The organism is Streptomyces sp. NPDC054796, from assembly GCF_053611545.1.
Genome location: NZ_JBSHAO010000018.1, coordinates 1 through 113,621, shown reverse-complemented (window position 1 = coordinate 113,621; position 113,621 = coordinate 1). Strand labels below are relative to the sequence as shown.

Sequence of the window (113,621 nt, the reverse complement as noted above, 5' to 3'; positions counted from 1 at the left end):
TGGACCGGGGTGAGCGTGCTGTGCGAGAGGTCGAAAGCCTGCGCCAGCTCCCGGTGCGCGTCCCTGATCTCGGGCAGTCTGCTGCTTCCCTGGGAGAGTCGTTGGATGAGTGTTCGTGCGTCCCACGAGGGGCGCGAGAGCAGACGGCTGGCGGCGATCTCCATGGCCAGGGGGAGATAGCCACAGAGCCGGGCGATCTCGCGGACGTCGTCCTCCTGGGCGCGGTCGGCACCGATCCGGCTGCCGAAGAGCGCCAGGGCGTCCGCGACCGACATCGGATCCAGTGACATCGACCGCGCGTCGGGCAATCCCGTGAGGCGTCGGCGGCTGGTGATGATGACGCGGACGGGCGACGCGTCGGGGAGCAGCGGCTGAAGCTGTTCCTCGTCGCGGGCGTCGTCCAGGACAAGGAGCGCGCGACGCTCGCTCATGGCGTGCCGCCAAAGCTGGGTCAGCGCGTCCAGGTCGTCGTGAGGAATCTGCGAGGCCGGGGTGCCGAGGAGTCTCAGCAGTTCGGCGAGTGCTACGGCGGCGGACAGGGGTTCCTGGTACCGGGCGTGGGCGCGGAGGTTGAGCAGGAGGCGCCCGTCGGGGAACAGGTCGCGCAGCCGGTGGGCCAGATGAACGGCCAGGACAGTCTTCCCACTTCCGGGCATACCGTCCACGGAGTAGATGACCGGGAGCCGCTGGGGCGGTGTTGGCCCTTCCCTGAGCCCCTGAGAGAGGACCGTGATCTCGCGTTCACGGCCCACCCACGGAATGTCGCGGGGCATGTTGTCCGGAGCGGGAATGCGGATCCGGGAGCGCGCGGCGTGTTGTGAGGGAAGGAGGTCGGTGACGGGGCTGCCTGCGAGGATGCCCTGTTGCACGGCCTGGAGGCGCTTGCCCGGAGCGGTGCCGAACTCCCGCAGCAGCAACCGGTGTGTGCTGTGCAGAAGGCGGCTGGCCTCGCCGGTGCGTCCGCAGCCGTGCAGAGCCAGCGCGTAACGTTCCACCAGCGATTCGTCCGTCGGGCGCTTGCCGACCACGGGGCCCAGCTCAGTGGCGGTCTCCGCGAATCTGCCCAGGGGGAGGACGATGTCGGCGCGCAGAAGCGTGCCGGAGAGTGCCTTCTCCTCGATGGAGTCGCGGATGCTCTCGGCCCAACTGCCCACCTCACCGGCCAGCGGATCGCCGGTCATCAGCCGCGCGGCACCGTCGAGCAGCCCGAGGGCTTCCTCCTGACTCCCGCTGTCGGCCAGGGCGCGTGCCTGGTCCACGAGGCTCAGGTACTGGCGCACGTCGACCGTGTCCGGGTCGGCGTCCAGAACGTAAGCATGGGCCCGGGCGTGGATGCAGGGTGCGTCCGCACCGCCGATCCGTCGCATGATTCCGCGGATGCGCGAGATGTAGACGTACAGGCTGTCTTTGGGCTTGGACGGTGGGAGTTCGTCCCAGGCGCGGTGGATGAGCGTGTCCGTCGACACCCATTGACGGGCGTCCCAGGCCAAAGCGGCGAGGATGACCCGGGCTTTCGCGGAGCGCAGAGAATGGCGCTGTTCCCCTGCCTGGATCTCGACCGGCCCCAGCAGACGGAATCTCACCAGCGCCTCCCGCCGGTTGTTCTTCCGGACAGAGATGATGACATGGCGTCAGTTGCAGCGACCAGTAACCATGCGATGACGGCTGAAACCCTCCGGTGCCCGTGTGACGTCTGGGGAAGTGGTTTTCTGTGAGGCGTTTCAGCTTGAACAAGGGGAGCGAGCTGTCGTGTTGGTTTGTTTCGCGCGATCTGGTGCCCGATCATGCCCGGAATGAGGAGGCCCGCGACGGGTGAAGAACTGAGCGACCTTCTGATATCGGCCATGACGACCGGGAGTGAACTCGGAGTTGCCGTACGGCGTCGGATGACGGAGTTCTTCGTGCGGCACGGCGCCGCACATCCCGACACTGCCGAAGCGTGGCGTTGCGCCCAAACTGGCGGAGAAAAGCGGGAATGGGACAGTCTGAGGGACTCGCTCGCGTCCCTGCTTGCGTCGGAGAGCGAGGCACGGGCGGAGATGAGGCGCTGGCTCGTCCCACACTCGGACGTCTGGCACGACGGGTGGGAGCAGGCGAACATCATTTGTGACGACGCCGCTCCCGGTACCGCAGTGCAGGCGCGGGACATTTATGGAGGGGTGCACATCCACGTGAGCAGGTACCGAGACCCCCGCTCCCCTCTTCCCCGCCAGCTTCCTCCCGCCCACGCGCACTGGGTGGGACGCGAGGATGACCTCAGGATCCTCAACGGCATACGGGAACGGCGGACCAGAGACGCCCCTCAGCTCATCACGGTCACCGGAGCGGCCGGTGTCGGCAAGACGACGCTGGTGGTCCGCTGGCTTGGGAGCCTCGCAGACTCCTTCCCGGACGGGCAGTTGTACGCCAACTTCCGAGCCAGCACGCTCTCCCCCGGCTCGCAGTCACCCGACGAAGTGCTGTCGCACTTCCTGCGGTCCGTCGGTGCCGCCCCGCCGTTCCCCGACAGAAGCGCGGACCGGATCGCGCTCTGGCGGACGTGGACGGCGGACGCGCGTCTGGCGATCCTGCTCGACGGTGCCGTCACTGCGGCTCAGGTGCGTCCCCTGCTGCCCAGCTCGCCGGACAGCCTCGTCGTGGTCACCAGCAGACAGCGACTCACCGGCCTCCTGGTGGAGGGCGCGGTTCTGCACCACGTCCGGCCGCTCCAGGCCGGGCACGCGGTGGAGTTGCTCTCACTGACGGGCGGAGGGGACCGCGTGACGGGCGCACCCGAGGCGGCACGCAGAGTGGTGGACCTGTGCGATCGGTTACCTCTGGCCATATGTGTCGCGGGCGCCCGGCTGGCCACCCGGCCCTCATGGTCCGTCGGAACGCTGGCCGACGCCCTTTCGCGGGGGAGCGGCCCCCTGGAGACGCTCAGGGTGGAGGGACGGCCCGCCGTGCGGCTGGCGCTCGATGAGTCCTACCGCGGACTGCCGCGGGAGGTGGCCCGCACCTACCGCTGCCTGGGGATGTTGCCGTCCGCCTGTTACAGCGCACACATGACGGCGGCTGCATGCCGAATACGGCTCGCCGTGGCGGAGGGGCACCTGGACACGCTGGTCGAGGCGAGCCTTCTGGAGGACAGCGGGCACGACAGCTACACCTTCCACGATCTCGTGCGCGCCCATGCGCGCGACCGCAGCGGGAGCGAGGACTCAGAAGAGGAGCGCCGCTCGCGGTTGCTGCGCTTCGCGGGCTGGTGCCTGACGACCGCCACGGCGGCGGAGGCACTGCTGGCGCCCAGCCATCGAAACCTGGCGCGCACCCCGGCGGAACCGCCCTCGGAACCCGTCGCGTTCGAGGGCGAGAAGGCTGCTCTGGCGTGGCTGGAGGCCCACAGCGCGATGCTGATGGACTTGGTCAGGGAGTGCTCCGCGCAGGGGTGGCATGAGCTGACGTGGCAACTGGTCGACGCGCTGTGGCCCATGTGGCACAGGCTCCGGCCCGTGCCGATGTGGGTGGAGGCGCATGACCTGGGGCTGCGGGCCGCGAGAGAGGCGGCGGACCGCGTGGCCGAAGGCCGCATGCTCACCTCGGGAGCGATCGGGCTGCGGCATGCCGGACGTCTGGCGGAGGCCGCCGACTGGCACGGGAAAGCGCTGCGGATCGCCCGTGAGGACAACGACCCGCGCCAGCAGGCGCAGGCGCTCAACGGGCTGGGCACCACACACCTCGAACGAGGTGACTACGGCCGGGCGGAGTCCTGCTTCGCGGAGGCGTACGAGCTGCGGCTTGCGGTGGGCTACACGAGGGGTGCGGCGCTCTCCCTGCTCCGGCTGGGGGAGACGGCGCTGGCCCTGGAAGACTTCCCGCGCGCCGTCGGGCTCTTCACCCGAGCCCACGCGGACCTGACGGCCGAGGGCGACACGCACGACGCGGCGCGTGCTCTGGCTCTTCTCGGGCGGGCCAAGTGCGGTGCGGGCGACACCGCGGACGGGGAGCCGCTGCTTCGCCGGGCTCTCGAAGCGTTCCGGGCTGCCGGGTCCCGTCACTGGGAAGCGCGTGCCTGGGAGCTGCTGGGGCAGTGCGCCGAGCAGCGGGAGGACGGGCTTGAGGCACGGGACCGGTACGGCCGGTCCCGTGCGCTCTACGAGAAGATCAGCCCCGCCGACACGGAACGGATCTCGGGACGGCTACGACGTCTGTGACCCGTCGCGGCCCGTACGCTCACGGCATCAGCCGGCGCATCCCCCATGTGCCGCGGAGAGACCGTGGAGCGTCGGCCAGGCGCCCGTCGTGCGGCCGTACCGGCGGACCAGCGCCGGATACGCCCCTCCCTCGGCCGTGGCGACACACACCGCGCAGGCGGCGCACGACGTGGCGCAGTCGCCTCCGCCACGGGGCGCGACGGTGTGCCGCGTCCATCTGCGGGCTGCGCACGTGTCCCCCCACGTGACGTGCACCTCGTGCGTACCCGGACTCGCGCTCACGCCAGCAGCTCCGGACGCCCGCCCGTCCACGCGTCCAGGCACGGCGGAACCGGCGCGGGCTCCGTGCGTACGGGGTAGGCGGGTTCGCTCAGGCCCAGTTGCGCGTAGAGGAGGGCGCGCATCCGGCGGCGGTAGGCACCGGGCGCCGAGGAGATGCGCGCGGCGACCGGTTCGTACGCGGCCGGGCGGTAGTGGTCGGCCGCGTACCGTAGCTGGTCCTCCAGCGGGTGCAGCGGCGAGAGCGCGGGAGCCACCCGGGCGAGCACCGCCGTCGGGGAGTCGGCGGTCACCTCGCGTGCCGGGTACCGCGCCATCAGTATCGGGACCCGGGCCAGCGCACCGTACGCGGTCACCGAACCGTGGTCCCCGATGATCCAGTCGCCGGCGACGAGCAGGCTCTGCCAGTCGTCCTCCGGCGGCACCAGCGCGATGCCGCGGCGGCGGCAGTCCGACAGCCACGCCCGCACCTGCCAGCCGCCGTGCCCGGCCCAGACGTTCGGGTGGGCCAGCACCGCGACCCGGAACCGTCCGGGGGGTAACTCGGCGAGCAGCCGGGGCAGCAGGCTGCCGAGGTGGCCGAACGAGGAGGAGACACCCCACGTCGAGGGCACGACCACCAGTCGCTCTCCGGGGCGCAGGCCGAGCGCCTCCCGGTACCGCGCCCGGTGCGGAAGGCTGGCCAGGATGCGGTCGTGGCTCGGGTCGCCGACCACGGACGCGACGGGCAACGCCTCAGGACAGGACTCGGCCAGCACCTCCAGGTCGCGCTCGTGCGAGAACGCGACAGCGGCCGGAACCACCTTGCCGTCCCTCACCAGATGCTGACGGCTGAGCATGCCGCCGGTGCGCGGAGCGCCGACCGTGTGCCCCGCGGGGCGACGCAGGAGCTTGATGTGGCCGGCCCCGTGGGACAGCCGGATGACGCGTGCCCTGAGTTGGTCGATGCCCTGAGAACCGGCGGCGAGAGCGACGTCGAACTCCGTGGCCAGAGCCAGCTTCCACGGGATCACCTCGATGCCCATGGAACGCAGATAGTCGGTCACACCCTCGCTGAAGGCGTGCGGTGCCACCGTGAACACGACCTGGACCCGCAGATCGGATTCCAGGAGTTCGAACACCTCACGGAGTCGCTGTGCGTATGTCATGGTGTGAGCCACGACCAGCACACTCTTCGATGTCGGGACGGTCAGCCACTGACCCCCCTGGCACACGGCCGGTTTCGTACGGGCACTCTCGGCAGACATGAGCTTCCCCCATTTGTCGACGGATACGGATGGTCCGTCCCGGGGTCTGCCCCTCTCCCTTGGCACTCCGCTTGGCACAACCTTGCAGGATCCTTGACACACCTGCCCCTGCCCGTGGAATGGCCGGTTCACCCGGCGACGGTGCTCAGCGGCGTCACCAAGGACATGGACCTCTACTACGGCGAGGCGTTCGGCCCGGTCTGCGCGGTGACGCCCTTCGCCGACGACGAGGAGGCCATCCGCCTCGTCAACGACACGGACCACGGCCTGACCTGCGGCATCCTCACGGAGAACGGCACCCACGGCCTGGCCGTCGCCCGCCGCGTCCGCACGGGCATCGTCCACGTCAACGACCAGTCGGTGGCGGACGAGCCGCAGGCCCCGTTCGGCGGCGTCAAGTCCTCGGGCTACGGCCGCTTCGGCGGCCGCTGGGGCATCGAGGCGTTCACGAACACCCGCTGGGTCACGCTGGCCTCGGAGCACGCGCGGTATCCGTTCTGAGCGGCTCCGTCCTTCAGCCTGCGGCACGCGTCGACGGAGTGGAGCCAGGATGATCCTGGCTCCACTCCATGGTGCCGGCGTGTCACTGGAACTGTGCGAAGAACCTCCAGATCTCTCCCTTGGTCCAGGTGGCGACGCCGCTTTCGTTGGGGGACCCGTCGACTGGGCCGGGTATGTGGCCTCCGTCGAACGCGGCCCATTGGACCGGGTATCCGGCACGGCAGCCCGAGTAGGTGGTGGTGATGTGCGTCCGGCTGCCCGGCGCGGGCTCGCGCGGGCTCTGGGCAGTGCAGCCGTTGTTGCCGACGAACTTGTCGCGCAGGGAACGCCCTTGCGAGATGTTGAGGACGTTGTCGCTGATGCCGTGGATCCCGAAGTAGGCGATGGGCTGGGTACCGCCGCTGCACCCGCTGATCTGGGCGCCGGAGATGACCGCGACGGCCCTGAAGACGTTCGCCCGGCTGCATGCGAGTGCGTAGCTCATGCCGCCGCCCCAGCTGAACCCGGTGGCGAAACGCTGTGCCGGGTCGACACAGAGGCCGTCCTCGATGCGCCGGATCATGTCGTCGACGAAGGTGACGTCCTCACCGCCCGAATTGGCCCAGCCGTTGCCGAGGCCCTGGGGGGCGACGAGGATGGCGGAGTTGTTCGACTGTTCCTGCTGGCCGTAGTAGGACCAGGCGGTCCCGCTCGTGCCACCCGAGGCGACGTCGCCGGCCGTTCCGCCCCGCCAGTGGAACGCGAAGATCAACCGGTAGGGGTGGCTGTTGTCGTAATTGTCGGGAACTCTGAGGATGAAGCTGCGGCTCTGACCGCCGCTCTGGATCGTGTGCGTGCCGCTCGTCAGAGTCGGAGCGCTGCCGCATCCCCCGCCGCCGTCGGACGACAGCTTGACCATCTGCCACTGCTGGTTGGCGCCGCCCCAGTCGGCGTACTGGACGACGTTGCCGCCGTCGGCGGTGGAGCTGCCCTGCACCTCCACCGCCTTGCCGCTGTTGCGGTTGATCAGCCGGACGTGGTCCGCGTCGGAGTCGGCCAGGCGGAACTGCTGGTTGCCCCCGTTGTGGTCGGCCCACTGCTGGATCGCGGCGCCGTCTGCGGTCGAGGCGCCGGCCACGTCGAGAACCTTGCCCGAATGCCGGGCCTTGAGGCGGTAGAAGCCGTCGCCGGAATCCACGAACTGCCACTGCTGGTTGGCTCCGTCGTGGCGCGTCCACTGGCTGATCCGCGCGCCGTCGGCGGTGGACGTGGAAGAGACGTCCAGCGCCTTGCCGCTGTTGCGATTGACCAGGACGTACCAGGCATTGGTGTCCACCGTCGCCGCCTCGGCGGGCGCCGGATTCACCGCGGTGAGCATGCCGATCGCGAGGGTCGCCGCTACCACGGCGGCGACGCGGGACCACCAATGCTGTCTTCGTGGAGGGGCGGGGGAAGCCGCACGGTAGGTCTTCATCGATTCACTCCTTTCGCTCCTTCGTTTGTGGCAGGTCTCGTCAGGTACGGGTCCAGCGTTGGTTGCTGCCGTTCGAGCAGGAGTAGAGCTGGATCAGGGTGCCGTTGGCGGTGCCGCCCGAGACGGCGTCGAGGCAGAGGCCGGACTGGACGCCGGCGATGGACCCGTCGGAGTTGAGGCGCCATTTCTGGTTGTCGCCGCCCCAGCAGGAGTAGATCTGCACTTTGCTGCCGGTGCCGGTGCCGGCGGCGTCCAGGCACTTGTTGCCGTAGACCCTGAGTTCGCCGGCGTCCGTGTGCGTCCACTGCTGGTTGGTGCCGTTGTGGCAGTCCCACAGGTGGAGCTGGGTGCCGTCGGTGGTACTGGTGCCGGGCACGTCCAGGCAGCGGCCCGAACCGACGCCTTTGATCTGTCCGGACTCCGGGGGCGTAGTGGAGCCGCCGTTGAGTGCGTTGAGGACGGAGGTGTAGGCGGGCTTCTTGCTGCCGTCGCCGTTGAACAGCAGCGGCGTCTGCTCCGCTCGCCAGGAGTCGGTGTCGCGCACACCCCAGACCGTGATGCCGAGGCAGCGCGGGACGGCCAGGCAGTCGTTGGTCACGTTGGCGTAGGTCGTGGCCGGGGCGCCCTGGATGTCGAGTTCGGTGATGGCCACGTCGACGCCGAGAGCGGCGAAGTTCTGTAGCGTGGTGCGGAAGTTGCTGTTGTAGGGGCTGCCGCTGTTGAAGTGCGACTGGAAGCCGACGCAGTCGATGGGCACGCCGCGCTGCTTGAAGTCTCGGACCATGGCGTACATGGCCTGCGTCTTGGCCCAGGTCCAGTTCTCGACGTTGTAGTCGTTGTAGCAGAGCTTGGCGGCCGGGTCGGCGGCGCGCGCGGCGCGGAAGGCGGCCTCGATCCAGTCGTTGCCGGTGCGTTGGAGGTTGGAGTCGCGCCGGGCTCCCGTACTGCCGTCGGCGAAGGCCTCGTTCACGACGTCCCACTGGGCGATCTTGCCCTTGTAGTGGGCCATCACGCCGTTGATGTGGTCGATCATCGCCTGGCGCAGCGTGCTGCCGCTGAGGCTCTGCATCCAGCCGGGCTGCTGTGAGTGCCAGGCCAGGGTGTGGCCGCGTACCTGCTTGCCGTTCTGCACCGCCCAGTTGTAGACGCGGTCACCGGCGGTGAAGTTGAACTGGCCCCGCTGGGGTTCGGTGGCGTCGATCTTCATCTCGTTCTCGGCCGTCACCGAGTTGAACTCGCGGCCCGCGATCGTCGTGTACGCCGAGTCGCCCAGTCTGCCCGAGGCGATGGCGGTGCCGAAGTAACGACCGCTCTGCGCCGCCGCGGCGCCGAGCGTGCTCTCGGCGGCGTGTGCTTTCGGCGGCGCGGCCAGCGCACCGACCACACCGAGGACGCCGACGGCCAGCGCTATCAGCAGACCGCGGAGCTTGTGGCGGACGGCGGGTGGGGGAATGGCATACGAGCCCATGACTGTGCCTCCAGGGTAGAAATCACGGAAGGACTGAAAGTGCAGCGGCATCGTGGTCGTGGAACCGGGACGATCTCGACCGGCCCGGACAGCACCCGGTCGGCCTCCGGGCGACGAGCGGGGCAACGGCCTTGTTTCGACAGAGGCATGGGGGTGCTCACATCGCGGCTCAGCCGGGGGACCGCCACGCGGCGTCGCGTACCTCTCCCACTGCGCGAGGAGTCAGGATGCGCTGGTGCGAACCTCACCGGAACGGAAACGGGGTGGCGCGGGTGCTGTGGTGCGCGGATCTGTCGTGCAGCACAGATCGCCAAGGGTGTTCGAAATTTCGAACTACGACCGGCGTCTCAGACAGGGATGATTGAGGGGTTGGTGGTGGGTCGTCAATACTCCCCGCAGGGGAAGTTTCCGTTCCTTGCCCGAAACTTTCCGGAAGCCCGGCGAGTCGGACGGGGAACCGTCGGACCCCGAGCGCCACCGTCGGCGGACTCGCGCGGCCCCGAGGCGACGGGGTCGTGTTCTGGTCACCGCGCGGGGCCGAGTGTCGACCCAGGTCGGGCGCCGCTTGTGCTCAACCTCTCCTCGGTGCGGACTCCTTGGGCTGGCGCGCCGTACCGCAAAATTCAGGAGAGGTTCCGGTCGGGCGGGCGGCTCGTCACGCTTGAAGGGGAGGCGCTGTCTGTGGACAGATCGGCGACAGGTCTCGACCGGGAGGCCCCGCATTCCTAGCTTGTGGCGTCAACGGGTCCGAGAAGTATCCGGAAAGTTTTCGAGACGACCCCGGCTGCGGCGCGGTCGAACCTGGCAGGCCAGCGGGTGCGCGCGTCGGTCAGACGTGTCCGGGTCAGGTCTGCCGTGCTCGGGTCAGGTCTGCCGTGCTCGGGTCGGCTCCGTAGAGGACGGAGCCTATGCGCGCCCCGGAAGGCGATGAGACGGACCGGACGCATCGTGCAGGGCCTCTGATCCTTCGCGCCGGGGCTGCCGCAGGCGCACGGAATGGCCGGTTCTCCGAGGCAACCGGCGGGCCCCGGTGTCGTTGGGTATCGGGAGCCGTGCTCACGGCTCCCGATCCGACGCCCACGAACCGGCCCCGTACCGGGAAGGGACCAGCCCCATGGCCTTCACGCTTCAGCAGTTCACCGCCCGCCCCCGCCTGGCGGCCCTCGCGCTGACCGTTCTGCTCGTCGGCGGGGGCGCGCCCGCCGCGTATGCGGCGTTCCAGCCCGACGAGGCATCGGCGGCACGGACCTCGGCCCCGGCCTCGGCCACGGCGGCACGCGGGGACCGTCACGGGCGCCCTTACACCGAGACGAGCCTGCTGTTCGGCACCGCGCGGCCCGACGGCGGGCCCGAGGTGACGGACAAGGAGTTCCGTGCCTTCGTGGACTCCTTCGTCACGCCGCGCTTCCCGGACGGGCTGACCGTCCAGGACGGCTACGGCCAGTACCGCGACGCGCACGGCACCATCGAGCGCGAGCGCTCCTACGAGCTGGTCCTGCTCTACCCCAGCTCGCAGGACGAGGAGAACGCGCCGGAGATCGAGGAGATCCGCGACGAGTACAAGGCCAAGTTCGGCCAGGAGTCCGTCGCGCGCGTCGACGACCGCGCCCGCGTCGACTTCTGATGCCCCGTCACCGGCGGGCGGCCCGGGAGCCGCACGCGCGCCCCGCGTTCAGGCGCGTGCGGCCCCCGGGCCCGCCCCCTCCGGCTCCTCCGGCTCCTCCGTCGACGGGGTCGGGCGCGAGGACGGCATGGCCGGTACCGGCAGCAGTGGCTGCCGCAGTGCGCCGAAGGCGTCCTCGGGCACGGCCGGTTGGCGCGGGGCGACGGGTGCGAGCCGTACGTACGGCTCGCCCTGCGCCGGACGCGCGTCCTCGTCGCCCTTGTTGGGCCACAGCGACATGGCGCGCTCGGCCTGCGCCGTGATCGTCAGCGACGGGTTCACGCCGAGGTTCGCGGAGACGGCCGAGCCGTCGACGACGGAGATGCCGGGGTGCCCGTAGAGCCGGTGGTACGGGTCGATGACGCCGCTGTCCGCGTCCCCGCCGATCGGGCAGCCGCCCAGGAAGTGCGCGGTCAGCGGGCGGTTGGTCAGCTCACCGAGATTGGTGCCGGGGAAGCCGTTGATGCGCTCCGCGAGCAGCCGTACCGCCTCGGCGCCCTCCGGTATGTGCACCGGGTTGGGCGCCCCGTGCCCCTGGCGGGCGGTGAGCAGGCCCTTGCGCAGGCCCTTCGTCCGCCGGAACGTGGTCAGCGAATTGTCGAGGGTCTGCATGACGAGCCCGATGATCGTGCGCTCCGACCAGCGGTAGGTGGTCGCGGTGCGTGCCACCAGGAGCGGGTGCCGCAGATACGCGCCCGTCGCGACGAGCCACTTCGGCAGCCTCCCGCCCGTCCGGTACTGCGGCACGCAGATCAGCGCCATCAGGTTGGAGCCCTTGCCGTAGCGGACGTTCTCGATGTGCGTGGTGGCGTTCGGGTGGATCGAGGACGAGATGGCGATGCCCTTGGTGAAGTCCAGCTCCGCGCCCCTGCCGTACCGCTTGCGGTAGCGGCGCGGGAAGGTGAGTGCGCCCACCAGGGCCTCGGAGTTGGTGCGGGTCAGCGCGCCGAGCCCGTCGGGGATGCGGGGCAGTGTGCCGGTGTCCTTCATGCGGTGCAGGAGTGTCTGCGTCCCGTACGTGCCCGCCGCGACGACCACCTTGCGGCAGCGCAGCACCCGCCGACCGCGACCGCGCCGCCTCCCGCGCCACCCTCCGCGCCGTCGGTCCGTGGGCTCCGTGGTCACCGTGAAGCCGCCGTGCCCGTCCTCCGCCACCTCCGTGGCCGTGGTCATCGGGTGGATCACGGCGCCCGCCTTCTCGGCGAGGTAGAGGTAGTTCTCGGTGAGGGTGTTCTTCGCGCCGACGCGACAGCCCGTCATGCAACTGCCGCACTCCAGGCAGGCGGTGCGCGCGGGCCCGGCGCCGCCGAAGTACGGGTCGGGCACCTCGTACCCCGGGCCCTTCGCCCGCTCGCCCCGCGCGTCCTGGCCGTCGCCGAAGAAGACCCCGACGGGCGTGAGCCGGAAGGTGTCACCGACACCCATGGCCTCGGCGGTGGCGCGCAGGTGCTCGTCGGCCTCCGTGGTGGTCGGGTTGGCCCGCACGCCGAGCATGCGCTGTGCCTGGTCGTAGAAGGGTTTCAGCTCCTCCTGCCAGTCGGTGATGTGGCCCCACTGCTGGTCCTGGAAGAAGGCGGGCGGCGGCACGTAGAGGGTGTTGGCGTAGTTGAGGGAGCCGCCGCCGACCCCGGCGCCCGCCAGGATCATGACGTTGCTGAGGAGGTGGATGCGCTGGATGCCGTAGAGGCCGAGCGAGGGCGCCCACAGGTAGTTGCGCAGGTCCCAGGAGTTCTTGGGCAGCGTCTCGTGGGTGAAGCGCCGCCCGGCCTCCAGCACACCGACGCGGTAACCCTTCTCCGTGAGACGCAGCGCCGAGACCGAGCCGCCGAACCCGGAGCCGATGACGACCACGTCGTAGTCGTGGTCCTGGTCGTGGTCGTGGTCGCCGTCGGTGTGCTCGGGGGTGTTGCTTAAGTGCTCCAAGTGCTGCGACATGTGTCGAAGTCCTTCCTCCTCGCCCGTGCGTGCGCGGGGGTGTCGGGTTCAGCCTGCGTACAGCGCCTCGATCTCCCGTGCGTACGCGTCGGAGACGGCCTGGCGTTTGACCTTCAGTGACGGGGTGAGCAGGCCGTTCTCCTCGGTGAACTCGCCCTCGACGACGCGGAACTTGCGGATGGACTCGGACGAGGACACCGCCTCGTTCGCGTAGTCCACGGCACGCTGCACGTCGGCGAGCAGCTCCGGGTCGTCGCGCAGTTGGGCGACCGGGGTGTCACGCGGGCGCTTGCGCACGGACAGCCAGTGCTCGATGGCGTCCGGCTCCAGTGTCACGAGCGCGGCGACGTACTTGCGGCCCTCGCCCACCACCATGCACTGGCCCACGGGCGGGCGGCTGCGCATCCGGTCCTCCAGCACCGCCGGGGAGACGTTCTTGCCGCCGCTGGTGATGAGGATGTCCTTCTTCCGTCCGACGATGCTGAGGTAGCCGTCCTCGTCGAGCCGCCCCAGGTCGCCGGTCGCGAACCAGCCGTCGTCCAGGACCTCCGCCGTGGCGTCGGCGTTGTTCCAGTACGAGTGGAAGACCACGCCTCCCTTGAGCAGTACCTCGCCGTCGTCGGCTATGCGTATCGCGGTGCCGGGCACGGGCTGGCCGACGGTGCCGGGACGGGGGCTCAGGGGCGGGGTGAGGACGGCGGCGGCGGTGGTCTCGGTGAGGCCGTAGCCCTCGTAGATGACGATGCCGCTGGCGAGGAAGAAGAGGTTCAGCCTGCGGTCGAGGGGGGAGCCGCCGCTGATGGCGTAGCGCAGCTTGCCGCCCAGCTCCTTGCGGATGCGACGGTAGACCAGCAGGTCGTAGAGCCCGTGCGCCAGGGTGAGGCCGAGGCCGGGGCCCGCGCCCCTGTCGAGAAGGTGGGCGAGTACCTTCTCGCCGTAGGTCACCGCGATCCGGTCGGCCCGCTCGAAGGAGGAGCCGCGGCCCATCTTCTCGGCCATGGCGCGGCCGGTGTCGTGGATCTTCTCGAAGAGGTAGGGCACGCCGACGACGAACGTCGGCTGGAAGCTCTTCAGTTCGGGCCGCAGCTCGTCGGGTTTGATGCTGGGGCAGTGGCCGAACTCGATGCGGGCGCGCAGGCAGGCGATCTGGATGGTGCGGCCCAGGACGTGTGCCAGGGGCAGGAAGAGGAGCGTGGAGGCGGCCTGCCCGGTGACCTCGGTGAAGACCGGGTGCAGCAGCTCGATGGTGTTGGCCGCTTCGGCGTGCAGGTTGCCGTGGGTGAGCACACACCCCTTGGGCCTGCCCGTGGTGCCCGACGTGTAGCAGATCGTGGCGACGGTGTCCGGGGTGAGCGCGGCGCGCCGCTTGGCCACCTCCTCGTCGGGGATGTCCCGGCCCAGCGCGGTGAGTTCGGCCAGTGCGCCGCCGTCCACCTCCCAGATGCGCGGCGGCTCGGGCATGGCCGCCCCGGCCGTGCTCGCGGTCAGCGCGTGCTCGGGAGTCTCCACGATCATGTGCGCTGCGCCCGAGTCGGTGAGGATCCACTCGATCTGGTCGGCCGACGAGGTGGCGTACACCGGCACGGACTGCCCGCCAGCGGCCCAGATCGCGAAGTCCAGGACGCACCACTCGTAGCGCGTGCGGCACATCAGCGCGACCCGGCCGCCCGGTTCGAGCCCGGCCGCGATGAGCCCCTTGGCGACGTCGGTCACCTCGCGGGCGAACGCCGCCGCGGTGACGGGCCGCCACTGGCCGTCCTCCTTGCGGCGCAGCACCACGGCTTCGGGCGCCTCGGCCGCGTTGGTGAAGGGTATGTCGGCGGTGCTGCCGGAGGCGGCGGGCGGCACGAGGTGGGAGGCGCGCACTTCCCGTACGGTGCCCGCCTCCCTGACCAGCTCCACCGAGACGCGCTCTGCGAGCCGGGTGTGCCCTTTCGCCTTCCTCAGGTCCTTCCGTACGCCCATGGTTCAAGCTCCTGTTCGCGGCTCGCAGAGAGGGGGTCCTCGTGGGGAGGGGAGTCGGGGAGTCGGGGAGATCGGGGAGATCGGGGAGATCGGGGAGGTGGTACGGGGCCGGGCCGAGCGGTTCAGCGCTCCAGGAGCGCGGTGACGCCCTGGCCGCCCGCCGCGCAGATCGAGACGAGCCCGCGCACGGGCGCGCCGTCCTTCTCCCGCGCGCGCTCGGCCAGCAGCTTCGCCAGGGTGGCGACGATCCGGCCGCCCGTCGCCGCGAAGGGGTGCCCGGTGGCCAGGGAGGAACCGGCCACGTTGAGGCGGTCGCGGGCGACGGTGCCCAGGGGTGCGTCGCGGCCGAGGCGCCGCACGCAGAACTCCTTGTCCTCCCAGGCGGCGAGGGTGCACAGCACCTGGGAGGCGAACGCCTCGTGGATCTCGTACAGGTCGAGGTCGCCGAGGCCGAGCCCGGCGGCGTCCAGGAGGCGCGGCACGGCGTAGGCCGGGGCCATGAGCATGCCGTCGGGCCCGTCGACGTAGTCCACGGCGGCGGTGCGCGAGAAGGAGACGTACGCCAGCACCGGCAGCCCGTGCTCCTCGGCCCACTCCTCGCTCGCGAGCAGGACGGTGGAGGCGCCGTCGGTCAGCGGCGTGGAGTTGCCCGCCGTCATCGTCGCGCCGGGGCCGGAGCCGGAGCCCGTCGCGCTGCCGGAACCCGAGCCCGTCGTGCCGAAGACCGGTTTGAGCCTGGCCAGCTTCTCGACCGAGCTGTCGGGCCGCAGGTTCTGGTCCCGCTCCAGGCCGCGGAACGGCGTCAGCAGGTCGTCGAAGAAGCCCCGCTCGTAGGCGGCGGCCAGCTTCTGATGGCTCGACGCCGCCAGCTCGTCCTGTGCCTCGCGGCTGACGCCCCACTCCGCTGCCGTCCGCGCCGCGTGCTCGCCCATGGAGAGCCCCGTGCGCGGTTCGGCGTTGCGCGGGATGTCCGGTACGAGGTGGCGGGGCCTGGCCTTGGCCAGCGCGCGGGCGCGAGCGGGCAGCGCACGGGCGCGACGGGCCGCCAGCAGCACCTTGCGCAGCTCGTCGTTGACGCCGAGCGGGGCGTCGCTGGCCGTGTCGACGCCGCCCGCGACGCCCGCGTCGAGCTGCCCGAGCGCGATCTTGTTGGCGACGAGGATGACCGCTTCCAGGCCCGTGCCGCACGCCTGCTGGATGTCGTAGGCCGGGGTGCGGTGGTCCAGGGAGCTGCCGAGGACGACCTCGCGGGCGAGGTTGAAGTCCCTGCTGTGCTTGAGCACGGCGCCCGCGACGAACTCGCCGAGCAGTCGCCCGCGCAGCCCGAAGCGGTCCACGAGTCCGTCGAGCGCCGCGGTGAGCATCTCCTGGTTGGACGCGGTGGCGTAGGGCCCGTCGGAGCGGGCGAAGGGGATGCGGTTGCCTCCGATGATCGCGACACGTCGCCCGACCGATGCCATGACTGTCACTCCTAGCGCGCCCCAGCGCGATGGCTGCTCCCACTTACTTACTCTGCGGTAAACTTACTTATGCGTAAGCGGAAATCAATGCCCGGTCGCCACAAATTTGAGAACGCGCCCCTCGCCGGGCGTTGCGGCGGGGTCTCCGTCGGGCCCTGAACAGGTCCCCCGGGGCGTGGGGGCTCAGGGCTCCAGCGACTCTCCGGCCAGGACGTTGCGCATGCCGACCCACACCATGTTCATCAGCCGCTGCGTGACCCGCTCCGGCGTCTCGCGCGGGTGGCTCTCCATCCAGTCGGTGAGCGTGTCGGCCGCGCCGACGAGGGCGTGCGCCACGAAGTCGGCCTCCTCGTCGCCCAGTTCCGGCGCGCCCGCGCTCTCCGCGATACCGGCCCGCACCAGCCCCTCCACCTGTGCCATCACGGACCGTCTGGCCTTCGACACCTCCGCCGTGACGGTCTCGCTCATCGCCGAGGTCTGACGGTGCAGCACGACCCAGCTGTCCCTGTGGTCGCTGACGAAGGCGAAGAAGGCGGACAGCCCGGCGCGCAGCCGCAGGCCGGGGGTCTGCGCGCCGCGCGCCGCCTCGCGGAAGGCTTCGGTGAGCCGTCCCGCCTCGCGGTGGACGCAGGCGAGGAACAGCCCCTCCTTGGAATCGAGGTAGAGGTAGACCATGGGCTTGGAGATCCCGGCGAGTTCGGCGATCTCGTCCACGGAGGCGGCGTGGTAGCCGCGCTTGGAGAAGACCTGGACTGCCGCATCGATGATCTGCTGCTCCCTGACCTTCCGGGGGAGTCGGCGCTTACGTGTCTCGGTCACCCTTGCCAGCCTACCTACCCTCGCGTAATCTTACCGCGTAGTAAGTTTACTACGCGGTAAGGAAGCGTGATGGCAGACATCGCCGACGAACTGGCCGGGCTGGACTTCGCTGCGGTCTCTCCCGAGGAGTTCGCGGGAATCGTCAAGAAGGCGTCCACCAAGGACATCGCCACGATCATGCAGGGGGACATGCGCGAGCGCGTGCTCGCCGAGGTCTTCGGGCGCATGGGGCGGCAGTTCCGCCCCGATGCCGCGGGCTCCCTCGACGCACTGATCCGCTGGAAGGTGACGGGCGAACAGGAGACGGTCTACGAGACCCGCATAGCCGACGGCACCTGCACCGTCACCGAGGGCCGCAGCGAGGCCGACCCGCGCGTCACCCTCGTCATGGGCGACGCGGAGTTCCTCAAGCTGGTCTCGGGCAACGGCAACCCGGTCACGATGTTCATGACCCGCAAGCTCAAGGTCGCCGGGGACGTCGGGCTGGCCTCCGGGCTGACCCGTTACTTCGACATCCCCAAGGCCTGAGGGGCGGAGGCGACAGACATGAGTGGATTCTCGCTCGATCTCTCCGAGGAACAGAGGGATCTGAGGGACTGGGTACGCGGCTTCGCGGCCGAGGTGGTGCGCCCGGCGGCGGCCGAGTGGGACGAGCGCGAGGAGACTCCCTGGCCCGTCATCCAGGAGGCCGCCAAGATCGGACTGTACGGCTTCGAGTCGCTGGCCGACATGTTCGGCGACCCCAGCGGGCTGTCGTTGCAGATCGCCAACGAGGAGCTGTTCTGGGGCGACGCAGGGATCGGCATGTCGCTCTTCGGCACCTCGCTCGCCGTCGCGGGGATCTTCTCCGCGGGCACTCCGGACCAGCTCGCCGAGTGGGTGCCGCAGTGCTTCGGTGACGAGACGGACCCGAAGCTGGCCGCGTTCTGCGTCTCCGAGCCCGAGGCGGGCTCGGACGTCTCGGCGATGCGCACGCGGGCCCGTTACGACGAGGCGGCCGACGAGTGGGTGCTGCACGGCCAGAAGGCGTGGATCACCAACGGCGGCATCGCCAACGTCCACGTCGTCGTCGCCTCCGTCGACCCCGAACTGGGCTCGCGCGGCCAGGCGGCGTTCATCGTCCCGCCGGGCACCAAGGGCCTGGAGGGCAACCGGAAGATCAAGAAGCTGGGGCTGCGCGCGTCGCACACGGCTGACGTCTTCCTCGACGAGGTACGGGTCCCCGGACACTGCCTGCTCGGCGGCAAGGAACGCCTCGACAAGCGGCTCGCGCGCGCCCGCGAGGGCGGCAGGGCCAAGGGCCAGGCGGCCATGGCCACCTTCGAGGTCAGCCGCCCGACGGTCGGCGCGCAGGCGCTCGGCATCGCCCGCGCCGCCTACGAGTACGCGCTGGAGTACGCCGGTGAGCGGGTGGCCTTCGGGCGGCCCATCATCGAGAACCAGTCCATCGCCTTCGCCCTCGCCGACCTGCGCACGGAGATCGAGGCCGTACGCCTGCTGATCTGGCAGGCGGCCTGGATGGCCCGCAACGACAAGGAGTTCACGGCGGGCCAGGGCTCCATGTCCAAGCTCCGCGCCGGCGAACTCGCGGTCAGGGCGAGCGAGAAGGCGGTCCAGGTCCTGGGCGGCGCGGGGTACAGCAGGGAGCACCCGGTGGAGCGCATGTACCGGGACAGCAAGATCTACACGATCTTCGAGGGCACGAGCGAGATCCAGCGCCTGGTGATCGCCCGCGCGATCTCGGGGCGGCAGATCCGCTGACGGGGTTGGCGGGTGCCGAGGCCGACGAGGGGTCTCCCCCGTGGGACGGGACGGTCTCCCCGCGGGCGGGGGCGCGGGGAGACCGGTCACGGCCGGGTCGTAAGTCGCCATGACATGGCCGGGAGCTTCGTAAGAGCCCGGACGGACCTGACGAAGCGCTACTGGCCGGGCGGGGCTCCGTCGGCGGCAGGCTCGGTACGGACGGTGACCTCAAGGTGTTCCAGGCCGCGCAGACCGTTGTTGACCAGCGGCGTCGAGGCCACGGTCTCGAAGCGGCTCACCCGGTCGAGCAGCCGGTCCAGCAGCGTGCTCATCTCCAGCCGGGCCAGATGCATCCCGACGCACACGTGCTCGCCGCGCCCGAAGGCCAGATGGTCCGACGCGCGTCGGGTGATGTCGAAGCGCTCCGCGTCCGGGTAGTGGCGCTCGTCGCGGTTGGCCGACCCGTAGAGCAGCGCCACCCGGCTGCCCGCGGGGAGGGCGATCCCGTCGATCACGTGGTCCTCGGTGAGGACCCGGCTGAACTGCGGGACCGGGGTCTCCAGACGCAGCGACTCGTTGATCGCGTGGGGGATCAGCGAACGGTCGGACCGCAGCAGGTCCCACTGGTCCGGGTGCGCGGCGAAGAGCGCGATCGTGCTGGTGATCGCGAGGATCGTCGTATCGAGGCTCGGCGTGACGTAGTCGAGCATCAGCGCCGGGCACTTCTCGCGCGGCAACTCCCCGTCGTCCGCAGCGCGGTGGAGGTGGGCGGCCCAGCCGTCGGGGTGGACGCGCCCGGGCACCGCTTCGTGGGCGACGAAGTCCATGAACTCCTCGACCACGGGTGCGGCCCGCGCGAAGCGCTCGTCGGCGGGCCCCTGCATGTCCCACATGGCCGCGGCCCACTCCAGCATCTTGGCGCGCCCCCGGTCGGGCAGCCCGACCAGCTCGGAGACGACGGCCATGGGCAGGTGCTCGGCCAGCTCCGTCGCGGCGTCGAACCGGCCCCGGCCGACCAGTTCCGCGACGATCCGCTCGGCCTCCGCCTCGATCGTGGGGATGACCTCGCGCATCCGGTCCTGACGCAGCGGACGGCCCAGCACCGAGCGCATCGCGGTGTGCTCGGGCGGGTCGCTGCACAGCGTGATCCCTTCGAGCTGCGCGTTCATCCCCGGATCGACGAACACCCCGCGAGCGGAGGAGAACGTCCGCCAGTCCATGAGCGCCGCGCGCACCTCCTGGTAGCGCGGGAGCGCGTAGAGGCCGTAGCGGGACAGGTGCACCACGGGCCCGAGCTTCCGTAGCTCCGCGTAGATCGCGTACGGGTCGGCCCGCGCCTCGGGTGTATAGAGATCGACATCGCTGACCGGTATTTCCGAAAGAATTTCCGACACACTGGCTCCAGGGGCCGACGGCCCGGACATCGGGCAGCGCGGGCCCGGTTCGTCATCGGGCACGAAGTCCGAGTGATCGTCGCACGCTGCCCCTGGCCGACGCAGCCGTTCACGGGAATGGTTGCCGGTGCGGGGCGCCGTTGGGCGTGGTCGTCGCGCGCGTGGCTGGGCTGGCCGGGGGTGTCGCCGTGACATTTGCCGCGTGGCTACGCGGACATAGCGATCCGCTTGAGCAATTCCTCCGTGTCCTCCAGGCTCGGGAGCGTCGTCCCCGCCCCGGCCTCCCGCAGCGCGTCCATGTCGCTGCGCCCTGACGCGACCGCGATGACGCGGACACCGTTCGCATGCCCCGCCTCCACATCGGCAGGAGTGTCCCCGATCAGTACGGCCTCGGCCGGAGGCACTGGCTTCCCCGCCTGCGCCGTTGCCCGCTCCAGGGCGATACGCACGAGCTGAGCGCGCTCGTCGTCGTCCTCGCCGTACGCGCCAATGCCCCAGTCGATCTGCGAGTCCAGCCCGAAGACCCGCAGCTTGATCTCAGCGGAACCGCGGACGTTGCCCGTCACCACGGTCTGCGCGACCCCGGTGAGGGAGGCGACGCCGCTCAGCGCGGCGGCCGCACCCGGCAGGGCATGCCCGCGCTCGCGGACCTGTGGAGCGTGACGCAGATGCTCCTCCGCCAGAACGAAGGCGAAGCGCTCGAAGTCGGCCCTGCCGGTATCGATGCCGTGCAGCTTGGCGGTCTCCTGGAAGATCGTCGCGTCGGTCATGCCGTCCACGGCCGCCTGCTCGCGCATCTCCCGTCCGGTCACCTCGCAGAAGGCCCGACCGAACAACTCCCGTCCCACGCCTCGGGTCGAGACCAGTGTGTGGTCGATGTCCCACAGCACGAGCCGCACCATCAGCCGCCCCTCACTCGTTCGGTTCAACCGGCCCCCGACGGGCCCAGTACTCCTACCCTGACCGTACGGTCCGCCTCTACAGCGACGAGGGGAAAGCGGCTATGGAGACGCCGAGACTTCGCATCGGGACACGTCTTCGACATGCCCGGGAGAGGAACGGCCGTACTCAGGCCGCCATTGCGGGGCTGTGCGGTATCACCGTCGAGTACCTGTCCCAGATCGAACGCGGTCTGAAGACTCCCTCGGTGGATGTACTCCTCCTCATCGCGCATGAACTGGGCGTGCCACTCGCCTACCTCCTCGACGGGAAGCCCCCGCCCTCGGGCAGGGAGGGCAATATCGCTGCCGTGCCTTCGGTCGCGGATGCCCTCATGAGTTCCCCCGCTGCCCGCTCCCGCTCTCTTCCGGCCGCGCCCGCAGTGCTTCGTGACCGCGTCGAAGCCGTGTGGCGTACCTGGCAGACCTCTGCGGAACGGTTCAGCGAGGCAGCAGAGGTGCTGCCCGCTCTGATTGCCGACACCGAACGGGCCATTCGCGCCCACCGGAGAAGCACCGACACAGCCGCACGGCGAGAAGTCTTTCGGTGCGCGGCGGACCTGTACGGCATGCTGCGGTCCTATTGCCGCCGCACGGCCCGTATCGACTCTCCCTGATGGTCGCCGACCGGGCCCGGCGTGCGGCCGAAGAAGCCGACGACCCCATCCGTATCGCAGCCGCGCAGTGGAACCTCGGCCACGTCCTCCTGAGCGACAGCCAGCCCGAGGGCGCGGAGACGATCGCGGCGAACGGCATTCACCAACTGCGCCAAGCACCCTCCACACCTGCCTCCGTCGCCATGACCGGAGCGTTGGAACTGGTCAAGGCGACCAGCGCCGTTCGACGAAAGGAGTGGGGACAGGCCCGGCAGAGGCTGGATCGCGGGGCGGCCCCGCAGGCCGCGAAGGCGGGTGAGGGCAACGTGATGTGGACCGTCTTCGGGCCCACGAACGTCGACCTTCACCGGCTGAGCATCGAAATGGAGGCCGGAGAGACCGCAGAAGCACTGCGCATCGCGGACCAGATCGACATCAGCGCTCTTCCATCCCGCGAGCGGCGGTTCACCTTCGGCCTCGAAATCGCGCGCTGCTACGCCCAGCGCAAGGAGGATGCCGCCGTCCTTGTCCACCTCCTCGACTTGGAGTGCCTGGCGCCGGAGGATCTCGCGCACAGCCCGGAGGCACACCGCTTGATCACCCAGCTCATGGGCCGGGCACGGCCTACGTATCGTAGGCAGGTCGTGGCCTTGGCGGAGCGTCTCGGTCTCGTGTAGTAGCCCGAGCCCGTGGTGTACCCGAACTCTCAGTTCGGGTCCGGCCGGTACTCGTCTCCTAACGTCGCAAGTCCGACGAGACGAGACGAGACGATCAATGCGCACGAAGAGCTGGGCTCCGCCCTCCGGGGTCGCCGCCGAGTTACTGCCCGCCGGGGTGTACTGGGATGCGGTCCAGGTGCCCGCGTATCTGGGTGACCGGGTGTTGGACCGGCTGGGGAGGGAGTCGGGTGCGGTGATCCGGGACCCCTTCAGTCGTCGCCTCACCTGGCTGGTCGATCCGCGCGCGACGCAGGGGTGGACGGTGCCCGAGGCCTCGTGCGTGCAACTGCTCAGCACCACGCAGTACCTCACCATCCCGCCCGGCTGGTGCACCCGCTCCGCCTCCCCGCACTGGACAAGGCCGTGGGACGCACACGGTCTGACGGACGCGCGGTTGCTGCACGTAGTGCTCGACGCCGTGATCCGCGCCGAGCACGGACCCCGCGACGACGAGGGCGAGGGCGGGCGGTGAGCGCGGAGATTCCGCCCGGTCGGATGCGCTGGGAGATGCGGCCCGCCGGGCGCGAGTGGGACGCCGTGCGCATGCCCGCCACGCTCGGCCAGCCGGTGCTCGCCCAGCTCGGGAACGCGGCTGCCGTCTTCCGCGACGACGAGGACTTCGTCTTCCTCATCCCCTGCGACACGGACACGCGCTTCGGGGCGGGCACCGAGCATCTGAGCATCGGTGCGTGGCTGTTCATGCCCGGACCGCAACGCACCCAGGGACCCGGTGTGCACTGGCTCAGCGGCAACGACCGCACCCGCACCTCACCCGAGGCACTGCGGGCCGCGCTGGACGCCGTACGCCAGCAACAGGCACCGGAGACCAACCGGTGAGCGCGCCACACAAGTGCGCGGTCGAAGATGACCGCCACGTAGGTCCCGTGGTGCGCTACCTGCCCACGGCGCGCTATCCGTGGCATGAGCCGGTGTGGCTGTGCCCCGGGCACGGCGCCTACCTGCCCCTCGCGGCGATCCGTGCCGAGGTCACCGGGGAGACCGTGGCCCGCGTCATCACCGTCTTCACGGGTGTCGGAAAACGCCCCGCCCCCACCGAACCCGCCGAGCCCGAGCCGGACGCCGAACCACCACCCGCCTTGCGCGTGGTGCGCACACCGTGACCGGAGTCTGTGCCCGGTGCGGCTGCTGGACGGCAGAGGGCCGCATCGTCCAGTGGCACGGCCCGGAACAGCCCGTCCTCGCCTGCCCCCTGTGCCCGCCAGGGCGGCGCGAGCAGATCGCCTCCATAACCGTCCTCGCCGCACTCATCGTCACCCTCGTCTACGTCACCGCCACCCGCTGACCCCCAGGAGCAACCCCGTGCCCCGTGACCACACCGTCCTCATCCCCGCCGACCCCGAGGATGTCCTCTACGACCCCCACGGGTGGGCAACGTCATCGGGTTTCCCCGTGGCCGTACTGGAGGGCCAGCAGGCGCACTTCGTGATGCGCCGCATCCAGGATCGCGCCGTGCGCCTCATGTACGAACTCCCGCACGGAACCGCGTTCCTCACCAGCTACCCGCGTCCCATGCCGCGAGGGCAGGTCATCGAGATCATGGAGGGGAACATGGCCACCCTCCTCACCGCCCACGCCTGCCGCCCCCTGCGCCTCCGCGACAAGGGCGAACGCATTACCGTCGACGGCACCCCGCGCGACTGCCTGAGCACCCTCCTCGCACCCCGACACTGGTGGCACGCCCGCCACACCCGCATCGGCAAGGCCCTGCAACACGAGGGCCGCACCGTCATCCTCACCGCACCCCTCGTCGGCGGACGCACACTCCAGCTCGCCACCGTCACACCCAACCCGGACCCCACCCCCGCCCCATAAGACGCCCGCCCCCTGGGGAACCGTCGGCAGCGGTCCAGGGGGCGGGTCCGCCTGCCCCGGCAGCACGGTGCCCGGATCCGGCGCCCAGCCCCCGCACCGGATCCGGGGCCGGGGCAGGCACACCCGCCGAACCACCCCCTCACCGCACCCCCTCACGGCGGCACGTCCCCCCTCTCCGCGTGCTCCTTCAGGAGCGGGCCGAGGTCGTTCAGCCGGTCGAGGCCCTTCACCGCGCGCGCCATGCGGTGGTTCTTCTCCAAGCGCTGCCGGTGCCGGTGCAGGAAGGCCCAGTAGCCCGTCGTGTACGGGCAGGCGCGTTCGCCGGAGCGTTCGGTGGGGCGGTAGGCGCACGGCCCGCACAGGTCGCTCATCCTGCGGATGTAGGAGCCGCCCGAGGTGTACGGCTTGGACGTCATCATGCCGCCGTCCGCGTACTGCGACATCCCGACGACGTTGGGCAGCATCACCCAGTCGTAGCCGTCCACGAAGCCGCGGTGGAACCAGTCGGTGACGGCGGCCGGGTCCCAGCCGTCCTGCAACGCGCGGCTGCCGAGCAGCATCAGCCGCGGGATGTGGTGCACCCATCCCGTGTCGCGTACCTGGGCCAGCGTCGTGGACAGGCAGTTGGCCGTGACGGCGTCCGCGTCCAGTTCCAGGAACCAGTCGGGGAGCGGCGCGTGGTGGCGCAGCGCGTTGTGGTGCCGGTAGTCCTCGCCGAAGTGCCAGTACAGATGCCACACGTACTCGCGCCAGCCCGCGATCTGCCTGACGAAGCCCTCCACGCTGTTGAGCGGTGCCTCGCTCGCGCGCCACGCCTCCTCGGCCTTCTCCACGCACTCGGCGGGGTCCAGCAGCCCCAGGTTCAGGGGTGCGGACAGCAGGCTGTGGCTCATCCACGGGTCCCCGGCCAGCACCGCGTCCTCGTACCGCCCGAAGTCCGGCAGCCGGTGCGCGACGAACCGCTTCAGCGCCGCCAGCGCCTCCTGCCGCGTGGCGGGGAAGAGACGGGGCCCGTCACGGCCCACGAAGGAGACGGTCCCCTCGCGCTCCCAGCAGTCCAGGTCGCGTCTGACCTCCTCGTCGATCGCGTCCTCCGTGGGCCACCAGGGCTCCGGCACACCGAGGGTCTGCGCGCCGGAGGGCGGCGGTTCGCGGTTGTCGTGGTCCAGGTTCCAGGCGCCGCCCGCCGGTCCGTCGCCGTCCATCAGCAGCTCGTGGCGCCGCCGCGTCCAGCGGTAGAAGTCCTCCAGCCGGGTACGGGAGCCGCCACGCCCGGCCGCCCACGTCGCGAACTCCCCGTGCGGCACCAGGAAGCCGCGCGCGGGCAGCACCGTCACCTGCTCCAGCGAGCCGACCAGCCCGAGCGCGGCCCGCGACGTGGGATGACAGACCGTCACCTCGTCCGAGCCGACGGCCTCGCGCAGCCCCTCGCGGTACGTACGCGCCTTCACGTAGCGCACCCGGTCGCCGAGTTCGGCCGCGCGGTGGCGCATGGCGGACAGCACGAGGTGGGCTTTGGCGCGGTGGAAGCGGCGACGGGCGAGGACCGACGTCGCCTCGATCATGACGAGGGGCGCCTGCCGGTCGGGTCCGTCCCCGCGCGGGTCGATGAAGTGGGGGCCGAGCTGGTCGCCGAAGAGCCAGTGCGGGCGCGCACCCCCGCGCCGGGTCACGAGGGGGAGCCCTCGGGAGTGGTGCGCCGGCGCGCGGGGTCCGGGGGAGCACCCCGCGCCGTTTCCCGTGCCTTGCGGGCGATGTTGCGGGCCATCCCGCCGAAGACGATCGCGTGGAACGGCGACACGCTCCACCAGTAGGCGTGCCCCGCCAGGCCGCGCGGCCGGAAGAGGGCGCGCTGACGGTAGACGGAGCCGCCCCTGCCGTCGTCCTCGACGCACAGTTCCAGCCAGGCCAGCCCCGGCAGCCGCATCTCCGCGCGCAGCCGCAGCAGCTTCTCGGGGACGACCTCCTCGACGCGCCAGAAGTCCAGCGAGTCGCCGACGCGCAGATCGCACGGGTCGCGGCGCCCCCTGCGCAGTCCGACGCCGCCGGAGAGCCGGTCCAGCAGCCCGCGCACGGACCAGGCCAGCGGGAAGGAGTACCAGCCGTTCTGCCCGCCGATGCCGCGCACGACCTGCCACAGCGCCCAGGGCGGCGCGTCCACGGCCCGCGCGCGCCGGTCCTGGTAGAGGTTGCCGCCCGACCAGTCGGGGTCGGTGGGGAGCGGGTCGCTGGGGGCGCCGGGGAGCGAGGCCGAGGACCAGCTCGTGGCCACGTCGCGGTCCTTGACCCTGCGCAGCGCCAGGCGTACGGCCTGCTCGAAGCTGGTCAGTCCGCCGGGCGGGTCGGGGACGTACGCGGCGATGTCGTGCTCGCGGCAGACCACCTCGTAGCGCAGCGATTCCACCAGCGGCTCGGCGATGCCGCTGGGCACGGGCGTGACCAGGCCGACCCACCGGCTGGACAGGCGCGGGGTGAGCAGCGGCACGGGCAGGATCAGCCGACGCTTGAGCCCGGCGACGGACGCGTAGCGCTGCATCATCTGCCGGTAGGTGAGCACCTGCGGCCCGCCGACGTCGAACGCGCGGCTCACCTCGGGCGGCAGTTCCGCGACGGCCACCAGATAGCGCAGCACGTCGCGCACGGCGAGTGGCTGGATGCGGGTGTTCACCCAGTGCGGGGTGATCATGGCGGGCAGCCGCTCGGAGAGGTAGCGCAGCATCTCGAACGACGCGGACCCCGAGCCGAGGATGACCGCGGCCCGCAACTGCGCCGTCGGCACCCCGGAAGCGGCCAGCTCCCTGCCGACCTCGGCCCGCGAGCGCAGGTGCGGGGACAGCTCGGACTCGGGCACGCCGGGCGGGGTGAGCCCGCCGAGGTAGACCAGGCGCCCGGCCCCGGCCTCCTTCGCGGCGCGGCCGAAGGAGCGGGCCGCCTCGCGGTCCACCCGCTCGAAGTCGGAGCCCGAGCCCAGCGCGTGGACGAGGTAGTAGGCGACCTCCACGTCCTCGAACGCGGCGGGAAGGGTCTCCGGGCGTGTCACATCACCCGTGGCCACCTCGACGCGCTGCCGCCAGGGCTGGTCGCGCAGCCGGTTCGGGTCGCGGGCGAGGCAGCGTACGCGGTACCCGGCGTCGAGCAGTTCGGGCACCAGCCGCCCGCCGATGTAGCCCGTCGCGCCGGTGACGAGGCACAGCGGCCCCTGCCCGTCCCGGTCCGCTCGTTCCCGCCCGTCCGCTCGCTCAGTGCCCATGGGCTCCAGGCTCACGCGCTCCCGGGCCCGCCGCCATTCGGCGCGCCGGGCGCGGGGCTACGGGCCGGGTGTGAGGGGCCGGGGTCACGGTCACTCGCGGTGTACCGCCGAGACCTCCTCGTTCATGGCGGCGAGGAACCGCACGACGGTCTTCAGTTCCGCCTCGCTGAAGCGGCCACGCGCGGCCTCCGTGCTGCGGGCCAGCGGCTCGAAGTAGGCCCGCGCGATCTTCATGCCGCGCGGCTCGTAGTGCAGATGGACCACACGACGGTCCCCGGGGTCACGGGTACGGCGTACGTGCCCCGCGCGTTCCAGCCGGTCGAGGCAGGCGGTGACGGCGCCGGAGGTGAGATTGAGGCGTTCCCTCAGCATCCCGGGGGTGACCGGCGGGCGCTCCTCGCCGTCGGCACCGCCCGCGAGCGCTTCCGCGCTGCCGCCGCTGCCGCCGTCCAGGATCACGATCAGGGCCTGCACGTCCGTCACATGGAGCCGGTGCTCCTGGGCGAACTCGTGGGCGAGGCGGTTGAACTCCGCGTTCATCCTGCGGAGCAGGACGGCGAAGGTCTGGAGGTCTGTGGGCGGATCTGTCGGCAGCACACGGGGTACGATACAAAATCTCAATGAGTGAGTTAATGAATTATTGAGGTACCGTGCTCGGAAAGTACGGCGAGCACCCCCGAAAGGCCCTGGAGGACCTGATGAAACCCGCCCGGAACCGGTCCAGGTGGCTGATCCCCCTCGCGCTCCTCATCGTCTGGCTCGGCGTCGGCGGCGCCCTCGGCCCGTACGCCGGAAAGCTGGGGGAGGTGTCCACCAACGACCAGGCCGCCTTCCTGCCGCAGAGCGCCGAGTCCACCAAGGTGAGCGAGGCCCAGAAGGCGTTCGAGGACGGCGAGTCCGTGCCCGCCGTCGTCATCTGGGTCGCCGAGGACGGAAAGATCCAGCCGGACCAGCGCGCCGCCGCCACCCGCGCTCTGAAGACGGCCGCCGACGTGCCAGGGGCCACAGGCCAGGCGTCCCCCGCGCTGCCCTCGGCCGACGGCCGCGCGCTCCAGGGCGTCGTCCAGCTCACATCCGGCGCCGAGGACGGCTTCGAGACCTCACTCGACGGCATCAAGAGCGCGGCCGGACAGGTCGAAGGCGCGACGGTGCAGCTCGCGGGCCCGGCGGTCACCCAGACCGACCTGTCCGACGCGTTCGCGGGCATCGACGGCATCCTGCTCGTCGTCGCGCTCGGCGTGGTCCTGCTGATCCTGCTGCTCGTCTACCGCAGCGTGCTGCTCCCGCTCGTCGTCATCCTCGGCTCCGTCTTCGCGCTCGGCCTGGCCTGCGCGGTGGTCTACGCGCTGGCCGACCACGACGTCGTCCGCGTCGACGGACAGGTCCAGGGCATCCTCTCCATCCTCGTCATCGGCGCCGCGACGGACTACGCGCTGCTCCTCACAGCCCGCTTCCGCGAGGAACTCGACGCGCACGGCGACCGCTTCGCCGCCGCGCGCGCCGCGCTGCGCCGCTCCTTCGGCGCCATCACAGCGAGCGCCGCGACCGTCGCGCTCGGCCTGCTGGCACTGCTGCTCAGCGACCTGACGAACAACCGCGCGCTCGGCCCCGTCGGCGCCATCGGCATCGTCTGCGCCGCGCTCAGCGCCCTCACCTTCCTGCCCGCCGTGCTCGTCCTCCTCGGCCGTGCCGCGTACTGGCCCGCGAAGCCGCGCCCCGCCGAGGAGAGCGGCCCGGCGACGAACGGGGACGCGGACGGGGACGCGGACGCGGTGCCGGGGCGCGGGGTGTGGAAGCGGGCCGCGACGGCCGTCGACCGCGCGCCCCGCCGCGTCTGGGCCGCCGCACTGGTCCTGCTCCTCGCCTGCGCCGCCTTCTCGCCCCTGCTCACGGCGCACGGCGTCCCGCTCAGCGAGACCTTCGTCAAGGACACCCCGTCCGTCGCCGGACAGCGCGCGCTCAGCGAGCACTTCCCCGGCGGCTCCGGCAACCCCGCCGTCGTCCTGGCCGCCGCGGACAGCGCCGACCGGGTCACCGAGGCCGCGCGCGGCACCGACGGCGTCGCCTCCGCATCCCCGGTCACCGCGTCCGGGCAGCCCGGCGCGGGCGAGCCCAAGGTGGTGGACGGGCGCGTACGGATCGACGTCACGCTCAAGGACGACGCCGACAGCGAAGCCGCCAAGGAGACGGTCAGCAGGCTGCGCGACACGGTGCACCGGGTGCAGGGCGCGGACGCGCTCGTCGGCGGCTACACGGCCCAGCAGTACGACACCCAGGAGACCGCGGCGCACGACCGCACGATCATCGCGCCGACAGTGCTGCTGATCATCCTGGCCGTGCTGGTCCTGCTGCTGCGCTCGCTGGTCGCGCCCCTGCTGCTGGTGGCGACGGTGGCTCTCAACTTCGCGGCCACCCTCGGCGTCTCGGCGCTCGTCTTCATCCACCTCTTCGGCTTCTCGGGCACCGACGCGTCCGTCCCGCTCTACGGCTTCGTCTTCCTGGTGGCACTCGGCGTCGACTACAACATCTTCCTGATGACCAGGGTCCGCGAAGAGGCACTGCGCGACGGCACCCGCGCGGGCACGCTGAAGGGGCTGACGGCCACGGGCGGAGTGATCACCTCGGCGGGCGTGGTGCTCGCCGCGACGTTCGCCGCACTGTTCGTGATCCCGCTCGCCTTCCTCGCGCAGATCGCGTTCATCGTCGCCTTCGGGGTGCTGCTGGACACACTCGTGGTCCGTTCCCTGCTGGTCCCGGCGCTGGTGCGGTCGATCGGGCCCGCCGTGTGGTGGCCCTCGAAACGCATCGGCAAGTGACGGACGCTGCGCTGGGCGGTGAGGTGTGGTGCGGCGTCACCCGTGTGCAGTAACGGGGGCGGCGCCCGCCGCGCGGTGACGTCCGGCCCGTCCCACGATGTGGGGGCGGGCCGGACGCGACGGTACGGCCGCTCGACGCGGAGGTTCAGAACCCATGGCCGAGAACACCACCCAGTCCAATGGCCAGCGCGGCACCACCACCATCGCCGACGCCGTGGTCGCCAAGACCGCCGGTATCGCGGCCCGCGAGGTGCGGGGCGTGCACGCTCTCGGCGGTACGGCTTCGCAGATGATGGGGGCGGTACGCAAGCGGGTCGGGGCCTCGGAGGACGTCACCCAGGGGGTGTCCGTCGAGGTGGGGCAGACGCAGACCGCGATCGACCTGAGCATCGTGGTCGACTACGGCGAGGCCATCCACAAGGTCGCGCAGAGTGTCCGCAACAACGTCATCCAGGCCGTCGAGCGGACCACGGGTCTCGAAGTGGTCGAGGTCAACATCACCGTGACCGACGTCTACCTTGAGGGCAGCGACGAGGACGACGACACGGACAAGGGCGGCTCCTCGGGGCGCAACCTCGGCTAACGGTTCCCCATCACGGGGTGCGGGGTGAAGCCCACACAGCATGGGAAGCCGAAAAACGACGGCGCCCCGCCACCCCACTGCGTGACGCGGCACAAAAATCAGCGCGGGACCCTACAGTGCCCACCACACCGGCCAACCGTCCCGCGCAACTACCCCGTGAAAGGGGCAACCCCCCCGTTTCCTTCCGCTCCCCGCGAAGGGGCCGTCAGTCCGTGTGGGCGGCGATTTCGGCGGCGCACTCCTGGAGTGCCGGGAGGTGGGCGCGGAGTTCGGCGGCGGCCGTGAGGACCACCGTCGCGCCCAGGGAGACGGCGAGGCGCGAGCGTCGCCCCGGCTCCGACGCGGGCACGGCGACGGCAACGGACCGCACGCCGATCTCGTTCTCCTCGTCCACCTCGGCCCACCCCCGCTCCCGTACCCGTTCAAGCTCCGCGCGCAGCGCGTCAGGCTCCGTGACCGTGCGCGGAGTGACCCCGCGCAGGTCCGAGGCGAGGAGTTTCTCCCGCTCGGCCTCGGGCAGCGTCGCCGCGAGCGCCTTGCCCAGTGAGGTCGCGTGCCACGGGTTGCGCGTGCCCTCCGCGCTGCGCAACTGGAGGTGCTGGGTGCCCTGCGCGGTGAGGACGAGGAGGACGTCGCCGTCGTCCAGGATCCCGGCGATCGCGGGGAGTCCGGTCCGCGAGGCCAGCCGCCGCAGCGGTCCGGCGGCGGCCGAGTACCCGGCGGGCGAGCGCTGGAAGGCCCGCGACAGCTCCAGGACGCGCACGCCGAGCGCGTAGCGCCTGGTGTCCTCGTCGTACGCGACGAACCGGTCGGCCGCCAGCCCGCCGAGCAGCCGGTGCGCGCTGCTCACGGGGAGCCCCGCCGCGCGGGCCGCCGCGCTGACGCCGAGCCCCGAGGGGTGGTCGGCGAGCACGGTGAGCAGCCGCAGCCCCCGGCTCAGCATGTCGTCGCCGGACGCTCCACTCACCGCGTGCCTCTCCTCGTCGCCGTTCGTGCTTCGCCGTCGTTCGTGCGACCCGCGCCGCGTGTGCCGTTCACTCAGGGCGCCGGGCTGCCCAGGACCGTGCCGGAGCGTCGCCGCCCCCTGATCAGGCCGGGGGAGTGGCCGGAGCATCCGGCCTACCCGGAGCAACCGGAGCCCCCGCACCGGGCCGCGCGTTCACCGTAACGCGCGGCTCCCGTACCGCGAGCATCAGCGCCGACGAGACCAGCGTGCACACGGCCATGAAGCCGAAGGCCCCCGCGTCCCCGAGCGACGTCCCCCGCACCCAGCCCACGAGATACGTACCGGCGAAGGAGCCGAGCGCGCCGAAGGAGTTGACGAGGGCGACGGCGGCGCCGGAGACCCCGGCGGGCGCCAGCTCGGAGATGAGCGCGAAGTAGGGCCCGTAGGGCGCGTACATGCACAGTCCGGCGAGGGTCAGGAGGGCCAGCGCCAGGGGGAAGTTCGTGCCTGCCGCGTAGGAGCCGAACAGCGCGAGCCCGCCTGCGCCCAGCCAGGGCCACACGGCGAGCTTCCGTCGTCCGGCGCGGTCGGAGAGGCGCGAGTTGAGCAGCATGGCGACGACGGCGAAGGCGTAGGGCACCGCCGAGATCAGCCCCGTCGCGCCGATGCCCTCGCCCGAGCCCTTCTTCACGATGGCGGGCAGCCAGAAGACGAAGCCGTACATGCCGAAGGACCAGAAGAAGTACTGCACGGCCATCAGCAGCACGGGGCGCGAGCGCAGCACCCTGCGGTACTCCTCGCGCGGTGTGCCCAGAGACCTGGTCGAGGCGAGCTGTTCGGCCGCGAGGCCCGCGCGCAGTTCGTCGCGTTCGGCGTCGGGCAGCCAGCGGGCCTCCTCGGGGCGGTCCTTGATCAGCCGCAGGCACAGCAGGCCCCACACCACGGAGGGCGCGCCCTCGATGATGAACATGACCCGCCAGTCGGAGACGGAGACGAGCCAGCCGGAGACCGCCGACAGCCACATGACGGTGATCGGGTTGCCGAGGATCAGCAGGGTGTTGGCCCGTCCGCGCTCGCCCTTGGTGAACCAGCGGCCCAGCAGCATCACCATCGACGGCAGCACGGCGCCCTCGACGACCCCGAGCGCGAAACGCACGGCGATGAGCTGGCCCGGGCTGCTCAGCAGTCCCTGGAGCACGGCGAGCAGGCCCCACGCGACCGTGGACCAGGCCACGAGGCGACGGGCGCTGCGCTGTTCGGCGTAGATCGTCCCCGGGATCTGGAAGAGGAAGTAGCCGAGGAAGAAGGAGGCGGCGATCAGCGAGTCGAGCCCGGCCGAGAGGTCCAGTTCCTCGGCCATGCCGCCCGCCGAGGCGATCGCGTAGTTGGACTTGTCGAGATAGGCGAGCGAGTAGGTGACGAACGCGATCGGCATCAGATACCGGGCGCGGGACGACGACCAGAACCCGCCGCCGGGACGACGGGAGGGTGACGCCGCTGTCATTCCCGGACCCCCTTTTTCCGTGACATGGAAAGTGTTTCACTGGGCGGGAAGACGTTACGAGTGCGGGGCAGCCGGGTCAATGGGTGAGCCGTGGCCGTTCCCCGCGTGACGGGCCCACACGAGGGGCCAGGCGTAACCGAGAGACGAGTGAGAGGCTCTGCCCATGTCCAGGCCCATGTCCAGCGCGATGCCACCGAACCCGGCCACCGCCGCCGCCGAAGAGACCGTCGAGGTGCTGCTGCCCTGGGAAGGGCTCGACGCGCGCCACGGGCCCTGGCCAGGGAACGTCCGCGTCCACGTGTGGGACGGCCGCACGCCCGAGGCCGGGCCCCCGCCGGAGGACCTCGCCCGCGTGGGCCTGTGGGTGCTGCCCTACGCCGTGCCGGGTGCCGAACGCCTGCTGCCCCGGCTGCCCGCGCTCCGCGCCGTGCAGTCCCTCAGCGCCGGGGTCGAGAAGCTGCTGCCGCTCCTGCCCGAGGGTGTCAGTCTCCACAACGGGCGCGGGCTGCACGACGCGAGCACCGCCGAGCACGCGCTCGGCCTGATCCTCGCGGCGCAGCGCGAGCTGCCGCGCTGGATCACCGACCAGCGCGAGGGCCGCTGGGAGCCGCACTTCACCCGCTCCCTCGCCGACTGCCGCGTCGCCGTCATCGGCTACGGCTCCATCGGCGAGGCACTGGAGCGGCGGCTGCTCGCGTGCGAGGCGCGGGTGGTGCGGGTCGCCAGCAGGGCCAGGCCCGAGGAGGACGTGCACGCCGTCAGCGAACTGCCCCGGCTGCTCCCCGAGGTCGACATCGCCGTGCTCGTGCTGCCCGAGACCCCGGCCACGACGGGGCTGTTCGGCAGGGACGAGCTGGCGGCGCTGCCGGACGGTGCGCTCGTCGTCAACGTCGGGCGCGGCCGTACGCTCGACACACGGGCGCTGCTCGACGAGACCCGCTCCGGGCGGCTGCGCGCGGCGCTCGACGTGACGGACCCCGAGCCGCTGCCCGCAGACCACGGGCTGCGTTCGGCGCCCGGCGTGCTGGTCACACCCCATGTGGCGGGCGGCTCGGCGGCGTTCAGGCCCCGCGCCGAGCGCCTGGTCGTGGACCAGGTACGCCGCTACGCCGCGGGCGAGCCCCTCGCCAACGCCTACCCGAGGCCGTAGACGTAGCGGCGGGGATGCGAGGAGGCCGGGTCAGCGCTGCGGGGCCGGGAAGGCGACGGGGCTGCGGTTGCCCGCGTGGTTGACCGCGCGGACGCCGAAGAACACGTTGTCCTTGGAGAGGTCCACGGTGTGCCGCGTCACATCGCCCACCGCGATGACGTGCTCCCACTCGGGTGCCGTCGTCTCGCGCCACACCACCTCGTACCCGGCGAGGTCCGGTTCCGTGCCCCGGTCCCACACCAGCTCGGTCGAGTTGGTCAGCGCGGCGGTCACGATCTTCGCGCCGCGCGGGGTGCCGGGCGCCTGGGCGAGGGTCCACAGGGCAGCGCCGTTCACGCGGGCCACGCGGGTGATGTAGCCGAAGTCGCAGAACTCGGGCAGATCGCCGTACTGCTTGCCGTCCTCCACGCGCACGTCCTGGTGCTGGTGCGCGTAGTCCTCGGCGGGCTCGGTGAAGCGGGCCGCTGGGAAGCCCTGTTCGAGGAAGGGGATGTGGTCGCCGCCGCGCAGATAGCGGTCGCGACGGTAGACGACGCGGACGTTCATGCCCGTCGCGTCGTTGTCGGCGACGTCCCGCACGAAGCGCGCCAACTGCCGGGACGGTGAGTCGTTCTCGCCGCCGACCGACCTGCGCACGTCGGCCTCCTCCGGCGTCTCGGAGGTGGGCACACCCTCGGCGAACAGCCGCAGGGTGCGCGGGTCGCGGGTGCCGTCGTCGGCCGTGGAGCTGCCGACGATGTCGTTGGTGAACATGCCCCGCACGTCCGTGTCCGCCGAGGCGAACAGCTCCGCCATGTGCCCGGCCCCGTACAGCCCCTGCTCCTCGCCCGCGACGGCCGCGAAGACGACCGTCGCCGCCGTGCGCCGCGTGGCCATCACGCGGGCCAGCTCCATGGCGACGGCCACCCCGGACGCGTCGTCGTCGGCGCCGGGCGCGTCGCTGGTGGCGTCCATGACGTCGGAGGCGCGGGAGTCGTAGTGGCCCGAGACCACGTACACACGCTCGGGCGCGACGGAACCGCGCAGTGTGGCGACCACGTTGGTGATCCGCGTCGCGACGGGGATGCGCGACGCGGGCTCCTGCACATAGGACTGCTTCTCGACGGTCATCCGGCCGCCGGAGGCCGCCGCGTAGCGCGTCATCCGGTCGTATATCCAGTCGCGGGCCGCGCCGATGCCGCGCTCCGGGTCGTCCTGCGAGGAGAGGGTGTGGCGGGTGCCGAAGCTCGCGAGCTCGCGTACGGTCGCCTCGATCCGGTCCCGGTCGATCTCCCGTAGCAGCGCGCGCAGTTCCCTGCCGGGTGGCTGCGCGGTGGGCGGTGTCCCGCCGCCGTCACCGCCCCCTGGCGCGGGGGCCGCGTGGGCGGTCTGCGCGGTGTGGCCCGCGAGGCCCGCGCCCGCCGCCGCGACGGCGACAGCGGAGAGGACCGTTCTTCGGTGCGTGCCCTCGGGCTGCTGCGACATGGAACGTCCCTCCCACGGCCGACGGTGCGGAGCGGTGGCGTCGTGACGCAGCAATGGTCATGGACATCGCCACGCCTGACAAGGCCGCGCGCGACGGCCCCGCGTGTCCCCTCGGCCCCACATCCCGCGGCCCGGGGCTACGGCGTGATCGCGCCGAGCAGCGCCCGCGCGCACAGGTCCCGCACCTGCTCCCTGCTCAGCTTGGAATCGGGCTCGTCCAGCCACTCCAGGCAGACGGAGACGAGGAAGGCGAGCCACCCGCGTACGGCCAGCCGGAGCGTGGGCAGGTCGGGGGCGCCGCGGGCGGTCTCCGGGTCGGCGGCCAGCGCGTCCAGGATCTGCCGCTCCTGCGCGGCCAGCCCTTGCCGGTAGACCTCGCGCACGACGGGGTCGCCCGCCGCCTCCGCGCGGTGGAAGGCGCGGAAGCCCTCCGCGTGCGCCTCCACGTAGCCGAGGAAGGCGTCCAGGCCGAGGCCGAGCTGCTCGCGCACCGGCACCCCGGGCACCGCGGCGGTCAGCCGCAGCATGCGTGCGCTCTCGCGCCGTACGACGGCGGCGAAGAAGTCCCGCTTCGTGGGGAAGTAGTGGTAGAGCAGCCCCCGCGAGACACCCGCGATCTCGGCGACCCGTTCGATCCACACGTCGTCGTACGGGCTCTGCGCGAAGAGCCGGGCCCCCACCGAGAGCAACTGCTCCCTGCGCTCCTCCGTGCTCAGCCGACGGCGCGTGCGCTGTCCCTCCCTGGCGGCCATGCGCCACACCGTACTTGACGTGAGTTCAACAGCCGACCCACACTGAGGAGCGCTATTGAATCGATGTCCAATAACTTCACGTGGCACGTAGCGCGTGGCGCACAGCGCGCGGCTTCACGGCAGCTTCAACGATCGGGCGGGGCGGGCGAGATGGCGGAGACGGGGCAGAGCCAGAGCACGGAACCGGGTGGCGAGGCGATACCCAAGGGCTTCCGCAGCGCGGAAGCGGGCTGGCCCGAGCTGCACCGCATCCCGCACCCGCCGTACCGGGTGCCGCTGCTCGGCGATGTGCTCGGGGCCGGGCTGCGCACCCCCGTCCAGGACTCGATGCGGGTGGCGCGCCGCCTGGGCCCGGTCTTCCGGCGCAAGGGCTTCGGCAAGGAGATCGTCTTCGTCTGGGGAGCCGAGCAGGTCGCCGAGCTGTCCGACGAGTCACGGTTCGCCAAGCACGTCGGCCTCGGCGTGGCCAACCTGCGCCCGGTGGCCAGGGACGGCCTGTTCACCGCGTACAACCACGAGCCCAACTGGCAGCTCGCGCACGACGTCCTGGCCCCCGGCTTCAGCCGCTCCGCCATGCAGGGCTACCACCCGCTGATGCTCGACGTGGCCAGTCGGCTCATGGAGCGGTGGGACGCGGGCGGGGCGGCGGGCGATCCCGTCGACGTGCCGGGGGACATGACCAAGCTGACCCTGGAGACCATCGCGCGCACCGGCTTCGGCTACGACTTCGGCTCCTTCGAGAGGTCGCAGCCGCACCCCTTCGTCACCGCCATGGTCGGCACCCTCTCCTTCGCGCAGCGCCGCAACGTCGTGCCGCCGCCGCTGACACCGCTCCTGCTGCGCGGCGCGACGAAGCGGAACGCCGCCGATACCGCGTACCTCAACCGCACCGTGGACGAGGTCATCGCGCGCCGCCGCGAGGGCGGGGGCGGGGGAGCGGGCGGCATGGGAGACCTGCTGGACCGGATGCTGGAGACGGCGCATCCCGAGACCGGCGAGCGTCTGACCAGCGACAACATCCGCCGCCAGATCATCACCTTCCTCATCGCCGGGCACGAGACCACCTCGGGCGCGCTCTCGTTCGCGCTGTACTACCTCGCCCGCGACCCCCAGATCCTCGCCCGTGCGCGCGAAGAGGTGGACCGGGTGTGGGGCGCCGCGCCCGAGCCCGCCTACGAGCAGGTGGCCAAGCTGCGGTACGTGCGGCGCGTGCTCGACGAGTCGCTGCGCCTGTGGCCCACAGCGCCCGCCTTCGCGCGCGAGGCCGTCCGGGACACCACACTCGGCGGCGAGCACCCCATGCGCCGGGGCGCCTGGGCCCTCGTGCTGGGCCTGATGCTGCACCGCGACCCGTCGGCCTGGGGGCAGGAAGCGGAGGAGTTCGACCCGGACCGCTTCGAGCCCGCCGCCGTACGGGCCCGGCCCGCGCACGTCTACAAGCCCTTCGGCACGGGCGCCCGCGCCTGCATCGGGCGCCAGTTCGCGCTGCACGAGGCCACACTCGTGCTGGGCCTGCTGCTGCGCCGCTACAACCTGCACGCAGACCCCGGCTACCGGCTGCGCGTCGCCGAACGCCTCACCCTGATGCCCGAGGGGTTCACGCTGCGGCTGACCCGCCGGAGCGGCCCGGACCCGGCGGCGTCGGCTCCGACTTCGGCGTCGGCTCCGACTTCGGCATCGGAACCGGCATCAGCACCGGCACCGGCCTCGGACGACGCCGAGTCACCGGGTCAAGGGCAGTGCCCGCACAGCGCGGTGCTCACGACGCCGCGCCGTGCCACACCGTCGTGACGTTGCAGAACTCGCGGATGCCGTGTCCGCCCAGCTCCCGCCCGTACCCGGAGCGCTTCTCGCCGCCGAAGGGCATCCCGGGGTGCGAGGCGGTCATGCCGTTGAAGAAGACACCGCCCGCCTGGAGATCGGCGACACAGCGCTCCTGTTCGGCGGGGTCCTCGGTCCACACGTTGGAACTCAGCCCGAACGGCGTGTCGTTGGCCAGCTCGACGGCCGCGTCCAGGTCCGGGACGCGGTAGAGGGAGGCCACGGGGCCGAAGGTCTCCTCCTGGTGGATGCGCATCCGGGGGGTGATGCCGGCGAGGATCGTCGGCTCGTAGAACCAGCCCGCCGTGCGGTCGGCGGGCCTGTGGCCCCCGCACAGCACGGTGGCGCCCAGCTTCTTCGCGTCCTCGACGAGTTCCTCCAGATCGGACCTGCCCTGCTCGGAGGAGAGCGGCCCGACGTCCGTCGCCTCCTCCAGCGGGTCGCCGACCGTCAGCGCCTCCATGCCCTCCTGGAAGCGGCGCGCGAACTCCTCGTAGACGTCCGTGTGCACGATGAAGCGCTTGGCCGCGATGCACGACTGCCCGTTGTTCTGCACGCGCGCCGTCACCGCGGTCTTCGCGGCGCGGGCGATGTCGGCGGAGGGCAGCACGAGGTACGGGTCGCTGCCGCCCAGTTCCAGCACCGTCTTCTTGATCTCGTCGCCCGCCGTGGCGGCCACCGCGCGCCCCGCCGGCTCGCTGCCGGTGAGGGTGGCGGCGGCGACACGGCGGTCGCGCAGGATCTTCTCGACGGCGCCCGAGCCGATCAGCAGCGTCTGGAAGCACCCCTCGGGAAACCCCGCCCTGCGGAACAGCTCCTCCAGATAGAGCGCCGTACGCGGCACGTTCGAGGCGTGCTTGAGCAGCCCGGTGTTGCCCGCCATCAGCGCGGGTGCCGCGAAGCGGACGACCTGCCAGAGCGGGAAGTTCCACGGCATGACGGCCAGGACGACGCCGAGCGGACGGTAGCGCACATAGGCCGAGGAGCCGCCGCTGTCCTCCACGTCGGAGGCGGCCGGGTGCTCGTCCGCCAGCAGCTCCGCCGCGTGCCGCGCGTACCAGCGCATCGTCTTCGCGCACTTGGCGGCCTCGGCGCGCGCCGCGGCGACGGGCTTGCCCATCTCGGTGGTCATGGTGCGGGCGATCTCGGACCGGTCCTCGTCCAGCAGGTCAGCGGCCCGGCGCAGCAGTTCGGCGCGCTGCTCGAAGGTGGTGGCGCGGTGCTGTGCGAAGGCCGCGTGGGCGCGGGCGATCCGCTCCTCGACCTCCGCCTCGCCCAGGGCGTCGAAGGTCTGGAGCGTCTCTCCCGTCGTGGGGTTGACGGTGGCGATGGCCATCGGATTCCTCCTCGGAGCGGTGGTGCGGTTCCTGCTGTGGGTGTGGCTACTCGGCAGGGGCAGGGGCGGGGGCCCGTGCGGCCAGGGCAGGGATGATGCCGCCCGCGAGCACGTCCTCGCGCTGCCGGGGCGAGAGGCTGTGCCGCACGGGGTACTCCTCGTCCCTGGTGACGTTCCGTACGCACAGCGCGGAACCGTCGGCGCTTCCGCCCTCCGCGCCGAGTGCCTCGCGCAGCCCTTCCAGCCGGAGGATGTCGCCGCTCCCGACGCGCTCGTAGTCCTCGCCGTTCTCGAACTCCAGCGGCAGTACGCCGAAGTTGGCGAGGTTCTGCCAGTGGATACGCGCGAAGGACTTCGCGATCACGGCGCGCAGGCCGAGGTGGCGCGGGGTGATCGCCGCGTGCTCGCGGGAGGAGCCCTGCCCGTAGTTGTCCCCGCCGACGACGAAGTGCGGGCCCTCGGTCTCCCGCGCCCTGCCCGGGTACGAGGGATCGATACGGGTGAAGGTGAACTCCGCCAGCTTCGGGATGTTCGAGCGGTACGGCAGCGCCCGCGCCCCCGCAGGGGAGATGTCGTCCGTGGACACATTGTCCCCAGCCTTGAGCAGTACGGGCCCCTCCAGCGTGCCGGGGAGCGCGTCCAGCTCGGGCAGCGCGGAGACGTTCGGGCCGCGCTCCAGCTCCACGGCGGCTGCCTCGTCCGGGTGCGGCGGCGCCTCCAGCATGGCCGTGTTGACGCTGGCCCGCTCGGGCAGCTCCAGCCGTGGCGGCGCGCAGCCGGTGTCGGCGGCCCAGTCGCGGGGGTCGGTGATGACGCCGGTCAGCGCCGAGGCAGCGGCCGTCTCGGGCGAGCAGAGCCATACGGCGTCGTCCTCGGTACCGGAGCGGCCCCGGAAGTTGCGCGGGAACGTACGCAGCGAGTTGCGCCCGGCGGCAGGGGCCTGGCCCATGCCGATGCAGCCCAGGCAGCCGCTCTGGTGCAGCCGGGCACCGGCGCCGATGAGGTCGAAGGTGCCGCCCGAACGGGTGAGGTCCTGGAGGATCTCCCGCGAGGTCGGGTTGACGTCGAAGCTGACGCCGTGCGCCGTGCTCCGCCCCCGCACCATGGCGGCGGCGACGGCGAAGTCCCGCAGCCCCGGATTGGCAGAGGAACCGATCACGGCCTGCCCGACGGGCTCGCCCGCCACCTCCCGTACCGGGACCACGTCACCGGGCGAGGAGGGCCGGGCGATGAGGGGCTGGAGGGTGGAGAGGTCGATCTCCTCGTCGAGGTCGTACACCGCGCCGTCCTCGGCAGCGAGCGGTGTGTAGTCCTCCTCGCGGCCCTCGGTACGCAGGAAGGCGCGCACTGCCTCGTCGGAGGGGAAGACGCTGGCCGTGGCGCCCAGCTCGGCGCCCATGTTGGCGATGACGTGCCGGTCCATCGCCGTCAGCGAGGCCAGCCCCGGGCCGTGGTACTCCAGGATCCGGTTGACGCCGCCCTTCACCCCGTGGCGGTGCAGCAGCTCCAGGATCACGTCCTTCGCGCTCACCCAGGGCGGCAGCTCCCCGGTCAGCCGTACGCCCCAGACGCGCGGCATCCGCACGTACAGCGGGCGGCCCGCCATGGCGAGCGCCACCTCCAGGCCGCCCACGCCGATGGCGAGCATGCCGAGCGAGCCCGCTGCGCAGGTGTGCGAGTCGGATCCGGCGAGGGTCTTGCCCGGGACGCCGAAGCGCTGCATGTGCGTGGGGTGCGAGACGCCGTTGCCCGGCTGCGAGTACCAGACGCCGAAGCGGCGCGCGGCGGAGCGCAGGAAGGCGTGGTCCTCGGCGTTGCGCTCGTCGGTCTGGAGGATGTTGTGGTCCACGTACTGCACGCTGACCTCGGTACGCACCCGGTCCAGGCCCAGCGCCTCCAGCTCTTGCATGACGAGGGTGCCGGTGGCGTCCTGTGTGAGGGTCTGGTCGACGCGCAGGCCGATCTCCTCACCGGGCTCGGCCCTCCCCTCGACGAGGTGGTCGGCGATGAGCCGCTGCGCGAGTGTGCCGTGTGCGGGTGTTTCCCGGGCTTCTGTTTCCCGGGTGCGCCCGGTCTCGCCGTCCCGCCTGTCCGGGCCCGCAGCGTTCATGGGAGGTCTCCCTTCGCGGTCCGCGTCCACGTCCGTGTGCACGTCTCCGGCCGACTGGCCCCGTCGGCCGTGCGTCGTCTTCGGCGGGCCACGACGCCTCACGCCCCGCGGCTCCGCGCGCTCGCGCTGTCCCCCATCTTCGGCCCGTTTCCGCGGGCCCGCGCGTTCGCGGCGGGTACCCAGGGGCGCGCCGTGAATGCGTGGCTCTTCGCACACGGGGACGTGCGGGGAGTGCGAGGGCGCACGGGGTGCCTGGGCCGTACGGGACGGACGCGCACGGGCCCGTACGCGCCCGGACGGGTCCGCACGGGCGCACGCGAAAGCCCCCGCCGCGCGCCACGGGGGTGGCGGGCGGCGGGGGCTCGGCCCGGAGCGGCGGCCCCTGCTGGGACCCGTGCGCTACGAGCGGTGGTACTGGACCGGCGTGGCGACCTCGCCGCCCAGCTCCTTCGCGGCCCGGCGCGCCCAGTACGGGTCACGCAGCAGCTCGCGCCCGATCAGCACCGCGTCCGCCTTGCCCGAGGTGAGGACCTCCTCGGCCTGCCGGGGCTCGGTGATGAGTCCGACGGCCGCCACGGGCAGGCCCGTCTCGTTCCTGACGCGCTCGGCGAAGGGGACCTGGAAGCCGGGGGCCGCCGGGATCTTCGCGTCCGGCGCGTTGCCGCCGGTGGAGACGTCCAGCAGGTCGACGCCGCGGGCGAGCAGTTCCTTGGCGAACCGCACGGTCTCGTCCGCCGTCCAGCCCTCGCGGGGGTCCTCGTCGTTCTCGCTGAGCCAGTCCGTGGCCGAGATGCGGAAGAGGAGCGGCAGCTCCTCGGGCCACGCGGCGCGCACCGCGTCGACGACCTCCAGCGCGAAACGCGTACGTCCCTCGAAGGAGCCGCCGTACTCGTCGGTGCGGCGGTTGGTGTGCGGGGAGAGGAACTCGCCGATCAGGTAGCCGTGGGCGCCGTGCAGCTCGACGACCTCGAAGCCCGCCTCCAGCGACCGGCGCGCGGCGTCGGCGAACTGTCCGACGATCTCGGCTATCGCCTCGGTGCTCAGCTCGTCCGGCGTGGTGGACGCTCCGTCGAACGGGAGGGGGCTCGGGCCCACCGGGGTCCAGCCGTGCTCCTCGCCGGGGGCGATGGGGGCGCCGCGGTCGACCCAGGTGCGCTCGGTCGACGCCTTGCGCCCGGCGTGGGCGATCTGGATGCCGGGGGTGCTTCCCTGCGCCTTCAGGAAGGCGGTGATCCGCTTGTATCCCTCGGTCTGCGCGTCGTTCCAGATGCCCAGGTCGTAGGGGCTGATGCGGCCCTCGGGGCTGACCGCCGCCGCCTCGGTGAGGATGAGCCCCGTCCCGCCGGTGGCGCGGGCGGCGAGGTGGGTGAAGTGCCAGTCGTTGGGGACTCCCGCCTCCGGGCCGTCCGGGGCGGCGGAGTACTGGCACATCGGCGCCATCCACACGCGGTTCGGCACGGTCAGCGACCGAAGTGTGAGGGGCTCGAACAGTGCGCTCACGGCGCTCTCCAATCCAGGGTCCTGGGCTGCGGAACTGGAAGTACGATAACGCTCGTAGTACGGCGGATGTCAAACTACGATGGTTCTCGTAAGATGGAGGCCGGTGAGAGGTTCGGTGAGCGCCCGGAGAAGCGGGTGACGAGCCGCCCAGGACAGTCAGGGAGAGTGGGCCGCAGCCATGCCGACGACGACATCCGCTGTACGTGAACTCCCGCACCCCGCACGGGAGGAGATCCGCCTGGAGGCGGTGCTGCACGCGCTGGCCGATCCGATGCGGCTGTGGGCCGTGCGGAATCTCTCCGCGTTCGGCGAGGGGGAGGGGCAGGGGGCCACCTGCTCCCAGGTGGACATGCCCGTATCGCCCTCCACCAGCACCCACCACTTCCGCGTGCTGCGCGAGGCGGGCGTCATCAACCAGTGCTACCGGGGCACCGCCAAGATCAACTGCCTCCGCCGCGCCGACCTCGACGCGCTCTTCCCCGGCCTGCTGGACGCGGTCCTGGCAGGCTCGGCCCGCGAGGAGGGGGAGCGGTCCGCGTAGCGCTGCGCTTTGCGGTCCGGCGTTTTTCGGGTGCGCCGGTTTTCGGGTGCGGCTGCGTGGGTGGGCGCGGCGTGTGGGGGTCGTTAGGCTGCGGCGATGGAACGGGTGAATGACTACGACAGCTTCGCCGAGGCGTACTCGGCGGAGAACGAGAACAGCCTCGTCAACGCGTACTACGCGCGGCCCGCGATGCTGGCCCTCGCCGGAGACGTGACCGGGCGTCGGATCCTGGACGCGGGCTGCGGCTCGGGCCCCCTGTCCGAGGCGCTGCGCGATCGCGGCGCCGCCGTCACCGGCATCGACTCCAGCGCCAACATGCTGGCGCTGGCCGAGCGGCGGTTAGGTGCCGACGCGGACCTGCACCTGGCAGACCTTCGCGACAGCCTGCCGTTCGACGACGGCGCCTTCGACGACGTGGTCTCGTCGCTCGTCCTGCACTACCTGGAGGACTGGGGGCCGACGCTGGCCGAGTTGCGGCGCGTGCTCAGGCCAGGCGGCAGGCTGATCGCGTCCGTCGACCACCCTTTCGTGGCCTACACGATCCAGGACCCCCGGCCCGACTACTTCTCGACCACCAGCTATACCTTCGACTGGACGTTCGGCGGGCGGACCGTCCCGATGAGGTTCTGGCGCAAGCCGTTGCACGCGATGACCGATGCCTTCATCGCCGCCGGCTTCCGCCTGTGCACCATCAGCGAGCCACAGCCCGACCCGGCCGCGCGTGAACTCTTCCCCGACGGCTTCCGTGACCTCTCGACCAAGACGTGTTTCCTGTTCTTCGTCGTCGAGGTACCGCCTTCGGCCACCGGTTCCGACGGCTAGCTCTGCTGCTGGGCCGCGTCCATGTCCATGTGCACGACCTCCCACAGGTGGCCGTCGGGGTCCTGGAAGCTGCGGCCGTACATGAAGCCGTGGTCCTGGGTCTCGTTGGAGGCGCTGCCGCCGGAGGCGAGGGCCTTGTCGACCAGGTCGTCGACGCGCTCCCTGCTCTCGACGCCCAGACACAGGATGGCCTCGGTGCTCTTGGTGGCGTCGGCCACCTCCTTCTGGGTGAAGCTCTGGAAGAAGGGCTCCACCAGCAGCATGGCGTAGATGTCCTCGCTGATGACCAGGCAGCCCGCGTTGTCGTCGGAGAACTGCGGGTCGAAGGAGAAGCCCAGTGCGGTGAAGAAGTCCTTCGACTTCGGAAGGTCCTTCACCGGCAGGTTGACGAAGATCTTCGTGGACATGGGCGGTGGCCTCTTCTCTCAGCAGGTGTGTTGTCGCTGTTGAAGGAGTAGACCGGGGGCCGTCGCGAAAGTCATCGGCGTCTCGACGGGAAATCCAGAAACTTCACCGGGCCTCCCCGTAGGGCGTCGTGCTTCCCCGCAGGGCGCCGTCGAACCTGAAGTCGGCCTGTTGTTTCCGGCGTCAACTGCAAGCCGTATGCCGGTAGTTCACCGAAACGGGTGGCTTGTCGGGCAGCCGAAACGTTTTCCCGGCCTGCGTCCCGTGCCCTCGGCTTAGCGTGTTGCGGGCGTCGCCCCGGACCCCGGTGACCCGAACCGCTGTCACGAGGGAATGGGTCGCCCGTGAATCCGGGCGCCGAGGGAGGGTTGTGGCCATGCGTCCGGAACACCGTCGCACTGGGGGCCTGTCGCGAGCCGGGAGCGAGAGGATCGCGTCGGGCATCCACTTCTCCGCACGTGTCGTCCAAGCGGGCCGCGTCACCACGATGCGTCTCCAGGGGGAGATCGACATCGTCGCGGTCCTCGAACTCCACTCCGTACTGAGAGAGTTCACGGCGCGCCCCGCGCCCGCGCTGGCCATCGACCTGCGCCCCGTCACCTTCATCGACTGCACCGGCCTCACGATGCTGGTGGAGATCCGCCGGTACGCCGCCGTGCGCGGGGCCCGGGTGGGGGTCGTCTGCGACGACCCGCGTGCTCTGCGGACCATGGCGGTGGTCGGCCTGAGCACCGTCCTGTGCCCCGGGCCCACCCCGGAGGCGGCCCTGGCGGCAGAGCGCGTCGGCACCCCGCTCCCGGCCGGGACCGGTGCCCTCCGTGACACCGCTCGCGACGCGGGCCCCGCCGGCAAGCAGCCCGGTACGACGTCGTCCACCGACAAGAAGTCCACCGCGAGGCGCGTCACGGAGTGACGCGGAAGGGGGGCGGTGCCCCGGCCGCGCCCCCGCACCTGGGGCCGGGCGCGACCGGGGCACCGGACTGTGGGGCGGGTGGCCCAACCGCGTAGCCCGGGCAGGGGGCCTGCCCGCGTGGGCCGACGGTTTCGGCCGGTGCGTGGGGGTACTCCGGGGGACTGTGTCCACTCCCCTTGGAGGTCGCCCCAGATGAAGGCCGTCGCCGTCCGGTTCCCCCGCGAGGAGAGCGCCGGGGAGGACTCCGGGACCCTCGCCGCGACCGCCGAAGCCTCCGCGCGCTGAGGGCCGCCGTGGACCGGAACCGGGACCGGAAGGGGCTCAGGCGGCGGCGGACGGCGGGTGCCGTGTCCGAGGTGCTGCTGTGGTGGCTGGCGCTGACCGGGCTGTGGCTGGTGCTGATCACCACCGTCGACGCGCTGGAGACGGCCGTGGGCGCGGCCTGCGCCCTGCTCGCCGCTGTGGCGGCGCGCGCCGCGCGCAGGGCGGCGCGCGGGTGAGCGCGGCCCAGGCCGCGACGGCCGCCTCGGACGGCTGGCTCGTCGCCGCGCTGGTGCCGCTCGTCGGCATGGCGCCCGTGCTGTGGCGGGTCGCGACGGGCGGGCCGCGGGAACGGCTCGTCGCGCAGAACCTGGCGGCGCTGGCCGCGGCCCTCACCCTGCTGCTGGCGGCCCAGGGCTTCGGGCGCCCCGCCTATGTGGACCTGGCGCTGGTGCTGTCCCTGCTCGGGCCTGCCGGGACCCTGGTGTACGCGCGTTTCCTCGGCGGCGTGCCGCCCGCGCGGCCGGTGTACTGGGCCGCGGTCGTCGCGGTGCCGCTGACCGTGGTGCCGTTGTGCGTGGCCACGGGGCCCGGCAGGCAGCTGGTGAAGCTGCTGGTCGTCGGCGCGCTGCTGGTGGCGGGCGGCGTGGTGACGAGCGCGGGCTCGCGCACCCCCGCCGACGGGACGGGCGACGGGGCACCCGATGCGACGGCCAATGGACGGACGGCCGACGGGCGGGGGAGCGCGGGATGACCGATGTACTGATCGCCGTCGCCCTCCTCCTCGTCGCCGCCGCGGCAACCGCCGCCGTCCTCAACCGCGACCCCGTGCGCCAGGCGCTGGTGCTCTCCTTCCTCGGCATGGCCCTCGCCCTGCTGTTCACCTTCGTGCAGGCGCCCGATGTGGCCCTCTCCCAGCTCGCCGTGGGCTCCGCCGTGACCCCGCTGATGATCCTGCTGACGGTGCGCAAGGTGAAGCGCGGCGCCGGAGAGCCCCTGGAGAAGGCCGACGGAGAAGAGGAAGGAGGCGAGCAGCGGTGAGCAGGAAGGGGCGGCTGTGGCTGTTCCTCGCCGGTGCCGCCGTCGTGGCGGTGCTGCTGGGCGCCGCCGCGTTCGCGCTGCCGCCCTTCGGCGGGGACCACCACCCGTACGGCGACCGCGCCGTACGTGCCGCGCTGGCCCACCGCACCGCCAACGCCGTCGCGGCCGTGAACTTCGACCAGCGCGCGTTCGACACCCTCGGTGAGGAGAGCATCCTCTTCTCCGCCGTCCTCGGCACCGTCGTCCTGCTGCGGCAGACCACGGGTGAGCGCCGTCGGCGTCCGCGCCCCGCACGGGTGCCCGGCACCGTGCGACGGTTCGGCCTCGCGCTGCTCCCGGTGACGCTGCTGACCGGCCTGTACGTGGTGGCACACGGGCAGCTCAGCCCCGGCGGCGGCTTCCAGGGAGGCGTCGTCGTCGCGACCGCGCTGCACCTGCTCTACATCGCCGTCGACTACCGGGCCCTGGAGCGCATCCGTCCCATCGGCCTGTACGCGGTGGGGGACGCCGTCGGCGAGGCGGCCTACGTGCTCACCGGGCTGGCGGCCGTCCTGGCGGGGTCGGCGTTCCTCGCGAACGTGCTGCCGCTGGGCACGTTCAACACTCTCTCCTCCGGCGGGACGGTGCCGGTGCTCAACGCCGCCGTCGGCATGGAGGTGACCTGCGGGATCGTCGTGCTGCTCGCCCGCTTCCTGGACCAGGCGGTCGAGATCGAGGGTGCCGACGGAACCGCCGCAGGCCCAGCAGGCCCTGCCGACAGGGCCGATCCAGCCGCGACGGAGTGGAAAGGAGACCCCGCGTGACCGTGCTGCCGTACCTCGTCGCCGGATGGATCTTCCTCGTGGGCGTGTACGGGCTGGTGACCAGCCGCGACCTCATCCACGCGGTCGGCTGTCTGGCCGTGACCCAGTCCTCCACGTACGTCCTGCTGCTCGCCGTCGGCTACCGCGACGGCGGCACCGCGCCCGTCTACTCCGACGCGCCCACCGGGGCACGCGTCGTCGATCCCGTCGTGCAGGCGCTCACGCTCACCGACGTCGTCGTCGGCGCGACCGTGACCGCGCTGCTCCTCTCCCTCGTCATCCAGTTGCGCAAGCGCCACGGAACCGTCGACCCCGACGGCCTCTCGGCGCTGAAGGGATGACGGACCGCACGTGACCCCGCCCCTGCCCGCCGTGGCCTCCTCCGCGGCCCTGCCCCCGGTCTCCGCCGTGCCGTCGCCGACCGGCGACGCCGCGGGGCTGCTGCCGCTCGTCGTCGCGCTGCCGCTGCTCGGCGCGGCGCTGCTCGTCGCGGTCGGCAGACGGCTGCCGCGGATCGCGACGGACGCGCTCGGCAGCGTCTTCGCCGTCGCCACGGCCCTCGTCGCCGTCCGCGCGCTCGCGGGGGTGGCGCACACCTCGCCGTACGCCGTCGAGTGGCTCGGCGGCTGGCACCCTACGGACCCTGAGAGCCCTACGGGCCGGAGCGGCGGAGGGGTCGGCATCGCGCTCGTCGGCGACCCCGTCTCGCTGGGGCTCGCCGCGCTCACCTCGCTGCTCGTCGTCGCCGTACTCGTCTACTCCTGGCGGTACTTCGAGGAGCCGCCCCGCCGCCAGTCCGGCTCCTTCCCCGCGCTGATCCTGCTCTTCCAGGCCGGGATGTGCGGCTTCTGCCTCACCGGCGACCTGTTCAACGCCTTCGTCTTCTTCGAGCTGATGGGCGTCGTCGCCTACGCGCTCACCGGGTTCCGCGTCGAGGAACGACGGCCCCTTCAGGGCGCACTGGCCTTCGGCGTCGTCGGCTCCCTCGGCGGCTACGCCATGCTGCTCGGCATCGGCCTGCTGTACGCGCGCACGGGCGAGCTGGGGCTCGCGCGGATCGGGCGGCAGCTCGACGAGGGGCAGCCCGACGCGCTCGTACTGGCCGCGTTCGTGCTGGTCACGACCGGGATGCTGGTCAAGGCGGCGGCCGTGCCCTTCCACTTCTGGCTCCCCGACGCGCACGCCGTGGCGCCCACCCCCGTCTGCCTGCTGCTCTCCGGCGTCATGGTGGAACTCGGCGTCTACGGCGCGGCGCGCGTCTACTGGACCGTGTTCGCGGGGCCAGGGGGCGTACCGCGCGAGACCCTCACCCGTACGTTCCTGGCCGTCGGCGTCATGACGGCGCTGCTCGGCGCGGTCATGTGCTGGCAGCAGCGGCATCTGAAACGGCTGCTGGCCTTCTCCACCGTCGCGCACACCGGGCTGTTCCTCGTCGGACTCGGCGTGCTGACACCCGAGGGCACCTCGGGCACCGTCCTCTACGCGCTCGCCCACGCGGGCGTGAAGGCGGCCCTGTTCGCGTGTGCGGGCATCCTCCTCGACCGCTACGCCTCCGTCGACGAGCACCAGCTCTACGGGCGCGCCCGCGAACTGCGCCTCACCGGCGGCCTGTTCCTGCTCGGCGGGCTCGCGCTGTGCGGGCTGCCGCCGTTCGGCACCTCGCTGGGCAAGGCCGTCGCGGAGGAGGCCGCGGGACACACGGCGCACTGGCTCGTCGCCCTGTTCGTCCTGGTCTCCGCGGTCACGGGCGGCGCGGTGCTCAGGGCAGGGCTGCGGATCTTCGCCGGGGCGGGGGCACGCGCCCGCGGCGAGGAACCGGCGGGCAGCGCGCGCACGCAGGGCGACGAGGACCCGGAGACCCGTACGAGGCTGCGCCGGATCCCCGCGACGATGCTCGCCGTCCCTGCCGTCCTGCTGGCCGCGTCCCTCGCGATCGGGCTGGTCCCGGAACTGGCCGCGTTCGCGGGACGCGCCGGGCACCTGTTCGCCTCGCACGAGATCTACGCGGCGGCGGTGCTGGACGGGCGCCCCGCACCCGAGCACGCCGTCTCCCCGGCGTCCCCGCCCCACTGGAACCTGTCCGGCGTGCTGCTCGGGCTGCTCTCGGCGGGGCTCGCCGTCGCGGGCGCGCTCATCGGCCTCCGGCGCGGCGCGCCGGGCGGGCACCAGGACGAGGGCGGCCCGCTGCCGTGGCTGCGGCGCCTCCAGTCGGGGCACATCGGCGACTACGTGGCCTGGACGGTGGCGGGCATGGCACTGCTCACGGTCCTGGCGGCGTGGTGACGGGCGCTGCGCTGGGCTGGGCCGGGCTTTGCGGGTTCGGGTGCGGGTTCGGGTGCGGTGACGGGCGCTGCGCTGGGCTTGGCTGGGCCGGGCTTTGCGGGCGCGGGTCCGGGTGTGCTGCGGGTCGGTGGGTGCCCGACGTTCGGTTGGCCGCCTCGGCTTGCCGGTGGGGGCCGGGTGCCGGGCCCGGGGCTCGCCGTGAGGCTCCGGTGCCGGGTTCCGGCTCGCCCATGAGCGCTCGGCGCGTGGCGGCACGGGATCACGCCCGGCCTTGGGCGGGCGGCGTGCGGCACCCCTGCCGCCCGGCTCGCCCGGTGCGCCCGTCAGCGCCGGGTGCCGGGGCCCGGCTCCGGGCCTTCCGCGTCGGCGGTCCGTGCGTCGAGCGCGCCGGGGGTGCCAGGGGCGCCGGACGCGCCCAGTGCCCGGAGGCGTTCCAGCTCGCGCCGGTCGCGCTTGGTGGGGCGGCCAGCACCGCGTTCACGCTGGGGGACCGCCAGCACCTCCTCGCGCGGGGGCGGCGGCGGGCTGTTGTCGACGAAGCACTCGGCCGCCACGGGCGCGCCGACCCGCTTGCGCACGAGCCGCGACACGACCACGACCCGCTCCCGCCCCGCGTGCCGCAGCCGCACCTCGTCCCCGGGCCGCACGGGGTGCGCGGCCTTGACCCGCTCGCCGTTGACGCGCACGTGCCCCGCGCGGCACGCCGAGGCGGCCAGCGAACGGGTCTTCGTGAGCCGTACGGACCAGATCCAACTGTCGACCCGGACCGTCCCGGTCCCCTCGTCTGAAGCCATGCCCCGACTCTAGAACGGTTGCCCGCGAAACGGTGCCGACGGTGCTGACGGAGCCGCCGCCGGAGCCGACGGGACCGCGAACTCCGTCGTGCCGGGGTTCGGGACCGCGTCGTCCGCACCGGCCCGTCGAGCTGCCGCCGACCTCGACGCCGACACCCCGCACCTCCCCTCCCGTAGGCACCGCCATGGAAACCGCGGGGCCGGACCGGAACCGGGACCGGAGTCAGCTCAAGCTGTGGCGGGCGACGGCGAGGAACTCCGCCTTGAACGGCTCCAGGCGCTCGGCAAGGTTCGTCCCGTCGCCCTCCTGCCAGACCGCCTGGTTCAGGGCCCGGGCGTAGGCGACCGCCGGTGCCTGTAGACCGGGAGCGCACAGCAACCGCACTCCGTTCTCGGCTATGCGCAGGCCGTCCATCGCCGGTCTGGCCGTCCGGTACCACTCATCACCGACCTCCCATTGAGGCGGCCGTGCGTGAGCGACGCCCTCGGCCTCCAGGGCGAACCGGATGAACTCCAGCACGGTCCTGATGTGCTCGGCACGTCGCTCCTCCGCCAACGCCGCAGCCCGTCTCCGTTCCTCAGCACGGTCGGCGGCCCGCTGCGTGGTGCGCTGCGTCAGATACGTCAGCGCACCTCCCACAGCCACACCGGCCATCGAAACCACGGGCGTCCACAGATCTCCTGTCATGGCCGACTACTACCAGCACCTGCCCGCCAACCGCCGCCGGTCTTGTGGAGCGGACACGCTCGCCCCGCAGCAGGAACACACGGTTGCCCGCGCCCGTCAAGATTCGCCGGGATGCCTGGCACTCCCCTGGAATTCTCGATTCCTGTGATGCGGGGGCCGGAATCACAGGAAAGTACGGGAAAACACAGGTGTCGCACAGTGAATTCTTATACGCTTCCTGTTTACGGGGGTCGCGATGTGCGCTACGTGACGGTTAAAGGTGCTGTGACCAGGGGTTTTAGGGTTGCCAACCGGTTCCCCGTAGCGCATGAGAAAAGGCTCAGCGCCAATTCATCGGAAGCTCATCGGAATCGGCGTGACGGTGTCGAATGGTGCGGTAGCGTTTTTCTCGCCGCAGCCGGAAGGCGCGGCAGGAAAACACTCTTCCGAGAAAAGGAGAAATCCATGAGCTTCCGTAAGATCACCCCCGCCAAGCCCGCCCACAAGCGTCCGGCCCACCGTGACGAGAAGCCCGGCAAGAAGCAGCAGCAGAAGAAGCAGCCGCGTCGCCGTCCGGTCGGCCGTCGCTGACGTCACCGCACGAGGCGGGCCCGCGCACGGCGCGGGCCCCCCACGGCCCCGTCCCGCCCCAGAGCCGGTGCCACCAGGGACCGCCGCGCGGGGGGGGGCGTCCGTGCCCCACCCCCCCGGGGCGGCCCCCCCCCCGGGGGGGCCCCCGCCTCGGCCGCGTCCGGCCCCTGAGCCGGTGCCACCAGGGACGACCACACGAAGAGGAGGCAGAGCAGTGACGGTGTACGAGACGGACATCGGCGCCCCGCGCCCGCGCCCGCACCCGCACCGCGAGGACGCCCCGGCGGACAAGCCACACCCCTCCGCGCCGGGCCCCTCCGCACCGCGGGTGTCCGTGCGGGCCGCCTTCCGCCGCTTCTGGCCCCTCACCCGTGGTGACCGCGGCTGGCTGCTGGTGATCTGTGCCTGCGTCATCCTCGCGGCGCTCGCCGAGACCGCCTCGATCCTCCTCTTCAGCAGCCTCACCGACGACGCACTCCAGCAGGGCTCCCTCAGCGCCTTCTGGGGCCCGGCCGCGAAGTGGCTCGCCCTCGCGGTGGCCGGCGCCGTCGTCGGCTACCTCGGCAACTCACTGGCCGCGTGGACGGCGGAGCGCTTCGTCATGCGTCTGCGCGCCCGCGTCTTCGCGCACGTACAGACGCTGCCGCCGCACTTCTTCCAGCGGCACCGGCAGGGCGACCTGGTGGAGCGGCTGACCGGAGACGTGGAGGCGATCGAGCGGATGGCCGTCTCCGGTGTCGTGGAGACCGTCGCCGCGCTCTTCAGCGCCCTCTTCTACGCGGCGGCCGCGCTCTGGCTCCGCTGGGACCTGGCCCTGGTCACCTTCGCGCTGGCGCCCCTGTTCTGGCTGGCGGCCAAGCGGTTCTCCGGGCGGCTCAAGGCTGTCTCGCGCAGCGAGCGGGAGGCGGACGGCGCGATCACCTCCGTCGTCGAGGAGTCGCTGGGCAACGTGCTGCTCACGCAGGCGTACAACCGGCAGGCGTCAGAGGAGAAGCGGCTGCGGCGCGAGGCACGCCGCTGGATGCGCGCCACCGTCTCCAGCGCGCGGATGAACGAGCTGTACGAGCAGCTCGTCGAGGTCATCGAGACCGTGTGCGTGCTCGCCGTCATCGGCCTCGGCGCGTGGGAGATCTCCGAGGACAGGATGACGCTCGGTCAGCTCCTCGCCTTCGCCGCCTTCATCGGCTACCTCTACCCGCCGATCCGCTCGCTCGGCCAGCTCGGCCTGACCGTCACGGCGGCGACGGCGGGCGCCGAACGCCTGCTGGAGATCCTCGACTCGTCCCCTTCGGTCACCGACCCGGCCACGCGCCACCCGTCGGCCGCCACCACCCCGTACCGCCGCGCCCACGGCGTCGTGGAGCTGCGCGACGTCGGCTTCCGCTACCCGGACGCCGACCGGGACGCGCTCACCGGCGTCTCCCTCACCGCCGCGCCCGGCGAACTCCTCGTCATCACGGGGCCCAGCGGCGCGGGCAAGTCCACGGTGTCGCAACTGCTGCCGCGGCTCTACGACCCCCACTCGGGCTCCGTACGGCTCGACGGCGCGCCCCTGGACACCCTGCCGCTGGCCCGGGTGCGCGAGAACATCACCCTGCTGCCGCAGCGCACCCTCGTCCTGCACGACACCATCGCGGGGAACATCGCGTGCGGCCGTCCCGGCGCCACCGAGGAGGAGGTGGTGCGTGCCGCGCGGGCCGCCGACGCGCACGACTTCGTCATGGCGCTCCCCGACGGCTACGGCACCCGGATCGACCCGCACACCGCGCGGCTCTCCGGCGGCCAGTTGCAACGTGTCGCCATCGCCCGGGCCATGCTGCGCGACGCGCCCGTCCTCGTCCTGGACGAGCCCACCACCGGGCTCGACGCGCTCGCGGCGCGGCGCGTCATCAAGCCGCTGCGGCGCCTCATGGAGGGGCGGACCACCATCGTCATCACCCATGACCTGGGCCTGGCGCCCGACGCCGACCGCATCCTCGTCCTCGACCACGGCCGGGTCACCGAGAGCGGCACCCACGCCCAGCTCCTGGCACGCGACGGCACCTACGCGCGCCTGCTCGACTCGCAGCCCGCACCCGCACCCGCACCCGCACCCGCACACGCACCCGCCCCCGCACCCGCCGCGCCCGCCCCCGCACTCGCGGCACCCGTGTGCCCCCTCCCACCGGACGGCGGGGGAGGGGGCACACGGGGTACGGGGTGAACGTCAGCGGTTGACGCAGGTGTTGCCCGCGGACGGGTTGAGAAGCCCGATCACGTTGATGCTGTTACCGCAGACGTTGGCCCCGATGTGGACCGGCACCTGCACGGCGTTGCCGGACAGGACACCCGGCGAGTGCTTCACGCGCGCCCAGGCGTCCGAGTCGGCGGAGGCGGCACCGGCACCGCCCAGAATCCCGGCGGCAGCGAGGACGCTGGCCGCGATCACGGTACGGATCCGCATGTTCTCTCCCATCGTGGGGTTGGGCTGACGTCCTGCATCAGAACCCGGCGGCGGAGTCCCGACGGGGCATTGGTCCGGCCGTGGGCGTGGCCGCCCCCTGACGCCCCCCGCCCCGATGGAGCAACGGTGTTTAGGGGAGGGGGACGCGGTGGTACTGGGGGCGGGTGATAGCTCACATCAGTTTGCGGGTGGACGGTGCGGACCGGTCGCTGACCGTCGACACACGTACCACGCTGCTCGACGCGCTCAGGGAACGGCTCGCGGTCACCTCACCGAAGAAGGGGTGCGACCACGGCCAGTGCGGCTCGTGCACCGTCCTGCTGGACGGCAGGCGGGTGGTCAGTTGTCTGGCACTGGCCGTCGCGCACGACGGCGCGGAGGTGACCACGGCCGCCGGACTCGTCGACGGGGACGGCGAGCCGCACCCCGTGCAGCGTGCCTTCCTCGACCACGACGGCTACCAGTGCGGTTACTGCACCCCGGGCCAGATCTGCTCCGCCGTCGGCGCGCTGGAGGAGGCCGCCGCCGGACACCCCAGCCATGCGACACCCGCCGGAGACCTGGCAGCGGAAGGCGCCCGCGCCCTGGACGACGAGGAGATCCGCGAGCGCATGAGCGGCAACCTGTGCCGCTGCGGCGCCTACGTCAACATCGTCGCGGCTGTCAGGGAGGTGGCGGACCGGTGATCCCCTTCGAGTACAGCAGGGCGACGGACCCCCACGCCGCCGTCGCCGCCGTCAGGGATCGCCCCGACGCCGTCTTCCTCGCGGGCGGCACCAACCTCGTCGACCACATGAAGCTGGGTGTGGCCGGTCCTGGCATGCTCGTCGACGTGTCACGGCTGCCGCTGGACCGCGTCGAGGAACTGCCCGACGGCGGGCTGCGCGTCGGCGCGACCGTACGCAACAGCGACCTGGCGGCGCACCCGCTCGTGCGGCGGCGCTACCCCGTCCTCTCGCAGGCGCTGCTCGCGGGCGCCTCCGGGCAGCTGCGCAACGCGGCGACCACGGCGGGCAACCTGTTGCAGCGCACCCGGTGCGACTACTTCCAGGACGTCACCACACCCTGCAACAAGCGCGAGCCCGGCTCCGGCTGCTCCGCGCTCACCGGGCACAGCCGCAACCACGCCATCCTCGGCGCCTCGGAGCTGTGCGTGGCGGTTCACCCCTCCGACATGGCGGTGGCCATGGCCGCGCTCGACGCCACCGTCGTCGTCCTCGGCGCGGACGGCGAGCGACGCATCCCGCTGGCGGACTTCCACCGGCTGCCCGGCGACGCGCCGGAGCGCGACACGGTGCTCGGGCACGGCGAACTGATCACGGCGGTGGAACTGCCGCCGCTGCCCTACGCGGCCGCGCACTCCGCCTACCGGAAGGTGCGCGAGCGGGCCTCGTTCGCCTTCGCGCTGGTCTCCGTGGCCGCCGCGCTCGACATCGACCGCGAGGTCGCGGGCGCGGACGGGATCGGGACGGTACGGGACGTGCGGATCGCGCTGGGCGGCGTCGCGCACAAGCCGTGGCGCGCCACCCGCGCCGAGGAGGCGCTGCGCGGGGCACGGCCCACCGAGGAGAGCTTCCGGCGTGCGGCCGACGCCGAACTGGCGGCGGCGCGCCCGCTGGCGGACAACGGGTTCAAGGACCCGATGGCACGCAACACGATGGTGTCCGTGCTGCGCGGACTGGCCATGGAAGGCGGCTCTGGCATGGAGGAACGGGCATGACCAGCACCGGCATCAGCGTCGGTACCGGCACCGGCGTCAGCACCGGCGCCGCGAGCCCCGAGGCCGGGACCGCCGTCGGCGCGCCGCTGAGGCGGCGAGAGGGCCGCGCGAAGGTGACGGGCACGGCTCCGTACGCCTTCGAGCACCCCGTCGAAGGACCGGCCTACGCGCACGCGCTCCAGTCCACCGTCGCACGCGGGCGGGTGACGTCGGTGGACAGCGCGGCGGCCGAGGCACTCGACGGCGTGCTCGCCGTGCTCACCCACCTCAACGCGGCCAGGCTCGCCGACACCCAGGACCGGGAGCTGGCCATCCTCCAGTCGGACGAGGTCCACTTCCGCGGCCAGCTCATCGGCGCCGTGGTCGCCGACACCCCCGAGACCGCCAGGCACGCCGCCTCCCTCGTACGGGTCGGCTACGAACAGTGGCCCCACGCGACGGAGATGCGCGCCGACGACCCCGACCTCTACACACCCGACCAGGTCAACCCCGCCTTCGACACGGAGAGCGACGCGGGCGACCTGGCGGCGGCCCTGGCCACGGCTGCGGTCACCGTCGACGCGACCTACTCCACGCCCATGGAGCACAACAACCCGATGGAGCCGCACGCCAGCATCGCCGTGTGGGACGCGGGCGAGGGGGAGGGGGACGGGGAAGGGGCCGGGGCCGGAGACGGGGCGCGGCTGACGCTCTACGACTCCACCCAGGCGGCGCACGGCGTCCGTCAGACCCTCGCCCCCGTCCTCGGCCTCCCCGCGGAGCGGGTGCGGGTCATCTCCCCGCACGTGGGCGGCGGCTTCGGCTCCAAGGGCATGCCGCACGCGCACAACGTGCTGGCAGCGCTGGCGGCCCGGTGCGTGCCCGGCAGGCCCGTCAAGCTCGCGCTCACCCGCCAGCAGATGTTCTCCCTCGTCGGATACCGCACCCCCACCCTCCAGCGGCTCCGGCTCGGCGCCGACCGGGACGGGCGGCTGACGGCGCTGTGCCACGAGGTGGTCGAACAGACCTCGCGCATCAAGGAGTTCGCCGAGCAGACGGCGGTGGCCTCGCGGCTGATGTACGCGACGGACAACCGCCGCACCAGCCACCGCCTCGCGGCACTCGACGTCCCCGTCCCCTCGTGGATGCGGGCGCCGGGCGAGGCGCCCGGCATGTTCGCGGCTGAGGTCGCCATGGACGAACTCGCCCACGCCTGCGGACTCGACCCGGTCGAGCTGCGCGTGCTCAACGAACCGGAGACCGAGCCGGGTTCGGGCAAGCCCTTCTCGTCCCGGCACCTCGTCGAGTGCCTGCGCACGGGTGCCGAGCGCTTCGGCTGGGGCGACCGGCGCGCCGAGGCGGGGACGCGGTGGGAGGGCGACTGGCTCGTGGGCCTCGGCGTCGCCAGCGCCACCTACCCCGGCTACGCGAACGCGGGCTCCGAGGCCGAGATCGAGCACACGGGCGGCGGCCGGTACGTGGTGCGCATCGGCGCCGCCGACATCGGCACCGGCGCCTGGACCGTGCTCGCACAGATCGCCGCCGACGCGCTCGGTGTCGCTGTGGACGACGTGCGCACCGAACTGGGCGACACCTCACTGCCCACCGCGACCGTCGCGGGCGGCTCCTCGGGCACCACGTCCTGGGGCTCGACGATCGTCGGCGCGGCGAAGGCGTTCCGCGAACAGCACGGCACGGAACCGGCCGAGGGCGCCCGTGCCCGCGCCGGGATGCCCGAGAACCCGGAGCGTGAGGGCTACGCCGTGCACTCCTTCGGCGCGCACTTCGCGGAGGTGCGGGTGCACGCGGACACGGGAGAGGTGCGGGTCCCGCGCATGCTCGGCGTCTTCTCGGCCGGGCGGATCGTCAACCCCGTGCTGGCACGCTCCCAGTTCCTCGGCGGCATGGTGATGGGGCTGTCGATGGCGCTGCACGAGGCGAGCCTGGTGGACCACGCCTTCGGACACGTCGTCAACCACGACTTCGCGGGCTACCACATCGCCAGCAACGCCGACGTCGGCGATCTCGACGCGATCTGGCTCGACGAGGAGGACCCCCGCTCCAACCCCATGGGCTCACGTGGCATCGGCGAGATCGGCATCGTCGGCTCGCCCGCCGCCATCGCCAACGCGGTCCACAACGCGACGGCGATCCGCGTTCGCGACCTCCCCATCACCCCGGACAAGCTGCTGCGCTGAACACCCGCTCCTCGCGCGCCAGGACGGGCGCGCCACAACGCACCGCGCGGATATCGCGTTGCGCGAGCCGGGGACGCGTGCGAGGTTGCCGGGATGATCGACGCTGAGCTGACCGGCCGCACCGTCCTCGTCACCGGCGCCGACGGCGGCATCGGCGCGGCCGTCGCCGCCGGGTTCGCCGCGCAGGGCGCCCGGATCGCGCTGCACTGCCTCACCGGCGAGAAGGCGCTCCCGGAGGGCGTCACCCGCGAGCACAGCGCGGGGGACAGGGAGCGCGCCGAGCGGCTGGCGCGGCGGCTGACGGAACACGGCGGGGCCGAGGCCGCGCACGTCGTGACCGGCGACCTCTCGCTGCCCGGCGCGGCCACCGGGCTGTTCGACGCGGCCGAGGCCGCGCTCGGGCCCGTGAGTGTCGTGGTGAACAACGCCGCGCACTGCGAGTCCCCCGACGACACCCTCTCCCTCACCCACGACGGGCTGCACCGCACCTACGCCGTCAACGTCTTCGCACCCGCGCTGCTCACGGCCGAACTTGCCCGTCGACGAAGGGAGTTGAACAACACCGGCGCGGGGGACGCCGCCGTGGTCGGCATCTCCACCGACGCGGCCCGCGCCTTCCCCGGCCAGGTGGGATACGGCACCTCGAAGGCGGCACTGGAGGCGTTCACCCGTGCCGCCGCCATCGAACTCGGCCCGCTCGGCATCCGCGTCAACGCGGTGGCACCCGGGCCCGTGCAGACGGGCTGGATGCCGGAATCCCTCGTGCGCGAGGTGACCCCCGCCATCCCGCTGCGCCGGGTCGGGGAGCCCCGCGACATCGCGGACGCCGTCGTCTTCCTCGCCTCTGCCCAGGCACGCTGGATCACGGGCCAGGTGCTCCAGGCCGCCGGGGGTCACGCACTGTGACCGTCGCCGGGGGCGCGGAGCACCGGCCCGTGTCCTGACTGTCCGTCAGTCGAAGGCGCCGCTGTAGGCGTTGAGCGCGGGCTGGCCGCCCAGATGCGCGTAGAGAACCTGGGAGTCCCGGGGGATGTCACCGTCGCGTACGAGGTCGATGAGCCCCGCCATGGACTTGCCCTCGTACACCGGGTCCAGGATCACGCCCTCCAGGCTGCCCGTGAGCCGGATGGCGTCGAGGGTGGAGGCGACGGGAACGCCGTAGCGGTCCCCGGCCCACCCCTCCAGCAGGACGATCTCCTCGTCCCGCAACTCCCGTCCCAGGCCGATCCGTTCGGCCGTCCCACGGGCGATCTTCTCGACCTGGGCGCGGGTCTCCGCCGCCTTCGCCGAGGCGTCGATGCCCAGGACGCGACGGGGCCGCTCCTGCGCGGCGAAGCCCGCGATCATCCCAGCGAGGGTGCTGCCGGTGACGCCGCAGACCACGACGGTGTCGAAGAAGACGCCCAACTCCCTCTCCTGCGCGCGCACTTCCTCGGCCCAGCGAGCGAAGCCGAGCCCGCCCAGCGGGTGGTCCGAGGCCCCGGCGGGAATGGCGTACGGGGTGCCGCCCGCCGCTCGTACGTCCTCCAGGGCCCGGTTCCAACTCTCCTTGAAGCCGATACCGAAGCCCGCCCGCACCAGCTCCACCCTGGCGCCCATGATCCGCGAGAGCAGGATGTTGCCGACCTTGTCGTTGACGGGGTCGGGCCAGTCCACCCAGCTCTCCTGGACGAGCACGGCCTTCAGGCCCAGCTTGGCGGCGACGGCGGCGACCTGACGGGTGTGGTTGGACTGCACCCCGCCGATGCTGACGAGCGTGTCGGCGCCCTGCCGCAGCGCGTCGGGCACCAGATACTCCAGCTTGCGGGTCTTGTTGCCCCCGAACGCCAGGCCGCTGTTGCAGTCCTCCCGCTTGGCCCAGATCCGCGCCCCGCCGAGATGGCCGCTGAGCCGGTCCAGCGGATGCACCGGACTGGGCCCGAACAGCAGGGGGTAGCGGTCGAAGTCGTCCAAGGACATAGGGGCCTCCTCTTTCTCGATGACGGCAGCGACGGCGAGGGCGCCGCCTCCAGCTCCAGCTTTCACAACGCGGACGCTCACTGGTGCTGGGGGATCCATCCCATCGCCGCGTACATGTTCACGTCCGTATCGGCGATGGCGGGCTCGTCCGAGGAGTCCGGCCGGGAGTCCGGCCGGGAGTCCGGCCGTCCCTTGACGATGGCAGCGCCCATCTCCGGGTGCCACCGGTGCATGGGCACCACCCCCGGCTCCAGCAGAGTGAGCCCCGCCCCGGTCATGAGCCGGGCCACCTCGTCCCGGCTCCGCAGGAACATCGGGGTGCCGCGGCGGGTGTACTCCTCCGCCATCGCCGTGACCTCGTCCGGCGTGATGTCGGCCGTCGCGGTCGTGAGCGCCACATAGCTGCCGGCGGGCAGCCCGCGCACGAGTCCGGCCAGCAGAGAGGCCGCGTCCTCCACGAACTGGAGCATGGCGATGACCGTGACGCCGACCGGCCGTGACAGGTCCAGCGTGGCCCGTAGCTCCTCCGATTCCAGCACCGCCGAAGGGTTCCGCATGTCGGCGTCGAGGTAGGCCGTCCGGCCCTCCGGTGTGCTGGTCAGCAGCGCGCGGGCCCGTGCGAGCACGATCGGATCGTTGTCCACGTACACCACTCGCGACGTCGGGTCCACGGACTGCGCGATCTCGTGCGGGTTGGGTGAGGTGGGTATTCCGGTCCCGATGTCGAGGAACTGGCGGACGCCCGCCTCCGCCGCCAGCCACCGCACCATCCGGTGCATGGTCGCCCGGTTGATCCGCATGCTCACCGGCAGCCGGGGCCACGCCCGCACCAGGGCCCGCGCGGCATCCTCGTCGACCGGGTAGTTGTCCTTTCCGCCCAGGACGAAGTCGTAGACCCGGGCGGAATGCGCATGGGTCGTGTCGATCTCTTCGCTCGGTTCCTCGGACATCCCAGACCCTCCGTAATGATCTTGACCGCTCACTCCGACGCTGATCAGTCGTGCTCAGCAACTGCCTCAGGAACGAGTCGGCAAACGCGGTGCGCCGGGTGGGCGGGGGAGAAAAGCGGCCAACTCGCGGAGGCCCGGGTTCCGGGCATTGCCGCCCGGTGGGCACGCTCCTACAGTGGGAGCGCTCCCAAACCGTCCTGGCCCGTGCCGGGCCACGGTGGACAGCGGGAGAGGCATACCTCACGTCGTAGTCCGGCGCACTTCCCACCGTCTGGCGTGCACCGGCGCGTACATGACTCCACCCTCGGCAGGGGGCCATTGCCGTCGATGCGCGTCTTCCTATGGAGGTCCCCACATGCGCATTCACCGACATCGGCCCCGGGCGTGGGCAGCCGCGGTCTTCGTGGCCGTGGCGAGCCTGAGCGCCACCACCCTCAGCACGCAGGCAGGTGCCGCCGGAAGCCCCGGTGCCGCCGCGACGCACCTCGCCCCTGCCGGGGAGGACGACGGTGCCGACTGCGTCGTGCCAGAGCCGGGCTCCCTGACGTCCAACTCACGGCTCCCCGACCCCTTCACGAAGATCGACGGGACGCGCGTCTCCGCCAAGTCCGACTGGCGGTGCCGACGGGCGGAGATCAAGAAACTGGCGGAGCGCTATATCTACGGCGAGAAGCACACGAAGCCCGCGAGCGTCACGGGTTCGGTCTCGAACTCCAGCATCACGGTGAACGTGTCGGACCAGGGCAGGAACGCCGGCTTCTCGGCGGGGGTTCAACTGCCGAGCGGCTCGGGCCCGTTCCCTGCCGTCGTCGTCCTGGGCGGGTTCGGCGCGGACACCGCCACCATCAAGGCGTCCGGTGCCGCCGTCATCACCTTCGACCCACTCGCGGTCGGCCGGGAGGGCACGCCACGCGGCAACAAGCAGGGCGCCTTCTACAGCCTCTACGGTTCATCGAGTCCCACCGGGCTGCTCATGGCCTGGGCCTGGGGAGTGAGCCGGATCATCGATGCCATCGAGCAGTCGAACGGCAGCATCCTCCAGGCGGACGCGATGGGCGTCACGGGCTGCTCGCGCTACGGGAAGGGCGCCTTCACGGCCGGTGCTTTCGACCAGCGGATATCGCCCTGACCATGCCGATCGAGTCGGGTACGGCGGGCGCTCCCATCCTCCGCGGGGTCGCGGGGGAGAGCGGCGCGCAGCCGCTCAGCAGCGCCTACTCGGAACAGCCATGGCTGGGCGACGCGTTCGGCTCGTTCACGGGCAACCCGGCCACGCTGCCGGTCGACACGCACCAGATCGCGGCCATGGTCGCGCCGCGCGGGCTGTTCGTCATGGAGAACCCGCACATCGACTGGCTGGGCGCGAAGTCGGGGAGTGTGGCGGCACTGGGCGCAGCGGAGGTCTACAAGGCGCTCGGCGCGGGGAGCAACATCTCCTACTGGTCCGATGTCCAGGACGGCAACCACTGCGCTTCCAGATCCGAGTGGCGGACCCCGCTCCAGCAGCACATCCAGAAGTTCCTGCGGAAGACGGGCAACGACCCCGGCGTGTTCAGGGTCTCGGGCAAGAAGTCCGGCAACCTGTCCGAATGGCGGAACTGGCAGACTCCGGTACTCACCGATTAGGCGGTTCCTGCTCACTCTTGGCGGCCCGGGCGGGCCCCGGGTGGTCCCAGGGCGGGCCCCGCCCGGGTCCCGTACCCGCCCGGACCGCCCGTCGGAAGCCTGGGGAAAGCCTAGGCGGACGCCGCTGAGCCGTCATCTGCCATGTTCTGCCTTCCCCTGTCCGGAGGACGCCAGGCGGAGCGGCCTTGACGGGCCCAACCGCGCGCCTGGATCCCGTAGATGGGCGAATCGAGCCAGTACGCGTCGGTCAACTGGGCGAAGTGCTGTTCAGGGATGTGGAGAGGTTGCTCGTCGCGAGAACGGGCCGGTGCGTTGTCCATGACCTGAGCAAACGGCGCCCAGGAGAGCGGGACACCCGTGGCCAGGGGGTTTCACCGTACGGCAGTGTGTTCGGTCGCCCCGCGCCTCACCTCATCCTTCCGTGTGCTCCGGCGCGAGCGCGGCCCGTACGGCCTCCAGCGGGTGTATCGCACCGCGCCCGGTGCCGTGGGCGATCTGCTGGCGGCAGGACGTGCCGGTCGCGACGACGACCGTCTCCGCGTCCGCCGCCTTCACCGCGGGGAACAGCCGGTCCTCGCCGACGGTCATGGACAGCTCGTAGTGCTCCGCCTCGTAGCCGAAGGAACCGGCCATACCGCAGCAGCCCGCGTCCAGCTCCCGCACCCGCGCGCCGGGGATGCGCCGCAGCAGGGCGACCGTCGCGGCCGTGCCGACCTCCGCCTTCTGGTGGCAGTGGCCGTGGTAGAGCAGCTCGCGCCCCGAGGGCCAGGCGTCCTCGCTCAGCCGCAGCCTGCCGTCGTCGACGGCCTCCAGGATCAGCTCCTCCGCCTGCCGCACCCGTCCGGCCAGGTCCCGCACGGTGGCCTCCTCGGGAAGCAGCCGCACATGCTCGTCCTTGAGCGTCATCAGGCAGGACGGCTCGCACCCGGTGACGGGCGAGCCGGGCGGCGCGGCCGAGGAGACGGCGCGCGCGAGGCCGCGCGCCGCGCTCTTCGCGTCCTCCAGCAGCCCCTTCGAGAGCGCCGCGCGCCCGCAGCAGCCGCCGGACTCCAGCCGTACGTCCCAGCCCGCGCGCTCCAGCAGCTCGATCGCGGCGCGGCCGACGCCCGGCTCGGTGTAGGAGGTGAAGGAGTCGGCGAGGAAGACCAGCGTGCCCTGGCTCACGCGCGCCGGGGACGGAGCCGTGCCCGCGCCGTCCGTACGCCGACGGGTGCGGAACCAGCGGACCAGGTTGCGCCGGACGAAGCGGGGCAGTGGGCGCCGCGCGGTCACGCCCACGGTGCGGTCGGCGAGGAGCCGCAGGGGGCGCAGCCCCGACAGCAGGTTGGCGACCGGCGCCGTGGCCGAGCCCATGCGGTTGAGCCGTCGGATCGCGCCGAAGACCCGGGAGCGCAGCGGCACCCCGCGCTCCTCGTGCCGGTGCGCGAGGGCCTCGGCCTTCAGCGTCGCCATATCGACACCGAGCGGGCACTCGCTGGCGCACGCCTTGCACATCAGGCACAGGTCCAGCACCTCGTGCAGCCGGTCGCCGCCCAGCGCCGCGTGCGGGTCGGGCGAGGACAGCGCCTGGACGAGGGCGCCCGCGCGGCCACGGGTGGAGTCCTCCTCGTTGCGGGTGGCCATGTAGGAGGGGCACATGACGCCCGCGTCCGTCTTGCGGCACAGCCCGATGTTCATGCACCGGTCGGCCGCCGCGCGCATGGCACCCCCGCCGTCGCCGCCGTTCCCGCCGTCCCTGGGTGTGCCTCCCGGCCCGATCACCTCGAAGTCCAGGTGGGTGCGGAGCGGTGCCGGGGGCCTCAGCGTGGCGTCCCGCAGATGCTCCGTCATCGCGGGCGCGTCCACGATCTTGCCGGGGTTCATCCGGTCCTCCGGGTCGAAGACCCGCTTGACCTGGCGCATCGCCTCGTACAGCTCGGGCCCGAAGATCTCCCGGTTGAACTCGCTGCGGGCGAGCCCGTCGCCGTGCTCGCTGGAGTTCACCCCGCCGAACTCCGCGACCAGTTCCTTGACCTCCTCGGCGACAGCGCGCATCGTCTCCACCTGGCCCGGGTCCGCGACGTCCACGAACGGGCGGATGTGCAGACAGCCCACCGAGCAGTGCCCGTAGAAGCCCGCCTCCAGGCCGTGCCGGTCCAGCACGCCCTTGAACCGCTCGGTGTACGCGGCGAGGTCGGCCGGAGCGACGGCCGTGTCCTCGACGAAGGCCAGCGGGCGCCGTGTGCCCTCGCTGGCCGCCATCAGCAGCCCCAGGCTGGACTTGCGCACCTTCAGCAGCGCGGACTGCTCGGCGGGCGTGACGGCCTTGAGCGTGTGGTAGCCGTGCCCGTGCCGCCGCCACAGCGCGGTGAGCCGCTCCAGCTTCCCCGTCAGCTCCCGCTCGTCCTCGTTGCCCCCGGTGAAGCTGACGAACAGCAGCGCGCCGGGGTCGCCGGTGAGGATGGTGCCGAGCGAGGCGTACTCCAGGCGCTGCCGGGAGAGTTCGAGGATCGTACGGTCCATCAGCTCGACGGCCGAGGGGTCGCAGGCGAGCGCGTCCTCGGTCGCGGCGATGGCGGCGGGCACCGAGGTGAAGTGGCCGACGGCGATGACCGTACGGCTCGGCCGGGGCACCAGGCCGACCAGCGCGCTCGCCACCGTCACGAGGGTGCCCTCGGAGCCGACGACGAACTTGGCGGGGTCGAAGGGCACACCGTCCTGGCCCGGCGCGGGGAGCCGGTCGAGCCGGTAGCCGCAGGCGCGACGGGTGTGTGCGGGGAAGCCCGTGGCGATGGCGTCGGCGAACGTGGCCGCGATGGCGGGCAGTTCGCGGTGGATGCGGCCCTCCAGGGTGGCTGCGGAGGCCCGTCGCGCGCGGGTGGTCTCGTCGAGCGGGGCGAGGTGGGCAGGGGTGCCGTCGGAGAGGACGACGTCCAGGGCGCGGACGTGGTCGATGGTCATGCCGTAGCGCACGGAGCCGCTGCCCGCCGAGTTGTTGCCGATCATCCCGCCCAGCGTGGCCCGGTTGCTGGTGGAGGTGTCGGGGCCGAACATCAGCCCGTGCGCGGCCGCCTCCCGGTTGAGCTGGTCCTGCACGACGCCCGCCTCGACGTGCGCGGTCCGCGCCTCGGGGTCGATGTCCAGCACGCGCCGCATGTGCCGCGACAAGTCCAGTACGAGCCCCGGACCCACGGTCTGCCCGGCGAGGCTGGTGCCGGCGCCGCGCGGCAGCACGGGCACACCGTGCTCGGCCGCCGCGCGCACGGCGGCCGTGATGTCACCGGTATGCCGGGGGAAGACCACCCCGAGCGGGGTGATCGCGTACATGCTGGCGTCGCGGGAGAACAGAGCTCGTGTCACGTCGTCGAAGGCGGTGTCGCCGTCGAGTTCGCGGCTCAGCGTGGCGTCGAGGGCCCGCCGGGTCTCCTCGCGGGCGGCGTCGGCGTCGGCGTCGGCGGGGGTGGGGCGCGGGGCCGTGCCGGTACGGGGGGTGTGCGTGGTCAAGGATCCGCTCCAGGGTCTCGGGGCACGCGACGGGGACGGCGCGGTTCGGCGCGGTTCGGCGCCTGGGCACTACGGGGGCGGGGAGGCTCAGCGCTCGCCGAGGACGTCGAGGGCCGCTTCGAGACCGCCGGAGGCGACCGGCACCCCCGCGAGCCGCAGCCCCATCTGGACCCCCGACAAGGTGCCCGCGAGGGCGAGTTCGCCGAGCTGCCCGAGGTGGCCGATGCGGAAGACGCGCCCCGCGAGCTTGCCGAGCCCCGTGCCGAGCGACATGTCGAACCGCTCCAGCACCACCTTGCGCACCGCGTCCGCGTCGTGCTCGGGCGGCAGCAGGACCCCGGTCAGGGTCGCGGAGTGCTCGCGCTCGTCGGCGCACACCACGTCGAGCCCCCAGCCCCGCACCGCGGCACGGGTCGCCGCGGCCAGCCGCTGATGCCGCGCGAACACGGCGGGCAGCCCTTCCGCCGCCAGCAGCCGCAGGGCCTCTTCCAGCCCGTAGAGCAGATTCGTGGCCGGGGTGTACGGGAAGAAGCCCCGCTCGTTGGCCTCAAGAACCGGCCGCCAGTCCCAGTAGGCGCGCGGCGAGCGCGCGGTGCGCGATGCCTCCAGCGCCTTGTCGCTCACGGCGTTGAAGCCCAGCCCCGGCGGCAGCATCAGGCCCTTCTGCGAGCCCGCGACGGTGACGTCGACGCCCCACTCCTCGTGCCGGTAGTCGATGGAGCCCAGCGAGGACACCGTGTCCACGAGCAGCAGCGCGGGGTGTCCGGCTTCGTCGAGTGCGCGCCGGATCTCGGGGATCCTGCTGGTCACGCCCGTGGACGTCTCGTTGTGGACCACGCACACGGCCTTGATGCGGTGCTCGGTGTCGGCGGCGAGGCGGGCAGCGGCCTCTTCGGGGGACGCGCCGTGGCGCCAGTCGCCGGGGACGGTCTCGGGGTCCAGGCCGAGTTGCTCTGCCATGGATTGCCACAGCGTCGAGAAGTGCCCCGTCTCGAAGCACAGCACCCGGTCGCCCGGCGACAGGGTGTTCACCAGCGCGGCCTCCCAGGCGCCGGTGCCGGATGACGGATAGATCAGCACCGGGCCCGAGGTGCCGAACACGGGTTTGAGCGCGTCGAGGAGACGGTGCGTCAGCTCGGCGAACTCGGGTCCTCGGTGGTCGATGGTCGGTGCGGCCATGGCGCGCAGCACCGGGTCGGGGACGTTCGTCGGTCCGGGTATCTGGAGGAAGTGACGTCCAGGGCGAACACTCACGTGGGCCAACTCCCGTCGTCTATTGTGCCGTCAGACGGCACAGCGTTTCTTGAGATGGCACGAGTGAGCGTAGAAGCAGCGCTCGGAAGGAGTCAACGATGCGGAACGTACTGAACGCGCTCCGGGCGCTGGAGGAGATCGCGACCCGGCAGCCCATCGGCGTCGGCGAGCTGGCGCGGGCCATGGACCTGCCCAAGAGCACGCTCCAGCGCACCCTGCACACCCTCCACGAGGCCGGATGGATACGCCCGGCCGACGGCGCGGGCACCCGCTGGGTGATCACCGGCAGGGCGCTCTACGTGGGCCGCCGCGCCACCGGTGACCTGGGGCTCAGGGACGCGGCCGTGCCCGTGATGGAGCAACTGCGGCGCGACACGGGCGAGACCGTCCACCTGACCGTGCCGGAGGGGGACGCGGCGGTGCTGGTGGAGCGGCTGGAGACCGCGCAGCCCGTACGCATCGTGCTCCCCCTGGGTACCCGGCTGCCGCTGCACGCCTCCGCCAACGGCAAGGCGTATCTCGCGGCGCTGCCCGCCGAGCGGGCCGGGCAGCTCCTGGACGCGGCACTGTCCGAACTGCCCGGCTACACCGGCACCACCATCACCAGCCGCTCAGGGCTGCTGGACGAACTGGCGGCCGTCCGCGAGCGCGGCTGGTCCGACAACCGGGGCGAGTGGCGCGCCGACGTGTGCGCTGTCGCGGCGCCGGTGCGGGACGCGTCGGGAGCGCCCGTCGCGAGCCTGAGCGTCAACGTCCCCGCGAGCCGGATGACGCCCGAGGCGCGCTCCGCGCACGGCCCACGGGTGCGGGACGCGGCGCGGCAGCTCAGCGGCGTGCTGGGCCACGTCGAGAGCTGACGGCTCGTCATGAAATGTCCCTCGCGGGGGCGTTGGGTTCGGGCGCGCGGGCCGCCGGCGGTCGATTGTCAGCCCCCTTGACGAAGCCCAACGGTGCTTCCACACTCGCCCGGAGCGGAAGCCGGATTCCGCCATGGCACATCCGGATGTGCGCGTGACCCGGCTCCGCCCTTTCCCGCGTGATGTCACGACCGCAGCTCACGTCCTTCCACCGAAGGTGAGGGAGCACTGTGTCGGAACACCTCATAGCCATCGCTGCCCTGGTGCTCGTCTTTCTCCTCGCGACGGTCTTCTCCGCGCATATGGGAGTGCTCGCTCTCGTCGCGGCATTCGTCATCGGAACGGCCGTCGCCGGAGAATCCGCCGACGATATTTTCGGGGGTTTTCCCGGAGACCTCTTCGTCGTTCTGGTCGGGGTGACCTACCTCTTCGCGCTCGCCAAGAACAACGGCACGGTCGACTGGCTGCTGCACGCCACCATCCGTGCCGTCGGCGGCCGGATCGCCCTGATCCCCTGGGTGATGTTCGTCATCACCGCGCTGCTCACGGCGTCGGGAGCCGTCGTCCCCGCGGCCGTCGGCATCATCGCGCCCGTGGCTCTCGGATTCGCGCTGCGGCACCGCATCAATCCGCTGATGATGGGTCTTCTCGTCATCAACGGGGCCGCCGCCGGGGGGTTCTCGCCGATCAGCGTCTACGGCACCATCACGAACGGCGTCGTCTCCCGGAACGACCTTCCGGTGAATCCGCCCGTGCTCTTTCTGTGCACGTTCCTCTTCAACGCTCTGCTGTGCGTCGCGGTGTTCTTCCTCTTCGGCGGAAAGGAACTCGTGGGGCGCCGCATTCCCGTCGAAGGACATTCCGCCGACGGGGAGGGAAAGCCGGCGGGCGACGGCGTGTCCGGCACCGAGGGGGCGGGCGGCGCGGGCGGGCCGGTTGGCGGTCCGGGCGGTGGTGGCGGTGGTGGTGGCGCGGCCGTGGCGGTCGAGCCACGGGCTTCGCGCGCCGGACCGGACAGCGGCGCCGACGTCACCCTGGACCCCGTGCGCGTGCTGACGCTGGTGGGCCTGGCCTGCGTGATCGCCGGGTCCGTCCTCTTCGACCTCGACGTCGGGATGATGGCGCTGTCCGTCTCGGCCGTGCTCGCCCTCGTCGCGCCCGCCTCCGCGAAGGGCGCCCTGGACCAGTGCGCGTGGACCACGGTGCTGCTGGTGTGCGGCATCGTCACCTTCGTCAGCCTCATGGAACGCATGGGCACGATCGAGTGGCTCGGCGACGGTGTCGCGGGCATCAACGCGCCGCTGCTGGGCGCCCTGCTCATCTGCCTCATCGGAGCCGTCGTCTCCGCCTTCGCCTCCACGACGGGCATCCTCGGCGCCCTCATCCCGCTCGCCGTCCCCTTCCTCCACGACGGACACGTCAGCACCCTCGGCATGGTCATCGCCCTGGCGCTCTCGTCCTCGGTCGTGGACTCCTCGCCGTTCTCCACCAGCGGCGCCCTCGTCGTCGCCAACGCACCGCAGGAGCAGCGGCAGACCGTCTTCCGGCGCCTCATGGCCTGGGGCATGTCCATGGCCGTCGTCGCTCCGGTGCTGAGCTGGGGGGTGTTCGTGCTCCCGCTGTAGGGGGCGAGGGGGCGAGGAGGTGACCGAAAAGCTTCGCTCTTGATCTTCGCTTGGGTTTTGTTCTCCCCAGCCGGGCAGATCCGCCCGGCACGTAGTCACAGAGCGAACGGTAAGGAGAGAACGCCACGATGGTGTTCAAGAAGCTGCTCGGAGCCCTCGGCGTGGGCGGCCCGTCCGTCGATACGGTGCTGGACGGGGGAGCGGTGCGGCCCGGCGGTCCGCTGACGGGACGCGTCCATCTGGAGGGCGGGCAGAGCGACGCCGAGATCGAGGCGATCACCCTCGAACTCGTCGCCCGCGTCGAGACCGAGGGCCCGGACGGCGAGCACGACGGCGCCCTCGTCTTCGAGCGCTTCACGGTCGGCGGCGGCTTCCGGCTGGCCGAGGGCGAGCGGCGCGAAGAGCGCTTCTCGGTCACTCTTCCGTGGGAGACGCCGGTGACCGAGCTGCACGGTCAGCCGCTGGGTGTGGTCCTCGGCGTGCGGACCGAGGTGTCCGTCGCGGGCGCGAAGGACAAGGGCGACCTCGATCCGCTGACGGTCGGCCCGCTGCCCGTCCAGGAACGGATCCTGGGCGCGTTCGGCGAGCTGGGCTTCGGCTTCGTCTCCGCCGACCTGGAGACGGGCCACATCAACGGCACAGGCCAGCGGCTCCCCTTCTACCAGGAGATCGAGCTGTCCCCGCCGGCGCACCTCGCCCACGCCGTGAACGAGATCGAGGTCACCTTCCTCGCCGCCCCCGGCGGCATGGAGGTCGTCCTGGAGGCCGACAAGCGCGGCGGCCTCTTCTCCGGGGGCCACGACGCGCTCCAGCGTGTCACCGTCACGCACGAGGACGCCGACGGCACCGACTGGAACGCCGAGGCCGACGCGTGGGTGCGGCGCCTCGTCGAGTCACGTGGCGACGGGCACGCGTACGGCGACGGTCACGCGGCCCCGTACCACGGCGGGCACGATGCGCACGGCGCGCACGGTGGACACGGCGGGCACGAGGGCGGGCATCAGCGCTCGGGGCCCGGCGTGGGGACGGCGGTCGCCGCGGGCGCGGCGGGGCTGGCCGTCGGCGTGGCGGGCGGTCTGGTCGCGGCCGAGGTCGTCGACGAGATCGGCGACGCCTTCGAGGACGAGGACGAGGAAGGTGAGGACGAGGGCTGAGCACCTGATCGCTGAGCGGGGAGTCGGCCTGATCGGAACCCCGCGCCCACGCGACCTGTTAACTTCTACACAGGTGTAGAAAAATGGCGGGCCCGGCACCCCGGCCGGTCCGGGCCCGCCCCTCGTAGATGGAGTGCTCATGGCCCTGTGGGATCGCATCAAGGAGTCGGCGCAGACGATGCAGACCCAGCTCGACGCGAAGAAGAACGAGCTGAAGAGCGGGGGATTCCGGGACGCGAGCATGGCCATGTGCGCCCTGGTCGCGGCGGCCGACGGGAGCATCGACCCCGCGGAGCGCACGAGGGTCGCCCAGCTCATCGCCGCCAACGACGTGCTCCAGAACTTCTCCGCCGACGACCTCCAGAAGCGCTTCGACGGCTATCTGGACAAGCTCGTCGCGGACTTCGACTTCGGCAAGGTCAGCATCCTTCAGGAGATCGCCAAGGTGAAGAAGAAGCCGACCGAGGCCCGCGCGGTCATCCAGATCGGCATCGTCATCGGCGGCGCCGACGGCGACTTCGACGCGACGGAGCGCGCGGTCGTGCGCGAGGCATGCTTCACCCTGGAGGTGCCGCCCGCGGAGTTCGACGTCTGACCCGCGCCACCCCGCCCGTCACCCGCCCCTGAAGGGAAGTCCGTGTTCGGAATCGGCGAAGTCGCCATCCTCATCATCGTCGCCGTCCTGGTGTTCGGCGCCAAGAAGCTGCCCGAGCTGGCCCGCTCGGCGGGGAAGTCGGCCCGCATCCTCAAGAGCGAGGTCCGGGCCATGAAGGGGGACAAGGGGCAGGACAAGGGACCGGGCAAGGGGCCCGGTGCGGAGGCGGCCGACAGGCGCACGGTCGAGGTCACGCCCGACGACGTGATCACGCGGCGCGAGGGCGGCAAGCCCTGACCGTCCCCGCGTGCGAGGGGCAGGCCACGGCCGCCACGGCCCCGCCGGAAAAGAAATTCTCCGGCGGGGCCGTTGCACGGCCGAGATGTGTGCTAGGTTGGTTTCAGTTGCAGTTTTGGTACCCATGAAACTTAGTGTGCGCCTGACGGGATGTAACCCTTTCAGGCGCATTTTTTGTGAGGTCCGGTTCGCCGGACAGGGTCATAGCGGCGACTGGAATTCCGCGAGGTGCGGTATTCCACACTGACCCTTCTTAGAGGAGATTTTTATGGCTACTGGCACTGTGAAGTGGTTCAACTCGGAAAAGGGCTTCGGCTTCATCGAGCAGGAGGGTGGCGGCGCCGACGTCTTCGCCCACTACTCGAACATCGCCGCCTCCGGCTTCCGTGAGCTGCACGAGGGCCAGAAGGTCAGCTTCGACGTCACGCAGGGCCAGAAGGGCCCGCAGGCCGAGAACATCGTCCCCGCCTGATTTCGGGACGCGCCTTATGCGGTGAGGCCCGCACCCCTCGGGGTGCGGGCCTCGCTCGCGTTTTACGGAGAAAAGGCCGCGCACGGATTCAGCCGATGGGCGCGCCGAACCACTTTTCCAGCTCGCCGCGCAGCTCGGCCTGGCCGTCACCACCGTCGTCGCCGACCCACGCCACATGGCCGTCGGGGCGCAGCAGCACGGCGGGTGCGTCCAGTTCTTCGCTGACGTCGACGATGTGGTCGACGCGGTCGGTCCAGCCGTCGGCCGAGAGGCTGCCGGTCTGGTCCAGCAACAGTCCGCGACCACCGTGCATGAGCCCGTAGAGGCGTCCCCGCTTGAGTTCCACATCGCGCAGGCGTCGGCCGAGGAGTGCGTGGCCCTCGCCGAGGTCGTAGCGGATCCCGATCGCGGTGATCTTCTCGATCAGATGACGGTTCACCTCTTCAAAGCCCATCAGCTCCGTCACCAGTCGGCGCACCGCGCTGGGGCCGGGCTCGGGGGAGAGCAGCTCGGTCTGTGCGCGGGTGTTGTCCAGCACGGCGGCGGCCACCGGGTGGCGTTCGGCGTGATAGCTGTCCAGCAGTCCCTCCGGTGCCCAGCCGTTGATCTCGGCGGCGAGTTTCCAGCCGAGGTTGAACGCGTCCTGGATGCCGAGGTTGAGCCCCTGTCCGCCGGTCGGCGGGTGGATGTGTGCGGCGTCACCCGCCAGCAGTACCCGGCCCACGCGGTAGCGCTCGGCCTGCCGGGTGGCGTCGCCGAAGCGGGAGAGCCAGCGCGGTGAGTGCGCGCCGAAGTCGGTCCCGGCGATCTCCCGCACACGCTGCTTCAGCTCCTCCAGGGTCGGCGGAACCGCCCGCTCCCCGGCCGCGCCCTCTCCGCTGACGCCCTCGGCGGGCACGATGAGCCGGTACACCCCGTCGCCGAGGGGCATGGTGCCGAACCGCACCTGCGTCCTGCGGACCTCCGACACCACGGCGGCCAGTGTCTCCGGCGGCACGGCCACCTCCACCTCGCCCAGCAGCGTCTCGGTCCTGGCGGGCTCGCCGGGGAAGCCGACGCCCAGCAGCTTGCGCACCGTGCTGCGTCCCCCGTCGCAGCCGACGAGGTGCCGCGCGCGCAGCTTCGTGCCGTCCGCCAGCTCGGCCGTCACCCCCTTCTCGTCCTGGCTCAGCCCCACCAGCGCGCAGCCGCGCCGGACCTCGGCGCCCAGCTCGACGGCGCGCTCCGTCAGCAGGCGCTCGGTGGTGCTCTGCGGGACGGCGAGGACGTACGAGTGCGCGGTGTCCAGCCGCTCGGGCCACGGCCTGTCGATGCCCGCGAAGAAGCCGCCCGTCGCGAACCGCTGGCCGAGCGGGAGGAACCGCTCCAGCAGACCGCGCTGGTCCATCACCTCGACGCTGCGCACATGCAGGCCCAGCGCGCGGGACTGCCCCGTCGGCTCCGGCTCCCTCTCCAGCACGACCACCCGCACGCCGTGCAGCCGCAGCTCACCGGCCAGCATCATGCCGGTCGGCCCGCCGCCGGCCACGATCACGTCAAACATCCGCATCCTCATCAGGTGAGTGGGCGAGGCGACCGTCGCGAATCCGATATTTCCGCTGGTCCTGGCCTCGGGCGATGATTCTGCGGTACGACCGGGGCCTTGCCGCAAGGCCCCCCGTGCGCTATACGTTGAGAGTGGCAAGGAGCCGGTGCGCTCCTTGCCTTTTGCTGTCTCCGGGGGCCTGCCACGGCGGTCGCCCAAGGAGGTTCCGACAGTTGCATCTGACACCGCGCGAGACCGAGCGGCTCCAGTTGTTCACGGTCGCCGAGCTGGCCCGCAGACGCCGGGCCCGCGGCAGGCGCCTCAACGCGCCCGAGGCCATCGCGCTCATCTGCGACGAGGTGCTGGAGGCCGCCTGGGACGGGCTGAGCATGGCCGAGGTGATCGCGGCCGGGCGCGCGGTGCTCACCGAGGCCGACGTCATGGAGGGGGTGCCCGCGATGGTGCCCACCGTGCAGGTGGAGGCGCTGTTCCCCAGCGGCACCGCGCTCGTGGCCGTCGACGCGCCCATCGCCTCGGCGCCGGACACCCCGGGCACCCCGGTCCCCGGCGCCGTGCGCACCGCACCGGAGCCGGTACGCGTCAACGAGGGCAGGCGCACGCTGGCCCTCACTGTGCGCAACACGGGGGAGCGCGCCGTCTACGTCTCCTCGCACTATCCGCTGGCGGAGGCCAACGCGGCGCTGGAGTTCGACAGGGCGGCGGCAGCCGGCATGCGCCTGGACATCGCCGCCGGCACGGCGCTCGTCTTCGCGCCGGGAGAGTCCCGCGAGGTCCCCCTGGTGACGGCCCGTCACGAGGACGCGGGGCTGCGGCGCCGGGACGGGCAGGCGGGCGGACAGTCGGTGTGTGAGCCGGACGGGAAGCCGGAGGGGAGCGCGTGAACCGGATCGAACGCCGCACGTACAACGCGCTCTACGGGCCCACCACGGGCGACCGCGTCAGGCTCGGCGACACCAGCCTGTGGGTGGAGGTCGAGACGGACGACGGGACGCCGGGCGACGAACTGCTGGGCGGCTGCGGCAAGACCGTGCGCGACGGGCTGCTCGCATCCCCCCGGTCCGACCGCGCCTCGGCGCTCGACCTCGTCATCTCCAGCGTGGTCCTCATGGACCCCGTACTCGGCGTGCGCAAGACCGACATCGGGGTGAAGGACGGCCGCGTCGTGGCCGTGGGCGGCGTCGGCAACCCGGACGTGATGGCCGTCGAGTACGCCGTCGACTCGCACACCTCGATGGTGCCGGGCGAGGGCCTGATCGCCACCCCCGGCATCGTCGACAGCCATGTGCACCTGTCCTCGCCCGAGATCGCGCCCGCCGCGCTCGCCTCCGGGGTGACGACGGTGGTCGGGATGGGGCTCGGCGGGATGTGGGAGATCGGCTGCAACCCGGCCCACAACCTCCACACCCTGATGAGCGCCTGGCGCGGCACCCCGCTCAACGTGGCGTTCCTGGCGCGCGGTTCGTCCAGCTCGCGGGCGCTGCTCGACGAGGCCGTGCTGGCGGGCGCCGGCGGATTCAAGATCCATGAGGACTTCGGTGCCACCCCGCGCATCGTGGACACCTGCCTGGGCGCGGCCGAGCACGCCGACCTGCCCGTCGCGCTGCACACCGACTCGATGAACGAGTCGGGCTATCTGCGTGACACCGTCGGCGCGACGAGGGGCCGCACCGTGCACGCCTACCACGTGGAGGGCGGCGGCGGGCACCCCGACCTCCTGGAGATCCTCTCCGAGCCGCACATACTGCCCTCGTCCACGACCCCGACCGTGCCGTACACCGTCAACACCGTGGACGAGCTGTTCCCGATGACGATGACCGTCCACCGGCAGAACCACCACAGCGAGAGCGACGTCGCCGTCTCGCGCGGGCGCATCCGCGCGCACGCCATCGCCGCCGAGAACTCCCTGCACGACCTCGGCGCCATCAGCATCGTCAACTCCGACTCCATGGGCATGGGCCGGATCGCCGAGACGGTGCGCCGCACCTGGCAGCTCGCCCATGTGCAGGCGCTGCGCACCGGCGAGGGCGGCGTCGAACACCCCGCGAACGCGCGCGTGTTGCGCTACCTCGCGAAGATCACGCTGAATCCCGCCGTGGCACACGGGCTCGCCCACGAGGTGGGTACGGTGCGGCCGGGACGGCTCGCCGACATCGTGCTGTGGCACCCGGCCTGGTTCGGCACCAAGCCCGAACTGGTCCTCAAGAGCGGCTTCGTGGCCTGGGGCAACACGGGCTCGGGCTCCGGCTCCACCCGGCTCACCCAGCCCCGCGCCTACCGTCCCTACTACGGTGCCCTCGGCGACGCGGCCTCCCGGCTGTCCCGGGTCTTCGTCGCTGCCGAGGCGCTGGCGGACCCGGCAGCGCGCGCCGCGCTCCCCGAGGGGCTGCGCTACGCGCCCGTACGCGGGTCGCGCGGCCTCTCCCGTACGGACATGGCGCACAACACGGCCACGCCCCGGGTCGAGGTGCCGCGCGATCCGGGGCCCGTCCTCGTCGACGGTGTGCCGACCGCGACCGACGCCGTGCGCGAGGTGCCCCTGGCACAGCTTCACCACCTGGCCTGACGGTCCCTGGCCTGACGGTCCGCACGACCACTCCCACACAGCGAAGGCGAAGCCACCCGCATGAGCCCCAGCACCGCCAGCACCCCCAGCGCCCCCAGCACCCTCGGCCCGTCGAGCACACCGAGCCGCCTCCCCGCGCGGACCGGCGGGCGCATACTGACCGCGCAGCTCCAGCGGCACGGCGTCGACCTCGTGTTCGGCGTGCCCGGAGAGAGCTATCTGGCCGTGCTGGACGCGCTGTACGACGCGCCGGTACGCATGGCCGTCTGCCGTCACGAGGGCGGTGCCGCCTACATGGCCGAGGCGTACGGCAAGCTCACCGGACGTCCCGGCGTCTGCTTCACCACCCGAGGGCCCGGCGCGGCCAACGCGCTCGTCGCCCTCCACACCGCGCACCAGGACGCCACCCCGCTCGTCCTCTTCGTCGGCCTCGTCCCGCGCGGGCACACGGGGCGGGCGGCGTTCCAGGAGTTCGACCTTCGCGGCACATTCAGCGCCCACGTCAAGCTCGTGGAGACCGTCGAGGACGCGGCGCGGCTGCCCGAGCACGTGGCCCGCGCCTTCGCCGTCGCCCGCGAGGGACGCCAGGGGCCCGTCGTCCTCGGACTGCCCGAGGACATGCTCACCGACACCGCGCGGGTGCCCGACGCGACCCCGCTGCCCGTGCCGGACGGCGCCGTCTCACCGGCCGAACTGGACCGGCTCGGGGCGCTGCTGGCCTCCGCCGAACGGCCGCTGCTGCTCCTCGGGGGATCCCGCTGGACGGAGCGGGCCCGCGCGGACATACGGGCGTGGGCCGAGGAGTGGTCCCTGCCCGTGGCCGTCGACTTCCGCTGCCAGGACCTGATCGCGGCCGACAGCGAGGTCTACGTCGGACACCTGGGCTACGGGCGCTCCGAAGCCCTCGCCCGCAGGGTGGCCGAGACGGATCTCCTCCTCTGCGTGGGCACGGCACCCGCCGACGTGACGACCGACGGGTTCACCCTGCTCGGCGGACCGGGCGACGGAGCCGACGAGGGGGCGCCCCCGGCCGCCGGGACCGGGCCCCGCATCGTGCAGGCACTGCCCTACCCCCTGCCGCCCGGCCCGCTCTACGTCCCCGAGCTGGCCCTGCTCGCCGCGCCCGAGGCGTTCGGCGAGGCGGTCAGGGGGCTGAAGCCGTCCGGGCCCGTGCCCTGGGCCGGGCGCACGGCGCGGGACCGGGCCGCCTACGCCGCCTTCCACGCGCCCCTCCACGACGACGACGCCCTCGACCTCGGCGCCGTCTTCGCCACGCTCGACGCGCGGCTCTCGCCCGACGCGATCGTCACCTTCGGCGCGGGCAACCACGCGGTGTGGACGCAGCGCTTCCTCACCTACCGCGAGGGCATGCGCCAGCTAGCGCCGCGCAACGGTTCTATGGGCTACGGCATCCCCGCCGCCGTCGCCGCCTGCCTCGTCCACCCGGACAGGCAGGTCGTGTCGGTCGCGGGCGACGGCTGCTTCCTGATGAACGGGCAGGAGCTGGCCACCGCGACGGCCGAGGGCGCCGCCCCCCTCGTGCTGGTGCTCGACAACAGCGGCTATGGCACGATCCGCAAGCACCAGGAGCGCGAGTACCCCGGTCGGGTGAGCGGAACGCGCCTGGTCAACCCCGACTTCGCCGCCTACGCGCGCGCGTTCGGGGCGCACGGCGAGACCGTCACCACCACGGCGGAGTTCGCGCCCGCGCTCGACCGGGCGCTGGCCCGCCAGGCGGCGGGCACGGCGGCGCTGATCGCCCTGCGCGTCACCGACGGGCGGCTCTTGCCGGGCATGACCGTCGACTCCCTGCGGAAGGCATCCCAGCGGGACTGATGCCGCACCACCTGCGGCACGGTCCGGTAGCGCCACTGTGCGAGCGGGGCTGGCACACTGTCGAGGTCCGGTCGAAGGAGCCACGCATGTCGGTAGCACGCCAACTGAAAAAAGCGGTACGTCTGCCACGCGCGCGGTCCCGTGTGGACCTGAGCCACCCCGTCCGCTCCCCGCTCGGCACGGCGGTGGTCAACTGCGTCGCGTACCAGGAGGGGAACCGGCAGGACGACGGGGACTGCCCCGTCAAGGAAGTGATCGAGCGCGTACGGGAGTCCGGCACCGGCTTCGCGTGGATCGGGCTGCACGAGCCGACGGCCGAGGAGTTCGCGGGCATCGCCGACCTCTTCGGACTGCACCCGGTGGCCGCCGAGGGCGCCGTGGTCAGGCACCAGCGGCCGAAGGTGGAGCGGTACGACGACACGCTGTTCGCGGTCTTCAAGACGGTCGGCTACGTCGAGCACGGCGAGCTGACCGCGAGCAGCGAGGTCGTGGACACCGGCGAGATCATGGTCTTCACGGGCCCCGACTTCGTCGTCACCGTCCGCCACGGACGGCACGGTTCGCTGGGCCCGCTGCGCGAGGAGCTGGAGGCGGATCCCTCGCAGCTGGCGAGGGGCCCGGTGGCCGTGCTGCACGCCATCGCCGACCATGTGGTGGACGACTTCATGGACGTCACCGACGCGGTCCAGGACGACATCGACCAGGTGGAGACCGACGTCTTCGCCCCGGACGCGGCCAGTACCGCCGACCCGGCCCGCATCTACCAGCTCAAGCGCGAACTGCTGGAGCTGAAGCGCGCCGTGGCGCCGCTGGACCGGCCGCTGCACCGGCTGACGCACCAGGCGATGCCGATGGTCGACACCGAGATACAGAAATATTTCAGGGACGTCGCCGACCACCTGACCAGGGTCAACGAGCAGATCGAGAGCTTCGACGAGCTGCTGAACTCCATTCTCCAGGCCAATCTGGCCCAGGTGGCCGTCGCGCAGAACGAGGCCATGCGCAGGATCAGCGCCTGGGTCGCGATCGTGGCCGTCCCCACCATGTTCTGCGGGTTCTACGGCATGAACTTCGACCACATGCCGGAGCTGCACTGGCGCTACGGCTATCCGCTGGTCCTGTGCGTCATCGCGGTCATCTGCTACACGATCCACCGGGGCTTCCGCCGCAACGGCTGGCTCTGAGCCCCCGCCCCCGCGCCGTCATGGCGCGTCCGGGGCGTCGGCGCCGTCCACGGGGTCGTCGAGGTCGTCGGACTCGTCCAGCAGTGCCTGGCCCGAGACGACCGTGTCCGCCCAGTGCCGGTGCATCCACTCCAGGTGGCCGGTGCGGCTCGCGGCGATGCGCAGGGTGTCCCAGTTGGGGAAGAGCTGCTGTGCCACGTGCGCGGTCATCAGCCGGGGATCCACCTCGAAGAGGTGGTCGAAGCGCTCGACGGCGACGTCGCCGGCCCGGCGCGGGGGAGGCGGCGTGTGCTCGTCGGCGTAGCGGTAGCCCTCCATCAGCGCTCCTCGCCCTCTTCTCCGTACGCCCGGTGCAGCCCGTACTTGCCGGGGTTCATGATGTTGTGCGGGTCCAGGACCTTCTTGATGTCCAGCATCACGTCGTAGCCGCCGCCCAGTTCCATGGGCACCAGGTCCACCTCGCCCTCGCGGCAGGAGCCGTGGCAGGCGCTGATGGAGCCCCCGTGGCGCAGCGCGACGGCCGCGATGTCCCGCTTGGCGTCCACCCAGGCGGCCCACGCCGCGTCGTCCAGCTCCTGCTCCCAGATGCCGACGTCGATCTCGGTGAGGTAGTCCACCCCCGTGTCGGCGCTCGTGTAGCAGAACATGCCCCAGTCGTCGAAGACGTCGAACCGCTCGCGCAGCCCGGCCACGATGGCGTGCCACTCGCGGCGCACGGCCGGCAGCTCCGTCCAGTTGATGGCCGCGTCCTCGCAGTGCCAGCTCATCGGCGCCACCTGACCCGCGCGGGTGCGGCCGTGCAGCGGGGTGGCGTAGCGGTCGTGCCGTGCCGCCCAGTCGCCGTGCGAGATCTCGTCGCCGAGGTAGCGGGCCCCCGCGTCGCGCGCGATCCGCATGAAGCGGCGCCCGCCCGCGAGGACCTCGTCCTCGTTGCCGTAGGCGACGGCGCAGACCAGCGCCCGTACGTCGGACGGCTGCGGGATGTACGCCTCGTCGTCCCTGCGCAGGTAGTCGACCTTCCACTCGTCGAAGAGCACGGCCCCGGCGAACGTCGCCACCCCGGCCTGCGCGAGCAGCTGGACGCAGCGGTAGGCGCCGTCGTAGTCGGGGAACGCCCAGAACGGCGAGAACTCCGCCTCCGGCTTCGGGTACAGCTTCAGCGTCGCTTCCGTGGCGATGCCCAGCGTGCCCTGGTGGCCCATGAACAGATGCTTGAGCTGATAGCCGCTGGAGCTCTTGGACACCTTGGGCCCGCCGCCGTCGCCCACCCTGATGATCTTTCCCGTCGGCAGGACGAACTCGAAGCTGAGCACCAGATCGCGCGAGTGCCCGTAGCGCGAGCCGATCAGCGACCAGCCGCTCGTGCCGATCCTGCCGCCGACGAGCGAGCAGGGGTACGAGGCGGGATCGTCCGGATAGATCAGCCCGTACGGCGCCAGCACCTCGTTGAGCTTCAGCATGTTGATGCCCGTGCCGACGGTGCAGGTGCGGTTGTCGGTGTCGATCTCCTTGACGGTGTTCAGCCGCTTGACGTCCACGACGATGCCGCGCCGCTCCGGCACGGCGCCGTCGGTGAGCCCGGTGCCGCCGTCCCTGGGCACGATGGGGATGCGGTGCGCGTGCGCGATCCGTACGACCTCCGCGACCTCCTCCGCCGTGCCCGGCATCACCACGAGGTCGGGTACGCGCTCGCTCCAGCGGTGCACGGGGAAGGGGGCGGGGACGCGGGCGCGGTTCATGCGCGCGGTCTTGGAGGTCAGCACATACGCGCCGCCGAGCGCGTCGGTGAGTTCGGTGAGCACCCGGTCGGAGAGCTGGGGCACGGTGGGAGTACGGGTGGTGCGCGCGGCGGTGGTGCGCGGGGTGGTGGTACTGGTGGTGGCCGACGGCCCGTCTGCCGTGGGCCCGTCCTTCGGCTGAGAAGTCATCGGCCCGTGCTCCCTCCCACCTCGATGCCGAGCGAGACGGCGAGCAGTTCGTGCAGGTCCACCACGTCGACGGAGACGGCCTCCCCGGCCTCCGCCAACGGGCGTTCCGACCAGGGACAGGCCGAGACCAGGGTGTCCACGTCCAGCTCGGCGGCCTTCGCGACGCGGCCCTCGCTGATCCGCGCCGTCAGCTCCGGCTTCTCGACGGGCAGTCCGCCGCCCGCGCCCGAGCAGTACGACCACTGGGTCACGCGGTCCACGTCGTGGAACGTCAGCCCGGGGATCGCGCGCAGGATGCGGCGCGGCTCCTCCCACACGCCCTTGCGCTTGTTGAGGCGGCAGGGGTCGTGGTAGGTGATCGTGCGCTCGACGGGCACGGTCGGGGTCAGCCGTCCGTTCCCGATCAGTTCGGCGAGGAGTTCGACCACGAGGACGATCTCGATGTCGAAGTCGGCGCCGAAGTAGGCCGGGTAGTCCTCCGTGAAGGTGATGTAGTCGTGCGGGTCCAGGACCAGCACCCTGCGCACGCCGCTCGCCCGCCAGTCGGCGAGGTTGTGCTCGGCGAAGCGCCGGGACTGCTCGCGGTAGCCCATCTCGGCCGCGGGCCCGCCGCAGCACCACTGCTCGCGCATCAGCCCGAAGTCCACTCCGGCGCGCCGCAGGATCTGCGCGACGGCGCGGGGGACGGAGGTGCGGTGGAACGCCGCCTCGCAGTCCACGAACAGCACCGTCTCCCCGCCGACGGGCAGGTCAAGACCCTCGGCCCAGTCCCGCACCCGTTCCTGCCCGACGGGCACGTCACCGAGCACGGGCTCGTGCGACCGCTCGTCGGTCAGCCGGTTCCACCGCCGGTACCCCGGCTGGTGCACGCCGTTGTCGACGGCGAGCGCGCGCATCCGCTTGACGAGGTCCACGGTACGGGTGCGGAAGCGGTAGAAGTCGCCGGTGAACAGGGTGTTGGGGCAGCGCAGTTCGCAGGCACCGCACTGGGTGCAGTTCACATAGTCCTCGGCGACGTCCTCGACGGTCAGCTCGCCCTGCTCCATCGCGACGACGTTGGCGTGGAAGGCGGTCGGCGTCCAGGACTCGTTGCGGGTCACCTGCATGACGGGGCACACCTCGCGGCAGAACTTGTGGCCCGAGGAGAAGCAGTTGTAGGCGGCGTCGCGCCAGTCGGAGAGGAACTCGACGGTGACCGGGGCGTGTACGGGTGCGCCGCCCTCGGAGGGGGGCTCGGCGGAGGGATCGCCGGTGGGTTCGGCGGAGCGTGTGGCGTGGGGTGGGGCGTCGTCGTCGCGATCGGTCATCGGTATGCCTCCACTCGCAGGGGCCGGCCGTGCGGCGTACGCGCCCCGGAGGGGCGGGCGTTCCGCTTCCCCGGCTGATGACGCGCGTTAACCTATGACTTCATAGTTCATGTGACAAGAGGGCGGAGGGGAGCAGGGTGAGCGGGACGGAGGTCTCCGGCGCGGCGCGGCACATCGTCTTCGCGCCGCTGGGGGAGGGCGGCAGGGTGGACGTCGTCGCGCGCCGCATCAGCGAGGCGATCGGCCTCGGCCTGATAGCCGACGGTGAGCAACTGCCCAGCGAGACGGCGCTCTCGGGCGCGCTGAACGTCTCGACGGTGACCCTCCGCGAGGCCCTCGCGCTGCTGCGCCAGCGCGGTCTGGTCGAGACCCGCAGGGGGCGCGGCGGCGGCAGCTTCGTACGGGCGCCGGTCGACGCCTCCGTCGAGCGGCTGCGCGCACGGCTGCGGGAGACGGGCGTGCACGAGCTGCGCGAGATCGGCGACCACCACCTCGCCGTCTCCGCGACGGCGGCCAGGCTCGCCGCCGAGCGCGCCTCGGACGAGCATGTGCGGCGGCTGGGGGAGTGGGTGGAGCGGCTGGCCGCGGCCGAGAGTGTGGGCGAGCGCAGGAGGGCAGACGGCCGCTTCCACATCGAGGTCGCCGCGGCGGCCCAGTCCACCCGGCTGACCCGCCAGGAGATCGACCTCCAGGGCGAGATCGGCGAACTTCTGTGGCTGCCCTTCGGGGAGGCGGTCGTGCACGAGGAGGCCGTGCGGCAGCACCGGGGCATCCTCGCCGCGATCGAGGCGGGCGACGGCGCGCGGGCGCGGGCGCTGAGCGAGGAGCACATCGAACTGGGCGTCAACCGGCTCATCGCCTTCCACCTCCAGCTGGTCAAGAGCTGAGCGCCCCCCGGGGGGGGGCACGACGTGGGGCCCGCCGCTTGCCGGAGCCGTGCCCGGGAGGCGTACGGGGAGCGCCGCAGGGGAAGCCGTGCGGACAGGCGCCGTGCGGTGAGCGGCCGTGCGGGCAGGGGGAGGTGGGCAGCCGTGGCCGAGGCGGAGGGTTCCGCGTACGGGGCTCAGGACGAGCGCGCGGTGGGCGAAGGGCCGCTGGGTGCGGGCCCGTCGAGCGGTGGCGGTCCGACGGGCGGCGGCGGTCCGACGGGCGAGGGCGTCGCGAACGTGGGCGCGGGCGCTGACGCGGGCGTGGCTGCGGCGATCACCGGCGTCGAGACGGTGCTGGCGGACGTCTTCGCGGGCGTCGGAGTGCTGCGCGAACGTACCGCCGCGCTGCTCCGGCGCGCCCGCGCCGAGGGCCGCAGGCCGACGAGCGCCGACCTGGCCACCCTGCGCCCGACCGTGCTGCGGCACCTCGCCGAGTCCCGCGGCACGCTGGCGGGCACGGGCGTGATCGCGGCGCCCGGCGCCCTCGGCGACAGGGCACGCTGGCTGGAGTGGTGGCGCGTACCCGACGGCACGGCGGCGGGCACAGGGGAGGGCACCCCCTGCCCGCTCTGCGTCGACCTGGACCCGGGCAGCGTCGGCGCGTACGAGTACCCCGCCGCCGACTGGTTCGACGGGCCACGCCGCACCGGCCGCCGCGCGGTGGTCGGACCGTACGTCGACTACGCGGGCACCGACGAGTACATCCTCACGTGCGCCGCGCCCGTCGGCCTCGGCCAGGACTTCTTCGGCGTGGCCGCCGCCGACATCCGCGCCACCGACTTCGAGCGCGCCGTACTGCCCCTGCTGGAGGCGGAGGGCGGCGCTGCGCTGCTGGTCAACGCGTCCGGCCGGGTGCTCGCCTCCAACACGCCCGACGCCATCATCGGCTCCCTGGCCCCCGCCGACGCGCGGCGCGGCGATGTGCTCCCGCGCGGCGACAGGTGGGCGGACTGCACGGGGCTGCCGTGGTCACTGGTACGGCTGTGAGACCGGCCCCGGCCCGTACCACGCGATACCCCAGCACCTCACCTCGCTCGCGCCTCACTCGGCGGCCATCGTCGCCTGCCACGCACCCGGGCGCCGGCCTGTCGCCTTCCTGAAGAACACCGAGAAGTTGGACGCGTCGGGGAAGCCGAGCGCGTCGGCGCAGCGGGCCGAGGTGAGGCGGTCGTGTGCGAGGAGGCGTTTGGCCTCCAGGACGATCCGGTCGACGATGTACGCCTTCGCCGTGCGGCCGGTGACCTGTTGCACCGCTCGCGAGAGGGTGCGGGGCGCGTAACCCAGCGTCCGGGCGTAGTAGCCGGCGTCGTGGTGTTCCCGGAAGTGCGCTTCGACGCTGGACCTGAACAGCCGGAACACCGGATGCGCGGACCGTGCCTCGGTATGAGGTGGCCGCAGCCGGGCGAGGAGCGCGGAGAGCAGGATCCCGGGCAGCTCCGTCGGGACGTCCCCGGGCGGGGCGGATGCCTCCAGGAGGAGATGGTCGCGCGCGGCGTCGACGAACGGCCGGTCGGCTTCGGGAATGCTCCAGTGCGCGACGAGGTCCGGGGACGCGACGAGTTCCCGGGTGGCGTGGGTGACCGGCGCGGTCGGCACGAACAGCACGAGGTGCCCCGCCACACCGTCGACGTCGTCCCATCGGTGGACCGCGCCGGGCGCGACCCACACCGCGGACCGCTCCCTGAGCGGGTGCCGGAGGAAGTCCACCGTGACGGAGCCGTGGCCTTCGTCGACGAGCGCGAGGACATGGAAGTCGGCACGTTGCGTGCCGCCGTCGTTCAGCTCGCGGAGGCGGTCGAACGTCATCGTCTCGACCGCGGTGGCGCGCCGCCCCGGGGGCTGGTAGGTCATCTGCCGGATCACCGTCACGTGTCCAGTTTTCACCATCGGGCGACCGGTCGGGCCAATGCCGCGCGCGAGCGCGGAAGTTTGCATGAAGGCACAGGAAAGCGCAGGGCAAACGCCCAGGACACTGACCGGGAGAGACACGATGACCATGACCCAGCAGCCGCTCCTGCCCACTTACGACCATCGGCCGGGGACCGGGCCGACCCTGGTGTTCCTGCACTACTGGGGTGGTTCCGCCCGTACCTGGGACCTCGTCGCCGACCGCCTCGCGGGTCGTGATGTGCTCACGCTCGACTTCCGCGGGTGGAGCCGGTCGAGCGGCCTGCCCGGCCCTTACACGCTCGGCCAGCTCGCCGAGGACACGCTCGCCGTGCTCGCCGACGCGGGCGTCACCGACCACGTACTGGTCGGGCACTCGATGGGAGGCAAGGTCGCGCAACTGGTCGCTGCGACCCGGCCCGTCGGCCTGCGCGGCATCGTGCTCGTCGGCTCCGGCCCGGCGAAGCCCGCCGCGCAGATCACCCCTGAGTACCGGGAGACCCTCTCCCACGCCTACGACTCCGACGAGTCCGTGGCCGGGGCGCGGGACCACGTCCTCACCGCGTCCGAGCTGCCCGCGTCGGTCAAGGCGCGGATCGTGGCCGATTCGCGGGCCTGCGCCGACGCCGCACGCACCGAGTGGCCGCTGCGCGGCATCGCGGAGGACATCACCGCGCACACCCGCATGGTCAGCGTTCCCGCCCTCGTCGTCGCCGGGGAGAACGACCAGGTCGAGCCCGTCGACGTGCTCCGCGACAACCTGGTGCCCTATCTCTCCCAGGCCGGCTTCACGGTGATCCCGGACACCGGCCATCTGATCCCGCTGGAAGCTCCGGCCGGCCTCGTGGACGTCATCACGGCCTTCGCACCGGCAGCCTGACCGTCGCCATGGGCACACACCTGTCCGCGCATCTGCGCCAGCTCTTAATGGGAGCGTTACGCCCTCGAAGGGGCGGCGTCACAGTGAACACAGAGGCTGAAGAGGTCAGTTGGCCCACGCGACGGGCCACCGGTCACCGGCAGCACACCTGAACACACCTGACATCCGGTCCTCCCCCCACGATCCGACCAGGATGGGACCTCACGCATGCCTTACGTACCGAGCCGTGCCCAGCCCCGCTACGCGCGTAGCGGAGCGGGCCGGGGCGCAGCCACCGGCGCCTCCGAACCCACCGACACATCCGGCGCTCCGCTGGCGCTGCTCGAACCCGCGCCCGCGCCCGGCGACACACACGAACACGAGCCCCACCACGCCTCCGCCTCCGCCCCCGCCTCCGCTCACGTTCTGGCCGTCGGCGCCCCCGGCCCGAGACGGGAGCGGCTCACCCGCACCCTGCTGGCCAACGGGCACGAGGTCAGCCACGCGGCGCCCGGCGAGGTGACCTCGCGGGTGAAACAGGCGCCGCCCGACGCGATCGTCGCGCTGCACGAGGAGCGCGCGGGCCTGGACGTCATCGGCGAGGTGCGGGCCGCGCCCGTCGGCAGGGCGCTGCCGCTGCTCATGGTCACCGACGGCGCAGCGCCCGGCGGCGTGGTGGACATGCTGCGGCACGGCGCGGACGACTGCGTGCCGGAGACCTCCGACCCGGCCGAGCTGTCGGCCCGGATAGAGGCCAAGCTGCGCCGCGTGCCCGTCCCCGTCGAGAACCTGCTGCGCGACCCGCGCACCGGCCTCTACTCCGCGCCGCACTTCCACGACGAACTGGGCCGCGAACTGCGCCGCCCCGGCGCCGGACGCCGCAGCGGCGTCGTGGCCATGGTGGCCGTCGCCGAGATGAGTCCCCTGGAGGCCAGGCTCGGCCCGCGCGTGCGCAGGGAGGTCGCGGAGCGGCTGGCCGGGGTCGCCGAGAAGCTGGGCAGTCCGTGGGACCGGCTCGGCTGGGACGACGACGGTCATCTGCTCGTGCTGATGCCGGGCGTGGACGAGGAGACGGCGCGCGCGGCGCTGCGCGAGTTCGCGCACACGGTGGCGGGCACCCGTTTCGTCGTCGCCGACGAGAACGTCCGGCTGACGCCCGCCGTCGGCTGGCTCCCGCTCGCCGAGTGCGCGGGACCCGGCGGACCCGGCGGCCAGAACCCGGGCCCGGACCCGGCGCAGGCCGTCGTGGCCAAGGCGCGCGACGCGGTCACCGAGGCGCTGCGCCACCGGGACCTGCTGCCCGTCGCCTACGCCCCCTGGATGCGCGACACGGGGCAGCACCGCCGCCGCCCCCTCACGGCCTTCGTGCGCCCGCTGCTCTCCGCGCTCTCCCCGCTGCTGGTGCTGCTCGTCGGGGTGGGCCTGCCGTTCCTGCTCTACCAGCAGTTGTACGAGCTGGGCTGGGACCTGGGCTCCGGCGTCTACTGGGTGGTGGTCGCCGGGCTGCTGGTCTCGGCGCTGCTGATCGTGCTGGAGTGCCTGTTCTCGCTGGACGCCGAGACCAGGCCGGAGCGGCCCGGGCAGCCCTACCCGCCCGCCAGCGCCGTCATCGCCGCCTACCTGCCCAATGAGGCGGCGACGATCGTCGACACCGTCGAGTCCTTCCTCCGCCAGGAGTACCCGGGCGAGCTGGAGATCGTCCTCGCCTACAACACCCCGCACCCCCTCCCCGTCGAGGACACCCTGCGCGAGATGGCCCGCCGCGATCCGCGCCTGGTCCTGCTCCCCGTGCGCGGCAGCACCTCCAAGGCGCAGAACATCAACGCGGCGGTCACCCGCGTGCGCGGCGAGATGGTGGGCATCTTCGACGCCGATCACCACCCGGCGCCCGACGCGTTCCGGCGGGCCTGGCACTGGCTGTCGAACGGCTACGACGTCGTCCAGGGGCACTGCGTGGTACGCAACGGGGACAGCTCCTGGGTCTCCCGGCTGGTGGGCGTCGAGTTCGAGGCCATCTACGCGGTCAGCCACCCCGGCCGCACCAGGCTCTACGGCTTCGGCGTGTTCGGCGGCTCCAACGGCTTCTGGCGCACGGACCTGCTCGCCCGCACCCGGATGCACGGCTCCATGCTCACCGAGGACATCGACTCCACGATGCGCGCACTGGGCGAGGGCGCGCGCATCGCCACGGACCGCACCCTCGTCTCGCGCGAGCTGGCGCCCACGATGCTGGGCCCCCTGTGGAACCAGCGGTCCCGCTGGGCACAGGGCTGGCTCCAGGTCTCGCTCAAGCACCTGTGGCACGGGCTGCGCTCCCCGGCGTTCACGCTCCGGCAGAAGGCGGGGCTGTTCGTGCTGCTCGGCTGGCGCGAGATACAGCCGTGGCTGACGCTCCAGATCCTCCCCGTCATCCTCTACTCGGCGTGGCGCGCGGGCGGGGTGCACCAGCTCGACTGGGCGGTGCCGCTGTGCCTGCTCGCGCTGCTGTTCACGATGTCGGCGGGTGTCGTACAGGCCGCCTTCGCCTGGCGGCTGGCCGTGCCCGAACTGCGCGCGCGGCGCGCCTGGTTCTGGTCGTACCTCCTGGTCACCACCGTGTTCTACAGCCACTTCAAGAACGTGATCGCCCGGCAGGCGCACCTCAAGGAAGCCCTGGGCGACCGCCAGTGGCGGGTCACCCCGCGCGCGGCGAAGGCGGTGGCCAAGCCGTGAGCCTGCACCGGACCCGGACCCCGACCCGGGCTCGGAAGCCCGCACGCACCCCCACCCCGCCCGAGGGCGCGCCGGCGCGCAGCAGGGCCCGGGAGATCGAGGGCTACCGAGGGCTCGCCGCGCTGAGCACCGTCGTCTTCCACGTCTGGCAGCAGTACGTCACCTACGACGCGGACGGTTCACGGCCGCCCGTGGACAACCCCTACCTCGGCGCGCTCATCTCCCTCGAAGTCATCGACCTCTTCTTCGTGATGTCCGCCTACCTGCTGACGCTCTCCTACGCGCGCGCCGCCATCGACGGCGGCCCGACCCGGCCCGCCGGGGTCTTCCTCTTCCGGCGCGCCATCAGGATCGTGCCGCTGTACTTCCTCGCGGTCCTGGTCGTCTGGGCCAGCCGCAACCCGACCCTGCCGGGCGACTGGCCGGACCTGTTCGAACACCTCACCTTCACCCACGTCTTCGACAAGGACCGCATCTTCTACACCCTCGGCCCCACCTGGTCGCTGTCCCTGGAGATGCTGTTCTACGTCGCGCTCGTCGTGCTCGGCCCGCTCGCGGTGCGCGTCTGCCGCGCCGTCGGACGGCGCGGCGCGCGGGTCGCGGTGTGCGCGGGAGGGTGCGCGCTGCTGTTCGTACTGCCGGTGGTGTGGATCGCGGTGGCGCACTACGCGCTGCACGTGCCGCACACCGAGTGGCCCGTCTACTTCGGCCCCCAGGCGCGGTTCGGCGGCTTCGCCGCAGGCATGGGCCTGGCCGTCGCGACGGTCGCGCTCGGCGAACGCGGCAGGCCCGGCGCCCCGCTCGCGGGCACGCTCACGCTGACGGCGTTCGCGGGCGTGTACGCCCTGTCGCTGTACTCGGAGCCGGGCAACGCGGGCTTCACCTTCTACCATCCGATCGCCGCCGTGCTGTGGCTGGTGATGCTGTACGGCACCGTCCACGTGGCCAGGCGTCCGCGCTGGCACCGGTTCCTGCGGGCGCGCTGGCTCACAGGGGTGGGCCTGGTCAGCTACAGCCTCTTCATCTGGCACGAGCCGATCATGCTGCGGCTCTACGGCGCCGGGCTGCTCCCGCACGGGCAGGAGGGCTTCCCGCCGGCCGTCGCCGTCGTGCTGCTCGTGGCGGTGCCCGCGGCCGTGCTCAGCTACTGGGCCGTCGAGTATCCGGCGAGCCTGCTCGGCAGGCTCAAGGACCGCGCGGGCAGGCCCCGCGACTTCTATCCGGCGGACCCGGACCCGGACCCGGCGCACCCGTCGGACCCGGCGGACCGGAAAGGCCGGGGGGAGGTCCGGGAGAGCCCCGCGCGGGCGGGCGCGGAGGTGCACGGGACCGCGTAGCCACCGTGGCCACCCGCGCGCCGCCGCCCGCAGACCCGCACCGCGTCAAGGCCCGACGGGGCCTTGCGGTGCGGGTCTGCCCGTACGGATGAAGTCCGCGTGCCAGCCGGGGCAATCCTGCTTCGCGCCGGGCCTGAAGGGGACGGCATGGAACTGTGGATCTTCCGAGAAGGGTGGCACGCATGGAGCGGTCCGAGCCGGAGCGGCCAAACCGCAGGGCAGCACTCGGGTTCGGCGCGGCGGTGGCGCTCACCGCGGCGCTTCCGGCGCGCAAGGCATTCGCGGCCCCGGGCGCCGATGTCCCGGGCACACACGGCGGTCACTCGGGGACCCTCGGGTTCTCGGGCAAGGAAGTGCTCGGGGTGACGGGTCCTGGGCGGGCGCTGCTGAGCAACCGGAAGCTGTACCACTCGACGGTGATGCAGTCCTTCGGGTTCGACGAGCGCCGCGGCCACCTCTACGCGCTCCAGGTCATGCAGGGCGGCGTCCGCCTGCGCGGCGAGCCCCGCGCGTACAGCCACAGCGAGCGCGAGGACCGCGGCGACCTGTGCCTGAACCGCCTCGACATGAAGGGCCGACGGCTCGGCCACATGTTCCTCAAGGGCGTGGGCCACGGCGGCGCCCTGGGCATCGAGCCGCTGAAGGACCGCACCGTGCTGTGGACGGAGTGGGACGCGGCACCGCGCTCCGGCTACGGGCGCGGAGTGTGCCGCTTCTCCTTCGCCAACGGCAAAGTGCTCACCAGCCAGAGCCTGCGCGACAGCTCCTACCGCCCGAAGCCGGGCTCCACGAACAACTACGTCACCCTCGACGTGGCGCACGGCAGGGTGCTGCTGCACTACCGGCGCGACGACGAGCCGTGGTTCGCGGTCTACGCCCTCGACCGCTTCCTGGCCCGCGACTTCCGCCCGCTCATCGAGTTCCAGCGCCCGGCCACGGACCTGCGGCTGCCGTTCCAGGGCATGACGCTGTACGACTCGTCCGCCTATCAGATGCTCGGCAGCGCGTACGGCCCGAAGAACCCGCGCTCCTCGGGAGGCAACACCCGCCTCTTCCGCATCGATGTGCGCTCGGGCGTCACCCTGGAGAACACGCTCGACCGTACGGCCCCCGGCCTGAACCCGCGCGAGCCCGAGGGCCTCGCGGTGCTCAACACCAAGAAGGGGCCGCAACTGTGCATGGGCTTCGCGCACGGCAAGGCCAGGGCGCGCAGGTTCTCCCTCTTCATGAAGGACATCGGCTGGTCGGCCTTGTGAGGGGGGCGGGATGAAGGGGTGAGGGGGTGAGAGGGCTGCTGGGCGGCGAGGGGCCGGGCACCCTCGGCCCCTCGCCGCCCACCCCCGTTGCCCGGCTCCGACGTTCAGCTCTGCCGGGAGACGCCCGGCCCCGACCGTACGCGGGAAGCACCCGAACCGCCCCTACCACCCGAGCCGTCCGCACCCTCCGCACCGCCCAGGGCGAGCCACGACGCCTCCAGCGCACTGTTGAACGACACCTCGCTGAGCACTCCGGGCGCGGCCACCTGGTCCCCGGCCAGGTACACGCCCTCGCCACGGTGCACGGCGGGGCGGTCGCGCCAGGTCGTGCCGGGCGGGTCGACGGCGCCCGTGCGGTGCTCCGCGACCGACTCCGTCGAGCGCACAGTACGCTCCCGCCAGCCCGGGAAGCCCAGGTCGAGCAGCCGCTCCCCGCGAGCCAGCCCCACGGCCCTCGGCTCCCCTGGCGCCAGCGGGAACTGTGCCTGGAGCAGCGACTGGCAGGGCGGTGCGAGGGAGGGGTCGGCCGTAGTGAACCGCTCGATCCAGCCGGGCGCGTCGAGGTCGGACACGGCGAACGCGTCGCCGCGCCGCTTCTCCAGCACCAGGTCCAGCAGCGCCGTACGGCCGCCGGGCCAGCCGAGTGCGCTGTCGCCCAGCAACTGCCGGGCCGACTCCAGGGTGGTGGCCACGATGACGGGCCCGTCGCCCGTCAGTCCGGTCAGTTCCGACGGCGAGGACACCCGCGCCCCCGTCTCGACGCGTACGCCCATCGCGCGGGCACGCGCCGCCATCCCCGCGATGAGAGCGGCCCAGCCGCCGCGCGGATAGTGGGCCTCGGGCGGCAGCTTCATGGCGCGGCGCAGCCGCTCGTGGGTGAAGGCGGCGGACAGCGCGCCCGGGTCGTGGTGGAAGACCGCCACGGCGGCGTAGTGCGCCGCGGCCCGCGCGTTCCGCTCACCGGCCACGGTGCTCGCCCACTCCAGGAACGGCACGTCGGACGGCGCCTCGCGCCTGGCCAGCAGCCGCAGGAGGCCGGGCGGCGGGGTCCTGCGCAGCGCGCCGTCACGGTGGAAGCGCAGCCGCGCCCCCTCCAGCGGAGGGACCGGCGCCATGGGAGGCAGCAGTCCGCGCCGCTTGAGCCAGGTCCAGTGCGGGCCGCCCTTGTAGAGGGCGTGCGGCCCCTCGTTGGTGCGGTACGGGCCGTCGGCGGTGCGGGCCCGGCCGCCGAGGTCGCGGTGCGCCTCGTACAGGGTGACGGCGGCGCCCGCCTCGGCACTGGCCAGGGCCGCGGTGAGTCCGGCGAACCCGCCGCCGACGACGGTGAGATGACGCGTGGGCATGGGAGCCTCCATCTGGGGTGGCGCGGCCCGTAGGGCCACTGGTGGCTGGTGGACGCCGGGTTACGCGCGGGCCGGTGGCCGGCCGCCCGGCTCCTGATGGCCGCTCAGCTCCCATGTCTGGCCCCCTACGAGGGCACGCCCCTGGTCGTCCTGCCCCTGCCCGTGCTCCTGCCCGTGCCCGTGCCCGCGTGCGGCGCGGGCCGTCACAACGTGCCGCTTCATGCCGCTGCTCCCTCCGCTCGAAGGTGCCGTGCCCCGCCCGGTGCGGGGCCTCCTGACCCGTACGACGGGGGAGGGGCGCGGAGTGTGACATCGCGGGGCGGAGAGAGGCAGACGGACGGGCGCGGTCGCCGGTGCCGGAGCCCGTCGCACTCAGGACCCCGGACCGGTGCCCGGCCCCCAGGGCGTGTTTCGAAACACGCTCTAGCCGGGATCGGTCCTCGGCGCCGGAACCGGGGCGCCGGATTCCGTCCCGGCCACCGGCGCCGGGTCCTCGCCGGGGTCCGCGCGCGAGTTTCCCGAGTGCGGGGTGCAGCGGCCCTCGGCCCGCCACTGCCGCACCAGCGCGCGGAAGATCGGCGGATCCTCCTGGTGCGCGCGCAGCAGTTCCGCGAGTACGACCGCCGGATCTCCCGGCTGGGACGACTGCGTGCCTGGGTTTCCCTGGGCATACATGACCTGTCCAACGCGCCTTTCCCCAGGTGGGCACGCTGCCGTCGTGCTGACACCCGCGTTCGGGCGTAGCGAACGCCCCGTACAGCCGGTGCGGAACGGCCCTCTCCGGCCCGTCCCGCGGGCGGTTGGCCGCTCGTCCGTACGCCTGACCGGGCACTTGTCCTGGCGCCGGGAACCCCTTTCCGACGTCACCCACAAGGCGGTGCGGTTCCTGCCCCGTACCGGGCGGGGGCGCTTCGAGGCGTACTTGTCCCGGTCCGCCGCGGAGAGGGAGCGTAGGAGCGCCCAGGTGCCGTCGCCGGATCAAGGAGTTCACGTGACGTACGACGCGTACGACCTCCCGGCCCTCCGCGAGCGCATACCCGCGCTCGGCGCGGGCCGCGCCTACTTCGACGGGCCAGGGGGCACCCAGACCCCTCGGCCCGTCATCGAGGCCGTCTCCGACGCGCTGGCGAACCCGCTGGCCAACCAGGGCGAGAACACCCTGGGCGAGCGGAACGCGGAAGCCATCGTCGTCGGGGCACGCGCCGCGCTCGGCGATCTGCTGGCGGCCGACCCGTCGGGCATCGTCTTCGGGCGCAGCGCCACTCAGCTCACCTACGACCTCTCCCGCACCCTGGCCAGGACGTGGTCGCCCGGCGACGAGATCGTCGTGACGCGGCTGGACCACGACGCCAACATCCGCCCCTGGGTCCAGGCCGCGGCGCACGCGGGGGCCACGGTGCGGTGGGCGGACTTCGACCCGGAGACCGGCGAGCTGACGCCGGATCACCTGCGCGCCGCGCTGTCGGGGTCGGGGCGCACCCGGCTGGTCGCGGTCACGGCGGCGTCGAACCTGATCGGCACCAGGCCGCCCGTCGCGGAACTCGCCGCGCTGGCGCACGCGGAGGGTGCGCTGTTCCACGTCGACGCGGTGCACTACGCCGCGCACGCCTGCGTGGACCTCGCGGCGCTGGGCGCCGACTTCCTCGTCTGCTCCCCGTACAAGTTCCTCGGGCCCCACCTGGGCGTCCTCGCGGCCGACCCCGCTCTGCTGGAGACGCTGCGGCCCGACAAGCTGCTGCCCGCGACGGACGAGGTGCCCATGCGCTTCGAGCTGGGGACCTTGCCCTACGAACTCCTCGCCGGAGTCCGCGCCGCCGTCGACTTCCTCGCCGGTCTCGCCCCGCGCGGGGAGGGCGGCGGGCGGCGGGCGCGGCTGGTCTCCGCGCTCGCCGCGGTCGGGGCGCACGAGGACGCGCTGCGGCTGCGCGTCGAGAAGGGGCTGGCCGCGTTCGAAGGGGTCACCCTGTACTCGCGTGCCGTCGAGCGCACCCCGACCCTCCTGCTCACCCTGGAGGGCCGCGACACGGAGGCCGCCTCCCGCTTCCTCGCCGCACGTGGCGTCGACGCGCCGTCCGGTTCCTTCTACGCGCTGGAGCCCTCCCGCCACCTCGGGCTCGGGGACGCGGGCGGACTGCGCGTCGGCCTCGCGCCGTACAACAGCGCCGAAGACGTCGACCGGCTGCTGGAGGGCCTGGCGGAACACCTCGCCCGGTGACGGGAGAATGACGGCTGCGAAGGCCACGAAGGCTACGGGGGGATCAGCGCATGCCGACCGTCGAAGCGGTGTCGTTGTCGGTGCGGGCGGGCTTCGCCGAGTGCCCGACGTGGGACGCCGCCACCGCCACCCTGCTCTGGGTGGACCTCAACGCGGGCACGGTGCACCGCTACGACCCCGCTGACGGCACCGACAGCACCGTCGCGACCATGGACCAGCCCGTCGCGGCGGCCAAGCCCCGTGCCACGGGCGGCCTCGCCCTCAGCCTGCGCGACGGGGTCGCCGTGACCACGTCCGAGTCCGACGGGCCGACGCGGTGGCTGACGCGCTGGGCCGACGAGGGGGTGCGCGGGAACGACGCGGGGGTCGACGGCGCGGGATGCCTCTTCGTGGTGCCGGACGCGGGCCGCGGCATCGCGGGCGCCCCCTTCGACGGCTGACCCCGCGCGTCAGGGGGCGTACGGGCGTGGCCCGGCGGGCCGTTCGTCGTGCGTCCGCACGGGACCGCGCCGCACCGGCCGCCGCCTCACCCCCGTACCTCGGCGTACTCCTCCGTGTCCGGTGTGCCCTCCCGTACGCCGGAATCGCGGCGCCCGTACGGCACGCGCCCGGAGCGCTTCCGCGCTTCCGCGGCCCGTCGCGCAGCTTCCGTACAGGGCGCGGAGCGCCGTCTTCCCCTGCCGGGGCGTGCCAGGATCGGCGGCCGTACCGCACCCGGATCACAGGACGGCTCAGCTTACGGAAGACGGAGGGCCCCGCCTCATGACCACGGTTGCCAGGAAGCGGCCCCCGGCCCTCCTCTTCGACGTGGACGGTGTGCTGATCGATTCGGGGGCCGCCCATGCGCGCGTGTGGGCCGGATGGGCGCGGGCGCGCGGGCTGGACCCGGCTCTGGTACAGCGGGCGACGCAGGGCCGCCGCCGCATCGACACGCTGCGGCGGCTGGCGCCCGACCGCCCGCCGGTGGAGGAGAACCGGCTGCTCGACGCACTCATGGCCGCAGAGGAGCCCACCATCGCCGCCTACGAGGGCGCCCGCGAACTGCTGTGCTCCCTCGCGCCCGGCACCTGGGCCCTCGTGACCTCCAGCCGGGCCGGGACCACGGCCTCGCGCATGGCCGCGCTCGGCCTTCCGCTGCCGGAGGCGCGCGTCTGCGCCGAGGACGTACGCGAAGGAAAGCCGTCCCCCGAGGGCTACCTCGCCGCGGCGGCGGCCCTCGGTGTGGCCCCCTCCGACTGCCTGGTGCTGGAGGACTCGCCCGCGGGGATACGCGCGGGCCGCGCCGCCGGATGCGTCGTCCACGCGGTGTCCACCACCCACCCGCCACACCGCCTCCGCGCCGCACACGCCTGTTTCCCCTCCCTCCGGGACGCCGTCGCCTCCGCACACGCGCACGCTTGTGATGTACGAAGTCGCCCATTAGATTGAACCCTTAGGTTCAAGTCCGTGCGTGGTGGCGCGCGACTCCCGTACAGGGCAAGGGGTTGGCGGATGAAGACGGTCGTGATCTCGGGCGGCACCGACGGCATGGGCAGGGCACTCGCGCACGCCCGGCTGCGGCGCGGCGACAGCGTCGTCATCGTCGGCCGCGACGAGGGGAAGGGGCAGGCGTTCCTCGCCGACGCGGCGGCCATGGGCGCGGGGGCACGTGCGTACTTCGTCGCGGCGGACCTGAGCCTGGTCGCCGAGAACAGGCGGGTGCTGGCCGAACTCGCGGAAGGTTTCCCCGTCGTGGACGCGCTCGTGCTCTGCGCACGGCACTTCCGCTCGGACCGGCTGGAGACGGCCGAGGGCCTGGAGAACACCTTCGCGCTGGAGTATCTGAGCCGGTTCCTGCTGAGTCACGGCCTTGCCGGGGCGCTGGCGAGGGCGGCGGCGCCCCTCGTCGTGAATGTGTCGGGCCCCGGCATCCCGGTGGGCCGCGTCCGCTGGGAGGACCCGCTCTTCACGCGGGGCTATGACGGGGTCGCGGCCCAGATGCAGGGCGGTCGCGCGAACGACCTCCTCGGCGTGGCCTTCGCCGAGGGCTACGGCGCCCACGCGACGGCCCCGGACACGGGCGGGGCCAGGGCCCGGTACGTGCTGCTCGACCCCGGTGCCGTCGCGACGAGTTTCTCCGGCCGGTACGACGCGGCGACGGCCGCCCATGTTGCGGAGCTGAAGCGGCGGGGCAAGCCCGTCGAGCAGGGCATCGTGCCCATCGACGCGCTGATCGACGCGCCTCCGGCCGAGCCGCTGTCCGCCTTCGCTGAGACGCGCCGGATCGGCCTGGAGCACCCATCCTTCGACAAGGGCGACGCGCGCCGTCTCCACGACCTCACCCTTGGACTGCTGGCGCGGCACGCGCCGGAGCGTCCCGGGGGCGGTGACTGCCGTCGCGGTGAGTGCGGCGCGGGAAAAAGTGTCGCCCGTGACGGGGGAGTTCGCTGATACTCGGGCCCATGGCGCACTTCTCCGACTTCGATACCCGTGGCTACCGGACGGTGGACGTCACCACCGGCTACGGCCAGTGGGTGGACACCTACGAACAGACCGTCGAGGACGTCATGGACCTCGCCGTGCTGGAGGAACTGGAAGAGCCCCGCTGGAGCGCGGTGCGCCGTGCGGCCGACCTCGGCTGCGGCACGGGACGTACGGGCGCGTGGCTCAAGAGCCGAGGCGTCGCCTCCGTCGACGGTGTGGACCTCACCCCGGGGATGCTGGAGCGGGCGCGTGCGCGCGGCGTCCACGACCGGCTGGTGGAGGGCGACGTGCGCGCGAGCGGCCTGGAAGCGGGGGCCTACGACCTCGTCATCGCCTCCCTCATCGACGAACACCTGCCGAAGCTGCGGCCGTTCTACGACGAGGCGTGGCGCCTGGCGGACGAGGAGGCCACGTGCGTCATCCTCGCGTTCCACCCGCACTTCATCATGGCCTCGGGCATGCCCACCCACTTCACCAGCGCGTCGGGCGAGCCGATCGCCATCACGACCCACGTCCACCTCCTGAGCGACCACATCACCGCGGGCCTCAAGGCGGGCTGGACGCTGGCCGAGATGCGCGAGGGGGTCGTGGACGAGCGCTGGCTCGCGGTCAAGCCCAAATGGGAACGCTTCCGCGGCCACCCCGTCTCGGCCGCCCTGGTGTGGCGCAAGCGGAGCTGAGGCAAGGGCCAGGGGCCGGGGGAGGGGCGGTTCAGCGGGACCGGAGCGGCACGGGTCCGGCCCGTTCTCCGGCCACGGCGGGTTCGGCGCGCCGTCCCTCGTCGGAGAGGTCCATGGAGAGGAACGCGAGCGCCGAGCAGCCCAGGGGCAGCATCGCCAGCGAGCACAGCAGCAGGGCGAGCGCCACCGGGGTGAGCGTCAGCGCGGCGCCCGCCGCCGAGGGGCCCCCGACGCCGAGCCGGAGCAGCGCGGTACGGGCCTCCTCGCCTGCCGGTCCCGCCACGTACCGGAACAGGCCGTACCCGCACACCGTGGTCACGGCGCCCGTCGAACAGACCCCGCACACCCGCCACCAGGAGCCCCGCACCAGCGTCCACGAGCGGCGCAGCGCGGACAGCGGAGCGCGGCCCTCCAGCACAGTCACGGCGGGCGCGAGCGCGAGGCGGACCCGTACGAAGAAGGCGAGGGCGAGGAGCGCGAACGGGACGACGCACCCCGTCAGCACCGTCAGCGCGCACTGCGCGGGCCCGTGCGGCGCCGCGCTCACCCCGGGCACCGCGCCCGAGCGGACGGCGGCCATGGCGGCGCAGCCGGCCAGCGCCGTTCCGCCCACGCACAGCCGCACCAGCAACTGCACCCCGAGCGCGGCCCGCAGCCGCGCTCGGGTGCGCCGCCACAACTCGCCCCTGGCCAGCGGCAGTCGTGTGGCGGCGGCGGAGAGCGCCACGCCATGGGCGCTGTGGAGTACGGCCATGAGGCAGGCGGTGATGAGCAGCAGGAGCGGTACGAGCGCCGCGCCGACGGCGAGCGCGGACCCGGGCAGCCCGGCACCGGCACCGGCACCCGTGCCCCCGCCCACGTCGAGCCCTGTACCCGTACCGGCTCCGGGGCCGAGGTCCGGCCAGAAGGCGTGCGCGGGGAGGGCGGCGGCCCCCGGTCCGGAGGGCCGCAGCCAGCCGTCCGCCGCCGCGACCACGGCGGTCGCCGTGACCGCTGCCGCCGCGCTCACGGCGGTGACCACCCCGTAGAGGGGCCGCCAGTGACGGCCGATGACGGCGAGGACGCCCCCGGCGATCTCCCCCGGACCGAGCGGCCGGGGTGCCACCGTCGGGGCGGGGACACCGTGCGCCGGGTCCTCGCCGTCCGCCGTGGCGCTCGTCGCGCTCCGCATGACGCTCACCCTTCGCCGGTGCCCTGCCCGCTGTGATGTCGTGCTCTCCAGAACGGCGGAGTATTCCGACCCGACGGATCACGTGGCAAGGACCGTCCCCGTACCGGGGAGAACCGTCCCTTCACGCGCACGACCCACGTACACCCGTGCGGTCCCGACCCCTCGAAAGGGCACCGAAACGCCGCCTCGCGCCCGCCTCGCACCCACCTCGCGCCCGCCCCGCTCCGCTGCCGCCGTGCGTGTGATGTTCGCGTGGGTGCCGGGGCGCATGGGTACGCGGTCGTCGGGCGGGGCAAGGCTTACCGTCGCGGACACCGGCCGACGCGGACAGGCCGGCCGCCAGAGACCACGGGAGGTTTCCCAGTGAAGTTCGGCATCTCGACGTTCATCACGGATCAGGGCATCGCACCGGCCCCGCTCGGCCGGGCCGTGGAGGAGCGCGGGTTCGACTCCCTGCTGATCGCGGAGCACACGCACATCCCGGTGGAGCGCCGTTCGCCCTACCCCGGCGGCGGTGACCTGCCGGGGATCTACTACCGCACCCTCGACCCCTTCGTGGCACTGAGCGCCGCCGCCTCCGTGACGAACCGGCTGCTGCTCGGCACCGGCGTCGCGCTCGTGGCCCAGCGCGACCCGCTGACCACCGCGAAGGAGGTGGCCTCCCTGGACCTGGTCTCCGGCGGCCGGGCGGTCTTCGGCGTCGGCGTCGGCTGGAACCGCGAGGAGATGGAGAACCACGGCACCGACCCCACCAGCAGGGGCCGTCTCGTGGACGAACGGCTGCGCGCGATGCGTGAGCTGTGGACGAAGGAGAAGGCGGAGTTCCACGGGGAGTTCGTGGACTTCGACCCCGTCTACTCCTGGCCCAAGCCCGTGCAGAGCCCGCACCCGCCCATCTACGTCGGCGGCGGCGAGGCCGCCTTCCCCCGCGTGGCCGCGTTCGGCGACGCCTGGCTGGCCAACAGCGTGCCGCCCGAGCGGCTCGGCCCGCAGATCGACCGGCTGCGCGAGTCGGCGGGACGCGACGTCCCCGTCACGGTGTACGCGTCGCCCCACAGCGCCGAGGCCGTCGAGGGCTACGCGGCGCTGGGCGTGGAGCGGCTGCTGTTCTACCTGCCCACGAAGCCCGAGCCCGAGGCGCTGGCCGTGCTGGACCGGCTGGCCGAGGCCGCCGAAGCGCACCGCTGACGGGCCGGTCGCCGTGACCACTCTGACGGGCGCGGAGGCGAGGGCGGCGTTCGCCGGGAGCAGGGTGGCCCGGCTGGCGACCGTGGACGCGGACGGCCGCCCCCACCTGGTGCCCGTCGTCTTCGCGGTGACGGGGGACACCGTGGTGACGGCCGTCGACCACAAGCCGAAGCGCACCGCGCGGCTGAAGCGGCTGGCCAACATCGAGGCCAATCCCGCGGTCTGTCTGCTCGTCGACGCGTACGACGAGGAGTGGGAGCACCTGTGGTGGGCGCGCGCCGACGGCACGGCGCGCGTCCTGCCCCCGGCGGACGCCCCGCTGGACGGCCCGGCGTCCGACGCATGCGACGCGTCCGACACAACCGGTGCGTCCGACGCGTCCGGTGCGGCGGACGCCGCCAGGTCGGCCGAGCTGCTGGGCCTGCTCGTGGAGAAGTACGGGCACCACTACGCGGACCGCCCGCCGCGCGGCCCGGTGACCGAGGTGACGGTCGGCCGCTGGAGCGGGTGGCGACTGGGGTGAGGGCCACCGGTCCGGCGCGTGGCCCGGCGCGCCGGCCCTCTCCCCACCTCGCGCCGGGCCGGGCCGGCCCGGGCCGCGTCAGCGGATCTGGCGGCGTACCAGCTCGTGCAGTTGCCCGCCCGTGTCCGCGAGCAGCTCAGCGGGCGGGCCCTCCTGGACGATCCTGCCCTCCGACATGACCAGGACCCGGTCGGCGTCCATGACCGTGGAGAGCCGGTGCGCGATGACGACGCGGGTGGCGCGCAGTTCACGGGTGCTCTCGATCACGACGCGCTGGGTCTCGTTGTCCAGCGCGCTGGTCGCCTCGTCGAAGAAGAGGACGCGCGGACGGCGGATCAGGGCCTGGGCGATCATCAGCCGCTGGCGCTGGCCGCCCGAGATGGTGCCGCCGCCGTCCGAGAGCATCGTGTGCATGCCCATCGGCATGCGCTTGATGTCCTCGGCCAGGCCCGCCATCCTGGCCGCCTCCCACGCCTCCTCCTGCGAGTACATCTCGGTGCCGCAGATGGCGTCGAGGATCGACCCCGTGAAGGGCTGCGCGTTCTGGAGGACGACGCCGCACTGGCGGCGGACGCTCGCCTGGTCGAGGGCCGCCAGGTCCTGGCCGTCGTAGAGGACGCTGCCGGAGGCGGGCCGGTCGAAGCCGATGAGCAGCCGCAGCAGCGTCGACTTGCCGCAGCCGCTGGCCCCGACGACGGCGACGAACTCGCCCGCGCGGATCCGGAACGAGACGTCGTCCAGCACCAGCGGGCCGTCGTCGGAGTAGCGGAAGGAGAGTTGCCGCGCCTCGATGTCACCGGACAGCGCACCGGGCTGGGTGCTGGCCCCGCGTACCTCGGGCATCTCGTCGAGCACCGGCTTGATCTGCTCGAACATCGGCAGCGCCGAAGCGGCCGAGATCAGCGCGCCCGTGAGCTGGGTGACCGAGGTGAGCATCATCGTCACGGCGGTGTTGAAGGTGAGGAACGCGCTGGAGGAGAGGCTGCCGCGCGCCGGACCCGCCAGCAGCATGAACATCAGGAGCGAGCAGAGCGGCAGATAGACCGCGTTGACGACCGTCGTCAGATTCTTGATCCGGCCCACCCGCTGCTGGAGTTCGCGGCTGCGCGCGAACTCGCGCGCCCAGTCCGCGTAGGCGAAGCTCTCCGCCGCGGCGACGCGCAGCTTCGGCAGCCCGCGCAGCGTCTGGAACGCCTGGTTGTTGAGCTTGTTGGTCAGCTCGACGAGCCTGCGCTGCCAGCGCAACTGCCACAGCCCCATCCCGAGGAAGACGGCGGCGATGACGGTCAGCATCCCGAGCGCGGTCAGCGCGAGCGGGACGCTGAAGAAGAGCAGCAGCACGAGGTTCATCGCGCCGACCGTCACCGACTGCACCGCTACAGGGCCGACCCCGGACAGCAGGCGGCGCATGGTGCTGACTCCCATCGCGGCGCTGGCCAGTTCGCCGGTGGAGCGCTCCGTGAAGAAGCGCGTGGGCAGCCGCAGCAGCCGGTCCCACACGGCGGGCTGGAGCGTGCTCTCGACGCGGCCCTCCATGCGCAGGATCGAGAGGTTCTGGAACAGCATGAACGCGGCCGAGACCACGCTCGCGACGATGACGGCCAGCGAGACCTGCACGATCAGACCGGTCTCGGCGTTGGGCACGAACTCACCCAGCACCTGCCCCGTCGCGACCGGCACCAGCGCCCCGAGGCCGACGGTGACCAGCCCGCCCAGCACGAGGTTGCGCACGTCGCCGCGCGTGCCGCGCACGCTGAAGCGCAGCAGGCGCCAGGCGCTCATCGGGCGGTCGGGCAGCGGCCGGTAGAACATGACGGCGCGCGGCTCGAACTCCTCAGCGCGCTTGGCGCAGAGCCGGGTGCGCTCGCCGGACGCGTCGACGGCCTCGTAGCCGCCGCGCCGCCACAGCAGCGCCACCGGCGTTCCGTCGTCCGTGCGGTGGCCCACCAGGGGGCCGGTGTTCTCCCGCCACCAGCGCCCGTCGAGCCGCACGACGCGGGTGCGGATCCGGGAGCCGAGCGCGACGCGTTCGACGGCGCTCAGCCGCTCGTCGGGCGAGCCCCCGCCCCGCGCGGGGGCCGACAGCGTGATCCTGGCCGCCTCGGCGACCCGGCGGCAGACGGCGAACGTGGCGTCGTCCCCGGCGCCCGGCGCGCGCACGGTGGACCTGCCCGAGGTGCCGATGGAGGCCACCAGCGCCTGGTCGGCCTGCGCGCGTACGGTCTCACCCGCCTCGATCCCGGCGGCCGTGCGGTCCTCGTGGGCCCGCTCCAGGCGCTCGATCCAGCGGTCGAGCGTGGACAGCAGCCGGTACTGCTGGTTGACCATGCGCTGCCACATCGCGCCGTCGACGAGCAGTTCGCCCGCCGCCTCCTCGCCGAAGGCGGCACCGTACTCGACGCTTCCGGGGGAGACGGGCATCCACAGGACGTCCTCGTCCTCGTCCTCGCCCCCGTCCTGCCCCTGCCCCTCGCTGGTGCCGCCCGGTCCGGCGCCGACGTTGCGCTGGCCGTCCAGCGGCGCGTCCGACAGCACGCGCAGACCGCGCCCCACACCGAGCGCGAACGCGTCCTCCAGCGGGCTGAGGCTCCCGGCCGGATCCCCGTACGGGTACGGGGACGGGTACGGGTTCGGGGCGCCGTCGCCCTGGCCGTACGCGTACCCGGACTCGTAGCCCTGGCCGTAGCCGTACCCGTGACCGGAGTCCCGCGCGGGCTCCGGTTTGAACAGCTCCCGCAACTGGATGCGCCGCAGCACGCTCCCCTGGAGCGGCCTGCCCACCAGCGTGTGCCGAGGCCCCTCGACGGGTCCGATCAGCAGGGTGCCGGGCGCGAGGCGGCCGAGGAAGTGCCAGTGGCCCTGCTGGGAGGCGTCGACGGCGAACAGGTCCATCGCCCCGTCCTCGACGAGCCACAGGACCTGCGGGCCCTCCAGCGACAGGCTGCGTCCTCCGCTGAGGTCGCGGCGCTCGCCCAGCCCGCCGAGCGCGGCGAGCACGACGTCACCGGGACCCGCGTCAGGGCCCGTACCCGTACCCGTACCCGTGCCCATACCCATACCCGTGCCCGTGGCCTCCGGCTGCTGGTGAACGGATGTCACCTCAGTGCTCCTTGACCAGGTCGGCGTACGGGCCCCGCGCGGCCACCAGCTCCTCGTGCCGCCCGCGCTCCACGACGGTCCCGTGGTCCAGCACGACGATCTCGTCGCTGTCGCGCACGGTGCTCAGCCGGTGCGCGATCACCACGCAGGCGCAGCCGCGCCGCCGCAGGTTGTCGATGATGACCCGTTCGGTCTCCGCGTCCAGCGCGCTGGTCACCTCGTCGAGCACCAGGATGCTGGGCCTGCGCACCAGGGCCCTGGCGATCTCCAGGCGCTGCCGCTGTCCGCCGGAGAAGTTGCGCCCGTCCTGCTCCACCCGGCAGTGGATGCCGCCGGGGCGGCGGCTGAGCGTCTCGTGGATCGCGGCGTCCTGGAGCGCGGCCACCACCGCCTCGTCCGGGATCGACGGGTCCCACAGCGCCACGTTGTCGCGCACGGTGCCCTCGAAGAGGAAGACGTCCTGGTCCACGAAGGACACCGAGGCGGCGAGCGCCCCCCTGGGTATGTCCTCCAGCCGCTGCCCGTCGATGCGGACCGCGCCCTCCCACGGGCTGTAGAGGCCGGAGATCAGCCGCGACACCGTCGACTTGCCGCTGCCCGAGCCGCCGACGAGCGCGACCTGCTGACCGGGCCCCACCGCCAGCGAGAAGTCCGTGAGCAGCGGCTTGTCGAGCGGGCTGTAGCCGAAGGTGACGTTCTCCAGCGCCACGTGCCCCTTGAGTCTGCGCGTGCTCGCCTCCGGTTCGCGGCGCGTGTAGAGCGGGTCGACGGGGAAGTTCTCGACGTCCTTGAGGCGCGCGACGTCGGCGGCGAAGTCCTGGATGCGCCCCGCCACCCCGTTCAGCCGGGTGATGGGCGCGGTGAAGCGGGTCACCAGCGCCTGGAAGGCCACCAGCAGCCCGATGGAGATATGGCCCTCCACCGCGCGCATCCCGCCGATCAGCAGGATGAGCGCGCTGTTGAGCGCCGCGAGCGTGGGCGCCACGACGGCCAGCGCCGCACTCGGCACGCCGAGCCGCTGCTGCTCCTCCAGCGTCGTCGCGTGCTGGCCGGCCCAGCGGCGGAAGTAGCCGTTCTCGCCGCCGGTCGCCTTCATCGTCTCGATGAGCTGGAGGCCGCTGTAGGAGGTGTTGGTGAGCCGCGCGCTGTCGGCGCGCAGCTTCTGCGTACGGGTGGCACGCAGCTTGACCACCACGCGCATCGCGACCACGTTGAGCAGCGCGATCAGCACGCCGACGACGGTGAGCTGCGGATCGTAGGTCCACAGCAGCACGGCGTAGAGGATCACCACGACCGCGTCCACGCCCGCCGCCGCGAGGTCCCTGGCCAGGGTCTCGGCCACCGTGTCGTTGGACTGGAGGCGCTGCACCAGATCGGCCGGGTTGCGCTGTGCGAAGAAGGTGACGGGCAGTCTGAGCAGGTGCCGCAGGAAGCGGGCGCTGCCCAGCGTCGAGGAGATGATGCGCCCGCGCAGCAGGTTGGCCTGCTGGAGCGCGGTGAGGACGACGGTGAGCACCACCATGGCCGCCATCGAGGCGAACAGCACGCCGAGTGAGGATGTCTGGTCGCCGATGAGGAACATGTCGATGTACGTGCGGCTGAGCGCGGGCACGGCGGCGCCGACGCCGACCAGCAGCAGGCTGGCCAGCAGTGCGGCGAGCATCGTGCCCGTGGTGCCGCGCAGCCGCGCGGGCATGGCGCCCATGATCCCGGGCTTCCTGCCGCCCTTGCGGAAGCCCTCGTCCGGCTCGAAGGTCAGCACGACGCCGGTGAAGCTGCTGTCGAAGTCCTCCATGGACACGAAGCGGCGGCCCTTGTCGGGGTCGTTGATCTGCACGCCCCGGCGGCCGAGGCGGCGCGCCGTGCCGTCGTAGACGACGTAGTGGTTGAACTCCCAGAACAGGATGGCCGGGGCCCGCACCTCGGCGAGCGCGGCGGGCTCCATCTGCATGCCCTTGGCCTTGAGGCCGTAGGAGCGCGCGGCCTTGAGGAGGTTGCTGGCGCGGGAGCCGTCGCGGGAGACGCCGCAGGCGATGCGCAGCTCTTCGAGGGGGACGTGCCGCCCGTAGTGCCCGAGCACCATGGCCAGCGAGGCGGCGCCGCACTCCACGGCCTCCATCTGGAGGACGGTGGGGGTGCGCACGCTCTTCCCCCGGCCGCCCTTGGGCAGCGGCTGCGGGCGCGTGCGGTTGGCGCGCCGCCGCCCAGACCTGGGCTCGGGGCGGTGCCTGCCGCGGCCGGCGGGGGGCAGTCGCTGGGCGCCGGGGGCATCGGGGGAGGGCGGGGAGGACTGCGGCGCGGTCACGGGAGGAGCCAATCGATCGGACGCTGCGCCGCGAGGTGGATGGCGCCGTCGGCCAGGGTCATGGAGTCGATCGTGTACGGCGGACCCTGCTCCGACGACCAGGCGTAGCCGGACTTGGTCCGGGAGGAGCGGTCGAGCCGCACCATGACCGCGACGGGGTGGCCCTGCCGGGAGAACTGGCGGCTGAGCTGCGTATCGCCGAGGAACCCGGCGATCTGCCGCTCCGTCTGGGGCGTACGGCCCACCGCCTGCACCTTGCCGCGCAGCACCCCGAACTGCTGGGTGGGCGCGGACTGGACCGTCAGATCGACGGAGGCGCCCACGGGAACCGTCGCGCCGCTGTCCCCCGGCACGTAGAGCATGGCCACAAGGGGCTCGTCGGGGCGCTCGACGCGTTCGACGGTGGCCACGTCCGCTCCGGTGGTGACCACGCTGCCGATCTTGGACACGAGGGTGGTGACACGGCCGGCGGCGACGGCGCGCACGGCGCGGTAGCCGCGCTCCGTACGGACCTTGAGCAGCGGAGAGCCCGCGCGCAGCGTCTCGCCCTCCTTGGCGAGCACCGCGGTGACCTGCCCGGCGACCGGGCTCTGGAGGACGTAGCTGCCCTGGGCGTGGGTGAGCACCCCGGGCGCGCTGAGCTTGGAGGAGACGGAGCCGGTCACGGCCCAGAAGCACGCGGCGGCCATGACGACGACCGTGACGGTGAGCACGAGCCAGCCCTGCGGGCGGGCGAAGCGCACCGGAAGATCGAGTTCTTCGGGCGATTGCAGCTTGGAAAGCGCCTTTTGCCGGAACTGCACGGAACTATTCCCTCAACTGCATTCGTCTCATTCGGGCCCAACGCGGCCTGACGCTAACACGGACGTCGCGGCGCGCTGATGGCCGTCATCCGGCCTGGCCCAAAGGTGTCCGAAGGCCCCGGAACGGTGATGTTCCGGGGCCCACGGTGCGCTCTAGCGGCAGTTTTGCGTGCCGAAGAGCGGAGCTTCAACGCTCGTGATTCCGCCGCTCGGCGGCGAAGGGCGCCTCAGAGACCGGCGAGACCGGTGACCGCGGAGGTGTTGACGCCGGTGACCTGCGAAACGGTGCCGGTGACCTCGGAGACCGGGGCCACGGAGTCGACGGTGCCGACGACGTCGCCGACGACCGGGCCGAGAACGCCACCGGACACGTTGTCCAGGTCGCTGTCGGAAATCTCGCGGGTCTCAACCTGGGGGGTGAAGTCCATGACTTGGCCCTTCTTTCGTCTGTGCTGGGTATTTCAGTAGGCCGACGGGCAGGCTGCCGGGTAAATGGCGGCCCGTCCGTCTGGGCGGTCGTCAGGCTGCCAAAAAGGCGACCATTTCTTCAACTCCCGCAACTGGCCCGATCAAAGCATGTCGGCGGGGCGCACGGCCACTCGGTCAACTGCCGATTCAGGGAGCATCCCCGGACAGAACTTCGCCGAAGTGGACTCCCTTGCACCGCTTGGTGGCGACGTCTTCACACGATCGGCAGAAGCCATTCTCTCCGGGTGGCACAGTGTGTCACGAGTAAGCGGACATTCCCGCGCCAACGGGTAATTGGATGCCCCGGGCATCCGAATTCCGCCGGGCGTCGTGGGGCGTATGCGCTCCCGATGTGCAGATCCGCTGAAAGCGCGGTGCGGAGCGCATACGTGCAGGTCCAGACCGTGCGCGCTCTGTCCGTGCGTCGGCGTGGATGTCGCGTTTTTCGGCATGTGGAGATACTTCTGCCGCATGCGCGGGTGGTTCCGGTGAAGTGGTGATACGGAGAATTCCCGAGGTGTGCCCGTCATGAGGAAAGACGCGCTCAGTGCGTGCGGGGTTGAGCCGTGGCCCGCTTCGGCCCGTGGAGAAGTCGTGGAGGAACACGCCCGGCGGGGAAGGCCGGCAGGGGAATTCCCGGCACGGGAAAATATCCCGGCGCGGGCCCTTTCCGTGGATGTCCGATCCCCTGGGCGGCCCTCGCGATACCGGCCGGTGCACGGTGAACGCGTCCTGGCCGTCCTGGCCGTCCCGGGCGTCCTGTCCGTCCCGGCCGGGACGGACATCGGCCGCGCATCAAGCGGATGAGATCCTTCCGTGTTCCGGGTCCCCTCACCCGGCCGTACCCGGAACGTTCCCTCCCCCTTCGACGGGTGGATGAGGACGGTCCGCTTTCCCGTGCCCACACGAAGCACCGCTTCCCCACCGGAACCCACAAATCCGCAAACCCATTCAGAATGGGACTGGCGAGCGGGCAGGCGGACGGCAATGATGGCGGCATGACGGGGCGAGCTGGAGCGGGGGGAGGGGGCCGGCTTGTCGACGGGGCTGTGGCCGGGAGGCTGACGCTGTGCGCCGTATCGGGGAATCGGAGCACAGCCGTGCGCTCAACCGCCCTCGTGGGGACGAGGGCCGGGACATCCAGTACGCGCGGCACATCCAGTGCACGCGCCGCACGCAGTGGCGGTACACCGCCGTGACACCGGTCGTACGAGGTCGGCGCGGGGCCAACAGCCCTCGCCCCGGGCCGTACCCGCGCACCGACACCGCATCGGCGACACCCGCCGGCGGACGGACGACGGCAACCACCGGACCGCACGTGTGCGTCCTTGTCACCGTCCGGCCGGGCACCGCCCGGCCGCGTGCCGCCTCGAAGCTCCGCGTCCCGCACACGCGGCGGGGTCTTCGGGCCGGCGAGCACAGGCACAGCACGGGGGGCGGGTGATCCCGCTGTACGAACGAGAAGCGCTGGTGGTTTCCGCGCTTTAGGCGAACGGCACCGGGACGTGCCGCGCCGGTCGGCAGACGGCCGACAATCCTGTCTTGCGTCTCTATGTGGTGGCCGGGCCTCGGGGTGGCCTCGGCCGATCGCTTTTCAACTAGGACATCAACCGTCAGGTTTCGGGGGTGGAACCGGCTATGAAGTTGGTGGAACGGGACAAGGAGCTGGCGATTCTGGGGGGCATGCTCGACGCGAGTGCGGCCGGGCATGGCGGAGTTGCGTTGATCAGTGGTGCCGTGGCCAGCGGCAAGACGGCCCTGCTCCGCGCTTTCGGGGAGCGCGTGGGCGCGACGGGGGCGCTGTTCCTCCAGGCCACGGGCTCGGGCTTCGAACGGGATCTGCCGCTCGGAGTGATGGGGCAACTGCTGCTCGGGGCCGATCTTCCGGAGGCGGACACCGCGCTCGCCACCCGGCTGCTGGACCTGGTCGCGGTGACCGCGCCGGTGCGGGCCGCGGAGGGAGCCATTCCCGCAGAGCTGGCGATCAATGTGTTTCCCAGGCTCTGCGGAATTCTCCTCGCCCAGGCGAGGAGGCGGCCCGTGGTGCTCAGTATCGATGACGTACACCATGCCGACGCACATTCGCTCGAATGCGTACTCTATCTCGCACGACGGCTCGAAGTAAGCAGAATTCTCGTGGTGTTGGGCGAAAGCGGCAGTTTTCCCTGGGAGGACTCGCGTTTCCGGGACGAATTGCTGCACCGGCCCGGTTGCCGCCATCTGCGGCTCGATCTGCTCCCGTGGCAGGGCGTCACGGAGATGATCACCGCGGGGCTCGGCGGGCGCAGAGCGCGTCCGCTCGCCTCCGACTTCCACTGGCTCAGCGGTGGCAGCCCGCTGCTGATGCGCGCGCTGCTGGAGGACTACCACGCCTCGGAGCGGGCCGGTTCGGCCGAACTGGTGCCGGGCGAGGCGTTCGAGCAGGCCGTCACCTCGTGCCTGTACCGCAGCGACATCGCCACCCGGCGCGCCGCCTGGGCACTCGCGGTGCTCGGCCCGGACATCTCCCACGACGCGCTCGCCGAAGTCCTGGGCGCCTGCCCGGAGTCGGCGGACCGCAGCCTGACGGCGCTGGGCGAGATGGGGCTGCTCAGCTCCGGCTGGTTCCGGCACGAGGCGGGCAGGGCGGCGGTGCTCCAGAGCATGGAGCCGCCCCACCGGGCCCGGCTCGAAGCCCGGACGGCCGAGGTGCTGCACGACCGAGGCGAACCGGCCATCGTCCTGGCCCGGCACCTGATCGTGGCCGAGCCCATCGAGGCGTCGTGGACCCTGCCCACTCTGCTGGAAGCGGCGGAACGGGCGCTCGACGAGGACGAGGTCGGCCTCGCGCTGGACTGCCTCCGCGTCGCGGGCGACTCCTGCGCCGACGAGCGGCAGGACCTGACGGTCAGGGCTGCCCTCATCCGCGCGGGCTGGCGCATCAACCCCTCGGACGCGGCGGGTCACCTGCCCGCGCTGACCGGGGCGGCGCTCGAAGGGCGCCTCGGCGCGAGGGACACCAAGGCCCTGGTCGGCTGTCTGCTGTGGTTCGGCAAGGTCGACGAGGCGCTCGGCGTGCTCGGCGCCGCCTCGGCCCGCCGAACGCGGGCCCCGGGCGAGGACGCGCCGGTGCGGGGGCGGCCCGTCGCCGAGGGACCGGCGACGGAAGGACCGGTGGTGGAGGGGCCCGTGGCGGAGGCGCCGCGCGTGGGCGGCGGCTTCCTGGAGCCCGACTTCGTCCGGCTCTGGATGACGTACGGCTACCCGGGCCTCCCCGGCGCCCGTCGGCCAGGACTCCCCGGCGCCGAGCACCGAAGGCCCGGCGACGGCCACGCGCAGGGCCCCGAGGGGCCCGGTACGCCCGCGGGCACGCCCGCCGCCGTGCCGGGCGGCGGCGGCCCGTCGTCGCGGGGCGCGGAAGAGCTGGCGATGTCGCTGCTGGACAGGCTCCTGGGCCAGGGGACGGAACCGTCCCGTGGGGCAGCCGCCGAGGTGACCGCGAGGGCGGAGGAGGTGCTGGAGAGCACACGCCTCAAGGAACGCACCCTTCCGGCGCTGATGGCCGCCGTGGCCACGCTCGTCTTCGCCGACGAGCTGGGCAAGGCGGCCCGCTGGTGCGACGCGCTGTACGAGGAGGCGACGGAGCGGCACGCGCCGATGTGGCAGTCGCTGGCCGCGGCGGCCAAGGCGCTGGTGGACATCCGGCGGGGCGGGCTGAGCGCGGCGGAGGAGTCGGCGCACACCGCGCTGACCCTGGTCTCGCCTGAGGGCTGGGGCGCGGCCATCGCCACTCCCGTCGCCGCGCTGCTCTACACCAAGGCCATGATGGGCCGGTTCGACGAGGCGGCGGCGCACTTGAGCGTGCCGGTGCCCGAGGCGGCCTTCCGCACGCCGGGCGGGCTGTTCTACCTGTGGGCCCGCGGTCACTACTACCTCGCCGTCGGGCGCCCCTACGCCGCGCTCGACGACTTCCACGCGTGCGGCGATCTCATGATCAAGTGGGAGCTGGACTTTCCCGCCTTCGTGCCGTGGCGCACCGATGCCGCGCAGGCGTATCTCTCGCTGGGTGACGAGCACCGGGCCCGCGCGCTGGCGGAGGAGCAGCTCGTGCGGGTCGGCACCGCACGCACCTGGATGCGGGGGGTCTCGCTCCGGGTGCTCGCTGCCACCGTCGAGCCGGGGAAGCGGCCCCGCTTCCTCAGCGAGGCCGTCGAGATCCTCCGGGAGCGCGGGCACCGGCTGGAGCTGGCCCGTGCCATGGACGAACTGGCCCTGGCCTACCGCGAGCTGGGCGACGAGGGCAGGGCCCGTGCCCTCGCGCGCAAGGCGCTCCAGCTGATGCGGGAGAGCGGGGTGGAGCCGCCCGCGGAGGAGGAGCGGATCCGCCGCGCTGAGCCCGCGGCTCCCGCGCCCGACGAACAGCCCTGGTCCCCGGGCGAGCTGTGGCAGCCTGGCGAGCTGAGCGAGGCGGAGCTGAGGGTGGCCACGCTTGCGGCGCGCGGGCACACCAACCGGCAGATCGCGGGCAAGCTGTTCATCACCGTCAGCACGGTCGAGCAGCATCTGACCCGGGTCTACCGCAAGCTCGACGTCCAGCGCAGGACCGACCTGGCGGCCAAGCTCAGATCGGATGTCGCGGGACCACCAGGCAGGCCCGAGGGCGGCCGGGAGGCCGGCACCGTCCGCAATCGCCTTCGCGCCGTCTGACGTCGCCGGCCGTCCGACGCTCCTACGGGCGCGGGGGGGGGGCCCCCCCAGGGGGGGGGGCGTGGCCGGGGGAAACAAACAACCACAACCCCCCAGGTGTCCCCCCCCCGGGGGACCCCCCCCCCCCCCCCACCCCCCCCCCCCCCCCCCCCCCACCCACCC

Annotated in this window: 96 protein-coding genes and 2 pseudogenes (1 of these 98 running past the window's edge); 57 read left to right on the top strand and 41 right to left on the bottom strand. The window is 72.3% G+C overall.

Features of this window, described 5'->3' with window-relative positions:
• Positions 1-1,583: the 5' portion of a tetratricopeptide repeat protein gene (locus ACWGJ2_RS17575; protein WP_453346989.1), read on the bottom strand. The gene continues 1,504 nt to the left of window position 1, outside the view; 1,583 of the gene's 3,087 nt are visible here — the first part of the coding sequence; its start codon is at positions 1,581-1,583; the stop codon falls past the left edge of the window.
• Between the two features lie 654 nt (positions 1,584-2,237).
• Between ACWGJ2_RS17575 and ACWGJ2_RS17570 the strand changes: the two genes are divergently transcribed.
• Complete coding sequence (locus ACWGJ2_RS17570; RefSeq protein WP_453346988.1) at positions 2,238-4,193, top strand: tetratricopeptide repeat protein; 1,956 nt, start codon at positions 2,238-2,240, stop codon at positions 4,191-4,193.
• A 278-nt stretch (positions 4,194-4,471) separates the two neighbouring features.
• Here the strand turns inward: ACWGJ2_RS17570 and ACWGJ2_RS17565 are convergent, their stop codons facing one another.
• Positions 4,472-5,620: a hypothetical protein gene (locus ACWGJ2_RS17565; RefSeq protein ID WP_453346987.1), complete on the bottom strand. Its 1,149-nt coding sequence runs from the start codon at positions 5,618-5,620 to the stop codon at positions 4,472-4,474.
• Between the two features lie 225 nt (positions 5,621-5,845).
• Between ACWGJ2_RS17565 and ACWGJ2_RS17560 the strand changes: the two are divergent.
• A pseudogene (locus ACWGJ2_RS17560) lies at positions 5,846-6,220 on the top strand (aldehyde dehydrogenase family protein); the annotation flags it as partial.
• An 82-nt stretch (positions 6,221-6,302) separates the two neighbouring features.
• Here ACWGJ2_RS17560 and ACWGJ2_RS17555 read toward each other — a convergent pair.
• Both ACWGJ2_RS17555 and ACWGJ2_RS17550 read right to left on the bottom strand, forming a co-directional pair.
• Positions 6,303-7,673 (bottom strand): RICIN domain-containing protein, encoded by a 1,371-nt coding sequence (locus tag ACWGJ2_RS17555; RefSeq protein ID WP_453346986.1) that lies wholly within the window; start codon positions 7,671-7,673, stop codon positions 6,303-6,305.
• 40 nt (positions 7,674-7,713) lie between these two features.
• A complete protein-coding gene (locus ACWGJ2_RS17550) occupies positions 7,714-9,141 on the bottom strand; it encodes an endo-1,4-beta-xylanase (protein WP_453346985.1) in 1,428 nt (475 codons plus the stop codon).
• Positions 9,142-10,255: 1,114 nt separating this feature from the next.
• On the opposite strand from ACWGJ2_RS17550, the gene ACWGJ2_RS17545 reads away from it, so the two are divergent.
• Positions 10,256-10,765 (top strand): DUF3574 domain-containing protein, encoded by a 510-nt coding sequence (locus tag ACWGJ2_RS17545; RefSeq protein ID WP_453346984.1) that lies wholly within the window; start codon positions 10,256-10,258, stop codon positions 10,763-10,765.
• A gap of 48 nt (positions 10,766-10,813) precedes the next feature.
• On the opposite strand, the gene ACWGJ2_RS17540 is transcribed toward ACWGJ2_RS17545, so the two are convergent.
• From ACWGJ2_RS17540 to ACWGJ2_RS17525, 4 genes are all read right to left on the bottom strand, one after another.
• Positions 10,814-12,739, bottom strand: coding sequence for a GMC oxidoreductase (locus ACWGJ2_RS17540; RefSeq protein WP_453346983.1), 1,926 nt, complete (start codon positions 12,737-12,739; stop codon positions 10,814-10,816).
• 48 nt (positions 12,740-12,787) lie between these two features.
• Positions 12,788-14,704, bottom strand: a complete 1,917-nt coding sequence (locus tag ACWGJ2_RS17535) for an AMP-dependent synthetase/ligase (protein WP_453346982.1) — start codon at positions 14,702-14,704, stop codon at positions 12,788-12,790.
• A gap of 122 nt (positions 14,705-14,826) precedes the next feature.
• Positions 14,827-16,164: an acetyl-CoA C-acetyltransferase gene (locus tag ACWGJ2_RS17530; RefSeq protein WP_453346981.1), complete on the bottom strand. Its 1,338-nt coding sequence runs from the start codon at positions 16,162-16,164 to the stop codon at positions 14,827-14,829.
• Positions 16,165-16,347: 183 nt separating this feature from the next.
• Positions 16,348-16,983, bottom strand: coding sequence for a TetR/AcrR family transcriptional regulator (locus ACWGJ2_RS17525; protein WP_453346980.1), 636 nt, complete (start codon positions 16,981-16,983; stop codon positions 16,348-16,350).
• A gap of 69 nt (positions 16,984-17,052) precedes the next feature.
• Here ACWGJ2_RS17525 and ACWGJ2_RS17520 point away from each other — a divergent pair, with 69 nt between their 5' ends.
• A complete protein-coding gene (locus ACWGJ2_RS17520; protein WP_453346979.1) occupies positions 17,053-17,511 on the top strand; it encodes an SCP2 sterol-binding domain-containing protein in 459 nt (152 codons plus the stop codon).
• 18 nt (positions 17,512-17,529) lie between these two features.
• Positions 17,530-18,744, top strand: a complete 1,215-nt coding sequence (locus ACWGJ2_RS17515; protein ID WP_453346978.1) for an acyl-CoA dehydrogenase family protein — start codon at positions 17,530-17,532, stop codon at positions 18,742-18,744.
• Between the two features lie 158 nt (positions 18,745-18,902).
• Here the strand turns inward: ACWGJ2_RS17515 and ACWGJ2_RS17510 are convergent, their stop codons facing one another.
• Both ACWGJ2_RS17510 and ACWGJ2_RS17505 read right to left on the bottom strand, forming a co-directional pair.
• On the bottom strand, positions 18,903-20,120 hold the full coding sequence (locus ACWGJ2_RS17510; RefSeq protein WP_453346977.1) for a cytochrome P450: 1,218 nt from the start codon (positions 20,118-20,120) through the stop codon (positions 18,903-18,905).
• A gap of 206 nt (positions 20,121-20,326) precedes the next feature.
• Positions 20,327-21,022 (bottom strand): HAD family hydrolase, encoded by a 696-nt coding sequence (locus tag ACWGJ2_RS17505; protein ID WP_453347025.1) that lies wholly within the window; start codon positions 21,020-21,022, stop codon positions 20,327-20,329.
• 101 nt (positions 21,023-21,123) lie between these two features.
• Between ACWGJ2_RS17505 and ACWGJ2_RS17500 the strand changes: the two genes are divergently transcribed.
• The 7 genes from ACWGJ2_RS17500 (at position 21,124) to ACWGJ2_RS17470 (ending at position 24,206) form a co-directional block, all read left to right on the top strand.
• Positions 21,124-21,675: a helix-turn-helix domain-containing protein gene (locus ACWGJ2_RS17500; protein ID WP_453346976.1), complete on the top strand. Its 552-nt coding sequence runs from the start codon at positions 21,124-21,126 to the stop codon at positions 21,673-21,675.
• Positions 21,675-22,331, top strand: a complete 657-nt coding sequence (locus ACWGJ2_RS17495) for a transcriptional regulator (RefSeq protein ID WP_453346975.1) — start codon at positions 21,675-21,677, stop codon at positions 22,329-22,331. The genes ACWGJ2_RS17500 and ACWGJ2_RS17495 overlap by 1 nt, the downstream gene beginning before the upstream one ends.
• Before the next feature lie 97 nt (positions 22,332-22,428).
• On the top strand, positions 22,429-22,845 hold the full coding sequence (locus ACWGJ2_RS17490; RefSeq protein WP_453346974.1) for a hypothetical protein: 417 nt from the start codon (positions 22,429-22,431) through the stop codon (positions 22,843-22,845).
• Positions 22,842-23,210, top strand: coding sequence for a hypothetical protein (locus ACWGJ2_RS17485; protein ID WP_453346973.1), 369 nt, complete (start codon positions 22,842-22,844; stop codon positions 23,208-23,210). The genes ACWGJ2_RS17490 and ACWGJ2_RS17485 overlap by 4 nt, the downstream gene beginning before the upstream one ends.
• Positions 23,207-23,494: a hypothetical protein gene (locus ACWGJ2_RS17480; RefSeq protein WP_453346972.1), complete on the top strand. Its 288-nt coding sequence runs from the start codon at positions 23,207-23,209 to the stop codon at positions 23,492-23,494. The genes ACWGJ2_RS17485 and ACWGJ2_RS17480 overlap by 4 nt, the downstream gene beginning before the upstream one ends.
• Positions 23,491-23,676 (top strand): hypothetical protein, encoded by a 186-nt coding sequence (locus ACWGJ2_RS17475; RefSeq protein ID WP_453346971.1) that lies wholly within the window; start codon positions 23,491-23,493, stop codon positions 23,674-23,676. The genes ACWGJ2_RS17480 and ACWGJ2_RS17475 overlap by 4 nt, the downstream gene beginning before the upstream one ends.
• Before the next feature lie 17 nt (positions 23,677-23,693).
• On the top strand, positions 23,694-24,206 hold the full coding sequence (locus ACWGJ2_RS17470; protein WP_453346970.1) for a hypothetical protein: 513 nt from the start codon (positions 23,694-23,696) through the stop codon (positions 24,204-24,206).
• A gap of 152 nt (positions 24,207-24,358) precedes the next feature.
• Here the strand turns inward: ACWGJ2_RS17470 and ACWGJ2_RS17465 are convergent, their stop codons facing one another.
• The 3 genes from ACWGJ2_RS17465 to ACWGJ2_RS17455 form a co-directional block, all read right to left on the bottom strand.
• Positions 24,359-25,879: a cryptochrome/photolyase family protein gene (locus tag ACWGJ2_RS17465; RefSeq protein WP_453346969.1), complete on the bottom strand. Its 1,521-nt coding sequence runs from the start codon at positions 25,877-25,879 to the stop codon at positions 24,359-24,361.
• Positions 25,876-27,456 carry an SDR family oxidoreductase gene (locus tag ACWGJ2_RS17460; RefSeq protein ID WP_453346968.1) on the bottom strand — a complete coding sequence of 527 codons (1,581 nt, stop codon included), beginning with the start codon at positions 27,454-27,456 and terminating at the stop codon, positions 25,876-25,878. Before ACWGJ2_RS17460 ends, ACWGJ2_RS17465 begins: the two co-directional genes overlap by 4 nt.
• 90 nt (positions 27,457-27,546) lie before the next feature.
• Positions 27,547-27,996: a MarR family winged helix-turn-helix transcriptional regulator gene (locus tag ACWGJ2_RS17455; protein WP_453347024.1), complete on the bottom strand. Its 450-nt coding sequence runs from the start codon at positions 27,994-27,996 to the stop codon at positions 27,547-27,549.
• 155 nt (positions 27,997-28,151) lie between these two features.
• Here ACWGJ2_RS17455 and ACWGJ2_RS17450 point away from each other — a divergent pair, with 155 nt between their 5' ends.
• On the top strand, positions 28,152-30,272 hold the full coding sequence (locus ACWGJ2_RS17450; RefSeq protein ID WP_453347023.1) for an MMPL family transporter: 2,121 nt from the start codon (positions 28,152-28,154) through the stop codon (positions 30,270-30,272).
• A 154-nt stretch (positions 30,273-30,426) separates the two neighbouring features.
• Positions 30,427-30,855, top strand: a complete 429-nt coding sequence (locus ACWGJ2_RS17445) for an Asp23/Gls24 family envelope stress response protein (RefSeq protein ID WP_453346967.1) — start codon at positions 30,427-30,429, stop codon at positions 30,853-30,855.
• Between the two features lie 205 nt (positions 30,856-31,060).
• Here ACWGJ2_RS17445 and ACWGJ2_RS17440 read toward each other — a convergent pair whose 3' ends face one another.
• Positions 31,061-31,822: an IclR family transcriptional regulator gene (locus ACWGJ2_RS17440; RefSeq protein WP_453346966.1), complete on the bottom strand. Its 762-nt coding sequence runs from the start codon at positions 31,820-31,822 to the stop codon at positions 31,061-31,063.
• Between the two features lie 121 nt (positions 31,823-31,943).
• Positions 31,944-33,305: an MFS transporter gene (locus tag ACWGJ2_RS17435; protein WP_453346965.1), complete on the bottom strand. Its 1,362-nt coding sequence runs from the start codon at positions 33,303-33,305 to the stop codon at positions 31,944-31,946.
• Positions 33,306-33,492: 187 nt separating this feature from the next.
• Here ACWGJ2_RS17435 and ACWGJ2_RS17430 point away from each other — a divergent pair, with 187 nt between their 5' ends.
• Positions 33,493-34,455, top strand: a complete 963-nt coding sequence (locus tag ACWGJ2_RS17430) for a 2-hydroxyacid dehydrogenase (protein WP_453347022.1) — start codon at positions 33,493-33,495, stop codon at positions 34,453-34,455.
• Positions 34,456-34,485: 30 nt separating this feature from the next.
• Here the strand turns inward: ACWGJ2_RS17430 and ACWGJ2_RS17425 are convergent, their stop codons facing one another.
• Together ACWGJ2_RS17425 and ACWGJ2_RS17420 are read right to left on the bottom strand one after the other, a co-directional pair.
• Positions 34,486-35,919 carry a M20/M25/M40 family metallo-hydrolase gene (locus ACWGJ2_RS17425; RefSeq protein ID WP_453346964.1) on the bottom strand — a complete coding sequence of 478 codons (1,434 nt, stop codon included), beginning with the start codon at positions 35,917-35,919 and terminating at the stop codon, positions 34,486-34,488.
• 137 nt (positions 35,920-36,056) lie between these two features.
• Positions 36,057-36,671, bottom strand: a complete 615-nt coding sequence (locus ACWGJ2_RS17420; protein ID WP_453346963.1) for a TetR/AcrR family transcriptional regulator — start codon at positions 36,669-36,671, stop codon at positions 36,057-36,059.
• 150 nt (positions 36,672-36,821) lie between these two features.
• Here ACWGJ2_RS17420 and ACWGJ2_RS17415 point away from each other — a divergent pair, with 150 nt between their 5' ends.
• Positions 36,822-38,462: a cytochrome P450 gene (locus ACWGJ2_RS17415; protein WP_453346962.1), complete on the top strand. Its 1,641-nt coding sequence runs from the start codon at positions 36,822-36,824 to the stop codon at positions 38,460-38,462.
• On the opposite strand, the gene ACWGJ2_RS17410 is transcribed toward ACWGJ2_RS17415, so the two are convergent.
• The 3 genes from ACWGJ2_RS17410 to ACWGJ2_RS17400 form a co-directional block, all read right to left on the bottom strand.
• Positions 38,431-39,828, bottom strand: a complete 1,398-nt coding sequence (locus tag ACWGJ2_RS17410) for an NADP-dependent succinic semialdehyde dehydrogenase (protein WP_453346961.1) — start codon at positions 39,826-39,828, stop codon at positions 38,431-38,433. The two genes, ACWGJ2_RS17415 and ACWGJ2_RS17410, sit on opposite strands and share 32 nt — an antisense overlap.
• Before the next feature lie 46 nt (positions 39,829-39,874).
• Positions 39,875-41,938: an aconitate hydratase gene (locus ACWGJ2_RS17405; protein WP_453346960.1), complete on the bottom strand. Its 2,064-nt coding sequence runs from the start codon at positions 41,936-41,938 to the stop codon at positions 39,875-39,877.
• 399 nt (positions 41,939-42,337) lie between these two features.
• Positions 42,338-43,438, bottom strand: a complete 1,101-nt coding sequence (locus ACWGJ2_RS17400; RefSeq protein WP_453346959.1) for an NADH:flavin oxidoreductase/NADH oxidase — start codon at positions 43,436-43,438, stop codon at positions 42,338-42,340.
• A gap of 178 nt (positions 43,439-43,616) precedes the next feature.
• Between ACWGJ2_RS17400 and ACWGJ2_RS17395 the strand changes: the two genes are divergently transcribed.
• Positions 43,617-43,979 carry an ArsR/SmtB family transcription factor gene (locus ACWGJ2_RS17395; protein ID WP_453346958.1) on the top strand — a complete coding sequence of 121 codons (363 nt, stop codon included), beginning with the start codon at positions 43,617-43,619 and terminating at the stop codon, positions 43,977-43,979.
• A gap of 96 nt (positions 43,980-44,075) precedes the next feature.
• Positions 44,076-44,801: a class I SAM-dependent methyltransferase gene (locus ACWGJ2_RS17390; RefSeq protein WP_453346957.1), complete on the top strand. Its 726-nt coding sequence runs from the start codon at positions 44,076-44,078 to the stop codon at positions 44,799-44,801.
• Here ACWGJ2_RS17390 and ACWGJ2_RS17385 read toward each other — a convergent pair.
• A complete protein-coding gene (locus tag ACWGJ2_RS17385) occupies positions 44,798-45,208 on the bottom strand; it encodes a VOC family protein (protein WP_453346956.1) in 411 nt (136 codons plus the stop codon). The genes ACWGJ2_RS17390 and ACWGJ2_RS17385 overlap by 4 nt on opposite strands.
• 374 nt (positions 45,209-45,582) lie before the next feature.
• Between ACWGJ2_RS17385 and ACWGJ2_RS17380 the strand changes: the two genes are divergently transcribed.
• From ACWGJ2_RS17380 to ACWGJ2_RS17350, 7 genes are all read left to right on the top strand, one after another.
• Entirely contained in the window at positions 45,583-46,119 is a 537-nt protein-coding gene (locus ACWGJ2_RS17380) for an STAS domain-containing protein (RefSeq protein ID WP_453346955.1), read from the top strand.
• A 347-nt stretch (positions 46,120-46,466) separates the two neighbouring features.
• On the top strand, positions 46,467-46,619 hold the full coding sequence (locus ACWGJ2_RS17375) for a hypothetical protein (RefSeq protein WP_453346954.1): 153 nt from the start codon (positions 46,467-46,469) through the stop codon (positions 46,617-46,619).
• Positions 46,616-47,134, top strand: a complete 519-nt coding sequence (locus tag ACWGJ2_RS17370; RefSeq protein ID WP_453346953.1) for a monovalent cation/H+ antiporter complex subunit F — start codon at positions 46,616-46,618, stop codon at positions 47,132-47,134. Before ACWGJ2_RS17375 ends, ACWGJ2_RS17370 begins: the two co-directional genes overlap by 4 nt.
• Positions 47,131-47,421: a Na(+)/H(+) antiporter subunit B gene (locus ACWGJ2_RS17365; RefSeq protein WP_453346952.1), complete on the top strand. Its 291-nt coding sequence runs from the start codon at positions 47,131-47,133 to the stop codon at positions 47,419-47,421. The genes ACWGJ2_RS17370 and ACWGJ2_RS17365 overlap by 4 nt, the downstream gene beginning before the upstream one ends.
• Positions 47,418-48,224, top strand: a complete 807-nt coding sequence (locus ACWGJ2_RS17360; RefSeq protein ID WP_453346951.1) for an MnhB domain-containing protein — start codon at positions 47,418-47,420, stop codon at positions 48,222-48,224. Before ACWGJ2_RS17365 ends, ACWGJ2_RS17360 begins: the two co-directional genes overlap by 4 nt.
• Complete coding sequence (locus ACWGJ2_RS17355; protein ID WP_453346950.1) at positions 48,221-48,565, top strand: sodium:proton antiporter; 345 nt, start codon at positions 48,221-48,223, stop codon at positions 48,563-48,565. The genes ACWGJ2_RS17360 and ACWGJ2_RS17355 overlap by 4 nt, the downstream gene beginning before the upstream one ends.
• 97 nt (positions 48,566-48,662) lie before the next feature.
• Positions 48,663-50,507 carry a complex I subunit 5 family protein gene (locus ACWGJ2_RS17350; protein ID WP_453347021.1) on the top strand — a complete coding sequence of 615 codons (1,845 nt, stop codon included), beginning with the start codon at positions 48,663-48,665 and terminating at the stop codon, positions 50,505-50,507.
• 416 nt (positions 50,508-50,923) lie between these two features.
• On the opposite strand, the pseudogene ACWGJ2_RS17345 reads toward ACWGJ2_RS17350, so the two are convergent.
• Positions 50,924-51,301 (bottom strand): annotated as a pseudogene (locus tag ACWGJ2_RS17345) (RNA-binding S4 domain-containing protein); the annotation flags it as partial.
• A gap of 223 nt (positions 51,302-51,524) precedes the next feature.
• A complete protein-coding gene (locus ACWGJ2_RS17340; RefSeq protein WP_453346949.1) occupies positions 51,525-51,989 on the bottom strand; it encodes a hypothetical protein in 465 nt (154 codons plus the stop codon).
• 444 nt (positions 51,990-52,433) lie between these two features.
• Between ACWGJ2_RS17340 and ACWGJ2_RS17335 the strand changes: the two genes are divergently transcribed.
• Positions 52,434-52,559 (top strand): hypothetical protein, encoded by a 126-nt coding sequence (locus ACWGJ2_RS17335; RefSeq protein WP_453346948.1) that lies wholly within the window; start codon positions 52,434-52,436, stop codon positions 52,557-52,559.
• 328 nt (positions 52,560-52,887) lie between these two features.
• Positions 52,888-54,762 carry an ABC transporter ATP-binding protein gene (locus ACWGJ2_RS17330; protein ID WP_453347020.1) on the top strand — a complete coding sequence of 625 codons (1,875 nt, stop codon included), beginning with the start codon at positions 52,888-52,890 and terminating at the stop codon, positions 54,760-54,762.
• A gap of 3 nt (positions 54,763-54,765) precedes the next feature.
• Here ACWGJ2_RS17330 and ACWGJ2_RS17325 read toward each other — a convergent pair whose 3' ends face one another.
• Positions 54,766-55,002, bottom strand: a complete 237-nt coding sequence (locus ACWGJ2_RS17325) for a chaplin (protein ID WP_453346947.1) — start codon at positions 55,000-55,002, stop codon at positions 54,766-54,768.
• 164 nt (positions 55,003-55,166) lie between these two features.
• Between ACWGJ2_RS17325 and ACWGJ2_RS17320 the strand changes: the two genes are divergently transcribed.
• The 4 genes from ACWGJ2_RS17320 (at position 55,167) to ACWGJ2_RS17305 (ending at position 59,805) form a co-directional block, all read left to right on the top strand.
• The gene (locus tag ACWGJ2_RS17320; RefSeq protein WP_453346946.1) at positions 55,167-55,688 is read left to right on the top strand and encodes a 2Fe-2S iron-sulfur cluster-binding protein; all 522 of its coding nucleotides are present in this window, start codon (positions 55,167-55,169) and stop codon (positions 55,686-55,688) included.
• Positions 55,685-56,722 carry an FAD binding domain-containing protein gene (locus ACWGJ2_RS17315; RefSeq protein WP_453346945.1) on the top strand — a complete coding sequence of 346 codons (1,038 nt, stop codon included), beginning with the start codon at positions 55,685-55,687 and terminating at the stop codon, positions 56,720-56,722. The genes ACWGJ2_RS17320 and ACWGJ2_RS17315 overlap by 4 nt, the downstream gene beginning before the upstream one ends.
• Entirely contained in the window at positions 56,719-58,899 is a 2,181-nt protein-coding gene (locus ACWGJ2_RS17310) for a xanthine dehydrogenase family protein molybdopterin-binding subunit (RefSeq protein ID WP_453346944.1), read from the top strand. The genes ACWGJ2_RS17315 and ACWGJ2_RS17310 overlap by 4 nt, the downstream gene beginning before the upstream one ends.
• 93 nt (positions 58,900-58,992) lie before the next feature.
• A complete protein-coding gene (locus ACWGJ2_RS17305) occupies positions 58,993-59,805 on the top strand; it encodes an SDR family NAD(P)-dependent oxidoreductase (protein ID WP_453346943.1) in 813 nt (270 codons plus the stop codon).
• A gap of 45 nt (positions 59,806-59,850) precedes the next feature.
• Here ACWGJ2_RS17305 and ACWGJ2_RS17300 read toward each other — a convergent pair whose 3' ends face one another.
• Together ACWGJ2_RS17300 and ACWGJ2_RS17295 are read right to left on the bottom strand one after the other, a co-directional pair.
• Positions 59,851-60,858, bottom strand: a complete 1,008-nt coding sequence (locus ACWGJ2_RS17300; protein WP_453346942.1) for a 1-aminocyclopropane-1-carboxylate deaminase — start codon at positions 60,856-60,858, stop codon at positions 59,851-59,853.
• A 77-nt stretch (positions 60,859-60,935) separates the two neighbouring features.
• Positions 60,936-61,808, bottom strand: coding sequence for an SAM-dependent methyltransferase (locus ACWGJ2_RS17295; protein ID WP_453346941.1), 873 nt, complete (start codon positions 61,806-61,808; stop codon positions 60,936-60,938).
• A gap of 355 nt (positions 61,809-62,163) precedes the next feature.
• On the opposite strand from ACWGJ2_RS17295, the gene ACWGJ2_RS17290 reads away from it, so the two are divergent.
• Complete coding sequence (locus tag ACWGJ2_RS17290) at positions 62,164-62,937, top strand: glucuronyl esterase domain-containing protein (RefSeq protein ID WP_453346940.1); 774 nt, start codon at positions 62,164-62,166, stop codon at positions 62,935-62,937.
• Between the two features lie 2 nt (positions 62,938-62,939).
• Positions 62,940-63,434 carry a glucuronyl esterase domain-containing protein gene (locus ACWGJ2_RS17285; RefSeq protein ID WP_453346939.1) on the top strand — a complete coding sequence of 165 codons (495 nt, stop codon included), beginning with the start codon at positions 62,940-62,942 and terminating at the stop codon, positions 63,432-63,434.
• Between the two features lie 411 nt (positions 63,435-63,845).
• Here ACWGJ2_RS17285 and ACWGJ2_RS17280 read toward each other — a convergent pair whose 3' ends face one another.
• Together ACWGJ2_RS17280 and ACWGJ2_RS17275 are read right to left on the bottom strand one after the other, a co-directional pair.
• Positions 63,846-66,917 (bottom strand): FAD-binding and (Fe-S)-binding domain-containing protein, encoded by a 3,072-nt coding sequence (locus tag ACWGJ2_RS17280; protein WP_453346938.1) that lies wholly within the window; start codon positions 66,915-66,917, stop codon positions 63,846-63,848.
• An 87-nt stretch (positions 66,918-67,004) separates the two neighbouring features.
• The gene (locus ACWGJ2_RS17275; protein WP_453346937.1) at positions 67,005-68,171 is read right to left on the bottom strand and encodes a pyridoxal-phosphate-dependent aminotransferase family protein; all 1,167 of its coding nucleotides are present in this window, start codon (positions 68,169-68,171) and stop codon (positions 67,005-67,007) included.
• Positions 68,172-68,269: 98 nt separating this feature from the next.
• Between ACWGJ2_RS17275 and ACWGJ2_RS17270 the strand changes: the two genes are divergently transcribed.
• The 6 genes from ACWGJ2_RS17270 (at position 68,270) to ACWGJ2_RS17245 (ending at position 73,171) form a co-directional block, all read left to right on the top strand.
• The gene (locus ACWGJ2_RS17270) at positions 68,270-69,028 is read left to right on the top strand and encodes an IclR family transcriptional regulator (protein ID WP_453346936.1); all 759 of its coding nucleotides are present in this window, start codon (positions 68,270-68,272) and stop codon (positions 69,026-69,028) included.
• Between the two features lie 230 nt (positions 69,029-69,258).
• Positions 69,259-70,653: an SLC13 family permease gene (locus tag ACWGJ2_RS17265; protein ID WP_453346935.1), complete on the top strand. Its 1,395-nt coding sequence runs from the start codon at positions 69,259-69,261 to the stop codon at positions 70,651-70,653.
• A gap of 128 nt (positions 70,654-70,781) precedes the next feature.
• Positions 70,782-71,807 carry a sporulation protein gene (locus tag ACWGJ2_RS17260; RefSeq protein WP_453346934.1) on the top strand — a complete coding sequence of 342 codons (1,026 nt, stop codon included), beginning with the start codon at positions 70,782-70,784 and terminating at the stop codon, positions 71,805-71,807.
• A 139-nt stretch (positions 71,808-71,946) separates the two neighbouring features.
• Positions 71,947-72,402, top strand: coding sequence for a tellurite resistance TerB family protein (locus ACWGJ2_RS17255; RefSeq protein WP_453346933.1), 456 nt, complete (start codon positions 71,947-71,949; stop codon positions 72,400-72,402).
• A gap of 42 nt (positions 72,403-72,444) precedes the next feature.
• Entirely contained in the window at positions 72,445-72,699 is a 255-nt protein-coding gene (locus ACWGJ2_RS17250; RefSeq protein ID WP_453346932.1) for a twin-arginine translocase TatA/TatE family subunit, read from the top strand.
• Between the two features lie 268 nt (positions 72,700-72,967).
• Positions 72,968-73,171: a cold-shock protein gene (locus tag ACWGJ2_RS17245; RefSeq protein ID WP_453346931.1), complete on the top strand. Its 204-nt coding sequence runs from the start codon at positions 72,968-72,970 to the stop codon at positions 73,169-73,171.
• A gap of 88 nt (positions 73,172-73,259) precedes the next feature.
• Here the strand turns inward: ACWGJ2_RS17245 and rox are convergent, their stop codons facing one another.
• The gene (gene rox, locus ACWGJ2_RS17240) at positions 73,260-74,714 is read right to left on the bottom strand and encodes a rifampin monooxygenase (protein ID WP_453346930.1); all 1,455 of its coding nucleotides are present in this window, start codon (positions 74,712-74,714) and stop codon (positions 73,260-73,262) included.
• Positions 74,715-74,929: 215 nt separating this feature from the next.
• On the opposite strand from rox, the gene ACWGJ2_RS17235 reads away from it, so the two are divergent.
• The 4 genes from ACWGJ2_RS17235 to ACWGJ2_RS17220 all read left to right on the top strand — a co-directional run bounded on the left by ACWGJ2_RS17235 (position 74,930) and on the right by ACWGJ2_RS17220 (position 80,300).
• Positions 74,930-75,598 (top strand): urease subunit gamma, encoded by a 669-nt coding sequence (locus ACWGJ2_RS17235; protein WP_453346929.1) that lies wholly within the window; start codon positions 74,930-74,932, stop codon positions 75,596-75,598.
• Entirely contained in the window at positions 75,595-77,280 is a 1,686-nt protein-coding gene (locus tag ACWGJ2_RS17230; RefSeq protein WP_453346928.1) for an urease subunit alpha, read from the top strand. The genes ACWGJ2_RS17235 and ACWGJ2_RS17230 overlap by 4 nt, the downstream gene beginning before the upstream one ends.
• Before the next feature lie 60 nt (positions 77,281-77,340).
• A complete protein-coding gene (locus ACWGJ2_RS17225) occupies positions 77,341-79,116 on the top strand; it encodes a thiamine pyrophosphate-dependent enzyme (RefSeq protein ID WP_453346927.1) in 1,776 nt (591 codons plus the stop codon).
• A gap of 86 nt (positions 79,117-79,202) precedes the next feature.
• On the top strand, positions 79,203-80,300 hold the full coding sequence (locus tag ACWGJ2_RS17220; RefSeq protein ID WP_453346926.1) for a magnesium and cobalt transport protein CorA: 1,098 nt from the start codon (positions 79,203-79,205) through the stop codon (positions 80,298-80,300).
• Between the two features lie 18 nt (positions 80,301-80,318).
• On the opposite strand, the gene ACWGJ2_RS17215 is transcribed toward ACWGJ2_RS17220, so the two are convergent.
• From ACWGJ2_RS17215 to ACWGJ2_RS17205, 3 genes are read right to left on the bottom strand one after another with little or no spacing between them, the layout of a single operon-like run.
• Positions 80,319-80,618 (bottom strand): hypothetical protein, encoded by a 300-nt coding sequence (locus ACWGJ2_RS17215; protein ID WP_453346925.1) that lies wholly within the window; start codon positions 80,616-80,618, stop codon positions 80,319-80,321.
• Positions 80,618-82,228, bottom strand: coding sequence for an FAD-binding oxidoreductase (locus ACWGJ2_RS17210; RefSeq protein WP_453346924.1), 1,611 nt, complete (start codon positions 82,226-82,228; stop codon positions 80,618-80,620). Before ACWGJ2_RS17210 ends, ACWGJ2_RS17215 begins: the two co-directional genes overlap by 1 nt.
• A complete protein-coding gene (locus ACWGJ2_RS17205) occupies positions 82,225-83,535 on the bottom strand; it encodes a (Fe-S)-binding protein (protein WP_453346923.1) in 1,311 nt (436 codons plus the stop codon). Before ACWGJ2_RS17205 ends, ACWGJ2_RS17210 begins: the two co-directional genes overlap by 4 nt.
• A 137-nt stretch (positions 83,536-83,672) precedes the next feature.
• On the opposite strand from ACWGJ2_RS17205, the gene ACWGJ2_RS17200 reads away from it, so the two are divergent.
• Both ACWGJ2_RS17200 and ACWGJ2_RS17195 read left to right on the top strand, forming a co-directional pair.
• Complete coding sequence (locus ACWGJ2_RS17200) at positions 83,673-84,422, top strand: FadR/GntR family transcriptional regulator (protein ID WP_453346922.1); 750 nt, start codon at positions 83,673-83,675, stop codon at positions 84,420-84,422.
• A 144-nt stretch (positions 84,423-84,566) separates the two neighbouring features.
• Positions 84,567-85,451 (top strand): cache domain-containing protein, encoded by an 885-nt coding sequence (locus tag ACWGJ2_RS17195; RefSeq protein WP_453346921.1) that lies wholly within the window; start codon positions 84,567-84,569, stop codon positions 85,449-85,451.
• 54 nt (positions 85,452-85,505) lie between these two features.
• Here the strand turns inward: ACWGJ2_RS17195 and ACWGJ2_RS17190 are convergent, their stop codons facing one another.
• Positions 85,506-86,333, bottom strand: coding sequence for a helix-turn-helix domain-containing protein (locus ACWGJ2_RS17190; RefSeq protein WP_453346920.1), 828 nt, complete (start codon positions 86,331-86,333; stop codon positions 85,506-85,508).
• 121 nt (positions 86,334-86,454) lie between these two features.
• Between ACWGJ2_RS17190 and ACWGJ2_RS17185 the strand changes: the two genes are divergently transcribed.
• The 4 genes from ACWGJ2_RS17185 to ACWGJ2_RS17170 all read left to right on the top strand — a co-directional run bounded on the left by ACWGJ2_RS17185 (position 86,455) and on the right by ACWGJ2_RS17170 (position 92,515).
• Positions 86,455-87,231 (top strand): alpha/beta fold hydrolase, encoded by a 777-nt coding sequence (locus tag ACWGJ2_RS17185; RefSeq protein ID WP_453346919.1) that lies wholly within the window; start codon positions 86,455-86,457, stop codon positions 87,229-87,231.
• Positions 87,232-87,438: 207 nt separating this feature from the next.
• Positions 87,439-89,922, top strand: coding sequence for a glycosyltransferase (locus tag ACWGJ2_RS17180; protein ID WP_453346918.1), 2,484 nt, complete (start codon positions 87,439-87,441; stop codon positions 89,920-89,922).
• Positions 89,919-91,259 (top strand): acyltransferase family protein, encoded by a 1,341-nt coding sequence (locus ACWGJ2_RS17175; protein WP_453346917.1) that lies wholly within the window; start codon positions 89,919-89,921, stop codon positions 91,257-91,259. Before ACWGJ2_RS17180 ends, ACWGJ2_RS17175 begins: the two co-directional genes overlap by 4 nt.
• Positions 91,260-91,441: 182 nt before the next feature.
• Positions 91,442-92,515, top strand: a complete 1,074-nt coding sequence (locus ACWGJ2_RS17170) for a phage baseplate protein (RefSeq protein WP_453346916.1) — start codon at positions 91,442-91,444, stop codon at positions 92,513-92,515.
• 104 nt (positions 92,516-92,619) lie between these two features.
• Here the strand turns inward: ACWGJ2_RS17170 and ACWGJ2_RS17165 are convergent, their stop codons facing one another.
• The 3 genes from ACWGJ2_RS17165 to ACWGJ2_RS17155 all read right to left on the bottom strand — a co-directional run bounded on the left by ACWGJ2_RS17165 (position 92,620) and on the right by ACWGJ2_RS17155 (position 94,533).
• Positions 92,620-93,858, bottom strand: a complete 1,239-nt coding sequence (locus tag ACWGJ2_RS17165) for an FAD-dependent oxidoreductase (protein WP_453346915.1) — start codon at positions 93,856-93,858, stop codon at positions 92,620-92,622.
• Positions 93,859-93,918: 60 nt separating this feature from the next.
• Complete coding sequence (locus ACWGJ2_RS17160; protein WP_453346914.1) at positions 93,919-94,080, bottom strand: hypothetical protein; 162 nt, start codon at positions 94,078-94,080, stop codon at positions 93,919-93,921.
• Positions 94,081-94,281: 201 nt separating this feature from the next.
• A complete protein-coding gene (locus tag ACWGJ2_RS17155) occupies positions 94,282-94,533 on the bottom strand; it encodes a hypothetical protein (RefSeq protein ID WP_453346913.1) in 252 nt (83 codons plus the stop codon).
• Positions 94,534-94,849: 316 nt separating this feature from the next.
• Here ACWGJ2_RS17155 and ACWGJ2_RS17150 point away from each other — a divergent pair, with 316 nt between their 5' ends.
• The 5 genes from ACWGJ2_RS17150 (at position 94,850) to ACWGJ2_RS17130 (ending at position 99,216) form a co-directional block, all read left to right on the top strand.
• Positions 94,850-96,073: a cysteine desulfurase-like protein gene (locus ACWGJ2_RS17150; RefSeq protein WP_453346912.1), complete on the top strand. Its 1,224-nt coding sequence runs from the start codon at positions 94,850-94,852 to the stop codon at positions 96,071-96,073.
• A 50-nt stretch (positions 96,074-96,123) separates the two neighbouring features.
• Entirely contained in the window at positions 96,124-96,513 is a 390-nt protein-coding gene (locus ACWGJ2_RS17145) for an SMP-30/gluconolactonase/LRE family protein (RefSeq protein WP_453346911.1), read from the top strand.
• Between the two features lie 322 nt (positions 96,514-96,835).
• The gene (locus ACWGJ2_RS17140; RefSeq protein ID WP_453346910.1) at positions 96,836-97,501 is read left to right on the top strand and encodes an HAD-IA family hydrolase; all 666 of its coding nucleotides are present in this window, start codon (positions 96,836-96,838) and stop codon (positions 97,499-97,501) included.
• Between the two features lie 63 nt (positions 97,502-97,564).
• The gene (locus ACWGJ2_RS17135) at positions 97,565-98,503 is read left to right on the top strand and encodes an SDR family NAD(P)-dependent oxidoreductase (protein WP_453346909.1); all 939 of its coding nucleotides are present in this window, start codon (positions 97,565-97,567) and stop codon (positions 98,501-98,503) included.
• Positions 98,504-98,514: 11 nt separating this feature from the next.
• Positions 98,515-99,216, top strand: a complete 702-nt coding sequence (locus ACWGJ2_RS17130; RefSeq protein WP_453346908.1) for a class I SAM-dependent DNA methyltransferase — start codon at positions 98,515-98,517, stop codon at positions 99,214-99,216.
• Positions 99,217-99,247: 31 nt separating this feature from the next.
• Here ACWGJ2_RS17130 and ACWGJ2_RS17125 read toward each other — a convergent pair whose 3' ends face one another.
• Positions 99,248-100,387 carry a hypothetical protein gene (locus tag ACWGJ2_RS17125; RefSeq protein ID WP_453346907.1) on the bottom strand — a complete coding sequence of 380 codons (1,140 nt, stop codon included), beginning with the start codon at positions 100,385-100,387 and terminating at the stop codon, positions 99,248-99,250.
• Positions 100,388-100,750: 363 nt separating this feature from the next.
• Here ACWGJ2_RS17125 and ACWGJ2_RS17120 point away from each other — a divergent pair, with 363 nt between their 5' ends.
• Together ACWGJ2_RS17120 and ACWGJ2_RS17115 are read left to right on the top strand one after the other, a co-directional pair.
• Positions 100,751-101,575 carry an LLM class F420-dependent oxidoreductase gene (locus ACWGJ2_RS17120; RefSeq protein WP_453346906.1) on the top strand — a complete coding sequence of 275 codons (825 nt, stop codon included), beginning with the start codon at positions 100,751-100,753 and terminating at the stop codon, positions 101,573-101,575.
• 13 nt (positions 101,576-101,588) lie between these two features.
• A complete protein-coding gene (locus ACWGJ2_RS17115; protein ID WP_453346905.1) occupies positions 101,589-102,098 on the top strand; it encodes a TIGR03668 family PPOX class F420-dependent oxidoreductase in 510 nt (169 codons plus the stop codon).
• 78 nt (positions 102,099-102,176) lie between these two features.
• On the opposite strand, the gene ACWGJ2_RS17110 is transcribed toward ACWGJ2_RS17115, so the two are convergent.
• The 4 genes from ACWGJ2_RS17110 to ACWGJ2_RS17095 form a co-directional block, all read right to left on the bottom strand.
• Positions 102,177-105,149: an NHLP bacteriocin export ABC transporter permease/ATPase subunit gene (locus ACWGJ2_RS17110; protein WP_453347019.1), complete on the bottom strand. Its 2,973-nt coding sequence runs from the start codon at positions 105,147-105,149 to the stop codon at positions 102,177-102,179.
• Between the two features lie 49 nt (positions 105,150-105,198).
• Positions 105,199-107,502, bottom strand: a complete 2,304-nt coding sequence (locus ACWGJ2_RS17105) for an NHLP family bacteriocin export ABC transporter peptidase/permease/ATPase subunit (protein ID WP_453346904.1) — start codon at positions 107,500-107,502, stop codon at positions 105,199-105,201.
• Positions 107,499-108,305: an HlyD family efflux transporter periplasmic adaptor subunit gene (locus ACWGJ2_RS17100; protein WP_453346903.1), complete on the bottom strand. Its 807-nt coding sequence runs from the start codon at positions 108,303-108,305 to the stop codon at positions 107,499-107,501. The genes ACWGJ2_RS17105 and ACWGJ2_RS17100 overlap by 4 nt, the downstream gene beginning before the upstream one ends.
• A 227-nt stretch (positions 108,306-108,532) precedes the next feature.
• The gene (locus ACWGJ2_RS17095; RefSeq protein ID WP_453346902.1) at positions 108,533-108,733 is read right to left on the bottom strand and encodes a type A2 lantipeptide; all 201 of its coding nucleotides are present in this window, start codon (positions 108,731-108,733) and stop codon (positions 108,533-108,535) included.
• 1,678 nt (positions 108,734-110,411) lie between these two features.
• On the opposite strand from ACWGJ2_RS17095, the gene ACWGJ2_RS17090 reads away from it, so the two are divergent.
• Positions 110,412-113,459, top strand: a complete 3,048-nt coding sequence (locus ACWGJ2_RS17090; protein ID WP_453346901.1) for a helix-turn-helix transcriptional regulator — start codon at positions 110,412-110,414, stop codon at positions 113,457-113,459.
• Positions 113,460-113,621: the final 162 nt, after the last annotated feature.

Coding starts and splice junctions, on each gene's coding strand:
- ACWGJ2_RS17565 (WP_453346987.1), bottom strand. CDS start 5,620: ATGACATACGCACAGCGACTCCGTGAGGTGTTCGAACTCCTGGAATCC.
- ACWGJ2_RS17555 (WP_453346986.1), bottom strand. CDS start 7,673: ATGAAGACCTACCGTGCGGCTTCCCCCGCCCCTCCACGAAGACAGCAT.
- ACWGJ2_RS17550 (WP_453346985.1), bottom strand. CDS start 9,141: ATGGGCTCGTATGCCATTCCCCCACCCGCCGTCCGCCACAAGCTCCGC.
- ACWGJ2_RS17545 (WP_453346984.1), top strand. CDS start 10,256: ATGGCCTTCACGCTTCAGCAGTTCACCGCCCGCCCCCGCCTGGCGGCC.
- ACWGJ2_RS17540 (WP_453346983.1), bottom strand. CDS start 12,739: ATGTCGCAGCACTTGGAGCACTTAAGCAACACCCCCGAGCACACCGAC.
- ACWGJ2_RS17535 (WP_453346982.1), bottom strand. CDS start 14,704: ATGGGCGTACGGAAGGACCTGAGGAAGGCGAAAGGGCACACCCGGCTC.
- ACWGJ2_RS17530 (WP_453346981.1), bottom strand. CDS start 16,164: ATGGCATCGGTCGGGCGACGTGTCGCGATCATCGGAGGCAACCGCATC.
- ACWGJ2_RS17520 (WP_453346979.1), top strand. CDS start 17,053: ATGGCAGACATCGCCGACGAACTGGCCGGGCTGGACTTCGCTGCGGTC.
- ACWGJ2_RS17515 (WP_453346978.1), top strand. CDS start 17,530: ATGAGTGGATTCTCGCTCGATCTCTCCGAGGAACAGAGGGATCTGAGG.
- ACWGJ2_RS17505 (WP_453347025.1), bottom strand. CDS start 21,022: ATGGTGCGGCTCGTGCTGTGGGACATCGACCACACACTGGTCTCGACC.
- ACWGJ2_RS17500 (WP_453346976.1), top strand. CDS start 21,124: ATGGAGACGCCGAGACTTCGCATCGGGACACGTCTTCGACATGCCCGG.
- ACWGJ2_RS17495 (WP_453346975.1), top strand. CDS start 21,675: ATGGTCGCCGACCGGGCCCGGCGTGCGGCCGAAGAAGCCGACGACCCC.
- ACWGJ2_RS17490 (WP_453346974.1), top strand. CDS start 22,429: ATGCGCACGAAGAGCTGGGCTCCGCCCTCCGGGGTCGCCGCCGAGTTA.
- ACWGJ2_RS17460 (WP_453346968.1), bottom strand. CDS start 27,456: ATGGGCACTGAGCGAGCGGACGGGCGGGAACGAGCGGACCGGGACGGG.
- ACWGJ2_RS17455 (WP_453347024.1), bottom strand. CDS start 27,996: ATGAACGCGGAGTTCAACCGCCTCGCCCACGAGTTCGCCCAGGAGCAC.
- ACWGJ2_RS17445 (WP_453346967.1), top strand. CDS start 30,427: ATGGCCGAGAACACCACCCAGTCCAATGGCCAGCGCGGCACCACCACC.
- ACWGJ2_RS17435 (WP_453346965.1), bottom strand. CDS start 33,305: ATGACAGCGGCGTCACCCTCCCGTCGTCCCGGCGGCGGGTTCTGGTCG.
- ACWGJ2_RS17430 (WP_453347022.1), top strand. CDS start 33,493: ATGCCACCGAACCCGGCCACCGCCGCCGCCGAAGAGACCGTCGAGGTG.
- ACWGJ2_RS17425 (WP_453346964.1), bottom strand. CDS start 35,919: ATGTCGCAGCAGCCCGAGGGCACGCACCGAAGAACGGTCCTCTCCGCT.
- ACWGJ2_RS17420 (WP_453346963.1), bottom strand. CDS start 36,671: ATGGCCGCCAGGGAGGGACAGCGCACGCGCCGTCGGCTGAGCACGGAG.
- ACWGJ2_RS17415 (WP_453346962.1), top strand. CDS start 36,822: ATGGCGGAGACGGGGCAGAGCCAGAGCACGGAACCGGGTGGCGAGGCG.
- ACWGJ2_RS17410 (WP_453346961.1), bottom strand. CDS start 39,828: ATGGCCATCGCCACCGTCAACCCCACGACGGGAGAGACGCTCCAGACC.
- ACWGJ2_RS17405 (WP_453346960.1), bottom strand. CDS start 41,938: ATGAACGCTGCGGGCCCGGACAGGCGGGACGGCGAGACCGGGCGCACC.
- ACWGJ2_RS17395 (WP_453346958.1), top strand. CDS start 43,617: ATGCCGACGACGACATCCGCTGTACGTGAACTCCCGCACCCCGCACGG.
- ACWGJ2_RS17390 (WP_453346957.1), top strand. CDS start 44,076: ATGGAACGGGTGAATGACTACGACAGCTTCGCCGAGGCGTACTCGGCG.
- ACWGJ2_RS17385 (WP_453346956.1), bottom strand. CDS start 45,208: ATGTCCACGAAGATCTTCGTCAACCTGCCGGTGAAGGACCTTCCGAAG.
- ACWGJ2_RS17380 (WP_453346955.1), top strand. CDS start 45,583: ATGCGTCCGGAACACCGTCGCACTGGGGGCCTGTCGCGAGCCGGGAGC.
- ACWGJ2_RS17365 (WP_453346952.1), top strand. CDS start 47,131: ATGACCGATGTACTGATCGCCGTCGCCCTCCTCCTCGTCGCCGCCGCG.
- ACWGJ2_RS17340 (WP_453346949.1), bottom strand. CDS start 51,989: ATGACAGGAGATCTGTGGACGCCCGTGGTTTCGATGGCCGGTGTGGCT.
- ACWGJ2_RS17335 (WP_453346948.1), top strand. CDS start 52,434: ATGAGCTTCCGTAAGATCACCCCCGCCAAGCCCGCCCACAAGCGTCCG.
- ACWGJ2_RS17325 (WP_453346947.1), bottom strand. CDS start 55,002: ATGCGGATCCGTACCGTGATCGCGGCCAGCGTCCTCGCTGCCGCCGGG.
- ACWGJ2_RS17310 (WP_453346944.1), top strand. CDS start 56,719: ATGACCAGCACCGGCATCAGCGTCGGTACCGGCACCGGCGTCAGCACC.
- ACWGJ2_RS17305 (WP_453346943.1), top strand. CDS start 58,993: ATGATCGACGCTGAGCTGACCGGCCGCACCGTCCTCGTCACCGGCGCC.
- ACWGJ2_RS17300 (WP_453346942.1), bottom strand. CDS start 60,858: ATGTCCTTGGACGACTTCGACCGCTACCCCCTGCTGTTCGGGCCCAGT.
- ACWGJ2_RS17295 (WP_453346941.1), bottom strand. CDS start 61,808: ATGTCCGAGGAACCGAGCGAAGAGATCGACACGACCCATGCGCATTCC.
- ACWGJ2_RS17290 (WP_453346940.1), top strand. CDS start 62,164: ATGCGCATTCACCGACATCGGCCCCGGGCGTGGGCAGCCGCGGTCTTC.
- ACWGJ2_RS17285 (WP_453346939.1), top strand. CDS start 62,940: ATGCCGATCGAGTCGGGTACGGCGGGCGCTCCCATCCTCCGCGGGGTC.
- ACWGJ2_RS17270 (WP_453346936.1), top strand. CDS start 68,270: ATGCGGAACGTACTGAACGCGCTCCGGGCGCTGGAGGAGATCGCGACC.
- ACWGJ2_RS17260 (WP_453346934.1), top strand. CDS start 70,782: ATGGTGTTCAAGAAGCTGCTCGGAGCCCTCGGCGTGGGCGGCCCGTCC.
- ACWGJ2_RS17255 (WP_453346933.1), top strand. CDS start 71,947: ATGGCCCTGTGGGATCGCATCAAGGAGTCGGCGCAGACGATGCAGACC.
- ACWGJ2_RS17245 (WP_453346931.1), top strand. CDS start 72,968: ATGGCTACTGGCACTGTGAAGTGGTTCAACTCGGAAAAGGGCTTCGGC.
- rox (WP_453346930.1), bottom strand. CDS start 74,714: ATGTTTGACGTGATCGTGGCCGGCGGCGGGCCGACCGGCATGATGCTG.
- ACWGJ2_RS17225 (WP_453346927.1), top strand. CDS start 77,341: ATGAGCCCCAGCACCGCCAGCACCCCCAGCGCCCCCAGCACCCTCGGC.
- ACWGJ2_RS17220 (WP_453346926.1), top strand. CDS start 79,203: ATGTCGGTAGCACGCCAACTGAAAAAAGCGGTACGTCTGCCACGCGCG.
- ACWGJ2_RS17215 (WP_453346925.1), bottom strand. CDS start 80,618: ATGGAGGGCTACCGCTACGCCGACGAGCACACGCCGCCTCCCCCGCGC.
- ACWGJ2_RS17210 (WP_453346924.1), bottom strand. CDS start 82,228: ATGACTTCTCAGCCGAAGGACGGGCCCACGGCAGACGGGCCGTCGGCC.
- ACWGJ2_RS17205 (WP_453346923.1), bottom strand. CDS start 83,535: ATGACCGATCGCGACGACGACGCCCCACCCCACGCCACACGCTCCGCC.
- ACWGJ2_RS17185 (WP_453346919.1), top strand. CDS start 86,455: ATGACCATGACCCAGCAGCCGCTCCTGCCCACTTACGACCATCGGCCG.
- ACWGJ2_RS17180 (WP_453346918.1), top strand. CDS start 87,439: ATGCCTTACGTACCGAGCCGTGCCCAGCCCCGCTACGCGCGTAGCGGA.
- ACWGJ2_RS17170 (WP_453346916.1), top strand. CDS start 91,442: ATGGAGCGGTCCGAGCCGGAGCGGCCAAACCGCAGGGCAGCACTCGGG.
- ACWGJ2_RS17165 (WP_453346915.1), bottom strand. CDS start 93,858: ATGCCCACGCGTCATCTCACCGTCGTCGGCGGCGGGTTCGCCGGACTC.
- ACWGJ2_RS17160 (WP_453346914.1), bottom strand. CDS start 94,080: ATGAAGCGGCACGTTGTGACGGCCCGCGCCGCACGCGGGCACGGGCAC.
- ACWGJ2_RS17155 (WP_453346913.1), bottom strand. CDS start 94,533: ATGTATGCCCAGGGAAACCCAGGCACGCAGTCGTCCCAGCCGGGAGAT.
- ACWGJ2_RS17145 (WP_453346911.1), top strand. CDS start 96,124: ATGCCGACCGTCGAAGCGGTGTCGTTGTCGGTGCGGGCGGGCTTCGCC.
- ACWGJ2_RS17140 (WP_453346910.1), top strand. CDS start 96,836: ATGACCACGGTTGCCAGGAAGCGGCCCCCGGCCCTCCTCTTCGACGTG.
- ACWGJ2_RS17135 (WP_453346909.1), top strand. CDS start 97,565: ATGAAGACGGTCGTGATCTCGGGCGGCACCGACGGCATGGGCAGGGCA.
- ACWGJ2_RS17130 (WP_453346908.1), top strand. CDS start 98,515: ATGGCGCACTTCTCCGACTTCGATACCCGTGGCTACCGGACGGTGGAC.
- ACWGJ2_RS17125 (WP_453346907.1), bottom strand. CDS start 100,387: ATGCGGAGCGCGACGAGCGCCACGGCGGACGGCGAGGACCCGGCGCAC.
- ACWGJ2_RS17110 (WP_453347019.1), bottom strand. CDS start 105,149: ATGGGCACGGGTACGGGTACGGGTACGGGCCCTGACGCGGGTCCCGGT.
- ACWGJ2_RS17095 (WP_453346902.1), bottom strand. CDS start 108,733: ATGGACTTCACCCCCCAGGTTGAGACCCGCGAGATTTCCGACAGCGAC.
- ACWGJ2_RS17090 (WP_453346901.1), top strand. CDS start 110,412: ATGAAGTTGGTGGAACGGGACAAGGAGCTGGCGATTCTGGGGGGCATG.